Raw genomic sequence first — 115,343 nt, forward strand, 5'->3', positions numbered from 1 at the left:
TTCGTTAATGAAAGATCAGGTCGATGCCCTGCTTTCCTACGGGGTGGCTGCCACCTACATAAACAGCTCCCTTACGGCAGAAGAGCAGCGGACACGACTGAGAGATATGGAAAAAGGGCGCTACTCCTTTATTTACGTCGCACCGGAACGATTTGAGACTCCTTCCTTTCTCTCCGCTGTAAGCAGGATCCCTCTTTCTCTAATTGCTTTCGATGAGGCCCATTGTATATCCCAGTGGGGACACGATTTCCGACCGAGCTACCGTTCCATCGTCCCGACGCTTAATAAAATTCCGAACCTCCCTGTACTCATGGCTTTGACAGCGACAGCCACCCAGGAAGTCGTGGCCGACATCAAACAGCTGATCCATGTTGAAAACGGTCATGTGATCAACACAGGGTTCGCAAGGGAAAACCTTGCTTTTCGTATCGTTAAAGGAAGAGATAAGCGTGAGTTTATTACAGAATACATGAGCCAGCTCCCCAATGAGTCCGGTATCATCTATACCGCCACCCGGAAAGAAGCCGACCAGCTGCACTATATTCTCGAGAAAAAGGGCTACGCAGCAGGCAGGTACCATGCCGGTATGACAGAGCATCAGCGGAAACAGGCACAGATGGATTTTGTACAGGACGAGACCAAAGTGATGGTGGCCACGAATGCGTTCGGGATGGGCATCGATAAATCCAACGTCCGCTATGTCATCCATTACGCTATGCCGATGAATATAGAATCCTATTATCAGGAAGCGGGACGTGCAGGAAGGGATGGCGAACCCGGTGACTGTATCCTTCTTTTTGCGAGTAAAGACATTAATCTGCAGAAGTTCCTGATCGACCAGTCGCCTTCTGAGGAAAAGAAGAAAGAAGAGTACGCCAAACTGCAGGCGATGACGAATTACTGCCACACCCATACGTGCCTCCAGAAGTATATTCTGGAGTACTTCAACGACCCTGTCCCCTATGAACGCTGCGGAAAGTGCTCCAACTGTACACATAATGGAGAAGTGGAAGACCGCACGAAAGAAGCCCAGATGGTGCTGTCCTGTGTGAAACGCATGGGAGGCGGATTCGGGGCAGGTCTGACAGCCAAAGTGCTGAAGGGCTCCCGCGACCAAAAGGTGAAGCAGTTCGGTTTTCACGAGCTTTCCACCTATGGGATCATGCCGAAAATTACGGAGAAGGAATTAACCCAGTTTATTCACTTCCTGACGGCTGAAGGTTATTTAACGGCCGGATCAGGGAAATACCCTTCCCTCCAGCTCACCTCAGAAGCAGCAGCTGTCCTCAAAGGGGATAAACCTGTAGAAATGCTCGTGGAAACTGCCGCCGTCCAACAGTCAGGTGAATATCATGTGCAGTATTTTGAAGAACTGCGGCACTTAAGGAAGCAGCTGGCTGATGAAGCCGAACTTCCGCCATACGTCATCTTTTCTGATGCCACCTTGAAAGAATTTTCCAATCACCTGCCCCGGACGAAAGAAGAGATGCTTCAGATGAAAGGGGTGGGAGAGCGGAAGTACGAGCAGTACGGCGAGACATTCCTGGAAGTGATCCGGCCGTGGTCCGAACAAACCGAATCAGCCCCAATCCCGTCACGCCGGCCGGAACCGAGAGATCCCTTTGATGACAGGCCCAGCCACATCGTAACGTTTGAGCTGTGGAAAAGCGGCAGTCACTCTATCCGGGACATTGCAGATCAGCGCGGCATGAGTCCGCAGACGATTGAAAACCACCTGTTCCGCTGTGTGCAGGAAGGAGAAGATATTTCGTGGGACTACTGGTTTGATGAAGAACAAGAGGAGCAGGTCCTTCAACATTATCACAAGCTCGAGGAGAAAAAGCTGAAGCCGTTGAAAGAAGAGCTTCCGGACACGTTTACGTATTCCATGATAAAAGCTGTATTAATCAAACACCGTTACCTGAACAGATAAAAGGAGGAATGGGATGATTACCCTGGATGATGTAAGAAAATGGGACGCAGATGATGAACTGAATGAATATAAATCGGAATTCTTTTTAAAAGAAGACAGCATTTACATGGACGGCAACTCTCTTGGACTGTTGTCCAGGCGTTCCGAATCTGCTCTGCAGCAATCTCTTAATGACTGGAAAGCGCACGGCATCGAAGGATGGACACAAGCTGACGAACCGTGGTACTACATGGCGGAAAAACTCGGACGGATGACGGCTCCTCTCCTTGGGGCTTCTCCGGAACAGGTCATCAACACAGGATCCATTACGACAAATCTCCATCAACTGCTTGCGACCTTTTACAATCCGGAAAAAGGGCGGACAAAAATTATCGGGGACGAACTAAACTTCCCCTCCGATATTTATGCTGTCAAAAGTCAGATGGCCCTGCACCACCTTGACCCTGAGGAGCATTTTATACAAATCGCCAGCGCTGATGGGTATACACTGAAGGAAGAGGACATTATCGCCCAGATGAAGGATGACGTAGCTCTTCTCCTGCTGCCTTCCGTTCTGTACAGAAGCGGGCAGCTTCTTGATATGAAAACCCTCACCCACGAGGCTCACAAGCATGGAATTCTTGTATTGTTTGATCTTGCCCATTCCATCGGCGCTGTTCCGCATCAGCTGGATGAATGGGAGGTGGATTTCGCTGTATGGTGTACGTACAAATACTTGAACAGCGGCCCCGGTGGTACAGGTGGATTGTACGTAAACCGCCGGCATCTCGGGACTCATCCCGGACTTGCCGGCTGGTTCAGTTCTGATAAAGACAAGCAGTTTGATATGGATCACGATCTGACTCCCTCTTCCAGTGCCGGTGCTTTCCAGATTGGAACCCCGCATATTTTAAGTTCTGCTCCGCTTCTCGGATCTCTGGAAATGTTTTTGGAAGCAGGTATGGAGGGAATCAGAAAGAAGTCACTGGCCCTCACCCAATTGTTCATGGATTTAGTTCATCAGGAATTGAAAGGCCTCGGGTTCACCCTGGGTAACCCTGTGGAGAAGGAGCGCCGGGGCGGTCACGTCTGCCTCGTCCATGAAGAAGCGGCCAGTCTCTGTAAAGCACTGAAAAGCGAAGGGGTCATTCCCGATTATCGATCCCCGAATGTCATACGGCTCGCCCCTGTCGCTTTCTACACTTCCTACGAGGATGTGTTTAAGGTTGTCATGACCATCAAACAAATCGTACAGGAAGAAAAGCATAAATCATTTAAAAATGAGCGGGATATTATCGCTTAGGAGGATACCGATGAAGTGGATGGATATCAGTATGAAACTGGATGCAGGCACCCCGCCATGGCCGGGGGATGAACCTTTTACGTATGAAATCACTTATGCAATGGAAGACACCGGATCTGTCAACGTGGGGCAGTTTAAAGGCAGTTGTCACATCGGAACACATGTCGATGCCCCTTTCCATTATGATCCCTCAGGGGCCCGGATAGCAGATCTGCCTGTCGACCGTTTCGCAGGAAAAGCGGTGGTCGTTCATTTGGACCGACCGGCAGTCATTCATAAAGAACAAGTGATGGATATCGATTTGACAGAAGTGGATAAAATCCTCTTTCGTACAAACAGCTGGCCTGATCGGTCCGCTTTTCCTGCTTCCTACTCAGTGATCGGAAGTGACCTGGCTGCTTACCTTGCTGAACAAGGCATTGATCTAATCGGCGTCGATACTCCTTCTGTTGATCCAGAAACGAGCAAAGACCTCCCTGCCCATCACAGTCTCTGCGCCCATGATCTGCTCATTCTTGAAGGTCTCGTCCTGGAAAACATCCAGCCGGGCATCTATGAGCTTATGGCCTTCCCGTTGAAAATGACTCAAGCAGACGGCAGTCCGGTACGTGCGGTGCTGAGAAACCTGTAATGTTGCAGTAAAAAAGGTGGACGTCAAAGGACGTCCACCTTTTTTATCTTTATTTTTTTGAAATCCGTTGTTCCACAGCCATGATCTTCGCCACTTTCGGCGCCAGCCAGATCATAGGAAGCAGAAGGAGTGACACAGGAACGGCAGTCACCACAATAAAGTTCTGCAGCTGTGTAATTCCGCTGTCTCCTGTAATCAGAAGAATGACAGCAATCGCTCCCATAAGCACAGCCCAGAATACACGGAGCCATGTCTGCGGGTTACCTTCTCCTGTCACGGCCATAGCAATGGTGTAGGACATGGAGTCAGACGTTGTCACAACGAATAGAATCGTCAGAATCAAGAAGAGCGGTGATACGATTTCCGCCAGTGGGAACTGTCCGGTAATCGCAAACATCGCTGCCGGGTTTCCTGCCTCATTCAAAGCGTTTGAAACCGATCCCGGATTCTCCATTTCGAAGAATATTCCAGATCCACCAAGGACAGTAAACCAGAACGTTGAAATAACCGGAGCGAATACAGACACCGCTATGATAATTTCACGGATCGTACGACCTCTGGAAATCCGGCTGACAAGAATGGCCATCATTGGACCATACCCGATAAACCAGCCCCAGAAGAAGACGGTCCATAGAGATAACCAGCCTTCATCCCCGCGGTACGTACTCATAGGAATGAACTGATCCACATAATAACCAAATCCAGATAGGAAATGGTTGATAATAAAGCCGCCGGGACCAAAGATGACGATGAAAATCATTAGTCCAAGAGCAAGACGGACGTTGAAACTACTCAGCATCTGGATCCCTTTATAAAGTCCGGACACAGCTGAAATCGTAGAGACAAGAACGACAACCAGGATGATTGTAAATTGCGTACTGAATGTATTAGGAATTCCGAAGATTTCCTGCAGTCCATAGCTGGCCTGCAGACCAAGGAATCCGATCGGACCGATTGTTCCTGCTGCCACGGCAATAACAGCAAACGCATCAATCATCGTTCCGAAGAAGCTGCTCCGAAGCTTTTCACCAAAGATTGGATAAAGCAGGGTCCTCGGCTTCATAGGCATCCCTTTTTGATAGTGTCCGTACATCATAACGACAGCACTGATCGTACCTAAAATCGCCCAAGCAAGAAAGCCCCAGTGCATGAAGCTCTGAGCAAGTGCAGGATCAATTGCCGCTTCTGTGCCCGCTTCTACTCCGGACTGAGACGGCGGTGCAGTAAGGAAGTGCCACATCGGCTCAGCAGCAGCCCAGAAGACGCCTCCGCCGGCCAGTAGTGTAGCCATGATAATTGAAAGCCATTTATACAAACCGATTTCCGGTTTATCCATATTACCCATTTTTATTTTTCCATATTTAGAAAATCCAAGCCATATACCGACGAAGAAGGTCGCCAGCATCAATACCTGCCAGAACGCACCAAAATAAGTGGCTGACCAGGCAAAACTTTCACTTACAACTGTTTCTATAAACGAAATGTCGATAAGAGCAATAATCACGAAGAGTGTCAATAAGCCTCCACTGATTGCAAATACAGGCCAGTCTATCCGGCCTTTCGATTGTTTATCCATTTTGATCTCCTTTTGATAATGGTGTTACTTTCTCGGAGGAAAGCACAATAACTGACTCTAACATTACCCCTATTATGGTGTAAAGAAAAATCTTTTATCCGGCCGATGAAAAGGTCACTATTGTGACCTTTCAATCCCGTACCTCCACTTTGTGGTCTTCCTGCCGGCGCTGACATTCCCTGCAAAGATTGATGTCTTCCTCTGCCCCGGAAACGAGCGGCTTTCCACAGCGTGAGCATTCATCGTGACGGTTGGGGTTTGCTCCAAAGATGTTCATCTCATATCCGTCGCCCACCATAGGACCCTCTCCTTTTTCGTATGCTGTTCTTTGTATTCCCAACGTTTTTCATTTTAGTCCTTTTGCGGCCTGTTTTGCTGCCATTAACCCTGAAAGCGTTACGCCGAGTGTTCCGGCACCCGGAAAAACGGTATCCCCGCACTGATACAAATCAGGGATGCCGGTTCTTATCGAGTAACTGGACAGCCAGCTGTATTTTCCAGCAGGTGCATAACCGCCTACCTTCCCATCTTTACGGCGCAGCCATTTTTGAAAAGTGACGGGTGTACCCGGCAGGACAAGGTCAAGCTGATCAGTGAACCCTTCAAAATAGTGCTCCACGGTCCGTATGAGTTTCTCCTTCATCCAACGCTTTTCGGCTTCATAATGGCCGGACTCCCACCAGGGAGAAATGTCGGTATGGGTGGACAGGGTGAACGAACGCTTCCCTTCGGGGGCCATCAAAGGATCCTCCGGGTCCGATAATGACAATAAGAACTGTCCGCCATTATGGAGGTCATCCGGATGATCGGGATCGATAAACTGATGGTACAGCACATCCGTATTTTGGAATACGTCTGTGTCTACACCGCCGTGAATAATATACGCCCCCCAGGCTTTCTTTGCTGTTTCTTTCCGGGGACGAATATAGGACTGTGAGCTGAGGTCCTCTGTTAACGTGTCATGAAGGTTGTGAACAGAATTGTTCAGGATGACCTGACGGGCTTGAAAGGTGGAATTCCTTTTGGAATGAAGGATAAACCCTGCCTCTCCTTTTTCTATGGAGTGAACCGGATGCCTCATGAGAATGGACCCGTCATGCTCCCGAATATAGGCAGCCAGTTTATCAGCAGCTTCAGCAAGACCACCGTGGACGGCAAAAGCACCTTTATGAAACGTTTGAAGAGCAGCAAAACCTAAAAAGGCAGGACATTTTTCTACACTCGTCTGTACACTGTCCATTAATTCACCATTTAAAAACGTCCTAAACATGCGATGCTGATCCAGCCCATGTTTTTTAAGCCGGTCCTCCACGGTTTGTGTCATATAGGGAAGCAGCCGGAGAGAATTTTCATTCACAAGCGTCAGAAGCTGTGCATAGTCTCCCCATGTTCTTGGAGGAAACACCGGAAGCTTGTCTGTCAGCTGATCCACCAGATGTCCTACTTTGAACACTTCATCATAGAAATTCTCAAACGTGCTCCCGGGTCCTTCAAAAACCCGGGCCATCTCTTTATACCAGTCATGCCGGTCACGGTAATAATGAATGATGCGATCCGGAAGGTGGACATCCATAATAATATCCAGCTTTTTCATTGACGGTTTCTCAATCCCCAGCCGTTCAAATAAGCTGTCCAGTAAACCTCCGGGCTCAAACCCCATCCCAACGGTAGCACCGGATTGAAAACGATAACCGTTCCTCTCGAATTTACCCGCGCTTCCGCCCAGTTCGTTGGACGCTTCAAATACGACGACCTTATACCCTCTATAGGTTAAATCCGCAGCGGCTGCCAGTCCCCCGAAACCAGCACCCACAACAGCAGCATCATAGATCAAATCGGCCACCTCCTTTTTTTATTCATTCCCCTAATCGGCCGATGTTTAAAAAGAAAGCAGCCGATTCAATATCACTACCGAATCAGAAGTTATTCTAAGATAATCTTTTTACACATTATGGATGGTATTTGTGAACAGGAAGAAACAAAAAAAGACAGCCGGGACGTCCCCGGCTGTCTTCCTATTCATTATTCAAACGTAATCGCCCAGCTGCCTTTTCTCATGACGGCTTCGGTCGTACCGTCTTCAAGCACACCGTCGATATCCAGTTCCCCGGATCCCATCATGAAGTCCACGTGGGTGAGGCTGTGGTTGACACCATTCTGATCTAATTCTTCCTCATTCATGTCGGAACCGCCCTGCACGTTATTCGGATACGCTTTTCCAAGCGCAAGGTGACAAGATGCGTTTTCATCATAAAGGGTGTTATAGAAAATCAGTCCGGATTGAGAAATCGGTGACTCATGAGGCACGAGAGCGAGTTCACCAAGGTGACGGGAGCCTTCGTCCGTATCCAGCAGGTGTTGAAGGGTTTCGCTTCCTTCTTCCGCCGTAAAGTCCACCACTTTTCCTTCTTTGAAAGTGAGAGAGAAGTTATTGATGACGTTCCCACCGTAGTTCAACGGCTTCGTGCTCGCCACTTTCCCATCGACACCGTATTTGTGAGGAGCTGTGAAAACTTCCTCTGTCGGCATGTTCGGGTTAAATGAAATATCACCTTCTGCCGTTTTGGCCGGTCCGCCTTTCCAGACATGTCCTTTTGGAAGCGCCACTTCAAGATCAGTGCCCGGCGCTTTATAAATCAGCTTCTGATACTGTTTCTTATTCAAATATTCACGGGCGGTGATAAGCGTATCATTATGCTTTTTCCAAGCGTCCACCGGATCTTCCTGATCCACACGGACGATGCTGAAAATCTGCTCCCACAATTTCTCCACAGCTGTATCTTCCTCTTCCCCTGGGAAAATCTTCTTCGCCCACTTTGGAAGAGGAATACTGATGATCGACCATTGGATCCGGTCGTTCATCGTGTAGTTACGGAATGTGGACATCGCCTCTGAGCGTGCTTTAGCAGCAGAAGCTACTTTCCCAGCATCAATCCCTTTCAAAAGATCCGGGTCCGTGGAACGGATGGATAGGATGGCTGCTCCCTGCTCTGCAAAATACGTGTATTTTTCCTGCTGCCATTCCGGTACGTGGGAGAGTGTTTCTTGATCCGCGTGCTCATAAGCCATGCGTGTCAGCTCATCGTCTCCCCAGTTAATATGTACATCCTTGGCTCCCATTTCAAACGCTTTACGGGCGACAATACGAGTGAATTCCGCCCCTTCAATGGTGGAATTGATCATTAAAAGCTGATCGTTTTGAAGATTGACGCCTGTACGAAGCGCCAATTCTGCATATTTTTCGAGTTTATCCATACTTGGCATTTTCATCTGTCTACCTCCTATATTTAAACAGTGTATCCGTATTCATTATTCCACAAAAAAACGATGACTACAAAACATATGAAAGGAAGCGGGACAGGGTCGGATGGACCACTGCCCTGCATATATGAAAAAGAAGGCGCACGTTCTTTCAAGGTGCCATCCTTTTTCTCTGAACATTATTCAAGCCCTTCAACTATGAGGGAGAGCTCTTCCCAGCGTTCCATTTTCTGCTCCAGCTCCGCCTCCGCTTCTTCCTGTTGAGCGGTAAGCTCCCTGACCTTGTCATAATTGGAAGCCTCTTGAGCCAGCTGGTCATTTAACTCTTCGATCTTCTCTTCCAAAGCGGCAATATCGTCTTCAATGGTCTCCCATTCCTGTTTTTCCTTATAGGAAAGTTTCCGCTTACGGTTCCCTCTTCTCGTTTCCTCCTGGGCGGACGGCTGTTTATTTTCCTTCAAAACCGTCTGCTCCTCTTTGACAGCTTCCAGGTACTCGGAATAATTTCCATAGAAACGACGCAGTTTTCCACGCTGTTCAAACGCAAGCAGCTGGTTTACGACGCGGTCAAGGAAATAACGATCGTGGGAAACCGTAATGACGACACCGGGGAACTGCTCCAGATAGTCTTCCAAAACGCCAAGGGTTTCTGTATCCAAATCGTTCGTCGGCTCATCAAGAAACAAAACGTTCGGTTCACTCATCAGGACGCGCAGCAAATAAAGGCGCCGGCGTTCTCCACCGGAGAGCCTCTTAATGTAGGTCCACTGCTGCGGTCGTGGAAATAGGAAACGTTCGAGCATCTGCTCGGCGGTAATCTCTGTTCCGTCTTCAGTCCGAATGACTTCTGCCACTTCTTTAATGTATTCAATCACTTTCAAGCTTTCATCGAGCTCTCCGTGATCCTGTGTGTAATATCCGATCTTCACGGTTTGGCCTGTGTGAACATTTCCTGCGTCCGGTGTAATCCGTTCCGCCATAATATTCAGGAGGGTTGTTTTTCCAGATCCGTTGGGACCGATGATCCCAAGCCGCTCTCCGGGGACGACTAAGTAATCGACGTCCTCCAGCAGTTTATGGCCGCCGTAACTGTGGGTGACCCCCTGTAGTTCGATGACCTGATTCCCAAGCCTTGATGAGCCGATAGCCATATCAACATTTTCTTTTTTCGTGTGGAAGGTCTCTTCTTTCATCGCTTCCACCCGCTGAATACGCGCTTTCTGCTTTGTAGATCTCGCTTTCACTCCAGCTTTCAGCCAGGCAAGTTCCTTACGCATGGTATTTTTATGCTTTTGTTCAGCCTGCAGTTCCCACGCTTCGCGTTCAGCCTTTTTCTCAAGGAAGGTTTCATAGTTTCCCTCATACGTATACAGACTGCTTTGATCGAGTTCATAGATCAGGTTCGTTACTCTATTCAAGAAGTACCTGTCGTGCGTCACAACCATAAGAGCCCCTTTGTAGGAGGAAAGGTGCTCCTCCAGCCACTCGATCGTTTCATTATCCAAATGGTTGGTCGGTTCATCAAGCAGCAGAAGATCCGCCGGCTGAATAAGCGCCTTGGCGATGGCCACCCGCTTTTTCTGACCGCCCGACAACTCCGATACTTTTTTATCAAAGTACGTGACGCCGAGCTTGGAAAGGACGGTCTTGGCTACAGTGCTCGCTTCCCAGGCCCCTTTTTCATCCATTTTCTGCTGCAGGTCGAGCATCCGCTCCTGGACGCCGGTGTCCTCCGGATTTTCAGCAAGTTCCAGCATGACCTGCTCGTACCTGCGCATCAGCACCATAATTTCAGCTTCCCCGTCATAAATATGTTCCAGAACCGTCTGGCTTTGGTTGAATTCAGGGTCCTGTGGCAGATACTCCACTGTGAAATCCTTCGCATGATCCATATCGCCCTGATCCCCTGTTTCCATACCGGCCAGAATTTTCAGCAGGGTCGATTTTCCGGTCCCGTTCACACCGATCAAGCCGATTCTCTGCTGGCTGGATATCGTAAAGGATAGGTCATCAAATAAATCTTTATCTCCATAACTTTTACTCAGTTGATTGACTGATACTACACTCATTACGCTCATTCCTTTAATAAGAATCTGCTCCTATCATATCACACCGGCCGCTTCTGCTGTGGAGGATAGGGTCTGGGAAGGGAAGAAAAAAGCTGTCGACAGGGCATCGCCCGTCCACAGCTTTTGTATCAATTTATGCGTCTTCCTTCTCAGAGGACTGGTCTCTTCTCCAGTATTCCATTCCGTCTACACCAGGCAGGTGATCCTGATAAAAGACAGGGTCTTTCCCAGCTTTTTTCTGTTTCACATAGTCATTGAGAGCTGCATAGGCCACCGATGACAACCGGAAAATGGCGTACAGGTTGATTAAGGCCATGATTCCCATCGTTAGATCCGCCAGTGACCAGACAAGGTCAAATTCAGCGACAGCACCGAACATAACCATAGCCAATACCGCAAGACGATAGATGAAAATGGTGCTTTTACTCGTTTTAATAAATTCGATGTTCGTTTCTCCATAATAATAGTTTCCAACAATTGAACTAAAGGCAAATAGAAGAATGGCAATAGCGATAAATACCGCTGCCCATGATCCAAGCTGGGATTCGAAAGCTTCCTGAGTCAGCTGGATGCCATCAAGGGAGGTGTTTTCATAACCCCCGGCAAATAAGATGATGACAGCTGTAGCACTACAGATAAGCAGCGTATCCGTGAACACACCAAGCGTCTGAATCAGTCCCTGCTTGACCGGGTGGGTCACTTCTGACGTAGCCGCTGCGTTCGGCGCACTACCCATACCGGCTTCGTTGGAAAACAGGCCGCGCTTAATTCCAATCAGAATCATACCGCCGAAGGTTCCACCAGCGATTTCACGGAAGCCGAACGCCCCTGCGAAAATCTGGCCGATCATTTCCGGTACTTGAGCAATATTGCCGAACAGGACGTAGGTGGCAAGAATGATATAGAAGATCGCCATTATCGGAATGATATACTGCGTCACCTGGGCGATACGCTTGAGTCCACCAAAGATAATTAAAGCTACGAAAACGGTCAGGATGGCCCCCATCAGCCATTTATCAACATCAAAGGAGTTTTCAAAGGCAAGCCTGATCGTATTGGACTGCACAGAACTGAATACAAGACCGTATGTAAAAGTGATGGTAACGGCAAAGACAATCCCCAGCGTCCGGTTTTTTAATCCTTTTTCAATATAATAAGCCGGTCCGCCTCGGTATTGGTTTTTATCCGGAACCTTATAGACCTGGGCCAGGGTGCTTTCGATAAAGCTTGAAGCTCCTCCGAGGATAGCTACAATCCACATCCAGAAGACCGCACCAGGTCCTCCGACAGTAATAGCCGCAGCGACACCTGCCAGGTTTCCTGTACCGACACGGGATGCCGTACTAATAGCGAAGGCCTGGAAAGGAGAAGTTCCTTTCTTTCCTTCTGCCGAGATCGACCGTTTATCAAACAAGACACGGAACATCTCGGGTATGTAACGAAACTGTGCGAATTTCAGACGTATTGAAAACCATAAGCCCACACCCAGTAAGGCGGCGACAAGAATGGTCCCCCACATCCAGTCATTCAAAAAGGATAAGACTTCCTGCACACTGATCACTCCTATAAAATGTAAATGTTTTCCTGTTTTAACACACATATTCCCTTATCATAAAGGAAAAAAACATGAATAAGTTCAACTTTTTTATTTTATCATACAATTGGATTCCACCACTACTGCCTTTCCGATGAAAGGATCCCCTCCCGCAGCAGGATGTTTCCGTTTCGAAAGTCCGGTATCTTACAGAATCCAGCCGAAGTTATGGAAATGCGGGTATTAAAAAACCAGGAGAAGCGCTGCCTCTCCTGGTCTAGTATTAGGAATTCCTTAGCCATGGAAGACTCGTGCCGAATTTCTCAGCGAGTTCCTTGGATTCCTTCCGACGGCTTTTCCGGTGCTCATGACGCTTCTGGGCGTGATCATGAAGCCACTGTTCTTCCTCTGTCTCCGGGTACACCGGCGGTACTGGTGTCGGGTCATTGTTTTCATCAACAGCCACCATGGATAGAAAAGCGGTAGTGCATACTTTCCGTTCTCCTGTCAGCAGATTTTCTGTGGTTGCTTTCACGAATACTTCCATGGATGTATTATGCGCCCATGTCACAAAGGCTTCAAGGCAGATCGTATCGCCTTCAAATACCGGCTGAAGAAAGTCGACAGAGTCAGTGGAAGCGGTGACCACCGGTTTGCGGCAGTGCCGGACGGCAGCTATTGCAGCCACGTCATCAATGTAAGCCATCAGTTTTCCACCGAAAAGGGTTCCGTGGGTATTCGTATCCGGAGGAAGTACATGTGAATTTTTAACGGTCAGTGAATCTATACAAGGTTTTGCATCCATATCTTTTTCCTCACCTTCATGTGGAATCGTTCTCTGAGATACATTATATCATGTTAGAAAAGCTCGTCTTTCCTTTGAAAACGGATTTCAAAAACGGCTCCTGGTTGATCATCGCGGTTATAGGCCTTGATGGTCCCTCCGCTCCTCTCGATGATAGCCCGGGCGATAGCAAGACCGAGCCCCGTTTCCCCTTCTTTCCCTTTGATGAACCGCTCAAACATCTGCGGGAGAAGTGCCTCTGGAATCCCTGTGCCATCATCTTTGATTCTGACGTGCATCTGTTCGGCTTGCGTTTCGATTTCTACAGTTACATGATGGGTTCCATGACGGACAGCATTACTTAATATGTTGATGACTGCTTGGAGTATACGCTCTCGATCTACAAACGAATAAAACGAATCGCCGCCTTTCAAGTCAATGATCATATCCTTATCGTTCGCAAGCGGAATGAGTCTGTCTTTCGCTTGTATGACTACATCAGTGATATTTGTCTGTTCAGGATGGTAGACATCTTCACTGCTGTCGAGCTTAGCAAGCAGAATCATTTCATTGACGATCTTTTTCAGCCGTTCCGTTTCACTGACCATGACGTTCAATCCTTTTTCCGCCGCTTCTCCCTGGAAAATACCGTCCCGTATTCCTTCTGCATAGCCTTGAATCGACATGAGAGGTGTTTTCAGCTCATGGGAGGCATTCTGGAAAAACTGTTTCTGGGAATGGATGTAACGCGCAAGCTCCGCAGCCATGTGCCGGACGCTCTGCTCGACTTCTTTGATCTCCCCGGAAGCCTGTACCTGTTTAACATCATCGAACCGTCGTTTCTCGATTTTTTTTACTTCCTGTTTCAGCTTCGTCAACGGTGTAACGAGCCTCCACGTTAAAATGTAGCTGACAATCAAGGCGAGAAGGAGGCCGATCAGAAAGACCATGATCATCCGGATCGCAAATACGGACTGGACCGCCTGGAGATCATTCAGCGGGGTCGCCATCACAAGAATCTGACTGTTTCCAGCATTGACTGGGAAATCATAGACCACATACTTCTCCCCTTCACTCTCCCACACTTCCTCCCCTTCCAATTCTCCCTCATACCGCTCCATCCAGGAAGCAGCAATAGCGGCCGGCATCGTACGGAACAGGATTTCTCCATTGTCGCTGTCGAACAATAAAATGGGATAATTGCGGTCCTGAATCAACTGGGATAACTCCGGTGTACGGTCTTCATCCTGGTCATTAATCAAATCAATTAAGAGCTCCGCCCTGCCTTTCAACTGGCGCTGTTCATCTTGAATAAGCATATCCATTAATAAGGAATAAACGAAAAAAGCTGTAATGGACATAACGATGATGATTAACGCAGTGAAGGCTGCATTCAATTGATAGAGCAGCTTCATGAGGACTGATCCCTCAACCTGTAGCCATGACCCCAAACGGTTTCAATCGGCAGTTCCTTCATCTTCTTCCGCAGTCGTTTGACCAGATCATCGACGGCTCTGTCGCTGCCGTAATAATCATCGCCCCATACTTTAATAAGAAGCTCTTCTCTTGAGAACGCCCGGTTTTCCTGGGAAGCCAGAATGCGGAGCATTTCAAACTCCTTTGTCGTGACTTCCACTTCCATTCCCTTGAAATAGGCCCGCCTTTCGGCTTCACTCAATTCAAGCTCGCCGGCCTTGATCACATCGATCCTTTCTTCTGAAAGAGGCTTCATCGCTTCCCACCGCTTCAAGTGTCGTTTCACCCTCGCGACCAGTTCCCGAGGACTGAAGGGTTTCGTCAAATAATCGTCACCACCAAGCTCAAGGCCGAGAATTTTATCGATTTCTTCATCTTTGGCAGAAATGATAATAATCGGAACTTCTGAAGTCAGTCGGATTTTCTTGCAGAATTCATACCCATCCATGCCTGGCAGCATGATATCCAGCACCCAGAGGTCCGGAGACGACGCTTCGAATATTCCCCAGGCCTCTTCCGCCGTTTCCACGCTGATCACTTGATAGCCTTCTTTCTTTAAGTAGGCTTCTACTATATCTCTGATGTTTGGATCATCTTCCACCAATCCAATAAGTCGGTTCATCACGTTTCCTCCTGGTTTTTTCTTTTATTCTCTCACATTTTCAGAACTTCCTCTTCCATTACACACTTTTTACACATTTTCTCCAAAGTCATTCCATAAGTCATGCCTATAATAAGAATTGTCAGAGGGAAACACCAAAGACATACCAGCAGATCTTCACGAAAGGGGCAGCCGTTACTCTATGTTGGATGATGATAAGAATGTAAGCAGAAAGCAGTATAAACGTTCGGGGATGGCCTTCAGCGTCCTCGGTGCCATTATCGCTGTTTTCATCGTAACGACGGTCTTTCAATGGAAAGGAATTTCTATTGAAATCAACACCGAAGAGCCGACAGCACAGGCTGATGAAGTGAATATCGGACAGAACGAAGAAGATGTCACTCAAGCAGTGAATGAGGTTTCTCCGGCAGTCGTTGGTATAAGCAACATTCAAAGTTCAGCTCAGGGAACACAACAGGCCGGCACAGGTTCCGGGGTCATTTACAAAGAAGAAGGTGATCAGGCATTTGTCGTCACCAACCATCATGTTATTGAGAATGCTTCAGCTCTTGAAGTCATCCTTAGTGATGGGACCAAAGCAGAAGCCGAATTAAAAGGCAGCGACCCATTAACAGACCTGGCCGTTTTACAAATAGATAGCGAACATGTCGAGAAAGTTGCCGATTTAGGAAATGCCGGTGACGTAGAGATCGGCCAGACAGCCATAGCCATCGGCAACCCACTGGGCATGGAATTCGCAGGGTCGGCCACTAAAGGAATCATCAGTGGATTGAACCGGAATATTCCGGTGGACATCAATGGTGACGACCAGGCCGACTGGCAGACCGAAGTCATACAAACAGATGCAGCCATTAACCCGGGCAACAGTGGTGGTGCGCTGATTAACCTACAAGGTGAAGTCATTGGTATCAATTCTATGAAGATCGCCCAGGCCGAAGTCGAAGGCATTGGCTTTTCGATCCCTATGGACGCCGCCAAACCTGTCATTGAAGACTTAGAGACCAACGGTGAAGTACAGCGCCCCTATATGGGTGTTTCCCTGCAGGATGTAAGCCAGATTCCAAATCCTGTTCTGGAAAGCGAACTGGGTTTACCAACTGATATCACCCACGGCGTCCTTGTCCAGGGCGTCGAGCAAGGTTCCCCTGCTCAAAAAGCAGGACTGGAACGCTACGATGTCATCACCGCCATCGACGGGAATAAAGTAGACTCGCTCATCCGTCTACGGCAGTATCTCTACAGCCAAGCACAGAACGGAGATACTGTAGAGCTTGAAGTGTATCGGGACGGGACCCCAACCACCGTCCAGCTCACACTGACCTCTCAGTAAGTATTGAACAGATATGAAGAATACGGATACGAACAGAAAATACGGAACAGTCAGGCCTTGTTCATCGGAACCCAACCCCTATGCCGGTGAGCAGGCACGGCCGTTTCAGCAGCCAGCCAAAGTAAAGTGGAGCCTCTGCTTCCGAAAAAGACTAACCTCCTTTTTCAGAACAGAGGCAGGTACAGAAACGACAGGCCGGCCGGTGTCACCAAACAGCTGAGATCCCCCCCCTCCTACCCTGTTTGTTTGATGCCTGCCGCTCCGTCCTTTCTATGATCGAAGTAAAACCAAATCAACCTCTCTCAAAAAACCCCTGCACACGGTGTGCAGGGGTTTTTTTCAGATATAAAGGAGAAGAAGCATCGTGTTTTTCAAGCACCATTAGAAAACCATCAAAAATCTTATAGTGAACATGCTCTTTCCCGTCTATGATTTTTCCATACGAAGGGAGATAACCTTATCTTGATTAAAAGCCCGATGCCCACCTCGTCATGTATGGAGCTCACAAGGAACGTTCGGTGGTGACGCCTGCGGGAACAGCACGAGCTGAAGATCCACTTGGTCAAGTAATCTTCTTGACCAAGTCAGCTGAGGCCGTGCCCGCGGCAAGCATCCATCGATAAGCGGAACGTGACCATTCATAAGACATATGGGGATCTCCAAATCCTATATTTACAGTCCAAAAACCCCTGCCTATGACAGGCAGGGGTTTTTACGTTATAAGATCGGCGACAGCAGCCGGGAGATCGCTTCTTTGAAACGGATCCACGTTGACCTTGATTGATAAAGCGGCAGAGTGAGCTCAGTCGAATCTACGATATCTTCATGAAAACGGTCAGACAGCTCTTTCGCTGCATCCGGATGATAGAGAAAGGCATTGACTTCAAAATTGAGCCGGAAGCTGCGTACATCGATATTGGCCGTTCCGACGGAAGCGATAGTATCGTCCACGACAATCGTCTTGGCATGAAGGAATCCTTTCTGGTAAATATAAACCGTTGCCCCGGCCTTCAGCATGTCGCCGATATTGGAATAAGTCGCCCAGTAAACAAAAGGGTGATCCGGCTTATTCGGAATCATAATCCGAACATCGACACCTGAAAGAACAGCTACACGGAGAGCATCAAGAAGACTGTCATCGGGAATGAAATACGGTGTCTGGATATACACATGTTTTTTTGCAGACAGAATCATCTTCAGATAACCATGTTTGATCTGTTCCCATTCAGAATCCGGTCCACTTGAAACAATCTGCATCGCGACGTCGCCCTTTGGCTCCGCTTTGTAATAACGCTCTTCATATACGATGTCTCTGCGGGAGGCATGGTTCCAATCGAGAATGAAACGCGTCTGCATATTGTTCACCGCATCCCCCTCGACACGGAGATGAGTATCGCGCCAGTAGCCGAACCGCTTATTAAAGCCAAGGTATTCATCACCAATATTAAAACCACCGGTATAACCGATCTTCCCATCGATGATTGCCAGTTTCCTATGGTTACGGTAGTTGATCTTCAAATTGACCTTCGGAATAAAGGAAGGAAAAAACGACTCCACCTGAATGCCGGCCTGCTTCATCTTCTTCAGGTAGCCCCGCTTCAAAAGACGTGATCCCATATCATCATAAAGAAGCTTTACTTCAAGACCGGCTTTCGCCTTTCGAATCAACGCATCTGCGAGCCGCTGTCCAAGGTTATCATCCCGGAGAATGTAATACAGCAGATGGATATGATTTTCCGCCTGTTCAATATCTTCAAGAAGAGCCTGGAATTTCTTCTGCCCATCCGTAAAGATCTGCACAGCATTGTTCTGGGAAAGAAGGGCATCGTTGTTTTTCAGATGCATGTATATCAGATCCTCATAAGGAATAATGTCTTTATGCTGAACTTCCAGATGTCCTTCCTTAATGGCCGTCAACTGCTCCTGGACAGCCGTAAGAAGACCGAGACGGCTCTTTTTATCCCACGTGAAGATTTCTTTCCGGTTGAGTCGCCTCCCGAAAATCAAGTACAGCAGGAATCCGGCAATAGGAATGAATAAGAGCACCATCAGCCACGCCCACGTCGCACTGGCATCTCTTCGTTCGAGGAAGATGATCGCCAAAGCGAGCAGGACGTTTAAGCCAAGAATAATACTTAATAAAATTGGAAATATATCGATCATGTAGACACCTGCCTTTTAATGAACACCATTTCTCTCAATATATCATATTCTCTACCTCACAAAGGTTGGGAATGGAATGAAATCATGTAAAAAATACCATAAAAAAAGACAGGCGCTTCACCTTATGCCTGTCTCGTACCCATCTATCCTTGATGTTCCAAAAGAATTCCTGCTTCTTTAAGAGCCTGTTCTGCTTCATCCAGCGCTTCCCTGCTCTCTGCAGCAATCGTATGCGTATGAATGCCGCCCGTAAGCTCCAATAAAAAGGGAGCATTGGTGGAACGGACTTTTTCAATGAACTTCTTTACATCGCGGCGGTTTGCGACTTGAAGTCGTGCGGTCAAATCCCCGTATACCGGGTGTTCGACGACGACGTCCCGGACGTGGACACCATGATCCACCAGGATATTCAATTCATTTTCTGTCTCGCTTCCTTCGTGCCGACAGACAATGGTCCGCTGATAAGCCAGATCTTCTTTAGCCTCTGACATATACATGTAGCCCTGACTGGTAGCCACAATCGGTTCGTTCCCCGCTTTCAACAGGGAAACGTCACCGACAATCACCTGCCTCGTTACATTCATTTCTTCAGCTAGAGCACTTCCCGTAATCGGCATCCCCCGCTGCTTCAACAGGGTGAGGATGTACTCCCGCCGTTCATTTGCTTTCATTTTTTTAGAAGATTGACTCATAGACATGACCCCTTCGTGCAAAATACGTATCCTTATCTTACCATACAGAAATAGTGTTCAGGAAGCTTGACAGAGCCTCATCCCTGCTCAAGTGTCCACCCTGACAAATTCCACTTTTCAATGGAGAAGGTGCTCTCCCCAAGTGAAGTAAACAATATATGCTCTTCTTCCGGCTGAGGGAAGATCCGCGAGGTGAACACTTCCTCGCCCCCGTTCACGAAAATTTCCAGGCTGGATGTATCCGCAAAGATACGTAAGCTTTCCAATGACCGTTCAAGACGGACTCTCCGGAATTCCGTTTTGGAATGCTCATCCAGACGCGGACGCGATAAAGTAAGAATGCCTTTTCTATAGCTGAGGGAGGCATATTGGTAGAATTCCAGCGCAAACTGATCCCCGAGCTTTTCAAATTCAAGGTTAAGCTCTATGGACCGCCCTTCTACTCCTCTCACAGCTTTCTGATCATTTTCAATTGTGATGGACGAATGCAGAAGGACCGGCCCTCTCATTTCCTGCAGTTCCTCCACCGGGGACTGAATCAACTGTCCATCCCTCCATGTCAATTCCCGCGGAAGGGTCAGGGCATGGATCCAATGGTTATCGACCGTTGGGTGAGCCTCCTCCCATTGATCAGGCACTCCCATCCATCCGACAAGGAGGCGTCTTCCATGCTCATCCTCCATCGTCTGCGGCGCATAAAATTCAAATCCTCGGTCCAGTTCCTTGAAGGCGCCATGATCGAAGGTCCCTGCCTCATAATCCAAACTGCCGGTGAAAAATCCACTCTGATAAGTGTTGGCATAATCCATCCCATCCGGGTCAAGCCCCTGTGGAGAAACAATCAATACATCCCGGCCGTTCAAATGAAAGAAATCCGGGCATTCCCACATATAACCGAACGCTTGCAGCGGCCCTTGGAAACTCCCTGCGGCAGGTCCGATAAACTCCCAGTTTTCCAGGTCCTGTGATTGATATAACAACACCTGCCCCTGCTTGGCTTCCGTCTGTGCCCCGACAACCATGTACCACTTTCCTTCATGATGCCATACTTTAGGATCCCGGAAATGACTGGTATACCCTTCGGGACGCTCCACGACGACACCTTTTTTCGTGAAGGTCACCCCGTCACTCGAAACGGCCAGGCACTGATACTCCTCTTCAGGGTCTCCATCACCATCTATATTTCCTGTATAGAAAAGATGCAGCTGATCATCCGATACAACAGCACTCCCAGAGAATGCCCCGTCCTTATCAAACCATTCGGACGGCGTAAGCGCAGGCTTTTGCTCCGTCCAGTGGATAAGATCCCTGGATGTCCGATGTCCCCAGAATTTGGCGCCGTGGCCTGTATGGAAAGGCATCCACTGATAAAACAAGTGGTAGGTGCCGTTCCACTGGATCCATCCATTCGGATCATTCATCAATCCTGCTGCAGGCATATGGTGGTACGTGAGGCGGTAAGGATCCCCTTCCACACTCTCTTTGTTTTTACGTACTTCTGCTTCTACAAGTTCTCTCAGTTCCTCGTCCCGCTCCGTCAATGTCATCCCCCTCTATGTATAAATACGTCCTATCACCTGATTCTTTCCACCTATTATATAGCGTTTTCTATCTATTTTCCATTCATATCCCAGCAGATGAATACGAGCCGACAGCCATGCTGCTCCACGCAGATTGCTTTGTTTCTTCAAATCTTCTGCATAAAAAAGAAAAAAGCCTAAAACACCAGGGTATTTTAGGCTTTTCCTATTACTTCGTCGTTAAGACAGCCACTGTAGACTGACCAGCTTCTGCATGATCACTGTACGATGGTTCAAAAGAGTCGATGATATCGTCATAGTTGGTAATGATGACAGGAGTAATGGTGCTTTTCGCTTTTTCTTTAACCAGATCCATATCAAATGTGATCAAATGGTCTCCAGCTTTCACCTGATCTCCAGCTTTCACGTGACCTTCGAAACCTTCTCCTTCCATTGATACGGTTTCAAGACCGATGTGGACAAGGACTTCAACACCGGACTTCGTTTTGATCCCTACGGCATGGTTGGTTGGGAACAGTTGAACGATTTCTCCGGATACAGGACTGACCACTTTTCCATCTGCAGGTTCAATGGCAACACCATCACCCATCATACGCTGGCTGAATACAGGGTCGTCCACTTCATCAAGAGCGACAACTTTCCCGCTGACAGGAGCAGTCAGCTGCTCTTCTTCATTTTTTTTACCGAATAATTTTTTAAACATACGGCACCGTCCTTTATGTTTTTATAAATGTTAAAGCTAGTTTCACGGTTGTTCATGAAGCTACTTTTACTTTTCCCTGCACCGGAAAGGATAAACGCCGAACAAAACAAAAAAGCCGGACAGGTGTCACGGCTTTGACGCGTTCATCAATCTTCCGAGAGGGACTGATATAAATCATACCAAATATCGTCGACGGCTTCGAGTCCGACGGATATACGGATAAGCGATTCGTGAATGCCCATGGCGTTCCGCTGCTCTTCAGGAACGACCGCATGAGTCATGGAAGCGGGATGCTGGATCAATGTTTCGGCATCTCCAAGGCTGACCGCAATCTTAATGAGGTTCAACCGGTTGATGAATTGTTCCGCTTCTTCCCGTCCTCCGTTCAATTCAAATGCGATGACTCCCCCTCCGGCCTTCATTTGATTCTGTACAATCGCGGACTGCCTGTCATCCTCAAAGCCCGGATAATGCACGTGCTTCACTCTCGGATGACGAATCAGACGAGCCGCTATTTCAGACGCATTCGCACTATGGCGATCCATGCGGAGGTGCATCGTTTTCATTCCTCTGATCAACAGCCACGCATCAAATGGAGATAAGATACCGCCGATGTCCTTCTGCTGGGAAGAAGCAAGCTTCTCCATAAACGACCGGCTCCCTACGACGACACCGGCTACGACATCCCCGTGTCCTCCTATATATTTCGTTGCACTATGAACAACAACGTCGCATCCAAGTTCGAGCGGTCTTTGAAGATAAGGCGTGCAGAACGTATTATCAACTACAACCGGGATGCGGGACAAAGAGGCTGTCCGTGACACCATCTCCAAATCTATGACTTTCATCGTTGGATTGATCGGCGTTTCCACGAAAATACAGGCCGTCCGGTCCGTTATCGTCTGCTTCAGATCCTCCTCTGTCTCCATAGAACAGAAGTCATGAGTAATCCCATACTTCTCTTCCATCATCTTGAGCAGCCCGTACGTACACCCATACAGACCATTGGAACAGACAATATGGTCACCGGCTTTTGTAAGCGCAATAAGGACGGCCGATACAGCCGCCATACCGGATGCAAAGGCAAGTCCCTTCCCGCCACCTTCCAAAGCAGCCATTCGTTCTTCAAACTGGGCGACGGTTGGGTTGCCGAGCCTGGAATAAATATAGCCCTCCTCCTCACCGGCAAACCTGCGTGCCCCTTCCTGAGCAGAAGCAAATGAAAATGTAGAAGTTTGATAGATCGGGGTGGTCAGGCTCCCTGTTTCATTATGTCCAGCCTGCTCATTGTGAATCATCTTTGTTTCCATATGTGTCTTTTTCATAACCCTTCCCCTTTCCTTTTCTGTAAGCGTTTACATTAATAGTTTATCAAAAAAGGAGGGAAAAGGCTCCCCCCTTACCTACTATATTCATCACAGAGACTCTTGTTCTTCCACATCGTCTCCGTCCTTAAGTTCATTGAAATGTTCATGAAAGAGCCGCTCCAGCCACTCAAAATCAACTTCTTTAATCCCTTCTGCAAGTGGCAGCGGTTCTCTTCTGTAACCATACGGTTATCCACGTAATGAAGCAGTTCGAAAATAAAGGCCCTTTCCGGATCGATAACGTCGTCAAGAGCAATGGTGTACCCTTTTGATTTCAACTCACGGCACACCTGGATCATCTCGAAACTGAATGACACTTCATCAAGGATCTCAACGACCAATTCTTCAGGGTCGAAGTATTCCGGTATTTTTTAAAACAACAGGTCCTCCATGAAATTAATAAAGCAGGGCTTATCATTGGACAACCGATCCAGTCCGATTGTAACGAAACTGTTCATCAGCACGTCCGATGCTGCCTTGTTCTCATCCATGGGCACAAACTTGTTCTCCTCCCTACTCCGGTATAGAAGCTCATACGTCATCCACCGTCAAAATCGGCTGCCGTGCCACACATACTTCCATCCTGTTTATCACTTCCATCTGATTCCATATACCCACTGGTTATACTACAAAAGTTTCCATACAGGGATCAGGTAGAAGCCTGCAGCCTCATTATGTCATGCGATTGTCGAAAACTTATACTTTTTCCAGATACATGATTTGGTAAGGAAAGGAAACACTGTAAGAAAAGCATCTCTCAGGAGGGTTTCTATGACACATTATGAACAGTGGACACAACCTGAACCACTATGGAGAGAAGATACATCCTTGTCTTCCTATGAACCGTTAAAAGAAGATACATCTGCGGAAGTCGCTGTCATCGGCGGTGGTATGACCGGAATAACGACGGCTTATCTGCTCGCTAAAACCGGGAGAAAAGTCATTCTTCTGGAAGCGGACCGATTGATCAACGGCACCTCCGGACATACAACAGCCAAAGTAACGGCCCAGCACGGATTAATCTATCACGAGTTGATTAAACACTTTGGTGAGGAGTCCGCCTCCCTTTATTACCAGGCACAGACAAAGGCTCTCCAAACGATGAAAGAATGGGTCGATAAGTACAATATCGCTTGCGACTGGGCGGAAGAAGACGCTTTTTTATTCGCAACCACCTCTAAAGGAGCATTGAAACTGGACAAGGAGTACGAAGCCTATCAGACGCTGGACATTCCCGGTGGTACAGGTCATACGCTCCCTTTCAGCATGGATGCTGAAAAGACACTCCGCATGAGAAACCAGGCCCGGTTCCACCCTGTGAAATATCTGAAAGCCATCGCTGAGGAATTTGTGAGACTTGGAGGAGAAATTTACGAACAGACGAAAGCGGTTGACGTTACTGAAAAAGACCGCCTTGAAATTAAAACCGGCGGCGGGTCCGTCGTGGCCTGCGAGAAAATGGTCTCCTGCAGCCATTTCCCTTTTTATGATGGAAAAGGCCTGTACTTTTCCCGCATGTATGCGGAAAGATCCTACGTGATCGCTGTCGAACCTGAGCGTGAAGTTCCTGCGGGCATGTACCTGTCCATCGACGAACCGAAACGTTCGATCCGCACGGCTGAGTACAACGGAAAGAATGTTCTGATCATCGGTGGAGAAAGTCATAAGACCGGTCAGGGGATCGATACAAGCTTCCACTACCGGGCGCTGGAGGAGTTTGCTGCCGTGACGTTCGGCATCAGGAAGAAGCTCTTCCAATGGTCTGCCCAGGATTTGACGACGCTCGATAAGGTTCCTTATATCGGACCGATCACCCGGAAAAACGACCGGATTTTTATTGCGACCGGTTTTCGAAAATGGGGCATGACCAATGGAACACTCGCTGCCCAGCTGATTACCGATTATGTATGCGGGGAAACCTCCTTGTTCCACGAGCTTTTCAAACCATCCCGTTTCAAGTCAGATCCAAGTATGAAGCAGTTCATTTCCCAGAACTTCGATGTAGCCGCCCACCTGGTGGAAGGAAAAGTCGAACTGGTGGAAGATAAACCGAACCGTTTAAAGAAAGGGGAAGGAATGGTTGTCCAGTGGAAAGGACAGAGGGCAGGTGCATTCAGGGATGAGGAGGGACAGCTTCACGTCCTGGATACCACCTGTACCCACCTTGGATGTGAAGTCGAATGGAACAGTGCGGAACATTCCTGGGACTGCCCGTGTCATGGGTCCCGCTTTTCCTATGATGGTTCTGTCATGGAAGGACCAGCCGATCAGCCGCTTCTGAGAATAGCAATCGACAACCATGCGGAACTCCCGTTTCAAAACCTTGGTGATGCAGACCGGCCGCAGGACACGCCGTAATCAATGACAAACGTTTTACCGCTTGTAGAGAAACCATGTGTTTATCTACAAGCTTTTCTCATGCTTCCAGATCACCGCCATTGGTCAGCCGCCCGTATCTTCCGGAGAGGCCATTGGCCGGCCTGTACTTTTTGATCATCTCAGAACCGTTCCTCTTCATAGGTGGCCCTGAAGCGCACCCTTTTCGATTTCAAGGGAAAAGGAGGCACTTCAGGCCTTTTCTTTCCATTCTGTTCTGCAAATGGTGCTATAATGATTCGGACGTACATCGAACAGTTTTTTATGGAAAGGAGGACAGAGATGGAAAATGATCAAAAACTAGGAATCATCTATACATCCGGAGCTTATATTCTATGGGGCATTCTTCCGATTTACTGGAAATGGATTCAGGAAATTTCCGCCTTTGAGATTCTTGCCCACCGCATCGTCTGGTCGTTTGTTTTTATGACGCTGATCATTTTGGTTCTTCAAAAACAGCAGGCGTTTTTCAAAGAATGCCGACGGATTTTAAAGAATAAGCGGCAGATGATCGGAATGACACTGGCATCTGTGACCATCAGTATCAACTGGGTGACCTACATACTTGCTGTCAATACCAACCACGTGGTTGAAGCCAGCCTCGGCTATTACATTAATCCGCTGGTCAGCATTCTGCTCGGCATGATTTTCCTTCAGGAACGCTTCTCGAAAGCCCAGTGGCTCGCTTTCGCTCTCGCTGGAACAGGCGTCCTTTATATGACACTAAAGTTCGGCTCCGTCCCCTGGCTTGCCCTGCTCTTGGCCTTCAGCTTCGGAACATACGGCCTGCTTAAAAAACTGGTGCCGTTGAACGCCATGTTTGGGTTGACCATTGAAACGTTCATCGTTACACCAGCTGCGCTTTTCTTCCTGCTCCAGCAGCTAAGCGGGCAGGGGGCATCCGTAGAATGGGGATTGCTCACAGCACTCCTTGTCTTCGGCGCCGGAGTCGTGACCGCTGTACCGTTACTTTTATTCTCAGCGGGGGCCAAACGGATTCCGCTTTCCATGGTGGGTTTTTTACAGTATTTCGCGCCAACGATTATGCTGTTCATCGGTGTATTCCTCTACGACGAACCATTCACATCGGTGCATGGCGTCGCCTTTACATTCATCTGGGCAGGACTTGCCGTCTATACGATGGCCCGCATGAAGCGCATGAAGAAATACGAACCGAAAGTCACATAAAAAGGTGTTCTCTTAGAGAGAACACCTTTCACCTTGTAGAGGAGCTTCTGTTTCTTTACAAGCTTTTTTCTTTCCTGCCGCCCGGAGCGGAAGCCCCTTCCCTTTCCGCGGACGAGCCCGCGAGCCGAAGACCCACTTGGTCCAATGGTTTTCTTGACCAAGTCAGCGGAGGCCGTGCCCGCGGCAGGCATCCACCGATAAGCGGAACGTGCCCCCCCTCAACATGACATGCGGACAACTCTAACTGGATAGGACGAACTTTTTCTACCAGCGCAGATGGGCAGCAGCATCTTTCCCTGACAAATAGGCACTTTCAAAACGGGTCCGGCCGGCTGTATCATTCGGGCGGAGGAACGCGTCTCCTCCGAGGATGAGTCTGCCGTCTCCATTCACATCAAGACAGGACTCCTTCACAACTTTCTTCGCCTGGGCATACCTCCACCGCTTCAACTGCTCCGACTCCAGGTCGTCCCATGGAAGATAGTTCTCCGCCTTTTCTTTCACCAGAGACATGACATAATCTTCACCGTAGTATTTTCTGGACCAGTCTGCTGTCATGTAGACACTGACGATCACATCTTCGGAAATTCCTTTTTTACTATGATCGACAATCCGTTCCACACCTTCAGGAAGGTCTTGATCCAAATGGCCGTGCTCAGGAAGTTCTGTAGGCTTGTTGAATTCAAACAATCCCACATACGTTGGCTCAAACAGGATCCCTTTCAATTGTTTTCTCACAGGTTCAGGCATGCTCATGGTACTGTTTCTGAAGAGCTCCAGAACCTGGGGCACAGGCATCGTCAAATACAGACTGTCCGTCTGCCATTCAGAACCGTCTGCACTGTAGACCCTGTATCCCCCGTCATTTTCTAATAATTTCTCGATCTTTGTTTCCAATAAAGTGGGGATACCCTCAGCAAGCTGCTTGGCAAAAGCATTCATTCCGTCTACAGCCGTGTACCGCGGGTGGTCGTCACCGAACCATTCCTTTACCCATCCGGCCTCCACCCAGTGCTGGACTTCTTCTTCAAGTTCTTCTGTACGGACCGTGAAAAACTGGGCCCCGTGGTCCGCTCTGCCGCCCGCAATCCGGCGGGTGGCGAGGCGTCCCCCGACACTTTTCCCTTTATCGACAAGCATGATATTTGTACGTCCCTGCTTCATCAAACGGCGCGCGGCTGTTATTCCTGCAAGGCCTGCACCGATAATCGTCACTTCATAATGTTCCATCCTTGACCCTCCCCTTCTCTTGGGCTTCCTTTGCAGAAAACCCCATTCATCCTATATTTTTTCGACTTCAAGAACTTCATCAAGAATCGGATAAACCGCCTCGACTCCTTCTTCTGCCACCAAACAGGCGACACCGAGAGGCGTTTCCCAGAAAGTCTCAGGAATGGCCGGATTCTTCAAGCCGGCCGGCTGATACAACGAACGGTAAATCCGGTTCAAGTGATCCCTCGTTTCTTCTGCTTCCCTCGGTTTTTCTCCACGGGCGACCAAAAAGACCCAGCGCATCGACTGAAAAAGATTATCGCCCGGCATAAACGTGTATTCTTTAAAAAACTTCAATTGTTTTTCAGCTTTTTCTGTCAGACCTGTTTCCACAGCAAGATCGTCAAGATGGCCATGCAGATGGCGGTACACCATTTGGAAGATTCTTCTTTTTTCGTCCTGCATCACTTTATCTGTATAAATTTCCTGCAGCTTTTCGAAAGCTGATGTTTTCGACCATTCCATCTTCTCATCACCTCTCTTAACCATTTCGCCTTCAAAGGAAGTTAATCCTTCCTGAAACCGAAGGAGGAAGCTTCCCCTTCCACCGATTGATAAAAAAGAGGGAAATCCTTGGTGTCTTCTTTCAAATGCCGTCCCATATGAGGCATCAGCTTATTCCACGCCATAGGGTTGGCGGCGATGGTTTGAAACAATGCCATTTCGTTGTCTGTCCACTTCCGGAGCGATTGAATATAATCCAATGTCAGCTGAAATCCCGGCAGCAGCTGTTCATCCCTTCGACTCTGAAAACGATCCAGGGCTGTTTTCCAATCCACCCCTTCATCCATCTGCTGAAAAGCATCGGCCAGCAGAAAGGACTGTAGAAACGCATCATTGATTCCAAGCCCCGTACTTGGATCTTTACTGTGACCAGCATCTCCAAGGAGGACCCAGCCCTCTCCATAAGCATTCCTGAAAAAGTTCGGCATTCCGGGGGTTCCGATAATCTTTCCCTGCAGAACTGCCCCTTCCATCCTTTTCTTCATTCCGTAAAATTGATTAAACGTTTGTTCAAATGTATCCTGCGGCGCTTTCATCATGTCCGTAAATTCCCCAGGGTGGATTTCAATACCGAGACAATCCCGGTTTTCCTCCATTGGAAATACAAAGCCGATTCGTCCTTCATGCAGGAAAATCTCCGTTACAGGTTCGCTTAACGGCTCCACGCCTGTGTAATAACCGTATAAGACCGGACGGAGAGGCTTCGTTTCCCGATACTTCTCTGCTTCCGTCCAGGCAGCGATGTTCGAGTTCTTTCCATCCGCTCCGGCCACCCACGCTGCACAGGCCTCCCACGCTTCCCCTTCTGTTTCAAGGTGAAGCCCGGCAACGCGCCCGTCCTCTCTGATCAAACCTCTTGCTGACGTACGCGGCATAAAAGTGACGGAACTCAACGCCTCGGCCTGCTCGATCAGAAGAGGGTCCAGGACATCTCGTTTAGGTATAATCGTATAATCCGCTCTCGGTCCTTCTATAAAACTTTGGCCGATATACGTCCGCATCCGGCTCACTTTTCTCAAACCGGTCTTCTCCAGTTTATGAAGGATGCCCAGTTCCTCAAGGAAGCGGGTATGGGACATAAAGTGAGTAGACAGTGTGTCACTCGGAAACGCGGCTTTATCGATCAACAGGACACGCTTCCCCATTTTCCCGAGCAGGACAGCCAGACTTGCCCCAGCTGCCCGGGCTCCTGTAATGATCACGTCATATGTATGATTCATTCCGGTCCTTCCTTTCTTTCTCAACCTGTGTCCCATCATAATCGGTTTCACGCAAAAAAACTACAGCCACAGGAAAACAAGCATAGGAAGCCATAAAAAAATCCCCTGGACGGGGATTTTTTAAAAGGTACGCTCTTCTTCAACTTCGTGATTCTGGTCAAGGATGTACAAGCGGCTCGGTTTGTTCTGTTTCGCGATTTCTTCCGCTTTTTCTACAGCTGTATCACGCTCATCAAATAAATCTGTCGGAGCTACGTCCTCAATTTTTACGAACCATCCGGTTACATCTTTATTTGGTACTACACTATATTCCTTCATGAAAACATCTCCTTCAACATAGACTTAATTATCCATTCCCGCCCTATTATAGATTTAAACACCCTTGTTTCAAGCTGGGAATTGACAAGAGAGCTGGACCCCTTTATAATTTCAAACAAGTCAGATAAATTAAATATTGAAAACTCTTATCGTGAGCGGCAGAGGGACTAGGCCCTGAGACGCCCGGCAACCTTCAAGGAAAACTTGAAAAGGTGCTACATCCTACAGATCAGATGATCTGAAAGATAAGGGGAGGTAAGCATACATAAAAGCCCTCTTCTTACTTACAGAAGAGGGTTTTTCTTTTTCCCTCTACACCGAGGATCAGGATGTCCTGGAAATCATAAGGAGGAATGAAACAATGACCAATTCAAATCATGTATACGGTGATGAAACACAGCTGCTTCACGGTGGACAGGAAGCTGATCCAGCAACAGGATCGCGTGCTGTTCCCATCTATCAGACAACGTCATATGTATTTAATGATACCGATCATGCCCAGAACCTATTCGCCCTGGCCGAACCAGGGAACATCTATTCCAGAATCACAAACCCGACGGTCGATGTATTTGAGCAGCGTGTTGCCCTTCTGGAAGACGGTGCCGCTGCTGTCGCTACAGCTTCCGGGATGGCGGCAATTACGATGGCCGTCCTGAACGTTGCCGGAGCCGGAGATACCATCCTCACTTCCTCCAACTTGTACGGAGGTACGTATAACTTATTCGTCCACACCCTTCCCCGCTATGGTGTGAACGTTGTTTTCGTAGATGGGAACGATCCTAATGCCTTTGAGGAAGCTGTTACACCTGAAACGAAAGCGATTTTTGCTGAAACCATCGGGAACCCAAGCCTGAATGTGCTGGACTTTGAAGCGGTAGCGGATATTGCCCACGCCCATCACATTCCCTTGATTGTCGACAACACCTTCGCCACCCCTTATGTATGCAAACCGATCGCCTGGGGAGCCGATATCGTTGTCCACTCCGCAACGAAGTGGATCGGGGGCCATGGTACAGCTATCGGCGGTATTGTCGTAGACAGCGGGCGTTTTGACTGGAATCACGAAAAATTCCCGGGTTTTACTGAGCCTGATGAAAGCTACAACGGCATCCGCTTCGGTATTGATGCTGGACCTGCCGGCTATGCGGTTAAGCTCCGTGTTCAGATTTTGAGAGATATCGGCGCCTGCCTGAGCCCCCAGAACGCCTTCCTGCTCCTGCAGGGACTTGAAACGCTTCACCTGAGAATCGAAAAGCATGCAGAGCAGGCATATGAAATTGCTGCCTACCTGCAGAACCATGAAGGGGTGGATTGGGTGAATTACCCTGGACTGCCGGATCACCCTACTCATGACCTTGCCCGAAAGTATTTGAAAGGCGGAGCCGGATCCATGGTTGTCTTCGGAATCAAAGGGGGACGCGAAGCCGGTCGTAAATTGATCGATCACTCCACACTCTGGTCCCACGTAGCTAATGTGGGTGATGCGAAATCATTGATCATCCATCCGGCATCCACCACCCATCAGCAGTTGAATGAGGAGAACTTGAAAAAGTCCGGTGTTTCCGAAGAACTTGTCCGCTTGTCGGTTGGTCTGGAATCTGTGACTGATCTTATACAGGACTTGGATCAAGCCATAGAAAAGGCCAATGGATACAGCCGCCCTTATAAGAAACAGCCTCATCCAGCGGAGACCGTTCTCCGTTCCTCTCTCGACCGGTCCAATGGGAACATCCGCCGGAAAACGATCGGCGTCATTCCTGATCAGCCGGGAGGCCTGCAGGAGGAAGCCTCCAAGTTGGAGCGGTTCGGTTTTGATGTGACTACTTTTTCAAAGGTGGAAGACATTCTGGAACAGAACGATCCAGCTTTCGATATTCTTTACTTTGAAACCCTTGGAGAAAACCAAACGGATCTGGCCCGGTCGGCGAATCCATCGGTCCTCTGGTCCAAAACTGCTTCTTCCCTGAAAAATGAACAAATCCTATCCGGTGCGAGCCTTTACGACACGATCGTTTCGATCCGCTCAGGACACCACTTATCTCAAACACTCGTCACTGTATAATGGCCAGAAAGGAGAATGAAAGCATGTCTTTAAAAAACCCCGCCAGCCAGACAGCAGCTTTGGAAACGATTGAACTGGGACCCTTCCATTTCGAATCCGGCGGACGGCTGGAATCCGTCGAACTGGCTTACGAACGCACCGGCCCGTCTCATGCTCCCGTCATTGTCGTCTGCCACGCTTTAACCGGGAACCAGGCAGCTGTGGGTACTGAAGAGCAGCCCGGCTGGTGGGCAGGATTAATCGGGGAGGGGGAGCCAATCGACACCTCCCTGTTCCAAGTGATTACTTTCAATGTTCTGGGAGGTTGTCACGGGTCTACAGGTCCCGCCAGTATGAATCCGGATACAGGCAGACCATTCCGTCAGCATTTCCCTAAAGTGACCATCCGGGATATGGTGCGTGCCCAGTATGAGGCTTTAAAAAAGATGGGCATTCATCAGGTCAAAGCTGTTGCGGGAGGATCGCTTGGAGGTATGCAGGCGTATGAGTGGGGGCTCCTCTACCCTGACTTTATGGAGAAGCTGCTGATTATGGCTGCCACCCCCTACTTGAGTGATTACGGCATCGCCTTCAATCATATCGGGGCGAAAGCCATTAAAAACGATCCTTTTTTCCAAGACGGGAACTACACGACGAATGAGTCCCTGCAGGGGTTTGAAATTGCGCGGATGACCGGCATGGTGACTTACAGAAGCCCTGCTCTTTTTGAAAAAAGGTTTGACCGGTCCAATGGAGGAGACACTTATGAAATTCAGTCCTACCTGGATTATCAGGGAGATAAAATCAAAGAACGGTTTGACGCGAACAGCTACCTGTACCTGCTTGATGCAATGAATAACCATGACATCGGGAGGAACCGGGGAGGGTGGAAAGCGGCCGCCGCTCAGTATAAAGCAGACTTGATCACGTTCAGTTTTGAACACGACCTGCTGTATCCTGAAGAGCTGATTTCCGCTTTTTCATCGGCGGCACCGAAGGCCGTCCACAGGCATATCCCTACGGATTATGGTCACGACGGCTTTCTCGTTGAATTCGAACAATGGGGCCGTTTCATCAAAGATGAGCTGAATGAGGACTAGAAAACATACAAAAACGGGTAGACGAACACGATGTTCATCTACCCGTCTTTTTTTATGATGGAAGATCACTGACTTTCACAAATTGAAACCCTTGGGAAGTTAACTGTTCCAACACAAGCTCTACGACTTCAGGGGTCCGGCTCTCTAATTCATGGAGAAGAATCACTGAACCATCCTCTGCCTGTGAAAATATCTCTTCCGCTATTTCCTCCGGCTCCTGTTCGCTCCACTCTTCGGAATAGAGCGTCCATGGAACCGTATTCCAATCGCCTTTATAAGCCTTTGGAGGATTCTCGCCAAACGGCAGTCTCAATCCAGCCGTTTCTACTCCCGCGGCCTGCTTGATCACGTCCTGGGCAGCGAGGATCTGCTCATCCACCTCTTCCGGATTTAACCGGGCGAGGCGGGGATGATCCCACGTATGATTTCCGATTTCATGACCCTGCTCAGCCACCATCCGGGCCGTTTCCGGGTAATAGGACACCCGTTTTCCGATCATGAAAAACGAGCCTTTGGCGTCATACTTCTCCAGAAGGTTGAGAATATCCACTGTCCATGTTGGATGAGGACCGTCATCAAAAGTGAGAGCAGCTCTCTTTTCTCCGGTTTCCACCCCAAGGTCATCCGTTGAAACAGCCTCCACGGGGCTTTGCTCCTGCTCTGAAGAAGATGTTTCCGATGCGTCGGAAGCGGATTCCAAAGCTTCTACAAATTCTTTCCGAATGAGATCCTGCCCTTCTTCAAGTTCGACCAGTACATATCCCAATGTGCCGTCCTCCGCCTGAAGATAGACCCTCACCCCTTCTTTGGTAAGGGCCACATCTTCAAATGTTCCCTTATTCACGTGAAGAGGTAGATGGTAATGGGTGGCGACTTCTTCTTCCTTCATTGCTTCTTCTGTCAATGCAGCCAGTTCATCAAGTACTTCCGGATCATTCTTGAGCAGCTTGTCCAGCTCAAGCCTGCGTCCGTCCTTCTTATCAAAATTCATGACGGTCTGGTTTTGGATAACCTCGTTTCCGCCTACATCCATCGTTTCTATGAAGCGGACTACGAAGAAACGGTGATCCTGATAGAGCATCTCAAAGTCCACGTGAAGCTCATGGGATTCAGAAGCCTCCACGGATTGTTTATTCTGATAGCTGGCCTGTTTAAAGTCGGCCTTCTGTTGATTGACGTAATCGAAAATCGTCTGATTCAATTGATGGTTGGTTGTCTGCGGATAGTGGATGGTTATGTGGTATTCATTATGCTCCACGAGTTCCGTCTTCATATCGATATCGTACATTGGTTCTGTTTCATCAGATGGTTTAGAATCATTTTCATTAGCTTTTGCGATAAATGAGCATCCTGATACAACTAAAACGACCAGCAGTGATATATATAAAATAGGTTGTCTCATAATTCTTCCCTCTTTATCTATTAGTCACACAACCTATTGTAACACAAATGTAACAATCATTTAATTAATCAGATATATTCAGCCTATTCTGACATTAAAAGTGGGTGCGGACGTCCCAGAGCTCAGGGAAAAAGCGGTGATCCAGAACTTTCTTCAAGTAGCCGACCCCCGAGGATCCTCCTGTCCCTTTTTTATGGCCGATGATCCGTTCCACTGTCTTCATATGACGAAAACGCCACTGCTGGAGGCTGTCCTCCAAGTCGACAAGCTTCTCAGCCAGCTGATACAGATGCCAATACTGATCTACATCTTTGTAGACCATTGCCCAGGCGGCTTCAACCGAAGGGTTCTGCTCATACACATCGGTATAATTCCTGTTCAGCACCTGTGGATCGAGATCAAAACCTGCTTTGGACAGCTGCTCAAGTGTCACATCATACAAGCTGGGCTTTTTATAGGCCTTTTCCAGTCGATTGTGAAGATCTTTATCTTTCCGGTAAATCTTCAATACAGCATTCGTTTTATACCCAAGAGCAAACTCAATCATCCGGTACTGGTAGGATTGAAACCCCGAAGCCTGGCCGAGGTGATCCCGGAATTCCATGTATTCTGACGGGGTCATCGTCGCCAGTACGTCCCATGCTTGGATGATCTGCTTCTGAATACTGGAGACTCTGGCAAGCATTTTAAAAGCCGGCTGCATGTCGTCATGTTGAATCGACCGGATGGCTGCCTGGAGTTCGTGAAGCATCAGCTTCATCCATATTTCACTCACCTGATGGATCATAATAAAGAGCATTTCATCATGATGGGAAGAAAGCGGCTTCTGCGCATCAAGCAGCTGGTCTAAACGTAAATATTCTCCATAAGTCATCCGATCGGAAAAATCCGTATGCACGCCTTCACTGCCTTTCGGCGGTTGCTGGGTCATGAGTGGGACCTCCTTTAGTCAAGTACTCCACGCTGTGGGATATTGCGGAACGTCATCGGGAGGAATTCTGTGTGAACAAGCCCTTCATACATTAAGAGCGTTCCGAGGACAGGGTCTTCTGTATGGACGTGCACCCGTGTCGCCCCTTCTTTTTCTTCATAATGTTCATATACGGACGTCACAGGCCCGGTCATGCCCAGCACTCCTCCCACATGATTCGTTCTTGACTCCATATACAATCCGCCTTCTGAAGTAACGTGAAGATCAAATTCTGCCTCTACCAGGCCCGAACGGCCAAGATGATCGACAAGACACTGTTTTTCTTCATCATACCTCGCAGCAGAATCAAAACCGCGGATGGCATATGGGAAAAAGAAGCGGCGGATCCAACTGATCGTTTCTCTGCCCTCTTCATCTTCATAGACGTAATTTTCGAGGGTAAACGGCACATCTTTTCCACGCTCTCTGAAGAGAAGGTGATCCTTCACCCCCGCACTCATCAGCGGCCTAACGAACGCCGGAGTTCCTCGGATTTCCGTCATTCTGCCCTGTCCAAGGACCATAAGATTCTGCTTACTCGTTAATCCGTATTTTTTCTGCAGCTCAGGATGAAGGTTATGGAACTGCTCCCCGAGTGCTTTGTGGTAGATGGATTTCATTTGTATGCGGCCTCCTTTAAACTATCCGTTTTCCTGTTCTCCCCGTGCCTCGTGATGAATACACTAGGGAAGACGGAACCTTGGCTGTACATGAATTATAGCACAAGTAAACGCTTACGATTCAGCTGCATGCAGAAAAGAAAGACCTGCCCTTACAAGCAGGTCTTTCTTATGAAAAAACGTTGTTCTACATAACTTCCTCTGCATAATCACTGATTGCATAACCCTTCTGCTGCTTCATCAGCCAGCCCTGCTTTTCCAGCTGGGTGAACAACCGCTGAATATGCTTTTCCGGCCAGCTCGATAACAGACCAAACCAGCGTGTTTCATGAAGATAGAGACTTCTTAATTTGTTCGTCGGCTTGCCCGCGAGCATCTGGACCAGGGTGTGCACCGGATATTCACTGCCATAATAATAGATGAGGTCAAGAATCTGCTGAGTATCCGCATAAGTGATGGACCTTCCTTTGATGGTCAGAATGATATCCTCATCATTGTAGCGGACTTCTTCGAGACGCGCCTTCAGTTCCTCAAGGACATGCCGGGTATTCGGGTAGACATGCTCCGGCACGACCTTCTGCCAGCGGTTCAACTCCTTAAGAATACGGACATCATGAAGCTGGACACCTGCCAGCCACAGCAGCTCTGAATCGGTCCGCTTCTCCGGAATATGCACCCGGCTTAATTTGTCATACATGTCCAGTAAAGGATAGGCGGACAGGTCGTCTTTTCTGCGCTGATACTTTTCGATACGGCTGACGACAGCCAGGCTTTCATCAAGGGATTTCCTTGCGGTGTTGAGCTGTTTTTTCAAAGCTCTCAATTGGCCAAGCTGCTCGAGAAGCCTGCTGTTCTGTATCGCTATGTCATTGAACTGCTGCTCAATCGTCGATGTGCGCTTGGCTGCCCGTTCCACATCAAACTCTTCAGGAAAACGGACCATATCTTCCACCGTGTCATAATAAAGACAGAAATCACACGTTTCACAGTAGCAGCAGATCGTTTTCTCCCCGGCATCGAACTGTAAACATTTTGAATGGGGGCAGCTGCCTTGTTCCTGCTCGACCCACGCCTGTGGAAGAGCTCGGAACGGGCGCATGACGATTTCGACACGGTGCCTCCAATATGCGATGTCCTCAGGATAGTTCAGCACAGAAATGAGTGAGGATTGATTCATTGTTTCGACCGCATCGATGACGTCGCGCTTTTGATGAAAAAGCTGGACCATCGGATGCCGGTGAAACGCATCTGCTATTTTATCAAGCCAGTCTTCACGACTTTCCGTGCTGATGTGAGAAAGAAACAGATAATCATCCAGCACTTCCCCGACATGGTCATACAACTGGTCTGCGGACAGCTGAGTGAAATCTGTGTTATATAAATATTGATCTTTTAAAGGTAGTCCATGTTCTTCAGGCAGGGACTTCCATAAAAATAATTCTGGGCGCAGCAAATGTGGATGGATCCTCTCTTCCTTTTGAAAAGCTACAGGCAGAACTGCATCTCCGGTTAGTCCGAGATAATTCTGGATGGACGTTGTGTCCAGAGACTTCCTGCCGATATGATCCACAATTGCATCGTTAAGCCTGGATAATAACCCCCGTTCAAATTTATGTCCGATGGAACGAATATGTTTGTTCTTTTTCCCAATCGGCGCAAGTACAACATGAGGGTAGCGATGATCCTGGTAAGCAATCCTATTTGGCAGTCCCATAATGAATTCCCCTTTGAATAAGGATTTACTACTATTATAGAAAAAGTATTACGAGTTACCAACAAATATAAGTAAAATGGGCGTCAAACCGTTAAAATTTCCACGGGATACCCAATGAACAGTCCTGTTTCTATAACTCCAGGGATGGCACTGAGCTCTTTTTCCAACTCATCATGAATGTGTTGGAACCGCACTTCCAGCAGGAGATTTCCTGCTTCCGTGAGCACGGGGCCGTCTTTCGCCGCCGCCATCCGCAGCTGAATGTCCACACAAGGGAATTCCTGAAGCTTTGTTTCTACAAGATGCACAGCCCTCGGATCCACTTCAACAGGAACAGCATACTTTTCACCGAGTTTCTGAACATATTTACTTTCATCCACTAAAATATACGTTTTAGGGGAGCTTGCCATCACGAGTTTTTCAGCGAATAACGCTCCGCCCCTTCCTTTGATCAACCGGCCGGCATTGTCTACCTCATCCGCTCCGTCAAAACCCCAGTCGGGCTTTGCAGCTGTCAATGTTGTCGTCTTTAAGCCGAACAAGGCACAGTTCATCTCCGCTTCTTTCGATGTCGGTACGGCATAAACGTCCAGCCCCTCGTTCTTTACCCGTTCAGCGATCTTTTCCAGAGCAATGAAAGCCGTCGACCCGGAACCGACGCCAATCACCTGCTGATCTTCAACATATCCGCTCACTCTGGCGGCGGTCCGTTCTTTGGCTTCCCGATTGGATATTCCGCCAGCCCATACCGGTTTCCCGGCCAGCTGATTGTTCCAATTCATACAAATCACCTCTCTCTTTGTATTCCCGAAAGTCTCATGAAACAAGCACAGGTGTTAGGAAAAGTGTATCAAACAGGTTCCCCACAGATACAGCGACGGGGTAAACTTTGTCATTCTTTACGCCTCCTTCACATAAACTTAATGGAATACGACGGGCCGAAGTAAAGGGGGAAAAGCATGAGAAGACTCTATTGGAAACTGGTCATCTTCTATCTCATTCTGATTACCGCCTTTGTCTACGTCACCTACCTCCACTGAAAACACCCCGGCCTGCATGGCCGGGGTGTTCGTATACTCTTTCATGTATTTAATGGACAAGATCATGTTTGAATGCGTAAATGACGGCCTGCGTCCTGTCTGATACTTGTAATTTCCCAAGAATACTGCTTACGTGAACCTTTACCGTTTTTAAGGCTATGAACAACTCTTCTGCAATCTCCTGGTTCGTCCTGCCATCTGCCATCAGAAGCAGAATTTCCTTTTCTCTGTTCGTCAAATCTTCATGGAGCGCCCGTTGGTCGGGGTGACGCATCTTTGTCATGATTTTCCCGGTGACTTCCGGTTCCAGAATGGACCGTCCTTCAAAAGTGGCACGGATCGCCTGGGCAATTTCCTCTGCTTTTGACGTTTTCAGCATATAACTGACCGCTCCCGCCTCTAAAGCGGGATACACCTTCTCATCATCAAGAAAACTTGTGACGATGATAATCTTCGCCTCCGGCCACTCGGCTGTAATCCGCTTTGTCGCTTCAATCCCATCCATATGTTCCATCACGAGGTCCATCAAAATAATGTCCGGCCGGTGTTGAAAGGCAAGCGCTACAGCATCTTCGCCGTCCCCTGCTTCAGCGATCACCTCAATATCCGGCTGTGAGGACAAATAGGCGGATACACCAATACGGACCATCTCATGATCATCTGCAAATAATACTCGAATCATCAGGATTGACCTCCTTTAAGTCGGTGGGGCACTTTTACTTCCAACCGGGTCCCCTGTCCTTTCACACTGACAACCTTTAGCACGCCGCCCACTTCAAAGGCACGCTCCTCCATATTTTGGAGACCGTAGGAACTCGTTTTTTTCTCTTCCACATGAAACCCCATACCGTCGTCGATCACTTTCAAAATAACGGTTTGATCACGCTCCAGAAGCATAACCGAAAGGGTCGATGCCTTGGCGTGCCTCAGTGTGTTGGATACCGATTCCTGCAGAATCCGGAAGAGCTGGTCCTCCACACCTTTTTCTAATGGAAATGTTTCAATCGTCCAGTCAATCTGAAGCGGCACCTTTTGGATCAGCTCCTGAAGAAGCTCTGTCATTCCTTCCGCCAGCGTTTTATCTTTCAAGGGAACCGGCCGCAGATGGAGGAGCAGTGCCCTCATTTCGAGCTGGGATTGATGAATCATCCTCTCTACCATCTTCAGCTGCCGATCCACGCCTTCCCGCTCATGGTCTTTTGTCTCATTAATGGCTGACATCATCATGGAAGCGGCAAACAACTGCTGACTGACAGAATCGTGAAGTTCCCTGGCCAGACGATTCCTTTCCTGTATGACTACTTCCTGAAGGCTTTTTTCCCGTTCTTCCGCTCTTTCTGTAACCATACGTTGAGAAAGCTCGGCTTGTTTCACAATTTTCTCTTCCAGCTGTTTCATTCGATCTTCAATTCTTTTCACTTCTGCCAGATCCGCCGTGTCCGCCTCCAGAGGACTGCCTTTCACGACTTCTCCAAGCTGCTGTTCGATATGGGTAAGCTGACGACGCCAGTACCACCCCTGGGCCGTACCGGTTACAAGTCCCATAAACAGGGATAACAGCAGAATCAAAAATCCATACGGAAGATCGAGCACCTCTCTTGTCCAGAGCACTGACCACCGCTCTACCGGAAAAGCGGCGAATGTTACAGCGGTCAGGAGAACAGCAAATAGAAAGAACGTGAAAAGTCCCGACCCAATCTGCCTCTGCCAAAGGTTCATATCCGCTTCACCTCGAGATCACCGGAAAATATCGACGTAATCACCTTCACCCGGGGCTTATTTTCCTGATAATCCGGTGTTTGGTAATACGTCATCTGATTGAGCATTCTGGACTTTTTAAACTGAAAAATCGAGCTTCTTCCAATGATGGCGCTGTGAAGGATCGTCACTTCCACCTCATACGGAACATAAATCGTGACATTGCCTATAAAATGACGGATGGAAATAACGGATTCGTTCGAAGGAAGAACGGTCTCACTTAAATCGATAACCCGGTCGCCTATGCCTCCGTGCACATTCACATCCTGCCACGGATAGGAATGTGGGGGCGTCGCCTGCCGCCCAAAAAACTTTTGAGTGAATACAGGTTCTTCCGGAGGGTCATGCGGTTCCTGGTCCATCTCTCCAAGCTGAACGTTTTCCGGGTGCTGCTTCGTTTTGTAATAATGACGGACCGCCAGAAAAAGGATGGCCAGCACGAGAAAACGAACGGCAATCATACTTAGTACAGTCAGCCCGAGACTGACCGCCCCGATCCAGAACATGACTTTTCTCCAAAGCGGTCTATAATTCTTCCAACCGAAGTAAATCAGTACGGCTGAAAAACCGACAGAAAAAATGAGACCTCCGTTAAAGAACACTATTTCAATAATCAGGAGAATCACCCCCGTGATTAAAATCGTGTTCAGCATATCTGTTGAAATTCTTTTAAGCACAGCGGTCATTCCCCCTTCCTCTTATCCACCTGCGCCCTTTAGACAAAGGAAAGACGCAGAGAACTGCGCCTTTATCATACCATGATTTAGTTACCCCGACACTTCCTGCTTATTCCGGACCTTTTTCTCAATCTCTGCCATCTTACTGTCAAACGTATGACGGTAATAGGCACTGTTCACCTTATACTCCAGGTCCTCCATGTAACGGTCGATCTCAGAGAATCTGGAATACGGCTTGTCTGAGCCATCCTCCAGCACACGGTTCATTGTGTGATGCGCACGCGCTGTATTTTCACGTCCCATAAACGCCATCCGTTTCAAATGCATATCCTTTAGTTTATGCTTCATTTCCTCATACTTACGCTCAAGGGCCTCCAGCTGCTCTACACATTCTGCCTGAGACTGCTTCAGCTTTTCAGCACGCGCTTCATATTCTTCCTGCTCTTTTACCGCAAAATCATGCATGGACGTTTCGCCGGCCTGTTCAGCCACATGCGCCTGATGCTTACGTTTCTCAGCCAGATCTGACGCTTTTTGATATTCCCTCGTGAATTCATCCTTCAACTGGTACTGCCTCTCCACCAGCTTCCGGACTTTTTCTGTCTCCTTTTCACTTTCTCTTAAGTACTGATTCAGCATAGCGGCCGGGTTCTTCTGTTCCTTTTGGTCCAATGCTTCATGAAGATCTGCCGTAATTGAATCCTTTAGTCGTGTAAATAGGTTGGCCATGTTTCCATCTCCTTTGTTATTTGTTCATGTCTGCCCATTGACGCTCAAAATTTGTAAATGGATCGTCTTTTTTTTCAGACGCGGGATCACGTGGACGGCTTGTCCAATTTTTATAAATCCAGTAAAGGACAAAAGCAGCAGCGACGCCGACGACCGCGTAAACATTGGAAACAGCGACGCTTAAAACAATCAAGCCGACGACCATCCAGCCGATCTTCCCGGCTGTCGAGTCACTTTTCACAAACTGCTTGAAAACGATATAAAGCAGCCACACACTGACACCAAGCAGAATCATCGGGCCAAGGTTCGCAATGAATAATCCAAGGGCAATCAGACCTGCGAGGAACAACAGAAACTTTTTCATGTATTTCCCTCCCTGCACTGTTCTTGTCTTTATCATACCGGTGCTGTAGGATTTCCGTAATGAGCCGGGGATATATCTTTATCTAAGACCAGAGGCTTATATCCCTTCCGCCCTCGTTTTCCATAGGAGAGAAAAGATCTATATACCTTCCGGAACCAAAGCCCTCCCATTCGTTTGTTTTGATTTCACAGACAAAAGGAATGATCGTCCGGCCCGCACTTTTTCTACAATAAAAGCTCTGTTAAAGTCTGTGGTTGATATTTCAAACGATTACTAAATCGTTTCCGTCTGGAATTAGGGGTCCGGTCTGCTATTTACTCAGAGCATGGGATGGCAGGGAAAACCGTCCGCTTTCCGCGGCTCACGGTACCCCACGGAAAGGGAGTCATTCCCAAGGCCGCCTCCTACAAATCCCATGACAGAAAGGGGTGATGATAGGAGCTCACATGTTAAATAACAACACCAAGCAATAACAGAGACACAATAAAAAAGGAAAGGTGCCTTCTGCAGGCACCTTTCCTTTGATCGTCTTACGGCTGCTCTATTCACTTTATGATGGTGAGTTCTTTTGGTGTTTCTGTCAGCGTGACAAATCCTTCCGGGGTGACAAGTACATCATCTTCAATACGGACACCGCCGATTTCAGGATCGTAAATGCCCGGTTCGAGCGTATACGTCATCCCTTCTTTTAATACCCCGTCATTCAAATGGCTCATAGAAGGGAATTCATGCACATTGATTCCCAGTCCATGTCCAATCCGGTGTGGAAACTTATCGCCGTAGCCGGCTTCTGTAATGATCTGACGCGCCGCTTCATCCAGATCACCAATCCTTGTTCCAGGACGACTGATGGCCAGGGATGCATTCAATGCTTCCAGAACCGTTTCATAGATAGCTTTCTGCTTTTCATTGACAGAGCGGAAAGCGAAGGTCCTCGTAATATCAGACGTGTATCCTTTCCAGACGACTCCAAGATCAAACAGGACAAGGTCTCCTTCTTTTAATCTACGGTCTCCAGGATTTCCGTGAGGGTGGCCGGATTTCTCACCAAAAAGCACCATCGTGGAGAAGGACATTTGAGCGACGCCTTTTTTCTTAAGCTCATACTCAATCGCCGCCAGGACTTCCATTTCCGTAATCCCTTCATTCAGGGCTTCTGTCCCTACCTTGACCCCGAAATCTGCGAGTTCTGCCGCTTCCTTCAAAACCGCGATTTCCTGCTCATCCTTCACGACACGCATCTCGTTTAATTTCCCTTCGATGTCCAGAACCTCTGCGTCATCAAACAACGCAAAAAAGGACTCACTACGCCCGTAGGAAAGCACTTCTTTTTCTATGCCCACATGATGTACGTTCGTGATCCCCGCCTGATTCATAGAATCCTTCATCAACGTCCAAGGATTTTCATGATCAGCGTAACCAATAATTTCATGGCTCCACCCTGTTTCCTGCAGCTGTGCTTTTTCCATTCCCGGAAGAACAGCTATAGGGTCTGCTTCCGGAAAGACGACCAATCCTAACAGTCTTTCATGAGGGTCAGTTAGAAACCCGGTTAAATAAAAGAAGTTTTCCGGTGAATTAATAAAAGCTGCATCAATACCCGTCTCCTTCAGGTAGGCAGCCAGTTCATCCAAACGATGTTTCATTCTCCATCTCTCCTTTCGAATCTTCTTTCATCATATAGCAATCCAGACCGTTATCCAACTCACACAAAAGTCCGAAAAATGGCAAAAAAGCCCTGTCCCATATGCGGGCAGGACCTTACGTTCTTTCATGAAACGACAGGACTATGCCGCCTGTCTGAGTCTTGTTTTGGAAAGCCACGCCTTTTCCAACCTCTGAGTAAACAAGACTGCACCTACGGCGAGAATACTGTCCTTTATGATAAACGGCACCATACTGGACCACGCCAGAGCGAGACTGATCCCGTCTCCTCCCACCCAGAAATTCAGTGCGAGATAAAATAATTGGACACCGACAAAATAGTTGATGATGATGCCGGCGGCAGCGGCCATCATGTACCTCGGCATCGTCCGCCTGGATTCAGCGATTTTCCCTACAAAATAAGCAAGAATAATATAAGACAAAATAAATCCGAACGTCGGAGCAATCACAACCGACAACCCGCCTTTAAACCCAGCAAAGATCGGTGCTCCCGCCAAACCTAAAAGAACATACACGAGAATCGAAAAAGACCCGAGACGGCTTCCGAGCATAAGCCCTGCCAGAATAGCGAAAAACGTCTGCAGGGTCAGAGGAACTCCCATAACCTGGAGAAATGGCAGGTAAGCCGTAATATTGGCACCGATAGCCATCAGCGCAACAAATAAACTCCCTAAAGTGATGTCATAAACGCTTAGTTTCGACTTCTTCATCATTTTTCCTCCTCCACAACTTCTTCCTTAAAGATAAAAAAACCCTGACATAATGTCAACACTAATTTATTTTAGTTTACAATAAACTTTTTCAAACACACACCTTTTAAAAAAATCCACAGCGGCCCAAAAAAGACTGCCGGAAAAGTTCCCGACAGTCTGAAAATCCCAGTCTCGAGCGGTGCTTAAACCTTTACAATCCAAGCCCCATCGACAACTGATTCGTATAGCTCGTATAAGCCACAGTATGGTTGATCACAGCAATCTCACGAACACTAAAGCCTGCTTTCGTAAGGCGGTTCACGCTGTCCTGATCCACCTCTACAGGTTTGGCGGTTAACTGTTCGGCATAATTCAGGACAGCTTTCCACTGCTCACTCATGGATGATGCTTCATAATGATCCAGCCATTCTTCCACATCATTCACACCCGTGTGGCCTTCTAACAAGGAAGCATGGCTTTTTGTACAGTAGCGGCAGCCATTTTTCATTGACACAAACGTGATGACCGCCTCTCGCAAATCATCTGGAAGGCCGGTATTCTTCACTGCCTGTTGAAGTGGAAGAAAAGCTTCATATAAACCGGGGTCATTGGCAATAAGCCGGTCAAACAAAGAGGAAGGCTCATCTTCTCCTCTTATTTCTTTCATATGCTGTTGTTTCACAGGTTTAATCCAAGGCATATCCATCCCTCATTTCTACAAAATCCATTCCCGGCACAGCGGTATCCGCCAATAAATTTCCCGGGAAATCTTTTTATTTAATAATTCGATAATTTCTCCAATCTTCTGGGAATAAACTCGTGTATTTTCCAGAAACAAACCGGTCATCTATAAGCTGGATAGCTCCATGATCCTCTTCCGAACGGATCAAGCGTCCACCAGCCTGGAGCACTTTGTTCATTCCAGGATATACGTAAGCATAATCATACCCCCGGCGGCCTTTCTTATTGAAATAGTCTTTAATCAACTCTTTCTCGAAGTTTCTTGGAGCCAGACCGACACCAACGACGGCCACACCATTCAGCCGGTCTCCGCGGAGGTCGACACCTTCAGAAAAAACACCACCCATGACAGCAAAACCTGCCAGACGCCCTCCTGGAACGAATTGGGCAAGAAAATCCTCCCGCCTGCTCTCATCCATGCCCCTTTCCTGCATGACTGCATCGACAGGGGACATCTGCCGGAACTCTTGGTAGACAAGCTCCATGTAGTGATACGACGGGAAGAAGAATAAGTGGTTTCCACTATAGCTTTCCACCTGGTCTTTCAACCGCTCTGCCAGAATTCCAGCCGTTTGATTCCGGTTTTTATACCGGGTTGATAACGGCGTAATTGTGACATCCACCTGAGAGGCGTCGTAAGGGGATGGAAGCTGAAGGATGTAATCCTCCTTCGTCCCTCCCAGCATTTCTTTATAATAGGCAAAAGGTGAAAGCGTGGCTGAAAAGAATGTACCGGAGCGGAACCCATCTGTCACCTTCTTTAATACGTGGGAAGGATCCAGGCAGAACAACTTCAGCATCAGATCCCCGTCTTCCCCTTTTGCCGCTATAAAACGATAATGATCATCCACAAACTCAAAAATCCTCAGGAAATTCTGGACGGTGAAATACAAGTCAACAAGAGATTCGGAGCGCTCGTCCTCCGCTTGTTCCTGGATGATCTGCTCCGTTTTCCCAATGAACCGTTCCAGGTTTTCTTCCAGTTCTCCAGGGATCTCATTGATGACGATCTCTCCACCTTGGAAACCGGCAAGGCGCTCCAGGTCATCAGCCACTGCCAGGGCGGTCTTTCGGATTCCCTCCTCGTCTTCCCACGAATCAGAAGCCTCCCTGAATGGGTTTTTATAAATCGAGGCCGAGTACATTTCTCTCGCCCGTTCAACAAGGTTATGCGCTTCATCCACAAGGAGGGCTGTTTTTTTCTTACGGTCAGGCATCAGCCTCTTTAAGGCAACACGCGGGTCGAAGATGTAATTGTAATCACTGATGATCACGTCCACCACATCCGTAAGATCAAGAGAAAACTCAAACGGGCATAAACGGTGTTTTCTGGCATACGCTTCAATCACAGGGCGTGTGAGCTGCGTCTCATTCCTCAGTACATCCACAATGCCGTCATTCACCCTGTCGTAATACCCATCTGCATATTCACAATAATCCGGCTGACAGATCGTTTCCTCCTGAAAACAGATTTTCTCCTTAGCCGTTAAGGTGACCGACCTCAGGGAGAGACCGTGCTCTTCCATTTTGGCCAGTGCCTCCTCAGCTGTCGCTCTCGTCGTCGTTTTAGCGGTTAAATAGTAAATCCTGTCCATTTTATCAAGAGAAAGAGCTTTGACAGCCGGAAATAAAGTCGATATCGTCTTCCCGATGCCGGTGGGGGCCTGAGCGAATAGGTTCCGTTTTTCTTCAATCGTCCTGTACACACTCCCCGCCAGTTTCCGCTGGCCTGTCCGATAGGTAGAGAACGGAAAAGAAAAGGAAGGAACCGTGGCTTCCCTCTGTTCCTCCAGATGATGAAGGACAGAGGCGTAGGATTGATAAGCCTTCACGGTCTCCTCCATAAAGTCAGCCAGTTCCTCATGCGTGAATCTTATCTGCAGGCGTTTCTTTTCCTTCGTCCGTTTCTGCACATAGGTCAGCTGGACATCAATTTTTTCCAGGTTTTCCTGGAGAGAATAGATATAGGCGTAGCCTTTTGCCTGAGCCCAGTAAACGGGATGAGAAGAACTGTCGAGTTCCTCCAGGTCCCCGGATGTCGACTTGATTTCATCAATGACAGGCCCGTCTTCTCCCTCAAGCAGGCCGTCACACCGGCCCTGGACAATCAGACGAAGCTCTCCATACGCATATTCACACTGAAGGAAAACTTCCTTTTCATCTCCGTCCTTATATTTCTTCTGCACTTCCTGATGGATGGCTGTTCCCTCCAACAGAGCTGTATTGGACTGGAACCTTTCATCAATACTTCCAGCCCTGTACACATAAGAGACCAGCTCTCTTACAGAAATCGTCATACTTCGATCCATTTTTCAAACGCCTCCCGCAACCAATTCGTTCCCTACCCTCATCTTCCAACACTCGTTCACGTATGTCTATTGTAAAGGCGTCATGCTATAATTATGGATAAAACTTTTTCATTTCCCATAAAAATAAAACCACATATAATAAAATTAACGCCCCCTCAGGAGGGATCCTAACGTGAAAAAGTGGAGATGGACAGCCTCCATCCTGCTTACTCTCATTCTTGCCTTTTTTATAACAGCCTCCTTTATCTATACACCAGAGGAGCAGGAGTCATCCAGCACACCTGATGAACAGCCGTTAGAAACAGGAGACGCGGATGTAGAAGAGCAGCCAGAGATAGAGCAGGAGGAAGTTTCAACAGAGGAAGACGAAAACGCCCTTGGCGAAGGTCTGCGGGACGTTTTCACAAGTGTCATGGACAGCGCACGTGACCTTTTCATAAAAAATGATTTGACCGTAGTTGCCATTGGGGACTCTTTGACGCAGGGCGTCGGAGACGGGACAGATAATGGCGGCTATGTTGGTATTCTTGAAGACAACTTCACAAATACTAACAACAATACGTCTCTTGAAGTGATCAATTACGGAAAACGCGGCAATCGTACGGACCAGATGTTAGAACGGATGGAAGACGAAGATATTTCCCGGTCCATCGAACAGGCAGACATTGTGCTCATCACCATCGGCGCCAACGATGTAATGAAGGTGGTTAAAGATAACTTCACAGATTTAAACTACCAGGACTTCCGGGACGAACGCGATGGATATGAAGAGCGGCTCAAGGAAATTATTGAGAAGACACAAAACTTGAACGGCGAAGCCCCCATCTACTTCGTTGGTCTGTACAATCCATTTAACCAGTATTTTAATAACATCCCCGAGCTTGGAGAAATCATGGGCGATTGGAACGAGGCGAGCGAAAGGATCATCGGCACCTATGATCAGGCCCACTTTATTCCTATCCGTGATATCTTTGATGGAAACGAAGAAGAACTCCTATGGGAAGAAGACCATTTCCACCCCAATGAACAGGGATACAAGGAAATGGCAGAACGCGTACTCGCTCATATTAGAGAAGATATTGAAGAATAACCTGGGTGGAATGATAAATGAAACGATTACTTCTTAACAATAAATGGCGGACATCCTTCTGGGTCCTTGCCATCATCAACATCGGGATCATCGGGTGGCTTCTGGCTTTAGTCTTTCTCCCGAGCTCGTATACCCTTGTCAATGTAGACCGTGGAAAAGAAAATACCGATGCCGAGTTCACCATTGTCTCAACGAAAGAGAATATGGAGCAGCTCGCCAATGAATACTTATCCGAGCTGTCCAACCAGACCGTATTTGATTACTCCGTCTCGATCGACAAAAACGTTACGTTATCCGGAAATATCAAGGCTTTTGAACAGGTAGTCCCCATCAAGGTGGAATTAAACCCTGTGGTCCAGGAAAACGGCGACCTTGTTCTGGAACAGGAGAAAATCTCTCTTGGACAGCTGCCTCTTCCTAATAAGAAAGTACTGGAATTCTTAAAGGATAACTACAATCTGCCGGAATGGGTCATCGTGAACCCGAATGAAGAAAATATCTATGTTGCCGTCACCCAGATGGAAACGGCCAGTAACTTCAATGTGAAAGTGGACCGCTTCAACCTGAATGCCAACCAACTGGCTTTTAAAATTTCCGTACCGAAAGATACGTTCCAATTCGCCCAGCAGATGGTGGAAGACAATTTTTGAAGCAGTCGGGAGAGCACAGCGGATGAATGGCCTCCACTTCCTATGGTAAACTTAAAGCAACAGGTCTAACAAAAGGATGTGACGTTCATGCGCGTAGTCAACAACATTGCGGATCTAATCGGAGATACTCCGTTAGTGAAATTAAACCGCCTGGCTCCAGAGGGTGGCGCAGATATTTATATGAAACTGGAAAAGTACAACCCGAGCGGCAGTGTGAAAGACCGGGCTGCTTTCAATATGATTGAACAGGCTGAAAAGGATGGATTTTTAAAAGAGGGATCCACCATCATTGAACCGACAAGTGGAAATACGGGAATCGGTATCGCGATGAATGCCGCCGCCAGAGGATACCGCGCTGTTCTAGTCATGCCGGACACGATGACACAGGAACGGATCAATCTTCTGAAAGCATACGGAGCGGAAATCGTTCTGACGCCGGGAGACGCCAAAATGCCCGGAGCCATCGCCAAGGCAAAAGAACTGGTCGAAGAAATCGACGGCGGCTTTATGCCGATGCAGTTTGAGAATATGGCCAACCCTGATGCTCACCGCCATACCACAGCTGCAGAAATTATCGAAGCAATGGATGAACTAGGTAAACCGCTGGCCGGTTTTGTCTCCACAGCAGGGACCGGAGGAACGATTACAGGAACCGGTGAAGAATTGAAAAAACGCTTCAAGGACATGACCATCCACGTTGCGGAACCGGCAGGATCTCCCGTGTTGTCGGGCGGTCAGCCAGGCAAGCATAAGCTGGTCGGTACAAGCCCGGGATTCATTCCAAGTATATTGAATCAGGAGATTTATGATGAGATTTACCAGGTCACCGACGAAGATGCCTATGACATCACTCGTCGTCTGGCCCGTGAAGAGGGGCTGCTCCTTGGGACATCCTGCGGCGCCGCCTGCTGGGCTGCCATCCAGGCCGCCAAACAGAAAAAACCGGGAGAAGTCATCGTCTGTATCGCTCCGGATACAGGAGAGCGCTACTTATCAGGCGATCTATTCCGATATTAAAAGATATAAAAAAGGAGTCCACGATGGACTCCTCAGCTTGTAGAGAAACCCCTGTTTCTTTACAAGCTTTTTTCTTTCTTACCGCCAGGAGCGAAAGCCCTTCCCTTTCCGCGGAGGGCGTGCCCGCGGCATTCATCCACCGATAAGCGGAACGTGACCCTTCACACAACAAATGGACAACTTAAACTGGTTAACACAAGCTTTTTTAGATGCGGTACAAATCCCGAAATCGTAAATGCCATCCGAGATGATACGACAACACGCGGCTCAGGATAATCAGTAGAAAAATGCTGTAGGTATGAAATGGATTGTAAAGGTCGACCCACCCAAGCCCAATCACAACACCAGTCACCATTGCCCATACCGCGTAAATCTCCTGGTGAAGCACCATCGGGCGCCGCTGGGCCAGCACGTCCCTTGTCACACCCCCGCCCACTCCTGTCAGGATGGCAGCGAAAACGATTCCGCCCAGTGGGAAATCATGCTGGACAGCAAAGGACGCTCCCTGCAGAGCGAATGCAGAGAGTCCCACAGCATCAGGATAGATATTCCAGCGGTCCCAGGCCATTACCCACGTTTTTGGAAAAAAGTACACAATGGCAATGGTGATTAAGGCGACGTAAAATAAGTATCCCTGATCCCATACGTGAATCACCGGCACATCCAAAGCAATGTTCCGGATAATCCCTCCCGCGAACGGTGTGGCGATTCCTAAAATAAACGTACCGAATATATCATACCTCTCGTTCAGTGCGACAATAGCTCCACTAAAAGCAAATGCACTGACGGCGAGGATGTTTAAAACTTCCCATGTCATGCCTATCCCCCTCCCTCTGCTTCCCGATATACGAATGTCATGCCGCACCGATTATACCAAATTCTCCATCCCCTCTATCGAAAAAACTCAAAAAATGTAAAAAATGCGCACAAAACGCTAGGACTAGTATGTTTTTTTCTATACACTACCATATATAGTGAATTTTGTTGCAATATGCCACAAGGAATTTTCTTCAATAAGTAGAATTCATTATATAACTAAGCAAAGTAGGATGTGATGAACCAGAAATGAGAAGCTGGCTGATCAATTTAAGAAAAGAACAGGCACTCACCCAGCAGGAGATTGCAGAAGGAGCTCATATTGATAGAGCCTATTACGCACAAATAGAGAACGGTACCAGAAACCCCAGTATGACGGTTGCTTCTCAAATTGCGTCTTACCTGCACATCAATCCATCTCTTTTTTACACCGAGCACTTAAGTGAACCTTTCGAAAAAGCGCTCGTAAATTCCCCCATAGTCATTGCTCACTGTGATTTGAACCTCCGTTATACATGGATGTTCAACCCCCACCCGGACTTTAAAATGAATGTAGTCATGGGTAAAACAGATGAGGAACTGGACTTTAATGAAGGCACAACAGCATTGATGAAGCTGAAGCAGCGTGTGATCGACGATGGAATGGCGAGAAGAGAAATCCTCGCCTTTCCCCTATCCGAAGGTTTGACCAGATATGACGTATTTGCCCAGCCTCTTTACGATCAGCTTGGACGTATTACAGGTGCGGCAACAGTTTCTGTTGAAATGCTTACGTAACGAAGGAGGAACTGCTATGGCTTTTGATAAACTATCTCCCTTCCTCCTGAAAGATGCCATTCATAAAGCCATGGAGTTGAAGCTGGAGGAGGAGTTCATCCAGCTGCTGCTGAATGAGATGAGGAAAAGGGAAAGAGAAGCAGGAGAAATCGCTTCTTTCGAATAACCGGAACAGCCGATTGAACACCTTCGGAATGTATGTTTCCACTTCAGGGCGGGTAAAGCTAACCAGAGGTGATAATCATGGATAAGAACCGATGGATTATGCATCAGGACTGGGATGATTTATATTTCATACACTGGCCCGTCCCTGTAGATGTACTGCGGCCTCATGTACCTGAGGAGCTCGATATAGACGAATTTGACGGCTCAGCCTGGATTGCTGTAGTCCCCTTCCGTATGAGGAATATCCGGTTCCGCGGCCTGCCGAAACTCCCGTTTGGCACGGATCTTCTGGAACTGAATGTAAGAACGTATGTCTCCTACAACGGCGAACCAGGGGTTTATTTCATTACCCTTGACTCCGATCATCCTCTCGGGGTTTTTTTAGCGCGCACCGCTTTCGGACTTCCTTACGTCCACGCCTCTATGCGGATGGATAAAAATGATTCGATCACACAGTTTTCCAGCAGGCGGTCCCATAAAGGGTACACACCTGCCCACTTTCATGCGGAATTCCAGACACTCAGTGAGCCTATGCAGGCCCGTCCAGGCTCACTTTTATACTGGCTGACGGAAAGGTACGCCCTCTGGGTGGTTCGGGGGAAGCGTGTTTATAAAGGGCCCATTATTCATAATAATTGGATGCTGCAGAAAGCTGAAGCGGCCGTAGGAACGAATCATCTGCTGGACTTTCTCCCTGCCGAACATTTCCAGCGTCGACCGATCACCTATTATTCCAAATCCGTCCAGACACGTATTTTTCCGTACGAACGGAAGTCATGAGCCCACATGTTGAACCTCATGACTCTCTGCGTTATAATTATCTCGAATTCAAAGTAAATGAGGAGGATCATTCATGGAGTTAAAAGGCATCCATCACGTATCAGCCATTACAGCTTCCGCAGCCAATAACTATGATTTTTATACAAGTGTGCTTGGGATGCGGCTCGTCAAAAAGACGGTAAACCAGGATTCCCCTTCTATGTACCACCTCTTCTATGCGGATGAAAAGGGAAATCCCGGGACGGACCTGACCTTTTTCGAAATACACCGGGCCGGCCATACCTATTCGGGAACAAGGAGCATCTCCACTACATCTCTACGGGTGAAAGATGATGAAGCCCTGCTATTCTGGCAGAAGCGTTTGAATGATTACGACCTTGATGTAGACAGGATACAGGAACGTCTGGGTAGAAAAACGCTCGCGTTCAGAGACCCGGAAGGCCAGCGGCTTATGCTTGTATCCGATCAGAACAACACCGGCGTACGTGCAGGAACACCCTGGAAAAACTCCCCCATTCCCCAAGACAGCGGTATTCTTGGACTCGGCCCTGTTCATTTGACCGTTCATGAAGCCGTTAAAACAGAAAAAGTACTGACGGAAGTCCTCGGTTTCCGTAAAGTCGGCGCCTATGATCAATGGACGGTTTATGAAACAGGGGAAGGTGGGTCAGGAGCTGAAGTCCATGTGGAGGAAAAGCCGGATGCACAACCTGAAAAGCCTGGAAGGGGCAGTGTTCACCACGTTGCCTTCCGCGTTGAAAATGAAGAAGAATTAGCAAAGTGGAAGACAATCATCGATGCCGCCGGTTATCCGAATTCCGGTCTTGTCGATCGCTTTTATTTCAAATCATTGTACTTCAGAGAAGCCAACCACATTTTATTCGAACTGGCTACAGACGGACCTGGATTTGCCACTGATGAAGACCCCGCACACCTGGGTGAATCACTGGCTCTTCCACCGTTCTTAGAGCACGAACGCGAAAAAATCGAAAAAACGCTGGCTCCACTGGATACTTCCAGAACATGAATCGTGCTCCATTGTGCATACGCCTCGTACAATCCGCCAACCGTACGAGGCTTTCTTTATTCTTCTCATCTCCTCCCTTCCGAAAAGACGAGGAAGCAGACTCCCAAAGCATGAAAAAAGCTTGTAGAGAAATACCTTTCCCTACAAGCTGATTTCGTTAAAATGCAATCTGTATTACGATTCAAGACGCGATTTAACCCAGTTGATTAAACCGCCCTTTTCCATAATGTCCATTTGTCTGTCTGATAGGGCATGCTCCAATTTAATCGTTTGGCCCCTGCCTTTAATTTCAGCTTCAACCACCGGCGATTTTTTGATTTGCTCTCTCAATCCTTTGAAAACGAGAACGTCTCCCTGCTCAATCTCTTCCAATTGAGCCGGATCCTTGAATGTAAGCGGCAGGACGCCAAAGTTGGCCAGGTTCTGCCAGTGAATTCTGGCAAAATCTTCGACAACCGCTACTTTCATCCCTAAATACTTAGGAGCCAGAGCGGCATGTTCCCGGCTGGAACCCTGTCCGTAGTTGGCACCTGCCACAACAGCATGACCACCCTTTTCTCTCTGTTCCATCGCCCGGTCATAGTACGTGTCATCTACGATCTCAAAGGTGAACTTACTAATTTCCGGCAGGTTACTTCGGTATGGCAGCACTCGCGCTCCTCCTGCAAGAATCTCATCGGTCGAAATGTCATCCCCCATTTTCAGGAGCACAGGGAGCTCCATTTCGTCCGGAAGTTCCTCCATTTCAGGAATCGAGGCGACGTTTGGTCCTTTGACTAATTCGACGTCCTTTGCCTCCTCGTAGGGCAGAGGTTGATCCAGAAGACGTGTATCCACGGTCGGCTCATCCAAATCCTTCAAGTCAGGATAGTCAAACCCGGCTTTTCTCGGGTCCGTTATGACTCCTGTCAAAGCAGAAACGGCTGCAGTTTCCGGGCTGCATAAAAAGACACTGTCTTCTTTCGTCCCGGAACGTCCGGGGAAATTTCTCGGTGTTGTACGCAGGCTGTTCCGTCCTGTGGCAGGTGCCTGTCCCATACCGATGCATCCATTACACCCCGCCTGATGGAGACGTCCTCCAGATTGAAGGAAATTAGCGATATGCCCTTCCTGTGACAAGTCAATCAGCATTTGTCTGGAGGTCGGATTTATATCAAAAGAAACGCCATCGGCTATATGTTTACTTTCAACAATTTTGGAGGCTGTCGCAAAATCACGGAATCCAGGGTTCGCCGAGGAACCGATATAAGACTGGTAGATTCCTTCTCCCTCCACTTCCTCAACAGGTACCACGTTTCCCGGACTGGAGGGCTTGGCCACCATTGGTGTAATTTCTGAGAGATTCAATTCATCGTGGACATCATATGTGGCATCTTCATCCGGTGACAGTTCTATCCATTCGTCTTCCCTGCCTTGAAGCTTCATAAATCGTTTCGTTTCCTCATCGGAAGGAAAGACCGTTCCAGTTGCCCCAAGCTCTGCTCCCATATTCGCTATGACATGCCTGTCCATGGCTGTGAGATTTTTCAAACCGGGTCCATAATATTCAAACACGTGGTTCACTCCGCCTTTGACCCCGTGCCTGCGCAGCATTTCCAGTATGGCATCCTTCGCACTGACCCAGTCCGGAAGGGAACCGCTCACTTTTACGCCCCATACTTTCGGCATCTTTACATAAAACGGTTCACCGGCAACAGCCATTGCGACATCGATGCCGCCTGCCCCCATGGCAAGCATGCCCATACTGCCGTTGGCACATGTGTGGCTGTCAGATCCCAGCAGTGTTTTCCCCGGCCTCGCCAGCCTCTGCATATGAACAGGATGACTGACACCATTTCCCGGACGGCTGAAATAAAGCCCGAACCGCTTGGCGGCACTTTCTAAGAACAAATGGTCATCTGGATTTTTGCTGTCTTCCTGGATTAAGTTATGGTCTACATACTGAGCAGAAACCTCTGTTTGAGCCTTTTCAATCCCCATTGCCTCCAGTTCGAGCATCACCATTGTCCCTGTAGCATCCTGCGTAAGAGTCTGATCAATTTTCAAACCGATTTCCGATCCAGGCGTCATCTCTCCCTCGACTAAGTGGTCCTGGATCAGCTTCTGTGTGACATTGTATCCCACACGAATCACTCCTCCTCACTGATTGGTCGATATTTCAAGAATAGATGAAATTTTCCTATACCTTTTATACCCGTTCTCGTGTATCATTACTCATAAACCCATATTTTCCCTTGAAAAACCTCTAATGGACACCCATTCTGTCCCTTCTATGAAAGTCCCCTTCAAAAACCACCTCTTAAGTACCATTTTTTCTGCGACTTGGGAAACTGCCGAAATTTATTGAAAATGATGAAACGAACATGTATTCTAAAAATAGATTTGAAAGAGAATTGTTCTCCCAAATCAACAGTTGATCAACTAGGTGTGTGGAAAATGGAATATGGAAAAGTGCTTCGGTTCCATCGGGTGAAGCAAGGGTTAACACAAAACCAGCTCGCTGATGGAATTATTTCGCCAGCGTATTTATCCAAGATTGAGAACGATCAGACCGTTCCTGCCTCTGAGGTACTCGAACTTTTGTATGAACGCCTCGGTCTTGATTTTCACGACTCTTCCTATAACCACCCTTCCAAAGAAAAGCTGAAGGAATGGTATGAGACAATCGTCTTTAAAAGGAAAGAGGAAGCTGAGACATTAAGAGAGGAACTTTCTCATCAAAAGGATACGCTGAACAATCATCACCTGTATATTTTCTTTGAACTCTTCCGCATTCGCCATCTTTTATTGGAAAACAAGGTGGAGAAGGCTTACGAGGCATGGAAAGATATTAAACAGCACGAAGACACATTTGATGATGAAATGAAGTACTACTTTCATTTAAGTTCCGGCCTGCTTGATTATTATCGAGGGAATTTTGATGAATCTTTTCAACAGTTGATGGAAGCCAAGAACTATAGTTCCTCTATTGTTCACGAATTAGAAGACTGGGAATTTAGTGATTTGTATTATATTTTGGCCTTAAGTACCAGTCAGGCTACTCATATATCAGCTTCTGTCTTTTATGTTGATCAAGCACTTGAAATTTTCCAAGCAAAATATGATCTTGAAAAAAGTGCTGACTGTCATATTCTTCAAGGTATTAATTACAGTAAACTAAAAAATTATCCTAAATCTCTAGAGAATTTCAATATTGCTAGAAAAATAGCTTTGCAGACGAATAACCGAAACCAACTCAATTTAGTATTCATTAATATAGGAACTTTAGAGTCGAGATTAGGAAATCATAAGGCTGCTATAACTAATTACCAGAAAAGCTTGCAGTACAATGATGCGGATACAAATTTCAAGAAATCATACTTATTAACAGCTATCCACAGTTTAATCCTTGAGCATTATCGCTTGGATGACCAGGAGGGCTGTATGGAATGGATTATCCAAGGCGAGAACCATTTAGAGTCTTTGTCGTCCAAGGCACATGAACTGCACTTCAGTTTTTATCGAATGGTTATAGAAGACCAACCAAATTTAATGAATTATTTGGAAGAGACATTGATTCCCTACTTCCAAGGGAAAAAAGAGCATATTTATATTATCCGGTACTCCATGGTTTTAGCAGATCTCCTTGAAAAGAAACGGATGTATAAAAAATCTTCAGAATACCTTAGGTTAGCAATTGATTTATTAAATAAACATTCTCATTTAGGAGGTATACTCTTATGAAAAAAGTATTGGCTTGTGTTGGACTACTAGCATTTCTTGCCACAGCAGCTTTGGCACCTGGAATTCATGACAGTGCCGAAGATGCTTACCCACAACCCTTAGTTGTGGAGCAAGTTTAATTTACGTGTTAATTTAATTTTTATATAATTAACACCTCCCCTAATCCTATACCTATACAAACTTTCGCCTCTACTTTTCTTGAGTAGGGGTCTTTTTTTACCAAAAAAAACACGACCTTGTTCCCAAGGTCGTGTTTTCATCAGGGTTTATTTATCCCTTTGTTGTTCCCAGGCCGCATATCCACCCTTCAAGTTGATGGTGTCCTTAAAGCCGTTGGCCTGCAGCAGGCTGACGGCGATCGCGGAGCGGACGCCGGATTGGCAGTGGACGATCGGTGTCCGGTCGTTCGGAATTTCATCCAGGTTGTCTTTCAAATGTCCAAGCATGAAATGACGGGCCTGATCCATGTGACCTGCCTGCCATTCACCTGGATTACGCACATCGATGACCACATATTGATCATCCTGTTTATAGTGACTCTCCAGTTCCTCCGGGGTAATGGACGTATAAGTTTCAAGTCCTCCGATCTGACTGAGATCTGATTGGGCAACATAAGCTGTAACTTCATCCAGACCGATGGCTTCCAGTGATTTTTTCATTTCATCTAACCGGCTTTCCTCACCGATGAGTACGATGGACTGGTCATAGTCGACGAGCCAGCCGGCCCAGTTTGAGAAAGATCGATTGTAAGGAATATTGATCGTTCCTGGAAGGTGGCCTGCCGCAAAGGTCCACTTATCTCTCGTGTCAATGATGACCGTATCATTTCCTCGATAACCTTCCAGTTGATCCACTGTCAATTTCTTTATATCTCTTCCCTTATTCAAAGACGGGCCTTCTTTATTCAGCTTTTTCATCATCCCAAAATATTTCGGTGGTTCCGGCTGTCCATCAATCAATTCCTCTGTAAATTCATCGATATCCGTGTGCTGAAGCGCCCAGTTATTTGCTTTTTCATAGCCAACCGTAGAAGCAGGGACTGCTCCTAATGATTTCCCACAGGCACTGCCTGCGCCATGACCCGGCCAAACTTGAAGATAATCAGGAAGTTCTTTAAAAGCTTCAAGGGACTGGAACATTTGGCGCGCTCCCTGCCTGGACGTCCCTTCTGAACCGGCAGCCTTTTCCAACAGATCCGGACGGCCGACATCCCCTACAAAGACGAAGTCTCCTGTGAAAATCCCCATAGGAACCTTGGAGCCTCCTCCTTCATCAGTTAAGACAAATGAAATACTTTCAGGGGTATGTCCGGGGGTGTGAAGAACATCAAATTTAATATTTCCAACGTAAAACTGATCTCCCCCGTTCAGTAACACGTGATTCAATTCATTTAAATACTCGTATTTCCAGTCATTGTCTCCCTCATTGGACAAATACAGAACAGCTCCAGTATGCTGAGCCAGTTCTCTGGCACCAGAGAGAAAGTCGGCATGAATGTGTGTTTCCGTCACTTTCGTGATTGTAAATCCTTCTTTTTCAGCTGTTTCAAGATAAGGATTGATATCACGTGCGGGATCAATCACCATAGCTTCACCCGTTCGCTGGCATCCTGTCATATAAGACATCTGAGCTAATTCTTCATCAAAAAATGATTTAAAAAACATCGTTCGCATCCTCCTTAAAAAGCTTATATTGAATTTATAACATACCCCTTACCGTATGTAAAACCAAGAAGCTTATATACGTCTGTCCCACTTCGGACCAAGAAAAACAAGGGAATTTCCAATGAGGCACCGGCTTATTTATAAAAAAATGCACACGAATACCGTGTGCATTTACTCTTCAAAGTATTTGTTTAAAGTGGTGACGGGATCCAGGTGCTTCAGAGGGCTCATCGGGAATATATTGTTATCCTTATTCAACGCTACGGCGTCGATTTCCTCGTAAGACAGGTCACGCACGGTATGATCGATTCTTGCTTTTGTTTCATTCATCATGCCCATGACACTGCGGTTATCCGTTTTGGTATAAACGATTTCATCAGTGGCATCAAGGATATAGTAGGCTGCCTTCTTATCAACATCCAGCAGTTGAAACAGCTGCTGAAGGGAGCCTTTAATCACATTATCCAGATGCTCAAATTGTTCTTTCTGCAAACCGAAGAGCGTCAAATTTATACCCGTTTCATTGTTCATAAGCATCAGGCACTTGCTACCCTTCACCGTAATCATATTTGCATGCCATTTATATAAATCGGGGACATCCTGATAATCATTCAAATCACGAACAGGGGATTTCAATTCATTCTGCAGTTTTTTTGTAGCACCAATGACGAACATCTTTCCACCTCTTTCATTTCTTTAGCTACACCTATTTTACCTTTTTCACTATAAAAAACAAAGGAGAACCATTACGGCCCTCCTTTGTTCAAGCTTTCGTGCGCCTGGCGAAGTCTACAAATTGAAACTTGTCAGGACGGTGTCTGGATTCTGTAAATTGAAAGGCTGTCGTATCGGCAAGGTAGACATAACTTCGAATAACGACCACCTGCTGATGACCATTCAAGTCCAGCAGTTCCCTGTCTTCTTCCGTGATATCTTCGACGACGATTTCCTTTTTGGCAAAACTGATTTCAAGTCCCAGCTCTTCTTCTATATAGTGATAGAGAGACTGCTCCGCTGTTTCCTTCGTAATATCCGGGATCAAATCTTCACGGATATAGTCTTTATCAAGAATGATCCGTTCTCCATCAATTTCTCTTGAGCGGATCAGCTTCCAAAGTTTCGCATCTTCCGGACATCCCAGCTGCCTTCGGATGTGGGAGGCCTGTGTGACGATCGCCAATTCATGCACCGAAGTTTTCACTTCCTGTCCCATCTGGTCAGCCAGCTCTTTAAAGCTGGTCAGACCCGAAACAGGAAATTTGAATTTGTTCCTTTCCAGAACGACCGATCCCTTCCCACGCACTTTTTGGATATATCCATTTTGAGCAAGCAAATTCAGCGCTTTTCTGATCGTTTCCCGGGATGTATCAAACTGAGCAGTCAGCTCATGTTCAGATGGAAGTGTCTCACCGGCAGAAAAGACCCCCTGCTGTATCTTTTTCACGAGTTGATTAAAGATGACTACGTATTTGTTCTTCAAGGTTTATCCCCCTCTTCCATTTTACCTGCCTGGGAGATGATAAACCACAGATTCATAAGGGCGGAGAGAGATTTCTTTTCTGATTGATGGTTCGTCCTCATAGTTGCTGATCAACACGTCCATCTCTTCCTGACTGTCTATGGATGATGGCAGCTGGAACGTCGCAGCTTCTCCGTAAAAGTTATTGATAACCAGCAGCTTTTCTCCATTCCACTCCCGAAGATAAGCGAACACCTGTGGATGTTCCGGCGTAAGAAGCTGGTAATTCCCGAACGTAATGATATCGTGGGACTTCCTCAACTGAATCAGCCTGCGGTAATGATGAAAAATGGAGTTTTCCTTATTCATGACCTTTTCAGCATTGATGGTTTTGTAGTTATCTGCAGGCTCAATCCACGGCGTTCCATCTGTAAACCCGGCATTCGAGTTATCATTCCACTGGACAGGTGTCCGTGAATTATCTCTCGATTTCTGCTTTAGAACAGCAAGGATCTGATCTTCATCGAACCCTTTTCCTTTAAATTCTTCATACATGTTCAGGGATTCCACATCCCTGTATTGATCGATATGGTTGAATTTAGGATTGGTCATTCCAAACTCTTCTCCCTGATAAATATAAGGCGTGCCCTGCATCATATGAATGACAGTCGCAAGCATTTTCCCGGATTCCTCCGGATAGTTCACGTCATCTCCAAATCTTGAGAGGACGCGCGGCTGGTCGTGGTTGCACCAGAATAGAGCGTTCCACCCGCCGCCTTCATTCATTTCCTTCTGCCATTTCGATAAGATGGCTTTCAAATCATGAAAATCAAAGTCGGCTACGGTCCATTTGTCTCCACCCGGATAGTCCACCTTCAAATGATGGAAGTTAAAGGTCATGCTGAGCTCCTTGCGTTCAGGAGCCGTATATTTGATGCAGTGGTCAATCGTAGTTGATGACATTTCCCCAACCGTCATCAAATCATAAGGCTGGAAAACTTCCCGGTTCATTTCCTGCATGAATTCATGGACCCTTGGACCATCCGTGTAAAATTTACGGCCGTCCCCCGGAGCTTTAGAGCCATCATCATCAGGAAATTCCTGGTCCTTGGATATCAAGTTAATGACATCCAGGCGGAAACCGTCGACACCTTTCTCTCCCCAGAACCGCATCATTTCATAAATATCCCCGCGCACCTGTTCATTTTCCCAATTCAGATCTGCCTGAGTAATATCGAAAAGGTGAAGGTAATATTGACCGGACGTTTCATCATAGGCCCAGGCACTCCCCCCAAACTTGGATTTCCAATTGGAAGGCGCACCACCGTTTACAGGGTCCTTCCAAATGTAATAATCCCTGTACGGACTTTCCTTGGACTGAAGAGCTTCCTGAAACCATTGATGTTCGGTCGACGTATGGTTCACAACAATATCCATGATCAGCTTCATGTCGCGTTTGTGCGTTTCATCAAGCAGTCGTTCAAAGTCTTCCATTGTTCCGTATTCATCATGAATATCGTAATAATCACTGATGTCATACCCATTATCATTCTGAGGGGATTTATACATCGGAGTCAGCCAGAGAACATCCACTCCAAGTTCATTCAGATAATCCAGTTTCTCAATGATCCCCTGGATATCTCCGACTCCATTGCCCGTTGTATCGTTAAAGCTTTTCGGATAGATCTGATAGACAACCGCTTTTTTCCACCAGGGCTGTTCATTCATGACCTCACCACCATTTCATAGTTTTATACGTCTTTTTTACGTTTTGCATAGAGATACGTTCCTACTAGAGGGAGCACGATGACGATAGCCATCCCTATCATGAAATCCAGCCAATAATCGCTGACGATGGAGAAAATCCCCGGCACACCGCCGACTCCAATCGAATTAGCCAGCACCCCTTGAGCTGAGATATACAGTCCGGCAATGGCGGATGAACTGACCGCTATAATGAATGGATATTTGAAGCGCAGGTTCACACCGAATAAGGCAGGCTCTGTAACCCCAAGCCATGCTGAAACTCCTGACGATACACCAAGCCCCTTCAGTTTTTCATCCTTCGATGCAAGCCAGATCGCAAACGCCGCTGATCCCTGGGCAATGTTAGACAAGGCAAGCATCGGCCATAGGAATGTCGTGCCTGTAGAACCGACAAGCTGGATATCTACAGCCAGGAACGTATGGTGCATCCCTGTTATGACGAGCACGCCGTACAAGCCGCCGTAAATCAGCCCGCCAAGCCAGGAGAACGTATCAAATACAGCTACAAGTCCATCTGTAATCCCGTTTCCAATCGCAAATGTAATCGGCCCAATGATAATGAAGGTTAAAAAGCCTGTGACAAGTAAAGCAATCGGCCCAACGAAAAGCAGTTGTATGCTGTCCGGAATCCGCTTGCGCAGGAACAATTCAATCTTCGTAAGCAGATAAGCTGCAGCCAGGACTGGAAGCACCTGACCCTGATAGCCGATTTTCTCGACCGTCATACCAAATAAATTCCACGTAGGAACGGACCCTTCGGAAACAGCTTCCCCATAGGACCAAGCATTCAATAAGTCCGGGTGAACGAGAACGAGTCCAATAACAATCCCTAAAATCGGACTGCCTCCAAATTTCTTGACAGCGGACCACCCGATCAATCCAGGCAGGAACACGAATGCCGTATTGGCGATAATAATAATCATGTTCGCAATATCAGACCACTGAGGATACACATCAATCAAAGACTGATTATCAAAGAAAATATCGGGTGCTGTAAGCAGATTGTTGATACCCAAAAGCAGACCAGCGGTTACGATGGCCGGCAGAATCGGAATGAAAATATCAGCCAATGTTTTTATGGCTCGTTGGAGCGGATTCATTTTTTCACTTGACGCTTGTTTCACTTCTTCTTTTGTAGACTCACCAATACCGGCCAGTGCTACAAATTCCTTATACACTTTATCAACTGTTCCCTGGCCTACGACAACCTGGAACTGGCCATTCGTAGAAAAAGAACCTTTGACGGCTTCAATCTGATTCAGTTTCTCCTGATCGACAATCCCCTCATCATGCAGGGCCAGCCGCAGCCGAGTGACACAGTGCGTGGCAGCCGACAGGTTTTCCTTTCCACCAATGGCTTCTAAAATTTCTTCGGCCTGTTTTTTGTGATTCATATCCTTACCTCCAGATGTTATTTTTTCTTCCCAAACAACGAGGTTCATCTACGGGTATCCAAGCGCTATTCTTAAACGCTTTCAACAACCATCAAAATAAACTTGTATATACATGATATGACTTTATTATAATTTGTATATACAAGTTATGCAACCGTTAACATTAATCATTTATAAATGGACTTTCTTTCCTTCATGAAGAAAAACGAAAAAAGCCCAAAACATCGTTATTATATGAGCAGATTGTTTTTTCATCCCTATCTGTTATGGTATATATTTAGGGTGTCGAAATAAATAGGAAGAAGGGATAAGCATGCAGACCAGCACAGCAGAAGCCCGGAAAAATGTGTGGGTGATGTGGTTTGCAAATTTCTTTATTGCAGGAAGCATCACGATGGTTCTTCCTTTTTTGTCGTTGTACATTGAAACATTCGGAAATTTCTCAGATGCCTACGTTCAGACATGGTCCGGATGGGTATTCGGCGTCACATTTGTCACTGCTTTTATATTTTCACCGATATGGGGGAAGGTTGGAGACCGATATGGACGGAAGAAAATTCTCGTCATGTCTGCGCTCGGACTAGCCTTATCGGTCTTCTTTATGGGGCATGCCACATCCGTTTGGCAGCTCTTTTTCCTGCGTTTATTTATGGGCGTATTCACCGGGTTTATTCCCATGTCCCAGGCCCTTATCTCTACGCAGACACCTAAGGAGACAGCCGGACGTGTACTGGGAACGCTTCAGACCGGGAGTATTACCGGCAGCCTCCTCGGACCGCTGCTCGGGGGATGGATTGCCGATGCCATTGGTTACGCCGCTACATTCCAATACGTTTCCTTTACCGTAGCCCTTTCAGCCATCATCGTCTATTTCGGGGTACGTGAGCAGAAAGTGAAAAAGGAAAGCGCCGATGAGAAAACCAGCTATAACACGAGAGAAGTGCTCAGCCATATTGTTCACCACCCACTATTACTAATGGTTATGGTGGTGTCCTTATTTGTCCAGATTGCCCACTTCAGTATTCAACCGATCCTTTCCTTGTTTGTCGGGGAACTCCACGGCCCGGAAAACCTCGCCTTGTTTTCCGGAATTGCATTTTCCGCTGCCGGACTGGGTAATTTAATGATGGCTAGAAAATGGGGAAAAATCGCAGACCGGATCGGTTATATAAAGATTCTCATCTTCCTTCTGGTTATGGCAGGTGTCGTATACCTGCCGGCCGCTTTCGTTACGAACATATGGGAGCTTGTTCTATTAAGGTTCCTTCTCGGTGTTTCCATCGGAGGCATTATTCCTGTTCGAACTGCTTACATTAGACAGCAAGCCCCTGTAGCTATGCAGGGAGAAGTCCTTGGCTACAACACCAGTCTCCGTTTCCTAGGAAACATCATCGGCCCCGCCATGGGCGGTATGGTTGCAGGTGCATATGGATTTTCGATGGTCTTTTTCGTGACCAGTGGATTGCTTCTTCTTTCCGGTGGCATGCTGTTTTTGGTCCTTCACAAACGTAAACCCGTTTTCAATCACGCATCCAGCCACTAACAGATTTTATCTGTTAATATAGGTGTAAAGACATTCCGGGAGGGATTCGATGAACCGTGCACTACTAGTCATTGATTACACGAACGATTTTGTGGCGGATGAGGGGGCGTTGACCTGTGGAAAAGCAGCTCAGGCGCTCGACCCATTCCTTACCAAGTTGAGCAGGGATTTTGTTGAGCAGGGGCAGATGCTTGTTTACGGGGTCGATGTTCATGAGCAAGACGATCCTTATCATCCGGAAACGAAGCTGTTCCCCCCTCACAATATAAGAGGATCAGAGGGCAGACATCTGTATGGGAAAACCGGGGAGGTCTATTCCACCTATGCCGACCGCTCTTCGGTCCTATACATCGATAAGACCCGTTACAGTGCTTTCGCCGGAACCAACCTCGATCTGAAATTACGCGAACGGGGCGTTACTGACCTTCATCTTACAGGGGTATGTACAGACATCTGTGTGCTTCATACAGCAGTGGACGCTTACAATCTCGGATATTCCCTTACGATTTATAAGGAAGGGACCGCCAGCTTCAATGAAAGTGGTCATGCATGGGCACTGGCCCATTTTGAAACCGTGCTTGGTGCCAAGGTTATCTAACAGGCGCAGCTTTCGTTTCCCGTTGGGGAATCGGAAGCTTTTCTTATGGCCCGGCATTACAGAACCAAAAGGAAGGGAGTGATGAGGTTGTCACCATCACCAGAACCATCTATGAAATATTTTAAAACCGTGTTTATATTAAGTGCTGCTGTTCTCATTGTTGTCATGAATACAACGATGTTTAACATAGCACTCCCGAGCATTCTGCGGGAGTTTTCACTCGAACCTTCCGAAGGAGCCTGGATTGTTTCCGGTTATTCCATTGTCCTGGCTGTCTTTACGATCACCTACACGCGGCTAACGGATTATATCCCTATCCGTCATCTGTTGACGATCGGGATCACCATTTTCAGTTTATCTTCCATTCTGGGATTCTTTGCAGATTCCTACCTATGGCTGCTGACCGCCCGTCTTTTACAGGCGTCAGGGGCCGCTGCTATCCCAGGCTTGTCCATGGTATTCGCCGGAAGGTATATTCCGCCGGCACGCCGGGGAAGTGCTTATGCATTAATCGCTTCCTCCTCTTCCCTCGGTTTTGGTCTCGGGCCTGTTGCCGGCGGGTTTATTACGGACTACGTCGATTGGAATTTCTTATTTGTTGTCACCGTTATGGTTCTATTCATCGTTCCTCTCCTTTACAGGGTCATGCCGGCTGAAACAACGAAACGTGGAAGCTTTGATGTGTGGGGCGCTGTATGGTCTGGAGGTACGGCTACCTTTTTCCTTTTATACTTTTCCACCTTTACGCCGTGGTATTTAGCAGGGGGCATTCTGGCCGCCCTGTTATTATGGAGAAGAATCAATCATACAGATGTACCGTTCATTCAACCTGAGATTTTAAAGAATGCTCAGTACCGGAAAATCTTATATATGAGTTTTCTCGGTTTCACGCTTCACTTTGCTGTTCTATTCCTGATGCCGATTATGCTTGAACAGGTGTATGGAAAAGGAGCGGCAGCCATCGGCCTGATTATTTTCCCGGGAGCCATGCTTTCAGCTGTGGCTGCGGTGTATATCGGCCGTCTCATTGACAGCTACGGAAACATCAGAATCCTATTATTGTCACAGGTGTTATTAATGATCGCCGCCTTTATCTTTTACATGTTCTCCGGGCTCAGCCCCTATCTCATTATGGCCGGGTATATGTTTACAAGCTTTGGATTCTCCAGCTTGTCGTCTAGCTCAACAAACGAGGTATCCCATATCCTGCCCAATGAACAGATCGGGGCCGGAATCGGGCTTAAACAACAGATCCAGTTTATCGGCAGTGCGTCCGGGTCTGTCCTTGCGGGGATTCTCCTGGATTTCAGGCAGCAGCCGTACACGGTGTCTGACTTCTCCCTTCCATTCGGCATATTGATTGTTCTTATGGCTCTGTCCATTCTGACACTGGCGCTTTATACAAGAAAGACGGAAGTTCCAAACGTTCAAAAAACTGACATTTGAATTTTACCGCAGAATCGAATATGATGGAGAATGGAAAAATTTTAATTAACCCAAACTGATATAGATAGAACAATAGGAGGAATCACTTATGAGCTCAAAAGATTATCGAGTTCTGCTGTATTATAAGTATGTTGACCTTCCTGATTACGAAGAGTATTGCCAAAACCACCTGAAATTCTGTAAGGATCTCGGGCTGAAAGGACGAATCATTGTTTCTCATGAAGGAATCAATGGAACCGTCTCAGGTACAGTAGAACAGGTCGAGGAATATATGAACTACGTCCGCTCCGATGAGCGCTTCGCAGACATCCACTTCAAAATGGATGAGCATGAAGGCCACGCATTTAAGAAAATGCACTGCCGTGTGAAGCCCGAACTTGTCAACTGGAGCCTCGAAGAAGATGATATCGATCCTAAAACCTTCGGAGGTAAGCACCTGAAGCCGAAGGAATTCAACGAAATGTTGAAAGATGAAGATACGATCGTCATTGACGGCAGAAACGAATATGAATACCGGATCGGCCATTTCCGTAACGCTATTCAGCCGGACGTCAACCACTCCCGCGAATTCCCTGAATGGATTGCTGAAAATGCAGACCAGTGGAAGGGCAAGAAAGTCCTGACTTACTGCACGGGAGGCATCCGCTGTGAAAAGTTGACCGGTATTCTTAAGAAAAACGGTGTTGAGGATGTGTACCAGCTTGAAGGTGGAATCACCACGTACAGCAAGGACCCGGAAGTGAAAGGTGAGTTGTTTGATGGAAAGATGTACGTCTTTGATGAGCGTATCTCTATTCCCGTCAACCACGTAGAAGAAAAGGTCATCGCTGAATGTGAGCACTGTGGAAAAGCGGAAGACCGCATGATCAACTGCAGCAATCCCGTCTGCAACCGCCAGTATGTCTGCTGCGAAGCTTGTGAAGAAGAGCATCACGCAGCCTGCACAGCTGAATGTAAAGAGCACCCGGAAAACCGCTGGGATGCTGTTCAGAAAAAGCAGATTGATAAATACGACCGTATTCACGGTTAAACAAAAAGGCTTGTCCCCTGCTTGGGGACAAGCCTTTTATCATTCCGCACTCCATCAGGTCCGGGCTTATCCTTTAAGCCGGTGGGCAGCATGATAAGTGGAACCGATGCCGCGGTCAAAGGATAACGCATGCTGAATGGCTGTCGTAACGAAAGACTTAGCCCGCCGGACAGAGTCCTCCACACTGTTCCCTTTAGCCAGTTCAGCGGTGATGGCTGCAGAATACGTACAACCCGCTCCACTTGTATGGATTGTCTGGACACGTTCCGATTCCAGTTCCATCATTCCGCTTCCATCATAGAGCATGTCAACGGCTGGATAATCCTTCAACGCTCCCCCTTTAATCAATACATACTCTGGACCAAGGTGATACAGATCACGCGCCGCTGCCTTCATATCTTCCGGGGTTTCCGGAACCGGAACACCAAGCATATGGGCCGCTTCCTGAAGATTGGGCGTGATGATTTTCGCTAATGGCAGCAGTTCGTTCATAAGTGTCTCAACAGCCTCATCCTTCAGCAGCTGTGAACCCATTTTCCCGACCATCACAGGGTCCACCACTACATTCTCCACCTGGGACTCCTCAATGATTTCAGCCGTCCGCTTAATGATTTCTTCCGTAAACAGCATCCCTGTTTTTAATGCATCCACGCCTACATGCTCAAGTGATGCGTATATTTGAGCTTCGATAGACACAAGCGGCTGTGTAAAAATCCCCTGCTCTGTTTTTCTATTATTTGCAACAAGAGCTGTTACAGCGCTCATTCCGTAAACATCAAATTCTTGAAATGTCTTCAAGTCCGCCTGAATGCCTGCACTTCCCTGTGAGGCCGAACCAGCGATACTCAAGACTCTTGGTATTTGTCCCATCATGGACCTCCTCTTTCTTCTCTGTTCATAAATTGTAACAAAAACAAAAGGTCCAAAGCTATCCAGTCCCCTTTTCTATCCTGTAGAATAAAGGCAAAGGAGACGTGAAGATGAAACCGTTCACCGAAAGGACCATAACCATCATTAAGCAGATCCCCGTAGGACACATTATGACCTATGGACAGGTAGCTCGTACGGCCGGTAACCCACGCGCAGCCCGACAGGTTTCCCGTATCCTTCACAGTATGAGCTCCACCTACCACCTCCCATGGCACCGTGTAGTGAATGCCCAGGGGCGGATCGCTTTTCAGGATGAAGAAAAAGCGGCTGTCCAGCGGAATCTTTTAGAGGATGAAGGCATTTTGGTGCTTCATAATAAAGTGTCGTTGGAAACCTATCAATACGTGAATCATGAACCTTATGAATCCATATAGCTGAATGTGTGAAAAAAGGATGTTTTTCTATGTTTGAAATCAAACCATATCCCGAGTTGTCCTGGTCTCTTTCGCGGCATAAGACCATGCTGACCTGTTCCAGGAAATACGCCTATGATTACTATGTTTCCCATAATGGATGGCTGCGTCAGGCTGATTCGCTGGCCCGACAGGCGTATCGTTTAAAGAAGATCACCAATCTGGAAATGCTGTTCGGAAGCATTGTCCACGATTTGATTTATCAAACCCTGCAAAAAGTGCGCAGGGATGAGCCCCTGCCGGGCGAGAATCATCTTTTGGATGACATCCGCCACCATCTGAACCGTGGTTTTGTTGAATCCACAAAAAAAGAACATTTGTGGATGAACAGACCGAAACACTACACCATGCTTCATGAAATATACTACAGCCAGTCCAATACCCTGCCGGCAGCCAAGGTGGAGAAAATTACAGGAAGGCTGAAGCATGTAGTGAAACACTTTTTTAACAGCCGGACATTCAAGGATGTTCAGAATAAAGAATCAATGGAATTCATCGATTCGGAAACCTTTCGTTTCATGAAAGCGGACGGTGTGAAGATTTTTGTTGTGATGGACCTTGTCTACAAAGATGTCACAAGAAATAAATGGATCATCGTAGACTGGAAAACCGGAAAGTCCTCCGAAGAAGACCGCAGTCAGCTTTCTCTCTACGCCCTGTACCTGCTTCAAAAGTACGAAATTCCATCTTTGGACGACATCATTATCCGAAACGAATATCTCCTTGATGGAACACATGTGGAGCACCAGTTGGACGATCAGGATCTGATCAATGTCCAGCACCTCTATCAAATCAGTATGGAGCAGATGAAGCTGTACCTGGCCGATCCGGATAAAAATGAGCCCCTCCCCCTTCAGCAGTTTCCGATGCAGAGCAATCCTTCCATCTGTTCACGGTGCAATTATCAGGAACTCTGCTTCCCTTCCAATTCGAATGTTTGAGAAAGATGAGAAAAGGCTAAACAATTAGCAGAAGACATTCTAGAAGGAGCTGTATACGACATGAAAGTACTTGTAGCAGGAGCAAACGGACATACCGGACGTCTATTAGTAGAATATTTAAAAGCTGACGGCCATGAGCCTTACGGCCTGATTCGTAAAGAAGAACAAAAAGCAGCGGTCGAGAAGCTTGGTGGAACACCAGTCCTTGCCGATGTAACCAAGAGTGATGTAGGGTATGCGGTTAAAGGAATGGATGCGGTTATTTTCGCAGCCGGTTCAGGATCCAGTACCGGTGCTGACCAGACAGAAGCTGTCGACCGTGATGGCGCGATCAACCTCGTCAAAGCAACCGAAAACCTCGGCATTAAGAAATTCATTATGCTGAGCAGTATGGCCGCAGGTGAACCGGAACGCGGCCCTGAAGAACTGAAGCATTACATGAAAATGAAGGGCGAAGCGGATGATTATCTTGCATCCACGGAGCTTGACTATACCATCGTCCGTCCCGGCGGTCTGACCAATGAATCCGGCACGAGCAAAATCCAGGTCGGTGAAAAAGTAGACGCTGGAACGATTTCCAGAGAAGATGTTGCGAAAACAATGATTGCCTGCCTTCAAGAACAGAACTGCTATCACAAGACATTTGAAATGATTTCCGGTAACCAGCAGATTGAAGAGGCATTAAAAACATTATAATCGCAAAAAACCAGGCCGCGCGCCTGGTTTTTTTATACATAAGCAATAGGCATAGGCACAAAGTCACTTCATAGGACAAAAGTATTGAAAAATATAATTCTCTGCTATAATGTTAACAACTGATGCGTTAAAGGAGTAGTGAATTATGAAAGGCTCATTAATCAAACAACATCGGAAATATAAAAGTATGACTTTAGAAGCACTTGCATCAGGTATCTGTTCAGTTTCTTACCTAAGTAAGATAGAGCACGACACAATTAATGCCAGCGAAGAGATATACCGACTGCTCGGAGAACGTTTAAACATTAAGCTGACTAACATAAATGAAGAATTTGACGAAAATATACACGATGAACTTCTTGAATGGCATGGAGTGATTCAACGAAGAGATACGCTCTTAATGGAAGAGTACTATGAAAAATGCCGTCAGTTTATGGAAAGTAATCAAAATACTGAACTGACAAATCTTTTTACAATTATTCATGCAAGACATAAATTAAAAATGAACGAAGGTCCCCTTGCTCCATCAGATGTAGACGAAATTAATCGTATCCTTCCATACTCAACGAAGGAATACCAGTTTTTTTATCATAAAACAATCGGCATCCATTACCTGTTGGACAACCACCAATTGAAAAAAGCTTTAAACCACTTCCATCAAACTAAAAAACTTTTGCAAAAGCTTCCATATGAAGACAGTGAAACCTTCTTCCACCTTGCTCTTACTTATTCACAGACGAGAGCAGCCGTTGAATCCAATTACTTCGCACAAATTGCTCTAGAAGGTTATATTAAAGAATTTGACTATGAAAGAATTGTCGATACGTATATGATCATTGCTTTGAATTACCGTGCTTTAGATATCTATGATATTGCAGAAGAATATTTCGTTAAGCTCCTGAAAATTTCAAAATATCATTTAGAACCTCTTGAAAAGAGAAGGATCTTTCATAACCTAGGCTATATATATGCCAATCAAGAAAAGTATTCAGAGGCATTAGATCATATAAAGAAAGCTGCAGAAATTGAAACAGACGAAATTCACTTTCAAATCAGCACGTTTTATCTGTTGGCTTCCATCCATTACTACGCCGGAAAACTAGATGAAGCATGGGAGTACTTACGTGAAGGAGAGGCAGCAGCTGAAGAGCACCAATCCCAATTTTTTCAATACAAGTTTTATGTGTTAAAAAACACTATAATGGAAACTACCCATGACAATGACTTCATGAAAACACTAGAAGACAAAATTGTTCCTTTTGCAAGAGAAAATAATGAGTATGGGGATTACAAAAATTATTGTGAAATGCTCGGCAACCTCTATTACGAAAAACGCATGTACAAAAAAGCCGCCATGTACTACAAAGAAGCCAACCACTACAGAGAAACCCAAAAAAAAGATTTACTATAAAAAAAGGAGAAAGCATCCGCTTCCTCCTCAGCTTGTAGAGAAACCCCTGTTTCTTTACGAGCTTTTTTCTTTCTTACCGCCAGGAGCGAAAGGGGCACCGCTCCTTGAGAGTTCTTTAACATCGACAAAGACTCTCCTTCTCCCAGCTCACCTTTGCTGGATGGAGGAGAGTCTTTTTTATATTCAGGCAGCCGTCATCAGCGCCTGTTCTTTTTCTTTTCCACGCAAGTGCGCACCAGCGCAGCCCATGTCGTTCTTTTGAATCTGCGAATCTGCTCAGGGCACACACTCTCTCCTCTATATTCTAACGTCGGCACGAGGAGCGTTCGGTGGTGAGGCCTGCGGGAACAGCGCGAGCCGAAGATCCAATTGGTCAAATGGTTTTCTTGACCAATTTAGCTGAGGCCGTGCCCGCGGCAAGCATCCACCGATAAGCGGAACGTGTCCCCTCAACACGACATGCGGAGAACTCTGCCTGGATAACCCGGATTCTTCTACAGCCTGAGGAGAAAGCATCCGCTTCCGCCTTTTCCTTTTTACATCCCGGTAATGTTTTTCTTCCAGTTCTTAAATTCCAGCTCATCGAATTTAGCTCCCATTTTCTCCTCATCGATGTAAAACAGCGCCTCATCAAGAGAACAGTCAACCTCTGCTTCACAATGAATCGCAGCAAGCTTCCTTGATAAATGAAGCATCTCCAGGTTCTCTTCTATTTTCGAGCGCTGCCCTTTCGTCAGTTCCTCGATATTTTCAAGGATGCCTTCAATAGTTCCATACTTCAGAAGAAGTTTCAGGGCTGTTTTTTCACCAATCCCTTTCACCCCTGGATAGTTATCACTCGTATCCCCCATTAAGGCCTTCAAATCAATCATCTGAGAAGGTGTGATGCCTTTTTCCTCATAAAAGCTGTCTTCATGATACTCGGCATAGTTTCCATATCCCTTCTTCAATAGGACGACATTCACATTCGGTTTCAAAAGCTGGAGGAGATCCTGATCTCCTGTCAGCAGGAAAACCTGGGAATCCTCACTATACACCCGGCTGAGCGTCCCCATACAGTCATCCGCTTCATACCCGATCCGCCCAACATTCGGGATATCCAAGGCGGCGACGGTTTCTTTAGCCAGTTCAAATTGGGGAATCAGCTCAACAGGCGGCTCCCCCCGATTCGCTTTATAATCCGGATATAAATCGTTCCGGAAGGTTTTACTTCCCATATCCCAGCAGCAGATGACGTGGGTAGGCTGATAGGTGTCCAAAGCGGTGAATAAATGCTTCATCATCCCATAGACAGCATTCGTCGGTGTGCCTTTGCTGTTGATCATATAATAATTACTCATAGCCGTGGCGTAAAAAGCGCGGAATAATAGTGCCATGCCATCGACAAGCAGTACTCGGTTGGTCGTCATACATAAGCTCCTTTTTCACTAGATACTCTTATTATAACAAGAATGTCCAAAGCATCGAGCGCTTTTTTTCAGTTTTGTTTTCTGTAAATTGACAATTTTCCATCTTAATGGTAGTTTCAAAATGAAGGATAATGTAAACGCTTGCAAAATTATTTTAATAGGAGGATGGATCTATGGTTTATGCTTTTCCAAACACAGAAGGGTCGGACGTTCAGTTTAAGGAGCGCTATGATAATTTCATTGGCGGGGAATGGACAGCACCCATTAAGGGGCAGTACTTTGAAAATGTGACTCCTGTAACCGGCAGAACCTTCTGTCAGGTCGCACGATCCACAGAAGAGGATATTGAACTGGCTTTGGATGCGGCTCATAAAGCAAAAGATTCCTGGGGCACAACATCCGTCACGGAACGATCGCTGATTCTCAACCGGATTGCAGACCGGATGGAGGAAAACGCTGAAAAGCTTGCCATCGCTGAAACATGGGAAAACGGAAAAGCCGTACGCGAAACCTTGAATGCAGACATCCCTCTTGCTGTAGACCACTTCCGATATTTCGCTTCTGTCATTCGATCAGAGGAAGGAAGCATCGGGGAAATCGATCAGGATACGGTCGCCTACCATTTTAAAGAACCACTGGGCGTTGTCGGTCAGATCATCCCTTGGAACTTCCCGCTTTTAATGGGTGTTTGGAAAATCGCCCCTGCTCTGGCTGCAGGAAATACGGTCGTTCTGAAGCCGGCCGAGCAGACACCCGCATCCATCCTTTATTTCATGGAAATGGTGCAGGACCTTCTTCCTGCAGGCGTCTTGAATATCGTGAACGGCTTCGGTCTGGAAGCTGGTAAGCCTCTGGCGCAGAGTCCCCGCATCAACAAGGTGGCCTTCACTGGAGAAACGACGACAGGCCGTATGATTATGCAGTACGCTTCTCAAAATATCATTCCTGTCACGCTTGAACTTGGTGGTAAATCACCAAACATAATCTTTGAAGATGTCATGCGCGAAGATGACGATTTCCTTGATAAAACGATCGAAGGCATGGTCATGTTCGCCTTGAACCAGGGTGAAGTCTGCACGTGTCCATCCCGTGCCCTTATCCAGGAGTCCATCTATGATGAATTCATGGAGCGTGCGATAAAGCGGGTGAAAGAAATCAAAACCGGAAACCCATTGGACCCTGAAGTGATGATGGGTGCCCAGGCTTCTTCTGAACAGCTGGAAAAAATCCTGTCCTATCTGGAAATCGGTAAGGATGAAGGTGCCGAGTGCCTGACCGGTGGAGCACGCAATCAGCTGGACGGCGACTTTAAGGACGGCTATTATGTCCAGCCTACAGTTTTTAAAGGGAACAACAGCATGCGTATTTTCCAAGAGGAAATCTTCGGACCCGTCTTGTCTGTGACCACATTCAAAGACCATGACGAAGCTATGAAAATCGCCAATGATACCCTTTACGGTCTCGGAGCTGGTGTATGGACGCGGGATATGAATACCGCCTACCGTTTCGGCCGCGGCATTGAAGCCGGACGTGTGTGGACAAACTGCTACCATGCCTATCCTGCTCATGCAGCCTTCGGTGGATACAAAATGTCCGGCGTCGGCCGTGAGAATCATAAAATGATGCTCGATCACTATCAGCAGACGAAAAATATGCTTGTCAGCTACAGTCCGAAAAAGCTTGGGTTCTTTTGATCCCCCTCAGCTTCCTAAAAGAAAGGAGACCTCTTTAAGATGGTGGAACGTGTAAAAGCAACCGATGCTGCCCTGGATCTCATCGACCGTCTGAAGAATAAGCACGGCCCCCTCCTTTTTCACCAATCAGGCGGATGCTGCGACGGCAGCTCGCCGATGTGTTATGAAGAAGGCGATCTGATGATTGGCAGTCAGGATGTCCGGCTCGGGGAAATCGGGGACACCCCCTTCTATATGAATAAGCGGCAGTTTGATTACTGGAAGCATACCCAGCTGATCATAGATGTTGTGGACGGACGGGGAGGCATGTTTTCTCTCGAAGGAGTCGAAGGGAAAAGATTTCTTACGAGGTCCCGCGCCTTCACGGATGAAGAGTATCAGCAGTTGAAAGAAGCAGAAGTGAAGAAGTAAAAGGGCTCTCAACCAGCTGCCGGGAATATTCCCGGCAGCATTTTTTCAATCCTCGGATGGCCATTCACTTTTGTTTCCTGAAAGCTGTCGTGACTCTCTCTTGGACACCACCCGCTTTTTCGAACAGCCTCAGCATCGCTTTGTTCCGGATATTTGTCGAACCTACATGGGAGGAAGCACCGAAGTCATGCTTCAACCTGCGGAGAGTATCAAAAAACAACGCCGTCCCCTTTCCCCTTCCACGCTCTTCAGGCACCAGTCCGAAATAAAACACCCGCCCCTCATTCTCTGTTCCTGGTTCAATATGAGGCATAACAATCCCAATCGGCCGCCTCTTCTCAAAAACGGTCAGACAGGAGGATTCGTATCCTTTTCCTAATTCCTGTTTGACGCTTTCCATATGATCATCCATCGTCAGCGTCGACTTTCCGTTTGGAGAATCGTTCATCGACTGCTCCCAGACTTTCTTAAATAAAGGTTCCCCTATCTCTGAGACTGTCTTCCATGTGTATGAAGAGGAAACAGAAGGCAGAGACTTTAAAGGGGTCCGGTAAAAAACGGTCGTGTTGTGCCTGGTAAAGCCGTTGTTCAGCAGGTACACTTCTGCTTCAGGACAATTTTCCAGCATAAGCGTAATGATCTGCCCCGGGGAAGCATCCTGTTCAAGAACATCTGCCAATGAGCAGATGTCCGCTGCAGACAATCTCCCTGTATCTTCAATGGTGATATACTTTTCACCTTCGATTCGTTTGATGGCACCTTCTTCTGCAGGCATCATACATGTATCCCCTTCCATTGAATGAATGTTCATTACGCAGGCCCTATTACTTTTCAGCAGGGTTTAAAAAGCGTTACGATAAAATAGAAACAAAGGAGGATGATTAAATGAGTAATCGAGAAATCCAGCTGGTAGAAAGACCCGTAGGCGCGCCTACCCATGAGCATATCAACATCGCTGAAACAGAAACACCTGAACCAAAGCAGGGAGAGGTCCTTGTGAAACTTCTTTACGTATCTGTAGATCCTTACATGCGTGGACGTATGAGTGATGCAAAGTCTTACGTAGCCCCTTTCCAATTAAATGAACCGATGGAAGGCGGCGTTGTCGCTGAAGTTGTGGAATCAAAATCAGATGCCCTTGCGTCGGGAGATATCGTAACCGGCATGCTTCCGTGGCAGGAGTTCACAACGGCTGATCCAAATACCCTGAGAAAAATCGACCCAAGTCTGGGACCTGTAACCACATCCCTCGGTATCCTTGGTATGCCGGGATTAACCGCGTATTTCGGATTGATGGACATTGGTCAGCCGAAACAAGGCGAGACACTGGTCGTTTCCGGTGCGGCCGGGGCTGTTGGCTCAGCTGTCGTTCAAATCGGTAAAATTGAAGGCTGCCACGTCGTTGGTATCGCCGGCTCTGATGAAAAGCTTGCGTATTTAAAAGATGAGCTGGGTGTCGATGAAGTCATCAACTATAAAACGGATGACGTTCCTTCCCGTCTTGATGAAGCCTGCCCGAACGGCATTGATATTTATTTCGATAACGTCGGTGGTGAGATCTCCGATGCGGTTTATCCACGCCTGAATAAATTTGCGCGGATTTCCCAGTGTGGAGCAATTTCCACATACAATACACCGAACGCTCAGGGACCTCGCATGCAGTCCCACCTTATTAAATCAAGCGCCCTTATTAAAGGGTTCACTGTAGGCGATTATCAGGATCGTTTCAGTGAAGGCTTCCAATACTTGTCCCAGAAACTTCAGGAAGGCCGGCTGACGTATGAAGAAACAATCATCGAAGGTTTCGAAAACGTCCCGGACGCTTTCTTTGGACTGTTTGAAGGGACCAACCTCGGGAAACAGCTCGTAAAAGTTGCTGAACCTTCCCATTCCTAATTGTAAAAAAACCTGTAGAAGGGCTCCTTCTACAGGTTTTTTTACGTTTCAAGCGATTTGGAAGGGCGCTGGATTCCCAGATCACTAAGCGCCTGTTCAAGGCCGCCTTTCGTATGGATCCGTTTAAAGTTGACCCCAAGGTCCACCATTGTTTTGGCCATTTCCGGTCTCAGTCCTGTCAATGTCGTTTTCACACCGACAAGCTCCAAGGCATGAAAGATTTGATAAATGTAATTGGCTACATACGTATCTATGATCGGAACCCCGGATACATCGATGAACAGCTCATCAAGATCCAGTTCCATACTCCGGCGCAGAGACGTATCCATCACCATTCTTGCCCTTGGGGGATCGACCTCTCCAATAAGAGGGAGAACCGCCACTCCTTCAACGATGGAAACAACCGGCACAGACAATTCAGCGAGTCTGGTTTCTTTCCGTTCTGCCTCCTGCTGGATGCTCCTTGAATAACATTCGCTGAAATGACGGGTAACTTCATCCAGGATGGAACTGATCGTTTTACTTACTTTTATAATCGCAGAAGAAGAAAAAACGTCCTGTTCCACCTCTTCCTGAAAGTGATCCCAAAGGACCCGACGGACGAAATGTACAGCTCGCAGCGACTGGGATAACTCCCCGCCCTGGTTGATTTTGCTTTCCACTTCTTTCTCCGACCAGTTCTTCACTTTTTCATGAATTTCCAACGTCTCTTCTTCCAGGCTCTGGGCAATATAAATGAACAACTGCTCCCAGTCAGCAGTCATGAGGGCTTGTACCCCATATTCTTTTTTCTTCATCGCCTTGACTTGCTCACCCAGCGTCTCCCTGCTGGATAAAATCTTCTCTTTTATGTAGGACAGCTCATTATTCATCTGCAACCGTCTCCCTGTTTAAAGTATTCTTTTGTCCTAACCATACCATAAACTATTTTTTGAAAGAATAACTATGCCTATTCTTCTTTGTTCAATTTTTGTATGATGAGAAAGAAAACGTTTATCCATGGAGGATCCATATGAATAAAGCGACTCTGATTGTTTTTTTTGTACTCTGCCTTCTCTTCCTGACCAGGGGGCTCTATATTGGTGTTTCTCAGGGGGAATGGACATCCTTGATCATCGCCCTTCTCATCATTGCCTTTGGGTCCTACCGCCTTTTTAAGAAAAACCAAAAATAAAGCCTTCTGTAAAGGAGGCTTTCAGCTTGTAGAGGAACCTCTGTTTCTTTATAAGCTTTTTTCTTTCTTGCTGCCAGGAGCGAAAGCCCCTTCCCTTTCCGCGGACGAGCGCCCGAGTTTCCTCGCAAAACCCACGCTCGGCGATCTCGGACTACTCGTTCTTCCGCAGGAGTGGAAGGGGCACCGCTCCTTGAGAGTTCTTTAAAATTGAAAAAGACTCTCCTTCACCCCGCTTATCCTTGCTGGATGGAGGAAAGTCTTTTTCATATTCCGGCAGCCAGCCGGCACCAGCGCCTGTTCTTTCCCTTTTTGTTTTCCACGCAAGCGGCCATAGCGCAGGGCACAGTCTCTCTCCTCTATATTCTAACGTCGGCACGAGGAGCGTTCGGTGGTGATGCCTGCGGGAACAGCACGGGCCGAAGACCCACTTGGGCAGGCGACCTTCCTGACCAAGTCAGCGGAGGGCGTGCCCGCGGCATTCATCCACCGATAAGCGGAAAGTGACCCTTCACACGACAAATGGACAACTCTAACTGGTTAACACAGGCTTATTCTACAGTCAAAAAGCCTTCTGTGCAGAAGGCTTTTATGCATATCTGGGAAGATCGTATCTCCCGAACCACTGGTGCCTGTGGGCGGAAAACCAACGGTATAATGGCGATCCGATCCGGGAGGCGCCAGGGAGGGATAAGAGGACGCCAAGGGCTGCAAAAAATGGCAGGGCAAGCATCAGCCGCCGAATCGTTTCAAACCCCTGAGTGACTTCCCCCTGCTTTGTCAGCATATGAATCTCATCTAAGACGTTTCGATCCTTTAAGTAAGGGTATTTCCCATATTTCTCTGTTTCCTGTACAGCTACCCATTTAATCTGTTCCATCCAGTCAAACTTTCTCAATACTTTTTTTACATAGAAGCAGAAAGGACACTGCGCATCGTAAAACACGATATGCTTCACTGGATCACTCCTTTATGAAAACTCCACCTTCACCCATCCGCGCAGGGCGTTCACCATCCAGATTTCATCGAATTCTCCAACCTGATCCTTGTAGAGAATCTGCTCCTTTATCAGTGATTCATCCAACAGGTACTGCCGGTAGGTCCCTCCGAGAAGACCACTGGTAACTGGTGGGGTGAGGTACTCTCCCTGGTATTTAACGACAAGGTTCGCTATTGTGAATTCTGTCAGCTCCCCCCGTTCGTTCCAAAGCAGAACAGCTGCTTTACCGGGCTTCTTGTGTCTCTCATACACTTCCCTGTGGGTTGTTTTATGAAACAAAAAAGGATCCTGGTCGGACACAGGGGTGTCGGCAAGAGCGGTCTGGACAAGGGAATCCGGCTGATCCATCGGTGTGACCTGAACTTCCTCCCGCCCCTTTTCACCCGTGAGCAGTCTTGCTTTGTACAGACCCTCCGGCCGCTGATCCGCTTCATCCAGTAACCGCTGCTTCAATCGGGATAGGTTTAAAGAGAAACGAAAATACCGGGCCGACCGCTCGAGCCTCTGCAGGTGGTAATCCAGCAGGTGAAGGTGTCCCTCCTCCAGCTTCATCGTTTCCAACAGATGAAAGTCGGGACGGTTTTCTGTGAGAAGACGCGCTTTGGTCAGGACCTCCTGGTACTCCCCTTCTGAAGTCGAATCCCAAGTTACCCCGCCCCCGGTTCCGTAAACCGCCCTTCCGCTGTCATGATTGATCATGATCGTCCGGATCGGGACGTTAAATACAGCTTCCCTCCGCGGAGTGATAAAGCCGATCGCTCCGCAGTACACGTCACGGGGAGAATCTTCGAGCTTTTGGATGTATTCCATTGTCCGCACCTTAGGCGCCCCCGTAATTGATCCACACGGAAACAACGCTTCAAACACCTGATACATCGTGAAGGAGGCAGGAAGCTCCCCTTTCACGGTGGAAGTCATTTGATGGACCGTAGGATAGGTTTCTATATCGAACAGAGCCGGCACACGGATAGACCCGGGTATGGCAAGCCGGCCGAGATCATTCCTTAATAGGTCGACAATCATCAGGTTTTCTGATTTTTCTTTTTCAGAAACTTGAAGATGTCTGTACTGCTCTTCATCTTCCCGGTGAAACCTTCCACGCGCAGCCGTCCCTTTCATCGGCTTTGTTGTAATCGTGTCGTTGTCCATCCGGAAAAAAAGTTCAGGAGAGGCGGATAAAAGACTATGTCCTCCCATATTTATATAAGCGCCATAATCGGGCTTCTGATTTTTAATCAAGCGCTTATACAACGAATAAGCATCACCCGAAAACGCTGCTTCCAGTCTTGTCGTATAATTGACCTGGTACGTGTCCCCCTCTTCTATGCCCCTCTTTACTTGCTCAATGCCTTTTTGGTAGTGCTCATAGCTGCCCTTCATTTTCCACTGGGACACATGAAAAGGCAGGTTCGAGGAAGGCTCAGGAGCGCCCATCGCTTTCTCAAAGATACCGAACCAGACGAGCGGCCATTCCGGTGAATCATGAACCGTGAACGCCTCATCAAAAGCCGGTGCTGCCTCATAGGAGACGAATCCCGCCGCATAATACCCTTCATCAAGAACATGCTCCAGCCGATCGAAAATCCCCTTCACTTCCCTGTGGTCGTCGGTGGTTAAGATTTCGACCGGTTTTTCAAATCGGCTGGTCTCCTTTTTTCCGTGCTCGTTCACAAACTCAAAATGCAGGAAAGGCGCTTCATTCATACAACCGCCCCTTTCCTGCCTGCTTGATAGTGCAGAGCCTGCTGATACTTGTTCCACAGCATCGTAAAACCGTGTTCAGTGAGAATCGATTCCGGGTGGAACTGGATCCCTTCCACTGGATAGTCTTTGTGCCGGACCCCCATAATACTTCCATCTTCAGATGAAGCTGTCAGCTCAAGCTGCTCCGGAAGCTGGTGCTTATCGGCCTCAAGGGAATGGTACCGTGTAACCTGTACCTTTTCCGGAAGCCCTTCATACACGTGTGCCCCATCGTGGGTAATCGCTGTTACCTTTCCATGCATCGGCTGCCTCCCTTTACGGACCAAGCCTCCATAAGCTTCTACAATCAGCTGGTGGCCGAGACAAATACCAAGAATAGGGATGTCGGCTTCAAAGGCCCGGAGTACCTCCAGACAGACACCGGATTCTGATGGTTTACCAGGCCCCGGGGACAGCACAATCAGATTTGGTGCAAGCAGGGAAATTTCCTCTACCGATACGGCATCATTTTTCCTGACGATGACCTCTGTGTCCATCTGCCGAAAATATTGTACTAAGTTATACGTAAAAGAATCATAGTTATCAATAACGACGATCATAGTTTCGTTCACCTTTCGTCCGTAATCATAATGCTTTCATTATACTACCCTTTGAGGTCCTCCTCATAGGAAGAACTGCTGGTAAAATCCATCAGCTCAGGAAAAAACAATCGAAAATGACTGATGGATATATTAGAATGTATAAAAAGATGCGCTCCAGTGAGGATGAATCAAATGTGGAAACAACTGCTTTATTCAAAAAGCATATGGATCAAGATCGCCTGTATCGTAATCGGTATTACGATGCCGCTGTGGCTGAGTATTGAACGGACAGGCATTGATGAATGGATGGAAACCCTCCAAACCGATCCCGATGGAAGCACCCTGATGCTCGCTGCCTTCGGCCTTGTCATGCTGAACACCATCCGGGCGCTGCCCCATTATATCGGGGCCCTCCTTCTTGGTGATGAATTAGGAAGACGCCTGGAACGACCCTGGCTCAAGATTGCTGTGCCGTTCGCCATCATTCCCCTTGTCTATGCCATCATCAACGGGTATAATTCGATCAACTATCATTTTGGCGGACCCGCCATCATTCTCTTATTATCCATAGCTGTTCTTCACCTGTTAGGCAAAGGACAGCTCCGCCCGATTTACAAAGCCTTTATTCTCGCCCAGCTTTTATTCGGATTCCAGTGGCTGGATACGATCACGTACCTGACAGCCTTCGGATTCGGGGGCGGAGAGCTTTCCATGCTGGTGAAAACTACGGCAGAACTGCTCGGTTTTGAACAGGCGATCAGCCTTTACAGCTTCCTTTTCTTCGCCTTCTTTATCAGTAACGCCACCGTCCTTGCTGTCTACCTGACTGTGGCTGAACAGAAAACACGCATGAGGCAGGACCTCGATATTGCCCGTCTCGACATGGTGGAATCCAGATCCGGACGGGAAGCTCTGCACCTCGTGCATGATTTGAAAACACCACTCTCTTTAATGGAAGGGCTCAACTCCCTCATCCAGATGAAGACAGAAGACAGGGAAATCCTGCAGTACACCAATAAAATATCCTCATCCATCCAAGCCACCAGTGATATGGTTTCCGAAATCCTCTATCATGAAAAAAAGAACTGGTGTTCATTAAAGACTTTCATCGAATATGTCAGGGCCAATAAACTGTCGGAATCAGAGACGATGTACACGTTTGACCTGGCTGCGGACGAAGAACTGGAAATCAATATCAACAAAATCCGTATGACAAGAGCGCTTGTCAACTTAATTGATAATGCCGGAGATGCGGTCGAAGGAAAAGCAGATGCCAAAGTAACGATTGCTACGAAAGAGAGCGGGCAGGGCGTATCCGTCGGTGTCCAGGATAACGGCCATGGCATCAGTAAAGAGAACATCAATAAAATATGGAATGCAGGCTACAGTACGAAATCCCATCCGGGGGTCGGCCTGACATTTGTGAAAAACGTCGTGAAAGAGCATGGCGCTGAAATGACGATTGAAAGTAAGAAAGGCCTGGGAACTACGTTCTGGATTCACTTACCGAAGGAGAGAGTACGAGATGAAAATATTAATCATGGATAATGACGAATCTCTTAGATATATGCTTACGGAATTCTGCCGTCATGCCCAATGGGAGTCCGATACGGCCGCCAATGGCCGTGAAGGCGTAGATCTGTTTCTGAAAGGAAACTATGATGTGATTCTCGTAGACTACCATATGCCGGAGATGGACGGTTTACAGACAGTCAAGGAAATCCGCCGGCATAACTCGATCGTGCCTATTCTTGTCCTGACCGTCGACGAAAGGCAGGAAGTCGCCGACCGTTTCCTTGAAGAAGGGGCGACGGATTTCGCATTAAAGCCTGTGAAAGCTCCTGATCTCATTTCACGAATCAAACTCCATGCCCAGATTGCGAATATGAAACATGTCCAGGAAGAAGAGGAAGATGTCTTTACCGCCAAAGGAATCAGCAAAGGTACGCTCCACTCCATCGCTCAATACTTACAGGAAAACCGGGAAGCCTTCCCTGTCGATGTGATTTCTAAGGAAATCGGTCTTGCCTATCCAACGGTCTATCGTTACTTAATGCACCTGCTGGAAGAAGGAAAAGTAAAACAGGTCGTGAGCCACCAACGCATCGGCCGTCCGAAAAAATTATATAAATGGTACGCACACTAACATACATCCCCCGCCCTCAGGGTACAGGGGTATCGAACGATTTATAAAGGAGGCTCTCTATTGAGAACCAGCAACCCGATATTAAAAACAGACGCGTTCCAGCGATCCCGTGAACAGGGGAAAACAATGACTCTTGGCGGAACGATCGCCAAAATAGCCGTTTTATTCCTGTTCCTGCTTGGAACTGCCGGATATACATGGTATCAGTACGCCCAGGGAGCGGACGTAACAATGATGATGTTGATCGGAGCGCTCGGAGGATTGGTATTCGCCCTGGTGACCGCTTTTATTCCAAAAGCTGCTCCTGTTACAGCTCCCATTTATGCCGCTTTGGAAGGATTTCTGATCGGAGGGCTGTCCGCTTATGCGGAGGGAGCTTACTCAGGCATTGTCATTCAAGCGGTCAGTTTAACGCTGGCAGTCATGGCTGCCCTGCTTTTTCTATATGCCACCCGAATCATTAAGGTAACGAGGAACTTCCGTTTGATGGTTGTTTCCGCTACGCTTGGAATATTCCTCGTCTATCTTGTGCAGTTCATTCTGCAGTTTTTCGGAATGGAAGTGCCCTATCTCCATTCCAGCGGGCCCATCGGCATCGGCATCAGTCTATTTATTACCGCTATCGCTGCGTTGAATCTCGTCCTTGATTTTGACTTTATCGAACAGGGAGTGGAACGCGGGGCACCTAAGCATATGGAATGGTACGGCGCCTTCGGTCTGATTGTGACGCTTGTGTGGCTGTATATTGAAATTCTCAGACTCTTACAGAAGATTCGGCGCTGAAACACTAAAAGCATGGAAGGAACCCCAGGGTTCCTTCCATGCTTTTTTCATACTTTATCATTGACCGGCCGGTCCTGTTTTTCTTTTTTTCGGGCAGCCTTTTCCTTTTCATGCTTGCGGGTAAGAGTGTATCCCAAAAGGGTTTGCATGCTGAGGAATATATATAATACCGGCAGGCTGATGCTGTTGGGTGTTAACTGGTCTAATAAAACTCCACTTTCGTCAGTTTGGAGGATAGACTTTGTTGATTGGATGTCGAAAATGCCCGTGAGGATAGTTGAAATCCCGAAAGCTATTGTGAATCCTGCAAAGATTATGATCCATACACCAAAGGGCTTTTTTCTAATAATACCTCGTATAATCAGGTAAGTCATCAAACCTGTCATCAGCCCGCCAATACCTATATAGACATAGAGTTGCATAATAAGATCTGAACCTTCAATGATAAAAAATCCCTCTTTTCTTGTGTTGGTGTCATCGCCAGCCGTCTCCTGCCTGCTTGTTAAAATGGGCCGGGCAGGTTACTGCTTCAAAAGATATTAGAAGAAAGGCAGCTATGCTGTTATAGAAAATCGTCTGGCATTGAGTGGATTTCATCATGATTATCAAAAACCGTTGTTCTGTAAAAAAGTGATCAATGGATCAGTGAAGGACTCGGGCAGCGGAAGGTCCGGGTCTGTATATGTCTCCAGATTTCCTTCACGGTCTTCAGGAGCTTCCTTCAATACATGATTCATCCCTTCCACCAGAAGAAGCTCCGACTCCGGTGCCGCTTCCTTTAAACGCTCAGCTTCCGCTACCGGAATCTGAACATCATGGGTACCGTTCACAAGGAGCACCGGCATATCCAGCTCACTGATCCGGCCGGCTGGATCATAGCTCATCCAAGAACGGAGAAACGGCTGAAGGTCAGAAGCGAATAAGCTCTGCAGGGGAGAACTCACCCTCCCGGCATCCTCTCCATTCCTCAACTTTTCCAACACATCCAGACTTTCCTTATATAAATACTCTGGCAGACTCTCCTCGAGCTGGTTTTCAAGCACTCGATCAATCGGCTGGCCGGCGCCTGCAAGGGAGACATAAGCGTCCACCGTATGGCCCTCAGCGGCCATCATGCCGACAAGTGATCCCTGACTGTGCCCGATGACCGCTGTTTTCGTAAACCTGTCATCCCTGGAGAGTTTGTCGATCCATTGGCTGGCATCATGAACAAACACCTCAAACCTCATGTTTTGATTATCCATAACGGCCTCACGGTTCTTCCCCGCGCCCCGCTTATCATAGCGAACAGAAGCGATCCCGGATTCCGCAAGTGTCGCGGCAAGCATTTTCAGGCTGTCATTCCTCCCCTGCACGCCCTGCGAATTTCCGTTACGATCCGTCGGGCCTGATCCTGGAATGAGCAGAGCCACCGGCGCCTGTTCCAACCCTTCAGGCATCACCAACTCCCCGTAGAGGGTGCCGGAATCCATCTCTATACTCAGAAACTCCCCCTCTTCTTCAGGGGCCGCTTCTGGACAAGACGAAATCCTCCACGTTTTGGGCAGGGATGCTGATGGTTCCATGCCATTCTTCTTGTTTATCCATATGTATAACAATGCCCAGCGGCTGTCCCGGCACTTCAATGGAACCTTCCCATCTCCCCTCCAGCATTTCAACACTCCTTTGATCTTCTCCCTTTTCTCCCGTTTGACATCCAACTAAGAAAAGAACGACCAGAAAGATGCCCCCTACCCACTTATCCATTGATTTCCCACCCTTTCCTTTCTTAAATTTTACAGGAAATTCAAGTGAATATCACAACATCAATAAAAAAACTCCGTCTCTTCAAGGAGACGGAGTAAACATCAAGCCTGCTGCTGACGGGATTTGCTGCTGTTCATAAAGAAGGTCATGAGCAGCATAAGGGCGAGGAATACGAGCACGATGCTGAATCCACCGGCCATTCCGAAAATTTCAGAGGCCAGGCCTACAATGTAACCGGCAATACCCCCGCCAATACCGGCGGCAATATAGATCAGTCCTAAGGCAGAACCGCTGGTTTTGGACATCTGCGTCCCAAACGCTGTCGCTGTCGGGAACAATGCTGAGAAGAACAGGCCAGCTCCTGCGAAAAGATACGGGAAGCTTTCCGCTACAAGGAAACTGATACCGACCATCAGCAGCGCCCCTGCCGAAAAGCTGATCAGGATCACCCGCTCGTTCACCCATTTGGTAATATAGGCGGCTGCGAGTCTTCCAACCATGAAGAAAACAGAGAAAATCGATAGAATAGCCGCTACCAGATCTTCCTTCTCTGCCGTTGCCATGCCTCCTAAATCAAGCGATTTGAGGTAGACCGGGAAGAAGTTTGTAAAGGACACTTCCGCCGATACTTGAAAGACGAGAAAGATCATAAGGAAAACGAATTGAGCATCCTTCAGCATCGGAATAAAAGCCTTCAAATCGACTTTTTCCGCTTTCCCTGAAGGGAAGGCTACACTTGTGATATAGATAATGACAGCAACCAGTGAAACCGCAATGCCTAGATAAAAGTATCTCCAGGACGCGAATTGGAAAAGGAAGTTCAATACTTGTGGGAAGATCACCATCCCAAGACCATAAACACCCATCGCAAGGTTGAACATCTGGTTCTGTTTTTCTGGATAAGCGGCGGGAACAATGGCGTTGGAAGCTACCCCGAGCGCTCCAAGACCAAAACCGACAATCATATAAAAACCGAGGAAAAACATAATATTGGGGGCAAGACCTGTCCCCAGGAATCCAAGACCCATAATAATCGAGCCGATGATGGTCATCGTACGCAGACCTTTTTTGTCTGTGTAATATCCAATGATGACACTGGCAAGCGTAAAGCCAAGCTGGAAGATTAAAACGACAAGACCAAACTGGCTCATGTCCAGACCCAGATCATTTTCCACCTGGTCAAGGACAATCCCTTTGGTGTTGGTCACCCCGCCTGATATAAATTGAGTAAACATTAAAATGATTAAAGCGTGTAAACTTTTCCCTTTCTTCATGTGTGGTACCTCCTGATCGTCTTTTGTATGGGAACATTTTCAGGAAATACCCCGGTTTTTTTTTAGTAAAACTCCAATCTTCTATGTAACCGTTTTTTTATAAAATTTCTTACTATTATTTTAGAAAAATGATCTCCTCTTCCTGTGAATATCCTTTATCTTCCTGGTTATCCACCACTCATGAAACCTTAAAACACGGCATACAGAGATGAAGATGACCTGATTTATAAAAACAAACAAGGCTGGCGGGAGAATCCACCAGCCTTCATTATTATATTAATGTTTCATATCGGTGGAACCATGGCTCCGCCTCCTCCAGCTGCGCCGCCAGTTTAAAGAGCGTCTTTTCATCTCCGAACCGGCCCGTGAAGTGGGAACCGACAGGCACATGGTTCTCTTTCCAATACAGCGGCACACTCATCGCAGGGAGCCCCGTCACATTGGCTGCCGGGGCCAGATGGGCATAGGCCGCTGAAACAGCAAGGATTTCATCAATCGTCTTCTCTTCCCCGTTATAACAGCCGAGCGGAAGCGCGGAAGAAGCATTGACCGGGTGAAGGAGAACATCGTATTTCTCAAAGAACGCATGGAATTTCGCGCTTTCAGCCGCCAGATAGAGACGTGCTTTTTCATAATCAAGAGCTGAATAACCTTCTGCTTTTTCAATAAGGGTGGAAAGCATCCGTTCTACGCTGTGACGGTCTGCCGTTTTCCCATTCATCTGTGCCGCTTCTTTCACGGCCAATGCGCCTCCTACGACCCACACGACGACAAAAGCATCCATAAACTTGTTCAAATCAATGTCCGGGTACGCCTGCTCAACGTGATGACCGAGTGATTCGCACAGCCGTGCTGTTTTATTTACGGCTTCCTGAACATCTTGACTGATCGGCATAACGTCGCCGAAATCAGCCATATATCCGATTTTCAAGGAGCCCAGATCGCGATGATCCAGGCCGGCATAAGGTTTTCCCTGCGCAGGAGTGGCAAATAGATCCCCTTTTTGCGGGCCTTCTAAAATATCAAGCAGGGCTGCACTGTCCCTGACAGATTTAGTCACCCCATGACTTACCGCAAAACTGTTCAAGTGCATGGAGAATGGAGTCCGCCCCCTTGTCGGCTTGAATCCGAACAACCCGGTGTTGGAAGCAGGAATCCGGATCGAGCCTCCACCGTCACTGGCGTGGGCGAAAGGAACCATCCCTGATGCGACGGCCGTTGCAGCTCCACCACTCGATCCACCGGGTGAGAAATCTTTGTTCCACGGATTTTTCGTAAACCCGAGATGGACAGACTCTGTCGCTGGTGTAAAGCCGAATTCAGGGGTGTTGGACTTTCCAATGATGGTCAAGCCTCCTTTTCTAAAGCGCTTGACGAATTCATCATCCCATCCAGCCTTGAATCCTTCCATCACTTTGGATCCATATGTTAACGGATGGCCCTTCACGGCATTCAAATCTTTAATTAAGAAGGGGAGCCCCATAAATGGACCATCGGTGTTCACAGGCTCTTCGATTTGATGAACAACAGCGTTCAGATCCGGGTTTTTCCGGTTGATGACAGCCCGGTAGTGATCGATCACTTCTTCAATTTTCCATTCTTTCTGAAGGAGTTTCTTTCGAAGCTCCCACGCATCATAACGGTAAAGTTCACGGTGTTCCATTATGTTTCCTCCTTTATACTTTCCTGAATATGTACAGGTTTGTCCCCTTTATGCCAGGGTAAAGTAAAACAAACAAAAGAGGAGGGAAAAGGTGTGCATCCTAACATCTTCTGGACGGCGTATGCGGCCGCTCTCATGATTTTGTCCTTGTTTATCAGTTTCACCCATCAGGAAGGACTGCTTCAGCTGATCCGGACGTTTCTCTGTTTTGGTGCAGCCCCGGCTTTGATTGGATACACTACAAAAAGGGGGAGCTGGTTCCGCCATTCCTGGAAACAGCTGCTTCCTACGGTCTCCTGCCTGCCGGTAACCGCAGCAATTTTTCTGGCAGGCACCACCGCCGCATACGACTTCCCGGCCCAAGAGGCACCGTCCTCCATATGGACGGGCATCCATCTGAGCCTGTCATTTTGGGCGGCGCTGCTTTTCTGGTCTCCTCTTTTGATCCCGGCTCCTTTTTTGCGGAAACGAACCTCTATGGAAAAGTTCGCCTATTTGATCGTTACAGGTATGCTCTTCTACTTTTATCACCAAGCCGCCGGTTATGTACAGGGAGACCCTGTATCCATCACGTTTATGACGACAGGGACCACCGCATTGATCATGTACCTTTTCTATTTCATCCATACGTGGGCAGCTGCAGAAGAACAAACGGACCAGTCAACGGTGAAAGGGAAGTTCCACCGTGTCCAACGCAACGAACCTTCATGATTCCATACTTACAGCGTAACAAGTACACATTTATTTTCCACACCGCAGACGAAAAAAGAAGGCTGCCGGGAACATTCCCGGCAGCCTTTCCTGTTCACATTTATCTCGGCTTCATGAACAACTGGGTCCAATACGTACCGAACCTGCCCTGCCCTTCTACGTAACCCACTCCGATATGAGTGAAATCCTCATGAAGGATGTTGGCCCGGTGACCGTCACTGTTCATCCAGCCTTCCACTACTTCCTCCGGTGTCCGCTGTCCGGCTGCAATATTTTCACCAGCAGCAAGGTAGGAGAAGTCAAACTGATCCATCATATCAAACGGACTTCCATATGTCGGCGATTCATGACTGAAGTAATTCTTATCCGCCATATCCTGGGATTTCACATCGGCCATGCCGCTCAATCGATCATGCATTTCTAAAGGCGGCAGACCTTCTTCAGCCCGCTCTTTATTGACAAGGACAACGACTTCCCGCTCATATTCACCGGGGGTGTAGCTGTCCAGCGCCTGCACTTCCGCTGTCGGCTCGGCTTCGTCCTCTCCATCCGGTTGAGCAGAGGAGGAAGACTCAGCTGAAGGTTGTTCCCCTTCCCCGTCCTGTTCCGACGGAGACTCATCCGGGTAGGTCCATTCGATTTGATCTATAAACGTAAAGAAGTCCTGAAGGTCGGACCGGAATCCTTCCACTTCTTTTTGAAAATCGGTTTCCTGCACCCATCCCTGAATATGCTGGCTGACTTTTTCATAAGAGGCTTTCGGCCCTTCTTTAAAAAGGTCCTGAGCAGAGACAGGAGTAGCTGCAACAATAATGACAAACAAGGCGGCTGAAAAGAGGACAAGTTTCTTTATCATGATGATTCTCTCCTTGGTTTGTGAAGGTATGATTCTACTTCCAGTATTCCATGCTCCCCTTCAAAAGGCAACTTTCCCGCTGTCTGCTACCGGGTCTGCAGACGGCCTTTATAGATGATACTTTCCTCTAACGGAATATCAAGGTCTTTAGCCATCTTTTTCAAACGCTTCTCTTCCACGGGGTTGACGATGGAAACGACGCGTCCTTCCACTGCCCCGATACGGCCGGTCCTTCCTGCTCTATGCACATAAGAACCCGGGTCATTCGGAATATCCAGATTGACGACGTGATTGATTTCGTGGATATCCAGTCCTCTCGCGGCCACATCTGTCGCCATCAATAATGGATAAGTCCCGTTACGGAACTCCTTGACCGCTTTTGCACGCTGTTCTTTTTTCGCATCACTGTGAAGGAGACCAAGATCCAGCTTTTTGTAAACCAGCTTTTCAGCCATCACGTTCAGTTTGGCGATATCCTGCATGAAGGCTAGTCCGGTAAACCCTTCGGTGTGGGCCAGCTTCCGGACCACTTCAATTTTTTCCCGATCTTCACTGACGATATAATGGTGGGTCACTTGTGGCTTTTTCATCTCTTCATCAATGCGGATGACTTCGGCATTCTCATCCATGAATGTCTGCGCCAGGTCGATGACTTCGTCTGGAAGAGTCGCAGAGAATAACAGCTTCTGCGTATCGCGCTGGACGCTTTTTAAAATATGGTTGATCGTCTCTTTGTGTTCAGGGACAAGGAGCTGATCCGCTTCATCAAGAACGACAGCCTTTACTTCATGAGCTTTTAATTTCTTTTTCTGGATGAGCTCATGGACACGCCCGGGCGTCCCTGCCACCATATGTGGTTTCTTTTTCAATTTATCGATTTGGCGTTTCACGTTCGCCCCGCCAATCAACGTCGTGCTCGTAATCCCGCTTCCCTTCGTCCACTTTTGAATTTCCTGGTGGATCTGCATCACCAGCTCATGGGAAGAAGCAAGGAGAAGGATCTGCGTATGCTTTTGGCTGCTGTCGATTTTCTCGATCAGTGGAAGGAGATAGGCAAGGGTTTTCCCACTTCCTGTCGGTGCTTCTGCCAGCACATCCTCCCCCGCTGAAATAGGAGGAAGAGACGCTTCCTGCACAGCTGTCCACGAATCAAAGCCGGATTCCTCCCATGCCTGTTTCGTAGAGGAAGATAAGCTCTCCAGCCATTCCTGTTGTTTATCTGTCATGATTTATTCGTTCCTTTCTATCTGAAAAACGTTGTGTATGATTCACGGTATAAAAAATAGGCCTCTTCCCAATTCGTTTGATGGAGAGGCCTTCATGTGTGATCCACAGCTTACTTCCAGTATAGCATGATTGCGTTTAAGATTCGATAAACTTCTTCAAGTGCTGCAGATGATCCTGGTCTTCTTTTTTAATGATCTGTTTGATTAACGGGCGGGTCAGCGTATTGCGCAGTCCCTGTGTGAACAATTCACCCTTGAAGACCACCTTCGTTCCTCCCGGCGCCGGTTCAAACTGATAATGGTAACGCAGGTCAAGACCACTCTGTACACTTTTCACCGAATACGACCGGTTTTCTTCCAAGGCGGTGACCTCAATGACCGCCGAGACCTTCCTGCCTCTAATCTCTCTCGTCTCTTTGAATTTATACCCTTCTCTTACAGGGCCATCACTCAGCAGTTCCACCCCAACGACCGCTTCCATAATCTGCGGACTGTTGGAAAAATCCACGGCAGCTTGGAACACTTCTTCTACCGGCCGTTCAATCAGGACCGTCTGGGTCATAAAACTCAATAGCCTTCCTCCTTTCTCTCTCCTTTTCCTATTCTCCACAAAAGGCCCGTCCCCCTTTTTCCAGATGATGATTCCATTTCTCCCGCTCCTGGAGGTATAACACGTGTGGAAACACACAACCTACGAAAAATAGAGGTTTGAAAGGAGGACCGATGATGGACTGGTTATCCGTCCTTCCATTTATCGTTGTCATCTTCGCAGCCATATGGACCAGGCAGGTCGTTCCAAGTCTCCTCTTCGCGGTTGTTGTTGCCGGATATATTATGGATTTCCACTGGCTTGGAGGGATGTTGACGGCTCTCGGTTTCATTATTGACGGCCTGAAGGATGAAAGCAACATTAAAATTATCCTGTTTTTATATGCTTTTTCTGCTTTGATCGGTCTGATTAAAATGTCAGGCGGGATTAAAGGATTTGTGCAGGAGGCGGCCGAACGGATTGAACATAAGCGGGGAGCTTTCATGCTGACCTGGATTTCCTCTGTCGGAACCTTCAGCGCCCCAAGCTTCCGGATCGTCACGATCGGACCTGTCATGAAAGCTCTAAGAAAATCCATCCCTATGACGAAACAGGAGCTTGGATTTGTCATCGAGACGACCGCCTCCCCCCTCGTCGTCCTGATTCCGATCGCTACAGCCTTCGTCGGCTACATGACCTCCGTCATCGAATTATCACTCAAACAGGCGGGACTGGAGGGAGATGCCTACAGCCTTTACATCCAAAGCATCCCCTACAACTTTTTCGCTTTTGCAATGCTCGGGGTAGGCTTCTATCTAAGTTTTTTTCATAAAAATAAGACGCCTGCCACTGATGCTGAAAATCATGGGGAACAGACGGAGGATGATCAATGGGAGGACTGCCACCCGGCCGTAACGAAAGATCTTCCTGCCAAACCGTGGCATTTGATTGTCCCTTTGATCAGCGTCATTCTCCTGACTTTTCTACTCATGTACAGTCTCGGCGTTCAAGCCGGCCGCCAGGGACTTGATGCTCTGATCAACGCCAATGTGCTTGATGCCATGGTCCTTGCGGTTGTGCTTACGTTAACAGCCTTTGTCATCTATTTGAAGCTGCGGTCGGAATCTTTGAAAAAAATGATGGACAGCTTAATTGCCGGCGGGAATGATATGATGGGCGTCATCCTCCTCCTTGCGATGGTATGGGGGCTGAGCACCGGCTCGGAAGCGCTTGGTTTTGCGGAGACGATTTCCTCCTCCTTTTCCTGGGTCCCTGCAGGATTTGTCGCCGTGATTACATTTATTGCAGGCTGCGGCATCTCCTACTTCATTGGGTCTTCCTGGGGGACGTGGGGCATCCTCATGCCTGTCGGAGTATCCATTGCTGCTGCCGCCGACAGTTCCCTTCCTATGGTGATCGGAGCTGTCTTTGCAAGTGGTACGTTCGGAGCTTTTGCTTCTCCATTAAGTGACGATACGAATACGACGGCCGGTATTCTGGATTTGAATCCTATGAAGTACGCCCGGTTCAAGCTCCGTCCCGCTCTCATTGCCGCCGGTGCTGCCGCTGTTCTCTATTTCATGCTTTCCTTCTTTCTGACTTGAACATTGAAGCACAAAAAAGGAGCTGATCCGCTTAAACAGATCAGCTCTTTTTTTCTGAGTCTCATTTGGTGACGACTGCGGCAGAAAGCCGAGCGGTAATCCACATTTTATCCAGCTTAAACACCGGGGAGCCGGAGTGGTTTTCCACCCTCATTTGATTGGCAGATAGAGGCAGTATCTTGTTTCCTGTCCCGTGTAAGGCTGATACTCCTCAAAGCCGAATCCTTCCACCTGCTGATATCCATTTTCTACAATCCATTGATGAAGAAACGTATACGGGTCAAAGTCATGAATAGAAGGGTCATAATCGATCATGGCGTACGTGTGAGCAGGGACGGTTTTAGTAATCATATCCTGTGGAATCTTCTCAAAACTCTCAACTTCCACGGCAGCAATCCAATAAAAAGCATCTCTGGATTCATTCCAATTCGGCGGGTCTACAAACATTCCGATCGACCGGGGGGCGTGGACACGGTTCTTCACTTTCGGCAGTTTCATCGTATGAAACTGTTCCATCAGCCTCGGCACCTTGATGGCACGTTCATCCATCATCGTTTGACAAGAGACACCGACCACCTTGAAATGGGGCTTTTCAACGACCTTAGGTTCCACTGCTGTTGTCACTTGCTCACTCATTGCATGGCCACTCCTTTTGATTTTGATCTCTCTTTGACTACTTCCACATGAAACCTTGTAATCCCTTGTAGAAATAACTCGTTCGATGATATTCGCAGCCATTCGACTATCTTTTTATGCACCCTGGCGTAAGATAAAGTATAAAGTTCCATTCCTTTATCTTACGGTGCAGGGAGGAGCATTTATGTCATTTTTATTTCCAGCCGATAACCGCCTGCAGAACCGCCTTCTGCACGTGCATACGATTTTCCGCCTGTTGAAAAACGACCGAATGGCTTCCATCAATGACGTCGGCCGTCACTTCCTCTCCCCGGTGGGCAGGGAGGCAGTGGAGGAAGGTGACATCGTCAGCTGCCTGCTTCAACAATGCATCGTTGACCTGGTAACCGTTGAAGTCCTGAAGGCGGGCCTCCGCTTCGTCCTCCTGCCCCATACTTGCCCAGACATCTGTATAAATGACATCAGCCTTCCATGAGGCCCGCTTGGGGTCCGGTTCGATCGTCACTTTCCCGTCGTATTTGCCGGCCAGCCCCCGGGCCCGTTCTGTCAGCTCCTTGTCCGGTTCATAGCCTTCCGGGGTACAGATGACCACTTCCATCCCCATCATAGCGGATAGGATCATCAGAGAGTGGGCCACATTGTTGCCATCGCCGATATAGACCACTTTCAATCCAGAAAGACGGCCTTTGATTTCAAGAATCGTAAAGATGTCCGCAAGAGCCTGACACGGATGGTAGCGATCACACAACCCGTTGATGACCGGGACAGAAGCATGGGCAGCCAGTTCCTCGAGTTTCTCATGGGAGGTGGTGCGGTACATAAGCGCATCCACATACCCTGACAGAACTTGTGCTGTATCAGCGATCGTTTCACCGCGACCGATTTGAATATCTCTTGAATTCAAGTATAGGGCGTGCCCTCCCATTTGGACCATTCCGACTTCGAAGGACACCCGGGTTCTTGTGGAAGACTTCTCAAAGATCATGCCCAGCGTCTTCCCTTTCATGGACTGCGAGTAAGGATTCTCCTTCACATGCTGGGCGGCCGCCAGGAGCCGCGAGACATCCGACTGGGTATAATCAAGCCACGTGAGCAGATGACGGCCGTGCAGGGATTCATTAGCTGCGTGCATTTGTTCCATTAAATTCATAGGGGTTTCACTCCTTCAAGGGATTGCTGCGGCAGAGGGACAGGTACAGGGTCTTTGCATTCCAACCCCTTCACATACGCATCAAAGGTCGCTGCCTCGCTCATGACGGTCAGGCCGTTTTTGACAGCTGTAATTCTGCGTTTTTCTGCTTCCTCACCCGATTGGTCATTGACATAAACAGCCGCATCTTCTTTCGTAATCCATTCCTCGAATGACAGGTCAGAAGCTTCTGGAACGTGTCTTCCTTCGAGTTCCACCATACACGCTTCCTTCACGTCATACAGATCAGGGAGATGAGCGAATACCTTGGCAAGAGCTTCCTCGACCGTTGTTCCGAGACACATGCCTTCTCCCGTCGATTTCATGTTTGGACCAAGCTTATGATCCAGGTCCGTCATGGCATAGGAGGAGAAGAGCGGGTATTTGACAGCTGTCTCCTGAAAAACGGGAGCCGGCTGTTGGGACAGACTGAATTCAGCGTCATCGATCAGGATACGGACGGCCCAGTCGACCATCGGGATATCTGCGACCTTACTGACGATCGGAACCGTACGGCTTGCCCGTGGATTGACTTCCAGGACGTACACGTTATCCTGCTGAATGAGAAATTGGATGTTCATTAAGCCGCAATAGGCGAATTCCGCCGCAATCTTTTCACTATACGTGCGGATTTTCTGCTTCCATGCATCTGCCAGTGTGGATGGGAATACAGCCATACTGTCGCCTGAGTGAACTCCACCAGGCTCGATATGTTCGATGATGTCCGGCAGGTAGATCGAATGGCCGTCCGACACGAGATCCACCTCTACTTCCGCCCCTTGGAGCAGAGAGTCCAAAACGATCGGATAATGACGATCATCCGATTCAGCGAGCGCCTGCTCCAGCTCCTGTTTATCCTGTACAATGACCATCCCCTGACCACCAATGACATACGAAGGGCGGCAGAGAAGCGGGAAGGTATAGGAATCCGCAGCTTCCAGCGCTTCTTGCTTGGAATGACAGGTCGTTCCGGCCACATGCGGGATACCAAGTTTTTTCAGCGCTGCGTAAAATTTATCACGGTCCTCCAGGGCATCAAGCACATCGGCGCGGACGCCAGCTAACGGAAGGCCCGCTTTCTCCAAGTCTTCAGCCAGATTGATCGCCGTCTGTCCTCCAAACTGAGGGAAGACAAGGTCAATGCTTTCGTGTTCCACAATGGAAGCGATGATTTCTTTTTGGATCGGTTCAAAATAAAGGCGGTCGGCGGTTTCATAATCAGTACTGACCGTTTCCGGATTATTATTGATCATGATCGTCGTCCATCCCTGCTTTTGAAGACTTTCAATCGCCTTAACCGCACTATAGTCGAATTCAACCCCCTGACCGATTCGAATAGGTCCGGAACCAAGAATCAACGCCTTCTTCCCTTTTGAAGGCAGCGGTGCAATTTCATTCATACCGGCAAATGTACTGTATACATAGTTTGTGGCGGCTTCAAATTCGGCTGCACATGTATCGACAAGTTTAAAGGAACGCTGGATATCATACGCTTTGCGTGCCTCTTCCACATCGGCTGTTGTACACCCGGCAAGCGCTGCGATATGGTCGTCCAAAAACCCGTAGACTTTTGCCTGATGAAGCAGCGGCTGTGACAGTCCTTCCGTACCAAGAGCCTTTTCTGTATCGACTAAATGACGGATGACTTGAAGGAACAAAGGATCGATGTGTGTTTCCTGATGGATTTTATCCATCGACGTCCCTTTCCGAATCAAGTCATAGATAGCAAAAAAGCGCAGGTCTGTCGGCTGGTGCAGATGGTACCAATGATTTTCCACTTCAGGAATTTTTGTATCGAGCGATTGTACAGCCTTTTGGAACGCTCCCTCCATCGTGCGGTCGATCGCCATCACTTCGCCGGTCGCCCGCATTTTCGTACCAAGCGAACGGTCCGCCTGTGGAAACTTATCAAACGGCCATCTTGGGAATTTGACGACAACATAATCAAGAGCAGGCTCGAAACTTGCGTACGTATATCCTGTCAATGGATTCTCCAACTCATCCAGTGTGTATCCAAGTGCAATCTTGGCGGCCATTTTAGCAATCGGGTAGCCTGTCGCCTTTGAAGCAAGGGCGGAGGAGCGGCTGACACGCGGATTGACTTCAATGACGTAATACTGCTTGCTTACTGGATCAAGGGCCAGCTGGACATTGCATCCTCCAATGACTTCAAGCGCCGATACGATTTTTATCGAAGCGGAACGAAGCATTTGATAGTCATCATCGGTCAAAGATTGGGAAGGCGCAACGACGATGGAATCCCCCGTATGCACACCGACGGGATCGAAGTTTTCCATATTGCATACCGAGATACACGTCCCCTTATGGTCCCGCATGATTTCATATTCGATTTCTTTAAATCCGGCAATGCTTTTTTCGACGATGACCTGATGAATCGGGCTCGCCTTCAGACCTGTAGCTATCAATTCATCCAGGTCTGCCTCATCGTGAACGATTCCACCACCGCGTCCCCCAAGGGTGTAGGCCGGGCGGCTGATGATCGGATAACCGACTTCCGCAGCGAATACGCGCGCCTGTTCCGTCGTAGTGATGACCTCACTTTCCGGAACCGGCTGATCAAGGTCGTTCATCAAAGCACGGAACAATTCGCGGTCCTCTCCCTGCATAATCGAGGAGATCCCTGTCCCCAGAAGGGTGAGGTTATATTTTTTCAATACTTCTTCCTTTTCCAGTTCGACGGCGAGGTTCAGAGCCGTCTGTCCGCCCAGGCCCGCTAACAGAGAATCGGGGCGCTCCATCGCAATGATTTTTTCCAGACTCGCTACCGTCAGCGGTTCGCAGTAGACTTTATCCGCCACATCATAATCCGTCATGATGGTCGCCGGGTTATTGTTGACGAGGATGACTTCATGACCTTCTTCTTTCAGTGCCAGACATCCCTGTGTTCCGGAATAATCAAACTCTGCGGCTTGACCGATCATGATGGGTCCTGATCCGATCACCAATACTTTAGACATGTTCCTTCACTCCTTTGCTGCCTACAAGACTAATGAAATCATCAAACAACCATTCCGCATCCTGTGGACCAGGATGGGCTTCCGGGTGGAACTGAGCCGACATCAACCGTCCTGAATCATGCATCAACCCTTCAATCGAACGATCATTCACATTAAAGAAACGCTCTGACAGCGGGGTCTGTGATAAGCTGTCTTTTTTCACAACGTAGTTATGATTCTGGGACGTTAAAAAAACCTTCCCTGTCACGGCATCTTTGACCGGGTGGTTGGCACCGCGGTGACCAAATGGAAGCTTCTCCGTATCCGCTCCGTAGGCCAGTGCAATGACCTGATGGCCCATGCAGATTCCGAAGGACGGATACTCGTCGAGAATGGATTTGATCTGTTCAATCTTCGGTAAAGCATCTTTCGGGTCACCGGGACCGTTGGACAAAATGACGGCCTCTGGTTTCACCTTATGAACGGCTTCAACCTGTGTAAAAGGAATAACCGAAACTTTCACTTGGCGCTTCAGCAAAGCCTGCAGGATGGATTTTTTCCAACCAAAATCGATTAAAGCGACATGAAGACTTCCTTCACCATACGTCTCTACCGTCTCACCCTGTACAGCGAATATCTGCTGATCAGACGGTTCGGAAAAGTCGTGATGATTCTGATGACTCATAACTGCCTGTTGTGTTCCATGAGCCCGTATCGCTTTCGTGACTTCCCTTGTATCTACGCCCGTGAGATAGGGCACCTGCTGCCCATCCAAATAGGCCCCGAGCGACTGGGTCGACTGGAAGTGAGAAGGCTGCTGTGTGCATTGGTACATGACCACTCCACTCACTTGAATTTCGCTGCTTTCTTCATCCGTTTCATTAATGCCGTAGTTTCCAATGAGTGGATACGTGAAAACGACGATCTGATCTTTGTAGGAGGGATCTGTGAGAACTTCCTGATATCCGGTCATGCCGGTAAAGAAAACAATCTCCCCCTGCATCGGTTCTTGTAACGTCGAAGAAGCCTTTCCTTTAAATGTCCGGCCGTCTTGCAAATGTAGGTAACTTTCCATGCCCTTCACCTCGCTGAATGAATATTTATTATATATACTGAATTTTTATACATTGAGTGTCTGGAAAAGACGGCGCTTAGAAGTCACCGTCTCATCTATTAGGCGTTCTGCAGGTTTTTTTCCTGTTCCACAAGGGATGCCTTGATCAAAGCGGCCGCCCGCTGTAGTTCGTCCGTTTCCACCGTTAATGGGGGAAGCAGTCTCAGGACATTCGGCCCGGCTACAACAGCCAGCAATCCCCTGCCTCTGAGGGAGTGGACGAGCTCAATGGCCGGCTTGTCCACCTCCACTCCGATCATCAATCCTTTTCCACGGATATCCTTGACGCTCTTTAAAGAGCCAAGCTCTTCTTGGAGCGCTTGGACGAACGTGCGTCCCTTCTCCTCTACGTCGGATAAGAAGGAAGAAACAAAAATCTCTTTCAGCGTCGCCTGCACAGCGGCAGAAGCCAAAGGGTTTCCGCCAAATGTAGAGCCGTGGGATCCGGCTGAAAAGGAAGGAGCCAGTTCTTCTTTTCCGATCATGGCTCCGACCGGAAACCCACTGCCAAGTCCTTTCGCTGTCGTTACGATATCCGGGTTCAGACCATGATGCTGGTAGGCGAACGGTTTTCCTGTCCTGCCGATCCCTGTCTGTACTTCATCAATGATCATGAGTGCACCGAGTTCGTCGCACTTGGCTTCAACCGCCTGCAGAAATTCTGTGGTACCAGGGATGACGCCCCCTTCTCCTTGAATCACCTCGACCATGATGGCGGCAACAGAACCATCATGAACGCGCTCAATGGCTTCCTTGTCATTGTAAGGGAAGTATTCGAACGTCTGCAGCAGACTTCCGAACCCTTCCTGAATTTTCGCCTGACCTGTCGCACTCATCGTCGCAAAGGTCCGGCCATGAAAGGACTGTTTGAAGGAAATAATCTTTTCCCTTCCTGTATGCTTGCGGGCCAATTTAATAGCCGCTTCATTCGCTTCCGCCCCGCTGTTGCAGAAGAAGGCATAATCCAGACCCGATCCTTCACATAAAAGCTCCGCCGCTTTCTGCTGAGCAGGAATTTCGTAAAGGTTGGATACGTGCCACACCTGATCGAGCTGCTTCTGAAGGGCTTCCTGGACCTTGGGTGGACGGTGTCCGAGATTACAGACAGCGATCCCTGATACAAAATCCAAGTATTCCTTTCCTTGATCGTCCGTCACTCTTGTACCTTCTCCAGATACAATCGTTAACGGAAAACGGTTATATGTCGGAAATAAACTCATAATACGGTCTCCTTTCGTCCAGAACGGATGGAGGTTCCTTTCAAATGGCTGCCCTGTACAAGACGATCCCCGCCGCTTACAATCCACACTTCCTGAAGCCGGTCCGATAAGGCTTCTACGGCGGACTGCACCTTTGGAATCATCCCCCCATAAATGACACCTTCCTGGATGTACTGATTAATTTCCTCCGGGGTGGTACCCTCAACCAGCTCCCCTTCTACTAAAATACCGGGAACATCTGTGACAAAGAGGAGCTTTTCTGCTTGAACAGCTCTTGCTACTGCGGCAGCGGCGGTATCGGCGTTGATGTTTACCGTCCTTCCGTCTGTCGTCTTTCCAAATGGAGCGACGACTGGTACGTATCCACCCTCAAGCAGGTGGTCGAGCACGGATGGATCAATCTCTTTCACTTTTCCAACGAAACCAAGCTGTGCTTCGTCCACAAAGTCAGCGGTCAACAATCCGGCTTCAGATCCTTTCACACCGAGAGCCTTTATCCCTCGTCCGGCAAGCCTTCCTGTAATCTGACTGCTCACGGTACCACCGAGGGTCATCTCAACAGCCTCCATCGTATCTGCTGTCGTTTTCCTCAACCCTTCAATAAACTCCCCGTGGATCTGCAGACGATCAAGCAGCCGGCTGATAGCAGGTCCTCCACCGTGCACGATGATGCAGCGGTAATGGGTAAGGAGTTCCTGGAAACTGTCATAAAAATCGTCTGCCAGCTTATCGAGCATACTGCCGCCGAGTTTGATGACAATGGTTGGTTTATGTTCGGTAGCTGACGTTGATTTTGACGTAGTCATACGTTAAGTCACACCCCCAGGCCGTTCCAGCTCCATTTCCTTCATCAAGGTGTATGGAAATATGCACTTCTTCATTGTCCAGATCCTCCGTTGCCTGCTCTTCTGAAAACGGACACGGCGTCCCTTTGCTGAAGACGAGCTGATCCTCAATATAAATGTCACACGCTTCCGCGTTCACTTCAGCTTCACTGTGACCAATCGCGCCGACAATCCGGCCCCAGTTGGCATCCAGCCCGTAGACGGCCGTCTTCACAAGACTTGAGCCGACTACCTTCTTAGCAATGATCCGTGCCTCTTCATCTGAACGAGCACCGGAAACGTTCACTTCGATGAGCTTGGTAGCTCCTTCCCCGTCTTTAGCGATCTGCTTGGCCAGATCCTCGCACACCAGTTGAAGGGTCGCTTGGAATGCATCCCAGTCTTCGTGATCCTCATCAAGCGGTTCATTATCCGCATGGCCGTTGGCAAGCGTCAAAACCATATCATTCGTGGAAGTTTCCCCGTCCACAGTAATCTGGTTGAACGATTTATCTATCGATTGGCTGAGCGCGCGTTGGAGCGCTGCGGGTTCAATAGCCGCATCGGTCGTAATGAAACCAAGCATCGTCGCCATATTCGGGTGAATCATCCCTGAACCTTTGGATGCGCCGCCGATGGTCACGGTTTTCCCATCAATCACCACCTGATAGCAGGCGGATTTCTGACAGGTATCTGTCGTTAAAATCGCCTGTTGAAAATCGCTGTACCCCTCTTCCGATACTTCAACGGTTTCACACCCGTAGGATATTTTCTCCATAGGAAGCTGCTGTCCGATTACACCGGTGGAAGCGACGGCTACAAAATGTTCAGGCAGACCAAAGCGTCCGGCGATCATTTTTCTCATTTCATAGGCGTTCTGCAAACCTTCTTCTCCTGTACAGGCGTTCGCTACAGCACTGTTAATGACAATCCCCTGGAGTTTCCCTGCTTCATTGACACTCTCCTGAGTCACCTTCAATGGAGGAGCCTGGAAATGACTCTGGGTATAAACGGCTGCAGCAGAAGCTGGTGTTTCACTTAGCAGAAGGGCAAAGTCTTTTTTACGGTAGCGGAGGCCGCTGTGAATCCCGCCTGCACGGTACCCTTTTGGAGACAAAATGGAGCCTCCCGTTACTTTTTCCATCTGCTTTGATTTATCCACTTGTATCAAATCATTTCTCTCCTTCTTTAGTTAGGGATAGACAGGATGTGGCGCAAGTCCTGTTCTTTCGTCAAGCTGGAATAATAGATTCATATTTTGAACGGCCTGACTGGCTGCACCTTTCATTAGGTTATCAATGACACTGACGATGGTCACCCGGTTCGTTCTTGGGTCGACCGTTACACCAATATCACAATAATTGGACCCGTATACGTCTTTCGTAGCTGGGAATTCCCCCGGCCTTCGCACACGGACGAATGGTTTGGATTCATAGTATTTGAGAAAAAGAGAATGCAGTTCTTCGGCTGTCTTTTCTTCTTTTAATGTTACATAGATCGTAGCCATGATTCCTTTCGTCATCGGAACCAGATGGGTGGAAAACGTCACCGGACGCGTGTCTCCACTCCATACAGAAAGCTGCTGCTCAATCTCCGGGATATGCTGATGCTGATTCACTTTATAAATCTGGAAATTTTCCTGGGCATGAGCGAAATGCGTCAATGGATTGGCATTTTTACCTGCTCCGGAAACACCCGATTTCGCATCGATGACAATAGATGATGGGTCAGCAAGGTTTTCGGATATCACTGGACCGAGTCCGAGCAGAGAAGCCGTCGGGTAACAACCCGGATTAGCGATCACTCCGGCTGCACGAATGGCTTCTGCATTCCATTCAGGAAGTCCGTAAACAGCTTTCTGAAGGGTTTCAACAGGAGCGGGCGGCTTTTTATACCATTGTTGATAAGCTTCAGGATCCCGCAGGCGCAGATCTCCGGATACATCGATAATTTTAGCTTTTCCTCCAAGCAGTTCAGGTGTAAGTTCCGACGACACTCCTGAGGGTGCTGCCAGGAACAGGACATCCTGCTCTTCCTTCATCTTTTCAGGGACAAGATCCTGTAATTCATGACGGCTTCCCCCTGCAAACTGAGGAAACATTTCCTCATAAACTTCTCCTGCCCTTGATGAGGAGTACAGCGTTATTTGACTGATCTGCGGATGGGTGCTGAGGATCCGGAACAGTTCCATGCCTCCGTATCCTGTCGCCCCTACAATTCCTGCTTTCAACGAAAAAACCACCTTTATGTATAAATATGATAAGGTCTGTATATTTACAATATTATTAACCCTTAGAAGTCATCTGTCAATAGGCAGCTGCCACATTCTGACGATTTTACAGTGTCGTAATCTCATAGACTGCTGTTGTTGCAATTCATCCAGCTTTTCCAGCTCAAAGTTATCCACATGTGCATAACTGACACCTATTCCTGAAAATTTCTGTTTTTATTCACATATACACACATTTATACACAAAAACCACAATCAAAGTCTTATATGCCCTTCCCTATCTAAGAAAAGGTAAGGATCTTTCCACATAAAAGGTTTGACGGTCACGTACCGCTTATCGGTGGATGCTTGCCGCGGGCACGACCTCAGCTAACTTGGACAGGAAAACCATCTGTCCAAGTGGATCTTTGGTCCGTGCTGTTCCCGCAGGCGTCACCACCGAACGCTCCTCGAGACCTCACCTTATGACGGAATGAAAAAGAGGAGTTTTTCTGTTCACCAGAAAAACTCCTCTCTTATCCTATAAAGTCATAGGTGCGAAAAAATGTGCTTCCCCTTCACCGGAAAACCATCCGTATGGATCATAACAGCCAAAGCAGAAATCACAGGGTTGTCTATACAATGAAATGGTCCAGCATGTGCCACGCCGTTTCGGTTATTAGACGTCAAAGGTTTGGAAAACGTTGGTCTCATTCAAAGGATACACGTTTCTCTTCGTCAGGTGGTTAATAATCACCTTATTCCGGTGTACCGACAACCCGAGGTTTGTGGAACCAACGCCATGGGTGTGGGAAATGCCGCTGTGGACATAAATATGATTGGAGTTCGGTTTCTGCTGCACCAGACGGTAATCCTCTGTCACTTTATACCGGCCCTCATCGTCCCACACCAATAGATCGGTGAGTTCCGTGACAAAGTCCGGAACATATGGCTGATAACCTGTGGCTGCAATAATCACTTCAGAATCATGACTGAATGTTTCACCCTTCTGAATATGACGGCCTTCAAGGGTGAAGCCCCCCGATTCATTTCTTTCTATTCCATTGATTTCACTGAGCACTTTCAATCCGACGTTCAATGTCTCCCGGCCGACCGAATGCTCGTATAACAAATTATAGATATCATTAATGGTATGATTGCTGATTCCTTTGTAATACAATCCCTGCCCGGCAAAAATATCATCTTTCTGCTTTTGGGGAAGCTGATAAAAATAATCCACATAATCCGGAGAAAAGTGCTCCAGACTCAACTTTGATTCTTCCATCGATTCAAATCCGGCAGAACGGGTGATCCAATCCAGCCGGTAGCCCCCGCTTTTCTGCTCTTTCAGAAGTTCGCGAAACGTTTCGGCAGCACTCTGTCCTGAACCGACCACTGTAATCGATTCCGCATTCCTGCAGTGGTCGTAGTGGGATAGAAATTCAGACGTATGAAAAACCCCCTCGCCTTCCACTTTTCGGAACGAGGCCGGCATCACAGGGACACTGCCTGTGCCGAGCACAAGGTTCTCTGCGTAATACGTGCAAACCTCCTGTGTTCCTACATCACGGACTTCAACCGTATACAACGACTTTTCTTCCTCGAGCGTCAATCCCACAACTTCTTTTCCAAACACACAGCTGGTCAGCTGTTCAGCGGCCCATTGGCAGTAATCGTTATATTCCCTCCTCGGGATATCCAGGCGCTGCAGAAAATAAAAAGGATACATCCGTCCATGTTTATTGATGTAATTCAAAAAGCTGTACGGGTTTGTCGGATCCGCCATCGTTACTAAGTCAGCGAGAAATGGGACCTGCATTTTCGTCCCTTCGATCAACATACCTGGGTGCCATTCAAAGGCGGGCTGTTTTTCAAAAAACAGAGCCTCTACATCTTCAAGCGGCTCAGAAAGTGCTGCTAAACTGAGGTTGAATGGTCCTACCCCTACACCGATTAAGTCAAAAACCTTTTCTTGTTGCTCCATCATCCACGACTCCTTATCTGAAAAGTGATAGATTTCAGAATTTGATCTACTAGTCTTATGTTATCATATGCTCAGGATGTTCGTAGAGAGGAGCAGATATACTTGAACGATGAAGTGAAGATACATAAAAAAGAACCCGCTGCTTACATGGACGTCCTTCTGATGGCTGATGAAAGCGAAGAGCTGATCCGGTCGTATATGAACGAGGGCGATTTCTATGCGATTACTGTAGACGGCAGAACAGCAGGGGGATGTGTATGTACGTTCCCGGAAGAATCTACCATCGAAATTAAGAATATCGCTTTAAAGGAAGCTTTCCGCGGGCAGGGAATCGGAAAAGCAGCGATTAAAAAGATTGAAGCCTTTTACAGGAGCAAAGGAAAAACAAGGGTGATCGCGGGAACATCCAACTCCAGCATTGAGAACCTCTTGTTTTACCAGAAAGCCGGCTTCCGCTTTCATTCTATAAAAAAAGACTTCTTCCTGTCCTATCCGGAACCGTTCTATGAAAACGGCATACGGGGGATCGACATGATCGTCTTTCAAAAGAAGCTTTGACAAACCAAAGAACCCCCGGAGAGCTGTTCCCAAAGAGAGATGAACGAGATTCATCCATCAAAAAACTGCCGGAAACCTTTCCGACAGCCTTAAGGATCTGCTTTGATAGATCCGTCTGCTACAGCCACCCGGATCTTCCAATGAGAAGACATGCTTCAAATCCGAATTTCACTCCATAATAAAAGAGAACAAGTCCGGCCGTTCTCTGAACCCATTTCAGCAGAGTAAAGGTCATGATGGATCTGCTGAAATGGACAATAAAAGCGAGATTCATGTTCCACAATCCGATTCCAATAAAGACCATGGAGCTGATCAAAAAAGAGTGAAGAACATCCTCTTTCTGCAGCGCACCGCTTAACACAGATCCGTAAATGCTTACCCAGAAAAGAATATTCATGGGATTGGTGCCGGCAATCAGCACGCCGCGGGCATAGGAAACCAAGGAGGCACCACGGCTGCTCCTGTTTCCTTCCGCTGCGTCCCATTCCGCTACGACAGGTTTACGGAAGCTTGTCCACCCGGCATGCGTTAAAACCAAACATCCAAGAAGCAATAAAGTAATCTGCACCCAAGACCATGACAGCACAGTGCCTGCTCCTAAAAACATCACAAACATCAGCAGTAAATCGGAAGACATCCCGCCAAGCCCTACACATAGCGCCGGCCAGAAGCCAAAGGTCAGCCCTCTCCGGATAATTTCTATGTTAATGGGTCCGACAGGCGCTGCTATAGATAATCCCAGGACAATGGAACCTGCAAGAAGAGTAACCATCCATTCTCCCCCCTGCAGATTTAATCAACGACAATGTAGGCAATCATAGGTCCGTCGGTATCGATCTCTGCGTGCGTTGTACAGATCAGCCGGTAGATGCCTTCCTTATCAAATTTCAAATCCACCACCGTTTCCTTGCCCTGCTCCACCACTCCTTTGATGTCTGTACCTTCAATATAGAAAGGATGCTCTTTCCCATTCACTCCATAAATGGATAATTGGACATCCTCTCCCTTTTCAATAAGAATTGTTCCCGGGTCCCATCGGTAGGCTTCCATTTCTGTGCCATCCGCTTTTTCGGCTTTGAATTCCCCTGTTACAAGCTGGACCACCCGTGGTTCTCCACCTGAGGGGGCTGTCGTTGTCGAGACGGCACCTTTCCAAAAGAATGATCCGATAAAATAGGCGGCCAGTGCTATAACAAGGGCACCCCCGATCAGACCGATTTTCTTCGCCGACCATATCCATGCTTCCATGTTTATCCCTCCTGTAGATGTTCCTTACATATATATGCAGGTCCTCCAGGGGAACTTGTCTCTTTTTTCCCATACAAAAAGAACAGCCGTCCGGCTGTTCTCTCTCATCCATATTAAAAAAAGAGCTTTGGATCAATCCATTCCGTATAGGACGAGGATTCATCGTCTTCGCTGAGAAGCAGGGACCGGCACCGCTGATCATAATCAAAGGGTATGGCCTGCGTATAATCCGCAGGGTACACGTCCGCATTTCTATACTGGGTGAAAGGTCGATCGAGCGGGACACCCCGGACTTGATCCTTCTTCAATTCTTCAACAACGATGCCGCCGATCTGGCGCCCCAGTCGAAGGCCCTGGTCGTTGTCGACAGGATAGTGAACACCAGCGAGCAGCCGTGACCGGGCATTTTCCTCCGCGAGCTCCCTGATTTTTTTCCTTTCTGCCGGAAAGAAGTAGGTTAATATAGCTTCTGCGGCTCCGGATACGGTTGCATGGCCGGACGGATACGAAGGATGGTCCGGTGTGCAGATGACGGTGGCCAGAGATGGATCAAGCTGGTTCGGACGCGGCACCAGCCACTTATACTTCAACGACCAGCAGACGACGAACGCATCATTCATCCCACTGAACAAAGCCCCTAACATCCGGGCAGCCCGTGGAGCTTCCACCCCATAAGTGTCGATTAAACGATCAGCAATCGGAAGCCACTGCTTGGAAGCCGGCCCCTCCCCCCAATATTTCGCTACACGGATGTCATGGTCCGTCAAACCTGCCAGTACTTTCTTCACTTTCTTTAACTCTTCCTGCCAGTGGATCGTTTCCGGGTCCTGGATCATTAAACGGATTGGCTGTCCATCAAGCTGTTTGAACCCATGCCGGCGGCTGTGGTGAATAAAATAAGTCTTCCATTCACCTGCCTCCACTTCAACACCGGAATCGAGCTTCGGAGGATGATCTTCTCCTGCGTAAGGCAGTTCCGTCCAAAGTGGATAGTTGTGATTACGGGACATACGCTTCCCCTCCCTTATGTCATACCATATGACACAGGGACCACGGTGGTGTATTTTTCACCGAGCTGATGAACGCTGAGTCCCGGACTGAGCTTGAATCAATCCCGCATATCTGCCGCCCTGTTTCATTAAGGACGTATGGGTCCCCTGCTCTACGATGGCCCCATTCTCCATAACAAGAATCACATCCGCCGATCGAATCGTATGCAGACGGTGGGCGATGACAAAACTTGTCCTGTCTTTCATCAATTCCGTCAGTCCTGCATTGATTTTGATTTCCGTCACTGTATCAATACTGCTTGTCGCTTCATCAAGGATCAAAAGTGCCGGGTCAGCGATCATGGCCCGGGCGATAGAAAGAAGCTGGCGCTGCCCGTGGCTGACCCCCTTCCCATCCGAATCGAGTTTCGTATCATAGCCGTCCGGAAGCCGGACGATAAAATCATGAGCATGTGCAGAAATGGCGGCTTGCTCCACCTCTTCATCCGAAGCACGAAGACGGCCGTACCGGATGTTTTCCCGAATTGTCGTGTTAAACATGACAGCGTCCTGGAGAACGACTCCCATCTGACTGCGCAGACTGTCCCGGCGGATATCGCTCAAAGCTGTACCATCCAGCAGGATGCTTCCTCGATCCGGTTCAAAATAGCGGGATAACAAGGAGATTACAGTGGTCTTCCCTGCCCCTGTCGGTCCTACAAGGGCCACTGTCTGCCCTTGTTTCACCTTGAAGCTGATATCCTTCAAGGTATCCTGTCCTTCCTTGTAGGCGAAGGAGACATTCTGGAACTCCACTTCCCCCTGCAGAGGAATCGATACAGACCGGGATTCATCCTCGGTTTCCATCTGTTCATCCATCACTTGAAAAACTCTTTCCGCCCCTGCAGCAGCTGACAGGATCATATTGAATTGGTTGGCAAGATCATTAAGAGGCCGGGTGAACTGACGGGAATAGGTCGTGAAAGTCACAATGATTCCAATCGATATGAATCCATTGACCGCGAGAAGGCCGCCTGCTCCTACAATAATGGCAAAGCTGACGTTATTCAGCATGTTCATCAGTTTGGGGATAAACCCGGTATATACCTGCGCGTAATAGCCGGACTCTCTCAACGCTTTATTTTTTTCAGCAAAGTCCTCAATGACGCGGGGTTCTCTTGAGAACATTTTTACGATGAACTGACCGGTGAACATTTCCTCTACATATCCATTCACGTCACCGAGATTCCGCTGCTGTTTCTTAAAAAAAGGGCCTGTCCGGTTCGTAATCCATTTCATACCGGCATACATGACCGGAACGATCGTCAATGTCAAAAGAGTCAGCACAGGGCTCAGCCAAAGCATCATTCCGATTGTACCCACAATGGTCAACACGCTCGTAACGAATTGGACAACCGCTGTGTTCAGCGTCCGACTTACATTTTCAATATCGTTGGTCAGACGGCTCATCAGCTCCCCCTGCGGCATTGTTTGAAAATAGATGACAGGCAGCTGCTGAACATGGGCAAATAACTGGTCCCGCATACCCTGCACAGCCTCCTGGGCAATCCCGATCATCCAGTAATTTTGGAGCCATAAAAAGACAGAGTGCATCAGATATACACCCAAGAGAAGCCCAAGCATGATGAGCAGCTGTCCTCTACCTGGATCCTCAATGACGGTATCTACTGTTCTTCCGAGCAGGTAAGGTCCGAGAAGAGAAAGACCCGCACTTAGTACAATAGCTGTTATAACGAGGAAAAAAGCCCACTTGCGTCCACTCATATAGCTCCAAATCCGTCTTAAAGTCGAACCAAATTGATCCGCCTTCTGTCCTGACATTCCGATCGAGTGATGGCGGCCTCCCCCTGCTTCCTGGCGCTTCATGACATCACCCCTTCCTTTTGTGACTCAAAGACCCGCTTGTAATAGGCATTCGTTTCAAGCAGTTCCTCGTGTGTTCCTTTCGCAGCAATCCTCCCCTGATCAAGCAGCAGAATCAGATCCGCCTGCTGGATGGAACTGATCTTCTGAGCTGTAATGAAGACCGTACAGGACTGATCATCCAGACTTTTCAACAGCTGTTTTTCCGTATGGGCATCGAGAGCACTGGTGCTGTCATCCAGCAGCAGAACAGACGGATTCCGCACTAAAGCCCGCGCAATGGACAACCGTTGTTTCTGCCCGCCGGAAAAAACGACGCCCTTCTGCCCGATTTGCGTATCATACCCACCAGGAAGTGATTCAATGAAGTCAGCTATCTGCGCCTGAGCGGCCGCCTCCCTGATTTCTGCTTCGTCCGCTCCCGGTCTGCCCCAGCTGATATTTTCACGGACCGTTCCTGAGAAAAGCTGGACCTCCTGAGGAACAAGACTGACGGACTGCCTTAACACCTCCAGGGAATAATCCTCCATATCTTTTCCGTCCAAAACAATTCGACCGGATTCTTTTTCGTATAATCGGGGTATTAAATGAAGGAGAGACGTTTTACCTGAGCCTGTTTCTCCTAGGATTCCCACGGTGCTTCCGTTCTCAGCTTCAAAGGAAATGTTGTTTAGAATACGTTGACCGCCCCGGCGGAAAGAGACATTCGAGAAATTTATTCCACCTTCGACATGGTCAAGCGAACAGGACCCGGCCGCACGGTCGGTCTCCACAGATGATAAAAGAACCTCTTCCACCCTCCCGGCAGAAGCCTGGCCGCGGGAAACCATCACAATGAGGAAGGTGAACACAGAGAATGTGAAAAGAATTCTAGTCGCATAATTGATGATGGCGACAAGCTCTCCCGGCTGCAGACTTCCGATGGCCAGAAAACCGGAGCCCGTCCATAACAGAACGAGAATGACCACATTCATGCCGAGCATGACCATCGGCATAGCGGTTTCCAACAACCAGAGCGCCTTTTTATTCTCAGCGACGAGCCCCGCATTAGCCGTGCGGAACTGCTCTTCCTCGTAATCTTTGCGATTGAATCCTTTCACAAGACGGACGGCAGATAAATTCTGTCTGATTACATTATTCAAAGCATCAAGCTTTTCCTGCACTTTTTTAAAGTACCGGACCCCTTTCATTAAAATGAAAAATAAGAATACGAGAAATACAGGAACACCCCCGATCAAAATCATGGAAAGCCGGACATCAATGGTCAGTGCCATGATAAGGGCAGAAATGATGAAAAGAGGGGCGCGAAGCCCGATTCTGACCAGCATGAAAAGCAGGGACTGCAGCTGTATGACATCGTTTGTAATTCTTGTAACGAGACTCGGTGTCGAGATCCTTTGAAATTGATCATCGGTAAAATACTGGACTTTTTCAAATAAGTCACGACGCAGGTCATGCCCCACTCCTTGACTGAAATCGGCGGCATAAAAGGAATTTGTTATCCCGGCAGCAAAGGCGGCGAACGATAACCCGAGCAGAACAAGTCCCCAGATCGTGACCTCCGATAAATCACCCGGGACAATTCCATCATCGATAATCTTCGCCATAAGGACGGGCTGAGTCAGTTCGACGATCAACTCAATCACCATCAGCAGTAAAGCGATAACTACGGATTTCTTATATGGAATGGCATAAGAAAATATTCGTTTCATATTTTTTCCTTTCCGGCTGTGTCCACTGTACAAGCTGTTCCGTATACAGCCCCTGTGTTATGTATGGTCCGACGCATGCACTTATACAAAAACCCCAAAATTTATTATATAAGTATAACTTTTGTATAACCTGTACACCCCTTTCCAACAGGCTGTACAAACCAAAAACACGGACTTAGTTGTTGCTTAACCAACTATTTTTAGTTCATAATGGTCTATGCTGAAACTAACCTTTTTGTAACTACTTGTGATGTGAATAAAAAGGAAATAGAATTATAGTAATAGCGTTTTCCGATTTATCAGGAAGGTGATCCATTTGGACAATATAAAGCCAATTTTTCCGGTTACGGAAGAATTGCTCGAACTTGTGGACTTGTTGAATCAAATATCTCCATCAGAGGAAGAAAAAATCATTCCTCAAACAATGACGGTATTAAATAAAGTATATGCCCAGGGCATCATGGAAGGCTATGAAAAAGCCATGCAGAAGCAGGGGCAGAAAAAATAAATGGAAAAGAGGCGGGACTGATGGGAGGCAGAGTCGGCATTAGTGTCACACTTGAGGTCGTCTGTGGGAAATGGAAGGGGTTGATTCTCTGGAAGCTTCTTCAGGCTGAATCCATGCGGTTTAATGCGCTGCGTCGTTCTCTTGATGGTAATATTTCTTCGCGGATCCTGGCACGTGAGCTGAAACAGCTGATGAATGACGGACTTGTGGAAAGAATTGACCATCAGACCGTTCCGCCTCATGTTGAATACCGCTTATCCCCTTACGGCCGCTCAACAGCTTCCTTCCTCCATGCTATGAACCAGTGGGGAATCAAGCATCAGGAAGAATTGGAAGCTGCACAGCCCTATCCTGACCGGGCAGGTGACGAATCCACATCTTAAGAAAAAAGAGGCACGTTCATACACGTGCCTCTTTTCTCTTCGTCTTATTCATCTGCGGGATATAGGAGACCAATCTGTCTGCGGGCTTCCTCCATAATCCGGGCAGTGATCAACGTGTGTTCGAAGGAATTTACAGAAGACTGTTTCGCCCCCCGTCCAATGACCTCAATAAACTCAGCCACTTCATAATACATAGGAGGAAAATCACTCTCGACCGTCAGTTCTTCCCGTTTTCCGTCCCGGTATAGGATGTGGATGTTTTCCGGTTCAGAAATGTTCGGAATGATCATGGTCCCTTTTTCTCCTTGAATTTCTGAAGGAGAATGGGAGTCGATAATCTTCGAGTGCATAACGACCCCTTCCATATCGCCGTAGTCCGCTGTTACAGATCCTTGGCCGTCGACACCGGATTCCAGAAACAGGCCGTTTGCTTTAATGGAGCGTGGTGCCCCGAATAAAGCCGCCATCGGATAGATGCCGTAAATCCCTAAATCCATCAATGAGCCGTTGGATAATTCAGGTT

The 115,343-nt window shown here is 47.8% G+C and carries 108 protein-coding genes and 1 riboswitch (2 of these 109 cut by a window edge); of the genes, 37 read left to right on the forward strand and 71 right to left on the reverse strand.

What is annotated here, in order from left to right:
- The 3 genes in view from recQ to kynB are tightly spaced (at most 13 nt apart) and all read left to right on the forward strand, a layout consistent with a single transcriptional unit that may run on beyond the window.
- Positions 1-1,933 carry the 3' portion of a DNA helicase RecQ gene (gene recQ / locus ACXAGL_RS05385; protein WP_474990239.1) on the forward strand. The gene continues 200 nt to the left of window position 1, outside the view, so only the last 1,933 of its 2,133 coding nucleotides appear in the window; its start codon lies off the left edge, out of view; its stop codon occupies positions 1,931-1,933.
- 13 nt (positions 1,934-1,946) lie between these two features.
- Positions 1,947-3,215 carry a kynureninase gene (kynU, locus tag ACXAGL_RS05390; RefSeq protein ID WP_474990241.1) on the forward strand — a complete coding sequence of 423 codons (1,269 nt, stop codon included), beginning with the start codon at positions 1,947-1,949 and terminating at the stop codon, positions 3,213-3,215.
- Positions 3,216-3,225: 10 nt separating this feature from the next.
- On the forward strand, positions 3,226-3,846 hold the full coding sequence (gene kynB, locus ACXAGL_RS05395; RefSeq protein ID WP_474990243.1) for an arylformamidase: 621 nt from the start codon (positions 3,226-3,228) through the stop codon (positions 3,844-3,846).
- A 49-nt stretch (positions 3,847-3,895) separates the two neighbouring features.
- Here the strand turns inward: kynB and ACXAGL_RS05400 are convergent, their stop codons facing one another.
- The 9 genes from ACXAGL_RS05400 to ACXAGL_RS05440 all read right to left on the reverse strand — a co-directional run bounded on the left by ACXAGL_RS05400 (position 3,896) and on the right by ACXAGL_RS05440 (position 15,168).
- A complete protein-coding gene (locus ACXAGL_RS05400; protein ID WP_474969828.1) occupies positions 3,896-5,422 on the reverse strand; it encodes a BCCT family transporter in 1,527 nt (508 codons plus the stop codon).
- 130 nt (positions 5,423-5,552) lie between these two features.
- Positions 5,553-5,720: a hypothetical protein gene (locus tag ACXAGL_RS05405; protein ID WP_474969829.1), complete on the reverse strand. Its 168-nt coding sequence runs from the start codon at positions 5,718-5,720 to the stop codon at positions 5,553-5,555.
- Positions 5,721-5,768: 48 nt separating this feature from the next.
- On the reverse strand, positions 5,769-7,256 hold the full coding sequence (locus ACXAGL_RS05410) for a phytoene desaturase family protein (protein ID WP_474990245.1): 1,488 nt from the start codon (positions 7,254-7,256) through the stop codon (positions 5,769-5,771).
- Between the two features lie 188 nt (positions 7,257-7,444).
- Positions 7,445-8,692, reverse strand: a complete 1,248-nt coding sequence (locus ACXAGL_RS05415; RefSeq protein WP_474969831.1) for an aminopeptidase — start codon at positions 8,690-8,692, stop codon at positions 7,445-7,447.
- A 170-nt stretch (positions 8,693-8,862) separates the two neighbouring features.
- A complete protein-coding gene (locus ACXAGL_RS05420) occupies positions 8,863-10,752 on the reverse strand; it encodes an ABC-F family ATP-binding cassette domain-containing protein (protein ID WP_474990247.1) in 1,890 nt (629 codons plus the stop codon).
- A gap of 133 nt (positions 10,753-10,885) precedes the next feature.
- Positions 10,886-12,352 (reverse strand): alanine/glycine:cation symporter family protein, encoded by a 1,467-nt coding sequence (locus tag ACXAGL_RS05425; RefSeq protein ID WP_474990249.1) that lies wholly within the window; start codon positions 12,350-12,352, stop codon positions 10,886-10,888.
- 217 nt (positions 12,353-12,569) lie between these two features.
- Positions 12,570-13,091, reverse strand: a complete 522-nt coding sequence (locus tag ACXAGL_RS05430; RefSeq protein ID WP_027953351.1) for an acyl-CoA thioesterase — start codon at positions 13,089-13,091, stop codon at positions 12,570-12,572.
- A 53-nt stretch (positions 13,092-13,144) separates the two neighbouring features.
- Positions 13,145-14,485, reverse strand: a complete 1,341-nt coding sequence (locus ACXAGL_RS05435) for a sensor histidine kinase (RefSeq protein WP_474990251.1) — start codon at positions 14,483-14,485, stop codon at positions 13,145-13,147.
- The gene (locus ACXAGL_RS05440; protein ID WP_474990253.1) at positions 14,482-15,168 is read right to left on the reverse strand and encodes a response regulator transcription factor; all 687 of its coding nucleotides are present in this window, start codon (positions 15,166-15,168) and stop codon (positions 14,482-14,484) included. Before ACXAGL_RS05440 ends, ACXAGL_RS05435 begins: the two co-directional genes overlap by 4 nt.
- 181 nt (positions 15,169-15,349) lie before the next feature.
- Between ACXAGL_RS05440 and ACXAGL_RS05445 the strand changes: the two genes are divergently transcribed.
- Positions 15,350-16,498, forward strand: a complete 1,149-nt coding sequence (locus ACXAGL_RS05445) for a S1C family serine protease (protein ID WP_474970819.1) — start codon at positions 15,350-15,352, stop codon at positions 16,496-16,498.
- Positions 16,499-17,215: 717 nt separating this feature from the next.
- On the opposite strand, the gene cls is transcribed toward ACXAGL_RS05445, so the two are convergent.
- The 7 genes from cls to ACXAGL_RS05480 form a co-directional block, all read right to left on the reverse strand.
- On the reverse strand, positions 17,216-18,658 hold the full coding sequence (gene cls, locus ACXAGL_RS05450) for a cardiolipin synthase (RefSeq protein WP_474970450.1): 1,443 nt from the start codon (positions 18,656-18,658) through the stop codon (positions 17,216-17,218).
- A 146-nt stretch (positions 18,659-18,804) separates the two neighbouring features.
- On the reverse strand, positions 18,805-19,353 hold the full coding sequence (locus ACXAGL_RS05455; RefSeq protein WP_474969836.1) for a 3H domain-containing protein: 549 nt from the start codon (positions 19,351-19,353) through the stop codon (positions 18,805-18,807).
- 77 nt (positions 19,354-19,430) lie between these two features.
- Positions 19,431-20,900, reverse strand: a complete 1,470-nt coding sequence (locus tag ACXAGL_RS05460) for a glycoside hydrolase family 32 protein (RefSeq protein WP_474990255.1) — start codon at positions 20,898-20,900, stop codon at positions 19,431-19,433.
- 202 nt (positions 20,901-21,102) lie between these two features.
- On the reverse strand, positions 21,103-21,597 hold the full coding sequence (locus ACXAGL_RS05465) for a PTS sugar transporter subunit IIA (RefSeq protein WP_281658899.1): 495 nt from the start codon (positions 21,595-21,597) through the stop codon (positions 21,103-21,105).
- 146 nt (positions 21,598-21,743) lie between these two features.
- Positions 21,744-22,922 (reverse strand): methionine gamma-lyase, encoded by a 1,179-nt coding sequence (gene megL, locus ACXAGL_RS05470; RefSeq protein WP_474969839.1) that lies wholly within the window; start codon positions 22,920-22,922, stop codon positions 21,744-21,746.
- A gap of 74 nt (positions 22,923-22,996) precedes the next feature.
- Positions 22,997-23,242: a hypothetical protein gene (locus ACXAGL_RS05475; RefSeq protein ID WP_474970817.1), complete on the reverse strand. Its 246-nt coding sequence runs from the start codon at positions 23,240-23,242 to the stop codon at positions 22,997-22,999.
- A 93-nt stretch (positions 23,243-23,335) separates the two neighbouring features.
- Positions 23,336-23,461 (reverse strand): hypothetical protein, encoded by a 126-nt coding sequence (locus ACXAGL_RS05480; protein ID WP_474969841.1) that lies wholly within the window; start codon positions 23,459-23,461, stop codon positions 23,336-23,338.
- Between the two features lie 274 nt (positions 23,462-23,735).
- On the opposite strand from ACXAGL_RS05480, the gene ACXAGL_RS05485 reads away from it, so the two are divergent.
- Together ACXAGL_RS05485 and rarD are read left to right on the forward strand one after the other, a co-directional pair.
- Positions 23,736-25,322: an FAD-dependent oxidoreductase gene (locus ACXAGL_RS05485; protein WP_474969842.1), complete on the forward strand. Its 1,587-nt coding sequence runs from the start codon at positions 23,736-23,738 to the stop codon at positions 25,320-25,322.
- Positions 25,323-25,622: 300 nt separating this feature from the next.
- Entirely contained in the window at positions 25,623-26,528 is a 906-nt protein-coding gene (gene rarD / locus ACXAGL_RS05490; protein ID WP_474969843.1) for an EamA family transporter RarD, read from the forward strand.
- Between the two features lie 264 nt (positions 26,529-26,792).
- Here rarD and ACXAGL_RS05495 read toward each other — a convergent pair whose 3' ends face one another.
- From ACXAGL_RS05495 to ACXAGL_RS05510, 4 genes are all read right to left on the reverse strand, one after another.
- Complete coding sequence (locus ACXAGL_RS05495) at positions 26,793-27,758, reverse strand: NAD(P)/FAD-dependent oxidoreductase (protein ID WP_474969844.1); 966 nt, start codon at positions 27,756-27,758, stop codon at positions 26,793-26,795.
- A 51-nt stretch (positions 27,759-27,809) separates the two neighbouring features.
- On the reverse strand, positions 27,810-28,265 hold the full coding sequence (locus ACXAGL_RS05500) for a hypothetical protein (RefSeq protein ID WP_474969845.1): 456 nt from the start codon (positions 28,263-28,265) through the stop codon (positions 27,810-27,812).
- Between the two features lie 41 nt (positions 28,266-28,306).
- Positions 28,307-29,524 (reverse strand): FAD-dependent monooxygenase, encoded by a 1,218-nt coding sequence (locus ACXAGL_RS05505; RefSeq protein WP_474969846.1) that lies wholly within the window; start codon positions 29,522-29,524, stop codon positions 28,307-28,309.
- A gap of 120 nt (positions 29,525-29,644) precedes the next feature.
- On the reverse strand, positions 29,645-29,842 hold the full coding sequence (locus ACXAGL_RS05510; protein ID WP_027953364.1) for a DUF2188 domain-containing protein: 198 nt from the start codon (positions 29,840-29,842) through the stop codon (positions 29,645-29,647).
- Between the two features lie 143 nt (positions 29,843-29,985).
- A riboswitch (SAM riboswitch) is annotated at positions 29,986-30,094 on the forward strand.
- A gap of 109 nt (positions 30,095-30,203) precedes the next feature.
- Here ACXAGL_RS05510 and ACXAGL_RS05515 point away from each other — a divergent pair.
- Both ACXAGL_RS05515 and metX read left to right on the forward strand, forming a co-directional pair.
- Entirely contained in the window at positions 30,204-31,904 is a 1,701-nt protein-coding gene (locus ACXAGL_RS05515) for an O-acetylhomoserine aminocarboxypropyltransferase/cysteine synthase family protein (protein ID WP_474990257.1), read from the forward strand.
- A gap of 23 nt (positions 31,905-31,927) precedes the next feature.
- Positions 31,928-32,983, forward strand: coding sequence for a homoserine O-acetyltransferase MetX (gene metX, locus ACXAGL_RS05520; RefSeq protein WP_474969848.1), 1,056 nt, complete (start codon positions 31,928-31,930; stop codon positions 32,981-32,983).
- A gap of 52 nt (positions 32,984-33,035) precedes the next feature.
- On the opposite strand, the gene ACXAGL_RS05525 is transcribed toward metX, so the two are convergent.
- From ACXAGL_RS05525 to ACXAGL_RS05590, 14 genes are all read right to left on the reverse strand, one after another.
- The gene (locus ACXAGL_RS05525; protein WP_474990259.1) at positions 33,036-34,385 is read right to left on the reverse strand and encodes a polysaccharide deacetylase family protein; all 1,350 of its coding nucleotides are present in this window, start codon (positions 34,383-34,385) and stop codon (positions 33,036-33,038) included.
- A gap of 94 nt (positions 34,386-34,479) precedes the next feature.
- A complete protein-coding gene (gene kynA, locus ACXAGL_RS05530) occupies positions 34,480-35,316 on the reverse strand; it encodes a tryptophan 2,3-dioxygenase (protein WP_474990261.1) in 837 nt (278 codons plus the stop codon).
- A gap of 14 nt (positions 35,317-35,330) precedes the next feature.
- Complete coding sequence (locus ACXAGL_RS05535; protein ID WP_474969851.1) at positions 35,331-35,975, reverse strand: DUF4166 domain-containing protein; 645 nt, start codon at positions 35,973-35,975, stop codon at positions 35,331-35,333.
- Between the two features lie 187 nt (positions 35,976-36,162).
- Positions 36,163-37,689: an RQC-minor-2 family DNA-binding protein gene (locus ACXAGL_RS05540; RefSeq protein ID WP_474969852.1), complete on the reverse strand. Its 1,527-nt coding sequence runs from the start codon at positions 37,687-37,689 to the stop codon at positions 36,163-36,165.
- Positions 37,690-37,772: 83 nt separating this feature from the next.
- Positions 37,773-38,471 (reverse strand): ribose 5-phosphate isomerase A, encoded by a 699-nt coding sequence (rpiA, locus tag ACXAGL_RS05545; protein WP_474990263.1) that lies wholly within the window; start codon positions 38,469-38,471, stop codon positions 37,773-37,775.
- A 307-nt stretch (positions 38,472-38,778) separates the two neighbouring features.
- On the reverse strand, positions 38,779-39,411 hold the full coding sequence (locus tag ACXAGL_RS05550) for a response regulator (protein ID WP_474969854.1): 633 nt from the start codon (positions 39,409-39,411) through the stop codon (positions 38,779-38,781).
- Entirely contained in the window at positions 39,411-40,448 is a 1,038-nt protein-coding gene (locus ACXAGL_RS05555) for a sensor histidine kinase (RefSeq protein ID WP_474990265.1), read from the reverse strand. Before ACXAGL_RS05555 ends, ACXAGL_RS05550 begins: the two co-directional genes overlap by 1 nt.
- Positions 40,445-41,164, reverse strand: a complete 720-nt coding sequence (gene liaF / locus ACXAGL_RS05560; protein WP_474969856.1) for a cell wall-active antibiotics response protein LiaF — start codon at positions 41,162-41,164, stop codon at positions 40,445-40,447. The genes ACXAGL_RS05555 and liaF overlap by 4 nt, the downstream gene beginning before the upstream one ends.
- Positions 41,165-41,254: 90 nt before the next feature.
- Positions 41,255-41,893, reverse strand: coding sequence for a PspA/IM30 family protein (locus ACXAGL_RS05565; RefSeq protein WP_474990267.1), 639 nt, complete (start codon positions 41,891-41,893; stop codon positions 41,255-41,257).
- Between the two features lie 16 nt (positions 41,894-41,909).
- Positions 41,910-42,257 carry a lmo0954 family membrane protein gene (locus tag ACXAGL_RS05570; protein WP_474990269.1) on the reverse strand — a complete coding sequence of 116 codons (348 nt, stop codon included), beginning with the start codon at positions 42,255-42,257 and terminating at the stop codon, positions 41,910-41,912.
- Between the two features lie 545 nt (positions 42,258-42,802).
- Positions 42,803-43,903 (reverse strand): M24 family metallopeptidase, encoded by a 1,101-nt coding sequence (locus ACXAGL_RS05575; protein WP_474990271.1) that lies wholly within the window; start codon positions 43,901-43,903, stop codon positions 42,803-42,805.
- A 141-nt stretch (positions 43,904-44,044) separates the two neighbouring features.
- Complete coding sequence (locus ACXAGL_RS05580) at positions 44,045-44,632, reverse strand: biotin transporter BioY (protein WP_474969860.1); 588 nt, start codon at positions 44,630-44,632, stop codon at positions 44,045-44,047.
- A gap of 193 nt (positions 44,633-44,825) precedes the next feature.
- Entirely contained in the window at positions 44,826-45,314 is a 489-nt protein-coding gene (locus ACXAGL_RS05585) for a carboxymuconolactone decarboxylase family protein (RefSeq protein WP_474990273.1), read from the reverse strand.
- Between the two features lie 73 nt (positions 45,315-45,387).
- Positions 45,388-47,664 (reverse strand): helicase C-terminal domain-containing protein, encoded by a 2,277-nt coding sequence (locus ACXAGL_RS05590; RefSeq protein WP_474990275.1) that lies wholly within the window; start codon positions 47,662-47,664, stop codon positions 45,388-45,390.
- Between the two features lie 172 nt (positions 47,665-47,836).
- Between ACXAGL_RS05590 and ACXAGL_RS05595 the strand changes: the two genes are divergently transcribed.
- The 3 genes from ACXAGL_RS05595 to cysK all read left to right on the forward strand — a co-directional run bounded on the left by ACXAGL_RS05595 (position 47,837) and on the right by cysK (position 50,421).
- A complete protein-coding gene (locus ACXAGL_RS05595) occupies positions 47,837-48,754 on the forward strand; it encodes an SGNH/GDSL hydrolase family protein (RefSeq protein ID WP_474990277.1) in 918 nt (305 codons plus the stop codon).
- A gap of 17 nt (positions 48,755-48,771) precedes the next feature.
- Positions 48,772-49,404, forward strand: coding sequence for a YpmS family protein (locus tag ACXAGL_RS05600; RefSeq protein ID WP_474969864.1), 633 nt, complete (start codon positions 48,772-48,774; stop codon positions 49,402-49,404).
- A gap of 87 nt (positions 49,405-49,491) precedes the next feature.
- A complete protein-coding gene (gene cysK / locus ACXAGL_RS05605; RefSeq protein WP_474969865.1) occupies positions 49,492-50,421 on the forward strand; it encodes a cysteine synthase A in 930 nt (309 codons plus the stop codon).
- Positions 50,422-50,626: 205 nt separating this feature from the next.
- Here cysK and ACXAGL_RS05610 read toward each other — a convergent pair whose 3' ends face one another.
- Positions 50,627-51,238 (reverse strand): trimeric intracellular cation channel family protein, encoded by a 612-nt coding sequence (locus tag ACXAGL_RS05610; protein WP_474990279.1) that lies wholly within the window; start codon positions 51,236-51,238, stop codon positions 50,627-50,629.
- Between the two features lie 248 nt (positions 51,239-51,486).
- Between ACXAGL_RS05610 and ACXAGL_RS05615 the strand changes: the two genes are divergently transcribed.
- The 4 genes from ACXAGL_RS05615 to ACXAGL_RS05630 all read left to right on the forward strand — a co-directional run bounded on the left by ACXAGL_RS05615 (position 51,487) and on the right by ACXAGL_RS05630 (position 53,986).
- Positions 51,487-52,014, forward strand: a complete 528-nt coding sequence (locus ACXAGL_RS05615) for a helix-turn-helix domain-containing protein (protein WP_474970804.1) — start codon at positions 51,487-51,489, stop codon at positions 52,012-52,014.
- A gap of 16 nt (positions 52,015-52,030) precedes the next feature.
- Positions 52,031-52,180, forward strand: coding sequence for a sporulation histidine kinase inhibitor Sda (sda, locus tag ACXAGL_RS05620; RefSeq protein ID WP_474969868.1), 150 nt, complete (start codon positions 52,031-52,033; stop codon positions 52,178-52,180).
- A 77-nt stretch (positions 52,181-52,257) separates the two neighbouring features.
- Positions 52,258-52,959 carry a YqjF family protein gene (locus tag ACXAGL_RS05625; RefSeq protein ID WP_474990281.1) on the forward strand — a complete coding sequence of 234 codons (702 nt, stop codon included), beginning with the start codon at positions 52,258-52,260 and terminating at the stop codon, positions 52,957-52,959.
- A 73-nt stretch (positions 52,960-53,032) separates the two neighbouring features.
- Positions 53,033-53,986 (forward strand): ring-cleaving dioxygenase, encoded by a 954-nt coding sequence (locus ACXAGL_RS05630; protein ID WP_474990283.1) that lies wholly within the window; start codon positions 53,033-53,035, stop codon positions 53,984-53,986.
- Positions 53,987-54,160: 174 nt separating this feature from the next.
- On the opposite strand, the gene ACXAGL_RS05635 is transcribed toward ACXAGL_RS05630, so the two are convergent.
- Complete coding sequence (locus tag ACXAGL_RS05635; RefSeq protein ID WP_474990285.1) at positions 54,161-56,110, reverse strand: aconitate hydratase; 1,950 nt, start codon at positions 56,108-56,110, stop codon at positions 54,161-54,163.
- A 312-nt stretch (positions 56,111-56,422) separates the two neighbouring features.
- Between ACXAGL_RS05635 and ACXAGL_RS05640 the strand changes: the two genes are divergently transcribed.
- Both ACXAGL_RS05640 and ACXAGL_RS05645 read left to right on the forward strand, forming a co-directional pair.
- Complete coding sequence (locus ACXAGL_RS05640; protein WP_474990287.1) at positions 56,423-57,709, forward strand: helix-turn-helix domain-containing protein; 1,287 nt, start codon at positions 56,423-56,425, stop codon at positions 57,707-57,709.
- Entirely contained in the window at positions 57,706-57,828 is a 123-nt protein-coding gene (locus ACXAGL_RS05645; RefSeq protein ID WP_474990289.1) for a hypothetical protein, read from the forward strand. Before ACXAGL_RS05640 ends, ACXAGL_RS05645 begins: the two co-directional genes overlap by 4 nt.
- Positions 57,829-57,975: 147 nt before the next feature.
- Here the strand turns inward: ACXAGL_RS05645 and ACXAGL_RS05650 are convergent, their stop codons facing one another.
- The 5 genes from ACXAGL_RS05650 to treP all read right to left on the reverse strand — a co-directional run bounded on the left by ACXAGL_RS05650 (position 57,976) and on the right by treP (position 63,993).
- Positions 57,976-59,373, reverse strand: a complete 1,398-nt coding sequence (locus ACXAGL_RS05650) for an MBL fold metallo-hydrolase (RefSeq protein ID WP_474990291.1) — start codon at positions 59,371-59,373, stop codon at positions 57,976-57,978.
- Positions 59,374-59,544: 171 nt separating this feature from the next.
- Entirely contained in the window at positions 59,545-60,048 is a 504-nt protein-coding gene (locus tag ACXAGL_RS05655) for a DUF6933 domain-containing protein (protein ID WP_474990293.1), read from the reverse strand.
- A gap of 88 nt (positions 60,049-60,136) precedes the next feature.
- Positions 60,137-60,853: a trehalose operon repressor gene (gene treR / locus ACXAGL_RS05660; RefSeq protein WP_474990295.1), complete on the reverse strand. Its 717-nt coding sequence runs from the start codon at positions 60,851-60,853 to the stop codon at positions 60,137-60,139.
- A gap of 21 nt (positions 60,854-60,874) precedes the next feature.
- Positions 60,875-62,560: an alpha,alpha-phosphotrehalase gene (treC, locus tag ACXAGL_RS05665; protein ID WP_474990297.1), complete on the reverse strand. Its 1,686-nt coding sequence runs from the start codon at positions 62,558-62,560 to the stop codon at positions 60,875-60,877.
- Positions 62,561-62,583: 23 nt separating this feature from the next.
- A complete protein-coding gene (gene treP, locus ACXAGL_RS05670; RefSeq protein ID WP_474969876.1) occupies positions 62,584-63,993 on the reverse strand; it encodes a PTS system trehalose-specific EIIBC component in 1,410 nt (469 codons plus the stop codon).
- Between the two features lie 313 nt (positions 63,994-64,306).
- On the opposite strand from treP, the gene ACXAGL_RS05675 reads away from it, so the two are divergent.
- The 4 genes from ACXAGL_RS05675 (at position 64,307) to trhO (ending at position 68,610) form a co-directional block, all read left to right on the forward strand.
- Complete coding sequence (locus tag ACXAGL_RS05675) at positions 64,307-65,536, forward strand: MFS transporter (protein WP_474970800.1); 1,230 nt, start codon at positions 64,307-64,309, stop codon at positions 65,534-65,536.
- Positions 65,537-65,585: 49 nt separating this feature from the next.
- A complete protein-coding gene (locus ACXAGL_RS05680; protein ID WP_474969878.1) occupies positions 65,586-66,134 on the forward strand; it encodes a cysteine hydrolase family protein in 549 nt (182 codons plus the stop codon).
- A gap of 81 nt (positions 66,135-66,215) precedes the next feature.
- On the forward strand, positions 66,216-67,580 hold the full coding sequence (locus ACXAGL_RS05685) for an MFS transporter (RefSeq protein ID WP_474990299.1): 1,365 nt from the start codon (positions 66,216-66,218) through the stop codon (positions 67,578-67,580).
- 88 nt (positions 67,581-67,668) lie between these two features.
- Positions 67,669-68,610 carry an oxygen-dependent tRNA uridine(34) hydroxylase TrhO gene (gene trhO, locus ACXAGL_RS05690; RefSeq protein ID WP_474969880.1) on the forward strand — a complete coding sequence of 314 codons (942 nt, stop codon included), beginning with the start codon at positions 67,669-67,671 and terminating at the stop codon, positions 68,608-68,610.
- Between the two features lie 66 nt (positions 68,611-68,676).
- Here the strand turns inward: trhO and thiD are convergent, their stop codons facing one another.
- Positions 68,677-69,480 (reverse strand): bifunctional hydroxymethylpyrimidine kinase/phosphomethylpyrimidine kinase, encoded by an 804-nt coding sequence (gene thiD / locus ACXAGL_RS05695; RefSeq protein ID WP_027956670.1) that lies wholly within the window; start codon positions 69,478-69,480, stop codon positions 68,677-68,679.
- Positions 69,481-69,590: 110 nt separating this feature from the next.
- Here thiD and ACXAGL_RS05700 point away from each other — a divergent pair, with 110 nt between their 5' ends.
- The 4 genes from ACXAGL_RS05700 to ACXAGL_RS05715 all read left to right on the forward strand — a co-directional run bounded on the left by ACXAGL_RS05700 (position 69,591) and on the right by ACXAGL_RS05715 (position 73,001).
- Entirely contained in the window at positions 69,591-69,914 is a 324-nt protein-coding gene (locus ACXAGL_RS05700) for an MGMT family protein (RefSeq protein ID WP_474990301.1), read from the forward strand.
- Positions 69,915-69,943: 29 nt separating this feature from the next.
- Positions 69,944-70,894, forward strand: coding sequence for a PD-(D/E)XK nuclease family protein (locus ACXAGL_RS05705; protein WP_474969882.1), 951 nt, complete (start codon positions 69,944-69,946; stop codon positions 70,892-70,894).
- 60 nt (positions 70,895-70,954) lie between these two features.
- Positions 70,955-71,590, forward strand: coding sequence for an SDR family oxidoreductase (locus ACXAGL_RS05710; protein ID WP_474969883.1), 636 nt, complete (start codon positions 70,955-70,957; stop codon positions 71,588-71,590).
- Positions 71,591-71,735: 145 nt separating this feature from the next.
- On the forward strand, positions 71,736-73,001 hold the full coding sequence (locus ACXAGL_RS05715; RefSeq protein WP_474990303.1) for a transcriptional regulator: 1,266 nt from the start codon (positions 71,736-71,738) through the stop codon (positions 72,999-73,001).
- 536 nt (positions 73,002-73,537) lie between these two features.
- On the opposite strand, the gene ACXAGL_RS05720 is transcribed toward ACXAGL_RS05715, so the two are convergent.
- Positions 73,538-74,410 (reverse strand): 5'-3' exonuclease, encoded by an 873-nt coding sequence (locus ACXAGL_RS05720; protein WP_474990305.1) that lies wholly within the window; start codon positions 74,408-74,410, stop codon positions 73,538-73,540.
- 173 nt (positions 74,411-74,583) lie between these two features.
- On the opposite strand from ACXAGL_RS05720, the gene adh reads away from it, so the two are divergent.
- Together adh and ACXAGL_RS05730 are read left to right on the forward strand one after the other, a co-directional pair.
- Positions 74,584-76,104 (forward strand): aldehyde dehydrogenase, encoded by a 1,521-nt coding sequence (adh, locus tag ACXAGL_RS05725; protein WP_474969886.1) that lies wholly within the window; start codon positions 74,584-74,586, stop codon positions 76,102-76,104.
- A 39-nt stretch (positions 76,105-76,143) separates the two neighbouring features.
- Complete coding sequence (locus ACXAGL_RS05730) at positions 76,144-76,515, forward strand: DUF779 domain-containing protein (RefSeq protein WP_281658864.1); 372 nt, start codon at positions 76,144-76,146, stop codon at positions 76,513-76,515.
- A gap of 64 nt (positions 76,516-76,579) precedes the next feature.
- On the opposite strand, the gene ACXAGL_RS05735 is transcribed toward ACXAGL_RS05730, so the two are convergent.
- Positions 76,580-77,293 (reverse strand): GNAT family N-acetyltransferase, encoded by a 714-nt coding sequence (locus ACXAGL_RS05735; RefSeq protein WP_474969887.1) that lies wholly within the window; start codon positions 77,291-77,293, stop codon positions 76,580-76,582.
- A gap of 107 nt (positions 77,294-77,400) precedes the next feature.
- On the opposite strand from ACXAGL_RS05735, the gene ACXAGL_RS05740 reads away from it, so the two are divergent.
- A complete protein-coding gene (locus ACXAGL_RS05740; RefSeq protein ID WP_474969888.1) occupies positions 77,401-78,411 on the forward strand; it encodes an NADP-dependent oxidoreductase in 1,011 nt (336 codons plus the stop codon).
- Positions 78,412-78,452: 41 nt separating this feature from the next.
- Here the strand turns inward: ACXAGL_RS05740 and ACXAGL_RS05745 are convergent, their stop codons facing one another.
- Positions 78,453-79,283, reverse strand: a complete 831-nt coding sequence (locus tag ACXAGL_RS05745) for an STAS domain-containing protein (protein ID WP_474969889.1) — start codon at positions 79,281-79,283, stop codon at positions 78,453-78,455.
- 140 nt (positions 79,284-79,423) lie between these two features.
- Between ACXAGL_RS05745 and ACXAGL_RS05750 the strand changes: the two genes are divergently transcribed.
- Positions 79,424-79,585, forward strand: a complete 162-nt coding sequence (locus tag ACXAGL_RS05750) for a hypothetical protein (RefSeq protein WP_474990307.1) — start codon at positions 79,424-79,426, stop codon at positions 79,583-79,585.
- Positions 79,586-80,171: 586 nt separating this feature from the next.
- Here ACXAGL_RS05750 and ACXAGL_RS05755 read toward each other — a convergent pair.
- The 3 genes from ACXAGL_RS05755 to ACXAGL_RS05765 are packed head-to-tail and all read right to left on the reverse strand — an operon-like array spanning position 80,172 to position 82,885.
- The gene (locus ACXAGL_RS05755) at positions 80,172-80,540 is read right to left on the reverse strand and encodes a thiol-disulfide oxidoreductase DCC family protein (protein ID WP_474969891.1); all 369 of its coding nucleotides are present in this window, start codon (positions 80,538-80,540) and stop codon (positions 80,172-80,174) included.
- Between the two features lie 12 nt (positions 80,541-80,552).
- The gene (gene pabB / locus ACXAGL_RS05760) at positions 80,553-82,286 is read right to left on the reverse strand and encodes an aminodeoxychorismate synthase component I (RefSeq protein ID WP_474990309.1); all 1,734 of its coding nucleotides are present in this window, start codon (positions 82,284-82,286) and stop codon (positions 80,553-80,555) included.
- A complete protein-coding gene (locus ACXAGL_RS05765) occupies positions 82,283-82,885 on the reverse strand; it encodes an anthranilate synthase component II (RefSeq protein WP_474990311.1) in 603 nt (200 codons plus the stop codon). The genes pabB and ACXAGL_RS05765 overlap by 4 nt, the downstream gene beginning before the upstream one ends.
- 174 nt (positions 82,886-83,059) lie before the next feature.
- On the opposite strand from ACXAGL_RS05765, the gene ACXAGL_RS05770 reads away from it, so the two are divergent.
- Genes ACXAGL_RS05770 through ACXAGL_RS05780 form a run of 3 tightly spaced genes read left to right on the forward strand, consistent with a single transcriptional unit; the run spans position 83,060 to position 85,796 of the window.
- Positions 83,060-84,415, forward strand: a complete 1,356-nt coding sequence (locus ACXAGL_RS05770; protein ID WP_474969894.1) for a sensor histidine kinase — start codon at positions 83,060-83,062, stop codon at positions 84,413-84,415.
- Positions 84,393-85,013 (forward strand): response regulator, encoded by a 621-nt coding sequence (locus ACXAGL_RS05775; RefSeq protein ID WP_474969895.1) that lies wholly within the window; start codon positions 84,393-84,395, stop codon positions 85,011-85,013. The genes ACXAGL_RS05770 and ACXAGL_RS05775 overlap by 23 nt, the downstream gene beginning before the upstream one ends.
- Positions 85,014-85,073: 60 nt before the next feature.
- On the forward strand, positions 85,074-85,796 hold the full coding sequence (locus ACXAGL_RS05780; protein ID WP_474969896.1) for a Bax inhibitor-1/YccA family protein: 723 nt from the start codon (positions 85,074-85,076) through the stop codon (positions 85,794-85,796).
- Between the two features lie 47 nt (positions 85,797-85,843).
- On the opposite strand, the gene ACXAGL_RS05785 is transcribed toward ACXAGL_RS05780, so the two are convergent.
- The 5 genes from ACXAGL_RS05785 to ACXAGL_RS05805 form a co-directional block, all read right to left on the reverse strand.
- On the reverse strand, positions 85,844-86,218 hold the full coding sequence (locus ACXAGL_RS05785; protein ID WP_474969897.1) for a hypothetical protein: 375 nt from the start codon (positions 86,216-86,218) through the stop codon (positions 85,844-85,846).
- A gap of 183 nt (positions 86,219-86,401) precedes the next feature.
- Complete coding sequence (locus ACXAGL_RS05790; protein ID WP_474990313.1) at positions 86,402-87,235, reverse strand: alpha/beta hydrolase; 834 nt, start codon at positions 87,233-87,235, stop codon at positions 86,402-86,404.
- A gap of 61 nt (positions 87,236-87,296) precedes the next feature.
- Positions 87,297-87,542, reverse strand: coding sequence for a hypothetical protein (locus tag ACXAGL_RS05795; protein WP_474990315.1), 246 nt, complete (start codon positions 87,540-87,542; stop codon positions 87,297-87,299).
- A 101-nt stretch (positions 87,543-87,643) separates the two neighbouring features.
- Entirely contained in the window at positions 87,644-88,816 is a 1,173-nt protein-coding gene (locus ACXAGL_RS05800; RefSeq protein ID WP_474969899.1) for an MFS transporter, read from the reverse strand.
- 271 nt (positions 88,817-89,087) lie between these two features.
- The gene (locus tag ACXAGL_RS05805; RefSeq protein ID WP_474990317.1) at positions 89,088-90,479 is read right to left on the reverse strand and encodes an amidase; all 1,392 of its coding nucleotides are present in this window, start codon (positions 90,477-90,479) and stop codon (positions 89,088-89,090) included.
- 93 nt (positions 90,480-90,572) lie between these two features.
- On the opposite strand from ACXAGL_RS05805, the gene ACXAGL_RS05810 reads away from it, so the two are divergent.
- Entirely contained in the window at positions 90,573-91,190 is a 618-nt protein-coding gene (locus tag ACXAGL_RS05810) for a hypothetical protein (RefSeq protein ID WP_474969901.1), read from the forward strand.
- Positions 91,191-91,290: 100 nt separating this feature from the next.
- On the opposite strand, the gene ACXAGL_RS05815 is transcribed toward ACXAGL_RS05810, so the two are convergent.
- The 3 genes from ACXAGL_RS05815 to ACXAGL_RS05825 form a co-directional block, all read right to left on the reverse strand.
- On the reverse strand, positions 91,291-92,046 hold the full coding sequence (locus ACXAGL_RS05815) for a CAP domain-containing protein (protein ID WP_474969902.1): 756 nt from the start codon (positions 92,044-92,046) through the stop codon (positions 91,291-91,293).
- A gap of 86 nt (positions 92,047-92,132) precedes the next feature.
- Complete coding sequence (locus tag ACXAGL_RS05820) at positions 92,133-93,272, reverse strand: DEAD/DEAH box helicase (protein ID WP_474990319.1); 1,140 nt, start codon at positions 93,270-93,272, stop codon at positions 92,133-92,135.
- A gap of 136 nt (positions 93,273-93,408) precedes the next feature.
- Positions 93,409-93,834 carry an SRPBCC family protein gene (locus ACXAGL_RS05825; protein ID WP_474970452.1) on the reverse strand — a complete coding sequence of 142 codons (426 nt, stop codon included), beginning with the start codon at positions 93,832-93,834 and terminating at the stop codon, positions 93,409-93,411.
- A 164-nt stretch (positions 93,835-93,998) separates the two neighbouring features.
- Here ACXAGL_RS05825 and ACXAGL_RS05830 point away from each other — a divergent pair, with 164 nt between their 5' ends.
- Positions 93,999-95,405, forward strand: coding sequence for a Na+/H+ antiporter NhaC family protein (locus ACXAGL_RS05830; RefSeq protein ID WP_474990321.1), 1,407 nt, complete (start codon positions 93,999-94,001; stop codon positions 95,403-95,405).
- Between the two features lie 150 nt (positions 95,406-95,555).
- On the opposite strand, the gene ACXAGL_RS05835 is transcribed toward ACXAGL_RS05830, so the two are convergent.
- The 9 genes from ACXAGL_RS05835 to ACXAGL_RS05875 all read right to left on the reverse strand — a co-directional run bounded on the left by ACXAGL_RS05835 (position 95,556) and on the right by ACXAGL_RS05875 (position 107,538).
- Positions 95,556-96,041, reverse strand: coding sequence for a GyrI-like domain-containing protein (locus tag ACXAGL_RS05835; protein WP_474969905.1), 486 nt, complete (start codon positions 96,039-96,041; stop codon positions 95,556-95,558).
- A gap of 193 nt (positions 96,042-96,234) precedes the next feature.
- Positions 96,235-97,191, reverse strand: coding sequence for an ornithine carbamoyltransferase (argF, locus tag ACXAGL_RS05840; RefSeq protein WP_474969906.1), 957 nt, complete (start codon positions 97,189-97,191; stop codon positions 96,235-96,237).
- Positions 97,188-100,208 (reverse strand): carbamoyl phosphate synthase large subunit, encoded by a 3,021-nt coding sequence (locus ACXAGL_RS05845; RefSeq protein ID WP_474970782.1) that lies wholly within the window; start codon positions 100,206-100,208, stop codon positions 97,188-97,190. Before ACXAGL_RS05845 ends, argF begins: the two co-directional genes overlap by 4 nt.
- Positions 100,201-101,262, reverse strand: coding sequence for a carbamoyl phosphate synthase small subunit (locus tag ACXAGL_RS05850; protein WP_474969908.1), 1,062 nt, complete (start codon positions 101,260-101,262; stop codon positions 100,201-100,203). The genes ACXAGL_RS05845 and ACXAGL_RS05850 overlap by 8 nt, the downstream gene beginning before the upstream one ends.
- Positions 101,263-101,360: 98 nt before the next feature.
- Positions 101,361-102,521: an acetylornithine transaminase gene (locus tag ACXAGL_RS05855; RefSeq protein ID WP_474990323.1), complete on the reverse strand. Its 1,161-nt coding sequence runs from the start codon at positions 102,519-102,521 to the stop codon at positions 101,361-101,363.
- Positions 102,518-103,327: an acetylglutamate kinase gene (argB, locus tag ACXAGL_RS05860; RefSeq protein ID WP_474990325.1), complete on the reverse strand. Its 810-nt coding sequence runs from the start codon at positions 103,325-103,327 to the stop codon at positions 102,518-102,520. The genes ACXAGL_RS05855 and argB overlap by 4 nt, the downstream gene beginning before the upstream one ends.
- On the reverse strand, positions 103,290-104,516 hold the full coding sequence (argJ, locus tag ACXAGL_RS05865) for a bifunctional ornithine acetyltransferase/N-acetylglutamate synthase (RefSeq protein ID WP_474990327.1): 1,227 nt from the start codon (positions 104,514-104,516) through the stop codon (positions 103,290-103,292). The genes argB and argJ overlap by 38 nt, the downstream gene beginning before the upstream one ends.
- A 21-nt stretch (positions 104,517-104,537) precedes the next feature.
- The gene (argC, locus tag ACXAGL_RS05870; protein WP_474970779.1) at positions 104,538-105,575 is read right to left on the reverse strand and encodes an N-acetyl-gamma-glutamyl-phosphate reductase; all 1,038 of its coding nucleotides are present in this window, start codon (positions 105,573-105,575) and stop codon (positions 104,538-104,540) included.
- A gap of 658 nt (positions 105,576-106,233) precedes the next feature.
- A complete protein-coding gene (locus tag ACXAGL_RS05875; RefSeq protein ID WP_474970778.1) occupies positions 106,234-107,538 on the reverse strand; it encodes a lysine N(6)-hydroxylase/L-ornithine N(5)-oxygenase family protein in 1,305 nt (434 codons plus the stop codon).
- Between the two features lie 102 nt (positions 107,539-107,640).
- On the opposite strand from ACXAGL_RS05875, the gene ACXAGL_RS05880 reads away from it, so the two are divergent.
- Complete coding sequence (locus tag ACXAGL_RS05880) at positions 107,641-108,096, forward strand: GNAT family N-acetyltransferase (protein ID WP_474990329.1); 456 nt, start codon at positions 107,641-107,643, stop codon at positions 108,094-108,096.
- 118 nt (positions 108,097-108,214) lie between these two features.
- On the opposite strand, the gene ACXAGL_RS05885 is transcribed toward ACXAGL_RS05880, so the two are convergent.
- From ACXAGL_RS05885 to ACXAGL_RS05905, 5 genes are all read right to left on the reverse strand, one after another.
- Positions 108,215-108,868 (reverse strand): LysE family translocator, encoded by a 654-nt coding sequence (locus ACXAGL_RS05885; RefSeq protein WP_474969915.1) that lies wholly within the window; start codon positions 108,866-108,868, stop codon positions 108,215-108,217.
- A 20-nt stretch (positions 108,869-108,888) separates the two neighbouring features.
- On the reverse strand, positions 108,889-109,344 hold the full coding sequence (locus tag ACXAGL_RS05890; protein ID WP_474970776.1) for a cupredoxin domain-containing protein: 456 nt from the start codon (positions 109,342-109,344) through the stop codon (positions 108,889-108,891).
- Positions 109,345-109,457: 113 nt separating this feature from the next.
- Positions 109,458-110,354 (reverse strand): vanadium-dependent haloperoxidase, encoded by an 897-nt coding sequence (locus tag ACXAGL_RS05895; protein ID WP_474990331.1) that lies wholly within the window; start codon positions 110,352-110,354, stop codon positions 109,458-109,460.
- 57 nt (positions 110,355-110,411) lie between these two features.
- Positions 110,412-112,220, reverse strand: coding sequence for an ABC transporter ATP-binding protein (locus ACXAGL_RS05900; RefSeq protein WP_474969918.1), 1,809 nt, complete (start codon positions 112,218-112,220; stop codon positions 110,412-110,414).
- On the reverse strand, positions 112,217-113,929 hold the full coding sequence (locus ACXAGL_RS05905) for an ABC transporter ATP-binding protein (protein WP_474990333.1): 1,713 nt from the start codon (positions 113,927-113,929) through the stop codon (positions 112,217-112,219). The genes ACXAGL_RS05900 and ACXAGL_RS05905 overlap by 4 nt, the downstream gene beginning before the upstream one ends.
- 307 nt (positions 113,930-114,236) lie before the next feature.
- On the opposite strand from ACXAGL_RS05905, the gene ACXAGL_RS05910 reads away from it, so the two are divergent.
- Both ACXAGL_RS05910 and ACXAGL_RS05915 read left to right on the forward strand, forming a co-directional pair.
- Positions 114,237-114,437 carry a hypothetical protein gene (locus tag ACXAGL_RS05910; protein ID WP_474990335.1) on the forward strand — a complete coding sequence of 67 codons (201 nt, stop codon included), beginning with the start codon at positions 114,237-114,239 and terminating at the stop codon, positions 114,435-114,437.
- 20 nt (positions 114,438-114,457) lie between these two features.
- Positions 114,458-114,820: a winged helix-turn-helix transcriptional regulator gene (locus ACXAGL_RS05915; RefSeq protein ID WP_474990337.1), complete on the forward strand. Its 363-nt coding sequence runs from the start codon at positions 114,458-114,460 to the stop codon at positions 114,818-114,820.
- Between the two features lie 44 nt (positions 114,821-114,864).
- Here ACXAGL_RS05915 and ACXAGL_RS05920 read toward each other — a convergent pair whose 3' ends face one another.
- Positions 114,865-115,343 carry the 3' portion of a Gfo/Idh/MocA family protein gene (locus tag ACXAGL_RS05920; protein WP_474992338.1) on the reverse strand. The gene runs 532 nt beyond the window's last position, so only the last 479 of its 1,011 coding nucleotides appear in the window; its start codon lies beyond the right edge, outside the window; its stop codon occupies positions 114,865-114,867.

The sequence above is a fragment of the Halobacillus sp. ABA4_118 genome, from assembly GCF_056160205.1.

Coding starts and splice junctions, on each gene's coding strand:
- kynU (WP_474990241.1), top strand. CDS start 1,947: ATGATTACCCTGGATGATGTAAGAAAATGGGACGCAGATGATGAACTG.
- kynB (WP_474990243.1), top strand. CDS start 3,226: ATGAAGTGGATGGATATCAGTATGAAACTGGATGCAGGCACCCCGCCA.
- ACXAGL_RS05400 (WP_474969828.1), bottom strand. CDS start 5,422: ATGGATAAACAATCGAAAGGCCGGATAGACTGGCCTGTATTTGCAATC.
- ACXAGL_RS05405 (WP_474969829.1), bottom strand. CDS start 5,720: ATGGTGGGCGACGGATATGAGATGAACATCTTTGGAGCAAACCCCAAC.
- ACXAGL_RS05415 (WP_474969831.1), bottom strand. CDS start 8,692: ATGAAAATGCCAAGTATGGATAAACTCGAAAAATATGCAGAATTGGCG.
- ACXAGL_RS05420 (WP_474990247.1), bottom strand. CDS start 10,752: ATGAGTGTAGTATCAGTCAATCAACTGAGTAAAAGTTATGGAGATAAA.
- ACXAGL_RS05425 (WP_474990249.1), bottom strand. CDS start 12,352: ATGTGTGTTAAAACAGGAAAACATTTACATTTTATAGGAGTGATCAGT.
- ACXAGL_RS05430 (WP_027953351.1), bottom strand. CDS start 13,091: ATGGATGCAAAACCTTGTATAGATTCACTGACCGTTAAAAATTCACAT.
- ACXAGL_RS05435 (WP_474990251.1), bottom strand. CDS start 14,485: ATGAAGCTGCTCTATCAATTGAATGCAGCCTTCACTGCGTTAATCATC.
- ACXAGL_RS05440 (WP_474990253.1), bottom strand. CDS start 15,168: ATGAACCGACTTATTGGATTGGTGGAAGATGATCCAAACATCAGAGAT.
- ACXAGL_RS05445 (WP_474970819.1), top strand. CDS start 15,350: ATGTTGGATGATGATAAGAATGTAAGCAGAAAGCAGTATAAACGTTCG.
- ACXAGL_RS05455 (WP_474969836.1), bottom strand. CDS start 19,353: ATGAGTCAATCTTCTAAAAAAATGAAAGCAAATGAACGGCGGGAGTAC.
- ACXAGL_RS05460 (WP_474990255.1), bottom strand. CDS start 20,900: ATGACATTGACGGAGCGGGACGAGGAACTGAGAGAACTTGTAGAAGCA.
- ACXAGL_RS05465 (WP_281658899.1), bottom strand. CDS start 21,597: ATGTTTAAAAAATTATTCGGTAAAAAAAATGAAGAAGAGCAGCTGACT.
- megL (WP_474969839.1), bottom strand. CDS start 22,922: ATGAAAAAGACACATATGGAAACAAAGATGATTCACAATGAGCAGGCT.
- ACXAGL_RS05485 (WP_474969842.1), top strand. CDS start 23,736: ATGACACATTATGAACAGTGGACACAACCTGAACCACTATGGAGAGAA.
- rarD (WP_474969843.1), top strand. CDS start 25,623: ATGGAAAATGATCAAAAACTAGGAATCATCTATACATCCGGAGCTTAT.
- ACXAGL_RS05495 (WP_474969844.1), bottom strand. CDS start 27,758: ATGGAACATTATGAAGTGACGATTATCGGTGCAGGCCTTGCAGGAATA.
- ACXAGL_RS05500 (WP_474969845.1), bottom strand. CDS start 28,265: ATGGAATGGTCGAAAACATCAGCTTTCGAAAAGCTGCAGGAAATTTAT.
- ACXAGL_RS05505 (WP_474969846.1), bottom strand. CDS start 29,524: ATGAATCATACATATGACGTGATCATTACAGGAGCCCGGGCAGCTGGG.
- ACXAGL_RS05510 (WP_027953364.1), bottom strand. CDS start 29,842: ATGAAGGAATATAGTGTAGTACCAAATAAAGATGTAACCGGATGGTTC.
- ACXAGL_RS05515 (WP_474990257.1), top strand. CDS start 30,204: ATGACCAATTCAAATCATGTATACGGTGATGAAACACAGCTGCTTCAC.
- metX (WP_474969848.1), top strand. CDS start 31,928: ATGTCTTTAAAAAACCCCGCCAGCCAGACAGCAGCTTTGGAAACGATT.
- ACXAGL_RS05525 (WP_474990259.1), bottom strand. CDS start 34,385: ATGAGACAACCTATTTTATATATATCACTGCTGGTCGTTTTAGTTGTA.
- kynA (WP_474990261.1), bottom strand. CDS start 35,316: ATGACCCAGCAACCGCCGAAAGGCAGTGAAGGCGTGCATACGGATTTT.
- ACXAGL_RS05535 (WP_474969851.1), bottom strand. CDS start 35,975: ATGAAATCCATCTACCACAAAGCACTCGGGGAGCAGTTCCATAACCTT.
- ACXAGL_RS05540 (WP_474969852.1), bottom strand. CDS start 37,689: ATGGGACTGCCAAATAGGATTGCTTACCAGGATCATCGCTACCCTCAT.
- rpiA (WP_474990263.1), bottom strand. CDS start 38,471: ATGAATTGGAACAATCAGCTGGCCGGGAAACCGGTATGGGCTGGCGGA.
- ACXAGL_RS05550 (WP_474969854.1), bottom strand. CDS start 39,411: ATGATTCGAGTATTATTTGCAGATGATCATGAGATGGTCCGTATTGGT.
- ACXAGL_RS05555 (WP_474990265.1), bottom strand. CDS start 40,448: ATGAACCTTTGGCAGAGGCAGATTGGGTCGGGACTTTTCACGTTCTTT.
- ACXAGL_RS05565 (WP_474990267.1), bottom strand. CDS start 41,893: ATGGCCAACCTATTTACACGACTAAAGGATTCAATTACGGCAGATCTT.
- ACXAGL_RS05570 (WP_474990269.1), bottom strand. CDS start 42,257: ATGAAAAAGTTTCTGTTGTTCCTCGCAGGTCTGATTGCCCTTGGATTA.
- ACXAGL_RS05575 (WP_474990271.1), bottom strand. CDS start 43,903: ATGAAACATCGTTTGGATGAACTGGCTGCCTACCTGAAGGAGACGGGT.
- ACXAGL_RS05580 (WP_474969860.1), bottom strand. CDS start 44,632: ATGAAGAAGTCGAAACTAAGCGTTTATGACATCACTTTAGGGAGTTTA.
- ACXAGL_RS05585 (WP_474990273.1), bottom strand. CDS start 45,314: ATGCCTTGGATTAAACCTGTGAAACAACAGCATATGAAAGAAATAAGA.
- ACXAGL_RS05590 (WP_474990275.1), bottom strand. CDS start 47,664: ATGGATCGAAGTATGACGATTTCTGTAAGAGAGCTGGTCTCTTATGTG.
- ACXAGL_RS05600 (WP_474969864.1), top strand. CDS start 48,772: ATGAAACGATTACTTCTTAACAATAAATGGCGGACATCCTTCTGGGTC.
- cysK (WP_474969865.1), top strand. CDS start 49,492: ATGCGCGTAGTCAACAACATTGCGGATCTAATCGGAGATACTCCGTTA.
- ACXAGL_RS05610 (WP_474990279.1), bottom strand. CDS start 51,238: ATGACATGGGAAGTTTTAAACATCCTCGCCGTCAGTGCATTTGCTTTT.
- ACXAGL_RS05615 (WP_474970804.1), top strand. CDS start 51,487: ATGAGAAGCTGGCTGATCAATTTAAGAAAAGAACAGGCACTCACCCAG.
- sda (WP_474969868.1), top strand. CDS start 52,031: ATGGCTTTTGATAAACTATCTCCCTTCCTCCTGAAAGATGCCATTCAT.
- ACXAGL_RS05625 (WP_474990281.1), top strand. CDS start 52,258: ATGGATAAGAACCGATGGATTATGCATCAGGACTGGGATGATTTATAT.
- ACXAGL_RS05630 (WP_474990283.1), top strand. CDS start 53,033: ATGGAGTTAAAAGGCATCCATCACGTATCAGCCATTACAGCTTCCGCA.
- ACXAGL_RS05640 (WP_474990287.1), top strand. CDS start 56,423: ATGGAATATGGAAAAGTGCTTCGGTTCCATCGGGTGAAGCAAGGGTTA.
- ACXAGL_RS05645 (WP_474990289.1), top strand. CDS start 57,706: ATGAAAAAAGTATTGGCTTGTGTTGGACTACTAGCATTTCTTGCCACA.
- ACXAGL_RS05650 (WP_474990291.1), bottom strand. CDS start 59,373: ATGTTTTTTAAATCATTTTTTGATGAAGAATTAGCTCAGATGTCTTAT.
- ACXAGL_RS05655 (WP_474990293.1), bottom strand. CDS start 60,048: ATGTTCGTCATTGGTGCTACAAAAAAACTGCAGAATGAATTGAAATCC.
- treC (WP_474990297.1), bottom strand. CDS start 62,560: ATGAATGAACAGCCCTGGTGGAAAAAAGCGGTTGTCTATCAGATCTAT.
- treP (WP_474969876.1), bottom strand. CDS start 63,993: ATGAATCACAAAAAACAGGCCGAAGAAATTTTAGAAGCCATTGGTGGA.
- ACXAGL_RS05675 (WP_474970800.1), top strand. CDS start 64,307: ATGCAGACCAGCACAGCAGAAGCCCGGAAAAATGTGTGGGTGATGTGG.
- ACXAGL_RS05680 (WP_474969878.1), top strand. CDS start 65,586: ATGAACCGTGCACTACTAGTCATTGATTACACGAACGATTTTGTGGCG.
- ACXAGL_RS05685 (WP_474990299.1), top strand. CDS start 66,216: ATGAGGTTGTCACCATCACCAGAACCATCTATGAAATATTTTAAAACC.
- trhO (WP_474969880.1), top strand. CDS start 67,669: ATGAGCTCAAAAGATTATCGAGTTCTGCTGTATTATAAGTATGTTGAC.
- thiD (WP_027956670.1), bottom strand. CDS start 69,480: ATGGGACAAATACCAAGAGTCTTGAGTATCGCTGGTTCGGCCTCACAG.
- ACXAGL_RS05700 (WP_474990301.1), top strand. CDS start 69,591: ATGAAACCGTTCACCGAAAGGACCATAACCATCATTAAGCAGATCCCC.
- ACXAGL_RS05705 (WP_474969882.1), top strand. CDS start 69,944: ATGTTTGAAATCAAACCATATCCCGAGTTGTCCTGGTCTCTTTCGCGG.
- ACXAGL_RS05710 (WP_474969883.1), top strand. CDS start 70,955: ATGAAAGTACTTGTAGCAGGAGCAAACGGACATACCGGACGTCTATTA.
- ACXAGL_RS05715 (WP_474990303.1), top strand. CDS start 71,736: ATGAAAGGCTCATTAATCAAACAACATCGGAAATATAAAAGTATGACT.
- ACXAGL_RS05720 (WP_474990305.1), bottom strand. CDS start 74,410: ATGACGACCAACCGAGTACTGCTTGTCGATGGCATGGCACTATTATTC.
- adh (WP_474969886.1), top strand. CDS start 74,584: ATGGTTTATGCTTTTCCAAACACAGAAGGGTCGGACGTTCAGTTTAAG.
- ACXAGL_RS05730 (WP_281658864.1), top strand. CDS start 76,144: ATGGTGGAACGTGTAAAAGCAACCGATGCTGCCCTGGATCTCATCGAC.
- ACXAGL_RS05735 (WP_474969887.1), bottom strand. CDS start 77,293: ATGATGCCTGCAGAAGAAGGTGCCATCAAACGAATCGAAGGTGAAAAG.
- ACXAGL_RS05740 (WP_474969888.1), top strand. CDS start 77,401: ATGAGTAATCGAGAAATCCAGCTGGTAGAAAGACCCGTAGGCGCGCCT.
- ACXAGL_RS05745 (WP_474969889.1), bottom strand. CDS start 79,283: ATGAATAATGAGCTGTCCTACATAAAAGAGAAGATTTTATCCAGCAGG.
- ACXAGL_RS05750 (WP_474990307.1), top strand. CDS start 79,424: ATGAATAAAGCGACTCTGATTGTTTTTTTTGTACTCTGCCTTCTCTTC.
- pabB (WP_474990309.1), bottom strand. CDS start 82,286: ATGAATGAAGCGCCTTTCCTGCATTTTGAGTTTGTGAACGAGCACGGA.
- ACXAGL_RS05765 (WP_474990311.1), bottom strand. CDS start 82,885: ATGATCGTCGTTATTGATAACTATGATTCTTTTACGTATAACTTAGTA.
- ACXAGL_RS05770 (WP_474969894.1), top strand. CDS start 83,060: ATGTGGAAACAACTGCTTTATTCAAAAAGCATATGGATCAAGATCGCC.
- ACXAGL_RS05775 (WP_474969895.1), top strand. CDS start 84,393: ATGAAAATATTAATCATGGATAATGACGAATCTCTTAGATATATGCTT.
- ACXAGL_RS05785 (WP_474969897.1), bottom strand. CDS start 86,218: ATGCAACTCTATGTCTATATAGGTATTGGCGGGCTGATGACAGGTTTG.
- ACXAGL_RS05790 (WP_474990313.1), bottom strand. CDS start 87,235: ATGCCTGAAGGGTTGGAACAGGCGCCGGTGGCTCTGCTCATTCCAGGA.
- ACXAGL_RS05795 (WP_474990315.1), bottom strand. CDS start 87,542: ATGGATAAGTGGGTAGGGGGCATCTTTCTGGTCGTTCTTTTCTTAGTT.
- ACXAGL_RS05800 (WP_474969899.1), bottom strand. CDS start 88,816: ATGAAGAAAGGGAAAAGTTTACACGCTTTAATCATTTTAATGTTTACT.
- ACXAGL_RS05805 (WP_474990317.1), bottom strand. CDS start 90,479: ATGGAACACCGTGAACTTTACCGTTATGATGCGTGGGAGCTTCGAAAG.
- ACXAGL_RS05815 (WP_474969902.1), bottom strand. CDS start 92,046: ATGATAAAGAAACTTGTCCTCTTTTCAGCCGCCTTGTTTGTCATTATT.
- ACXAGL_RS05820 (WP_474990319.1), bottom strand. CDS start 93,272: ATGACAGATAAACAACAGGAATGGCTGGAGAGCTTATCTTCCTCTACG.
- ACXAGL_RS05825 (WP_474970452.1), bottom strand. CDS start 93,834: ATGACCCAGACGGTCCTGATTGAACGGCCGGTAGAAGAAGTGTTCCAA.
- ACXAGL_RS05830 (WP_474990321.1), top strand. CDS start 93,999: ATGGACTGGTTATCCGTCCTTCCATTTATCGTTGTCATCTTCGCAGCC.
- ACXAGL_RS05835 (WP_474969905.1), bottom strand. CDS start 96,041: ATGAGTGAGCAAGTGACAACAGCAGTGGAACCTAAGGTCGTTGAAAAG.
- argF (WP_474969906.1), bottom strand. CDS start 97,191: ATGAATTTAATGGAACAAATGCACGCAGCTAATGAATCCCTGCACGGC.
- ACXAGL_RS05845 (WP_474970782.1), bottom strand. CDS start 100,208: ATGTCTAAAGTATTGGTGATCGGATCAGGACCCATCATGATCGGTCAA.
- ACXAGL_RS05850 (WP_474969908.1), bottom strand. CDS start 101,262: ATGGAAAGTTACCTACATTTGCAAGACGGCCGGACATTTAAAGGAAAG.
- ACXAGL_RS05855 (WP_474990323.1), bottom strand. CDS start 102,521: ATGAGTTTATTTCCGACATATAACCGTTTTCCGTTAACGATTGTATCT.
- argB (WP_474990325.1), bottom strand. CDS start 103,327: ATGACTACGTCAAAATCAACGTCAGCTACCGAACATAAACCAACCATT.
- ACXAGL_RS05875 (WP_474970778.1), bottom strand. CDS start 107,538: ATGGAGCAACAAGAAAAGGTTTTTGACTTAATCGGTGTAGGGGTAGGA.
- ACXAGL_RS05885 (WP_474969915.1), bottom strand. CDS start 108,868: ATGGTTACTCTTCTTGCAGGTTCCATTGTCCTGGGATTATCTATAGCA.
- ACXAGL_RS05890 (WP_474970776.1), bottom strand. CDS start 109,344: ATGGAAGCATGGATATGGTCGGCGAAGAAAATCGGTCTGATCGGGGGT.
- ACXAGL_RS05895 (WP_474990331.1), bottom strand. CDS start 110,354: ATGTCCCGTAATCACAACTATCCACTTTGGACGGAACTGCCTTACGCA.
- ACXAGL_RS05900 (WP_474969918.1), bottom strand. CDS start 112,220: ATGAAGCGCCAGGAAGCAGGGGGAGGCCGCCATCACTCGATCGGAATG.
- ACXAGL_RS05905 (WP_474990333.1), bottom strand. CDS start 113,929: ATGAAACGAATATTTTCTTATGCCATTCCATATAAGAAATCCGTAGTT.
- ACXAGL_RS05915 (WP_474990337.1), top strand. CDS start 114,458: ATGGGAGGCAGAGTCGGCATTAGTGTCACACTTGAGGTCGTCTGTGGG.